The organism is Capnocytophaga felis (genome assembly GCF_009684755.1).
In the GTDB taxonomy this organism is placed as follows: Bacteria; Bacteroidota; Bacteroidia; order Flavobacteriales; family Flavobacteriaceae; genus Capnocytophaga; species Capnocytophaga felis.
In genome coordinates this window covers 689992-805334 of sequence record NZ_BLBC01000005.1, presented here as the reverse complement: position 1 = coordinate 805334, position 115343 = coordinate 689992, and the positions used below count along the sequence as shown (strand labels likewise).

The 115343-nt window shown below is 35.7% G+C and carries 107 protein-coding genes (2 of these 107 only partly in view); 34 read left to right on the top strand and 73 right to left on the bottom strand.

Annotated features, from left to right (window positions below):
- The 3 genes in view from GN105_RS04915 to GN105_RS04905 are tightly spaced (at most 7 nt apart) and all read left to right on the top strand, a layout consistent with a single transcriptional unit that may run on beyond the window.
- A protein-coding gene (locus GN105_RS04915) for an RNA polymerase sigma factor (protein WP_373279393.1) crosses the window boundary here: on the top strand, positions 1-87 show its final stretch. The gene continues 390 nt to the left of window position 1, outside the view; the window shows 87 of its 477 coding nt (coding positions 391-477); the start codon falls outside the window, past its left edge; its stop codon occupies positions 85-87.
- A gap of 2 nt (positions 88-89) precedes the next feature.
- Complete coding sequence (locus GN105_RS04910) at positions 90-812, top strand: hypothetical protein (protein WP_155284282.1); 723 nt, start codon at positions 90-92, stop codon at positions 810-812.
- A gap of 7 nt (positions 813-819) precedes the next feature.
- Positions 820-1812 (top strand): hypothetical protein, encoded by a 993-nt coding sequence (locus GN105_RS04905; RefSeq protein WP_155284281.1) that lies wholly within the window; start codon positions 820-822, stop codon positions 1810-1812.
- A gap of 61 nt (positions 1813-1873) precedes the next feature.
- On the opposite strand, the gene GN105_RS04900 is transcribed toward GN105_RS04905, so the two are convergent.
- The 10 genes from GN105_RS04900 to GN105_RS04855 all read right to left on the bottom strand — a co-directional run bounded on the left by GN105_RS04900 (position 1874) and on the right by GN105_RS04855 (position 14408).
- Positions 1874-3625 (bottom strand): leucine-rich repeat protein, encoded by a 1752-nt coding sequence (locus GN105_RS04900; protein WP_155284280.1) that lies wholly within the window; start codon positions 3623-3625, stop codon positions 1874-1876.
- 168 nt (positions 3626-3793) lie between these two features.
- Complete coding sequence (locus GN105_RS04895) at positions 3794-4984, bottom strand: glycoside hydrolase family 57 protein (RefSeq protein ID WP_155284340.1); 1191 nt, start codon at positions 4982-4984, stop codon at positions 3794-3796.
- 93 nt (positions 4985-5077) lie between these two features.
- A complete protein-coding gene (locus tag GN105_RS04890; RefSeq protein ID WP_155284279.1) occupies positions 5078-6367 on the bottom strand; it encodes a glycosyltransferase family 4 protein in 1290 nt (429 codons plus the stop codon).
- Between the two features lie 438 nt (positions 6368-6805).
- A complete protein-coding gene (locus GN105_RS04885) occupies positions 6806-7537 on the bottom strand; it encodes a hypothetical protein (RefSeq protein ID WP_155284278.1) in 732 nt (243 codons plus the stop codon).
- Positions 7538-7589: 52 nt separating this feature from the next.
- Complete coding sequence (locus GN105_RS04880) at positions 7590-8057, bottom strand: hypothetical protein (RefSeq protein ID WP_155284277.1); 468 nt, start codon at positions 8055-8057, stop codon at positions 7590-7592.
- Between the two features lie 133 nt (positions 8058-8190).
- Positions 8191-8502, bottom strand: coding sequence for a hypothetical protein (locus tag GN105_RS04875; protein ID WP_013996524.1), 312 nt, complete (start codon positions 8500-8502; stop codon positions 8191-8193).
- Positions 8503-8842: 340 nt separating this feature from the next.
- Positions 8843-9859 (bottom strand): PDDEXK nuclease domain-containing protein, encoded by a 1017-nt coding sequence (locus GN105_RS04870; RefSeq protein WP_155284276.1) that lies wholly within the window; start codon positions 9857-9859, stop codon positions 8843-8845.
- A 130-nt stretch (positions 9860-9989) separates the two neighbouring features.
- Complete coding sequence (locus tag GN105_RS04865; RefSeq protein ID WP_155284275.1) at positions 9990-11939, bottom strand: glycogen debranching enzyme N-terminal domain-containing protein; 1950 nt, start codon at positions 11937-11939, stop codon at positions 9990-9992.
- A 150-nt stretch (positions 11940-12089) separates the two neighbouring features.
- Positions 12090-12401: a virulence RhuM family protein gene (locus tag GN105_RS04860; RefSeq protein ID WP_155284339.1), complete on the bottom strand. Its 312-nt coding sequence runs from the start codon at positions 12399-12401 to the stop codon at positions 12090-12092.
- A gap of 30 nt (positions 12402-12431) precedes the next feature.
- Positions 12432-14408, bottom strand: coding sequence for an alpha-amylase family glycosyl hydrolase (locus GN105_RS04855; RefSeq protein WP_155284274.1), 1977 nt, complete (start codon positions 14406-14408; stop codon positions 12432-12434).
- Positions 14409-15457: 1049 nt separating this feature from the next.
- Between GN105_RS04855 and rnr the strand changes: the two genes are divergently transcribed.
- The 7 genes from rnr (at position 15458) to GN105_RS04820 (ending at position 24137) form a co-directional block, all read left to right on the top strand.
- Positions 15458-17629 (top strand): ribonuclease R, encoded by a 2172-nt coding sequence (rnr, locus tag GN105_RS04850; RefSeq protein WP_155284273.1) that lies wholly within the window; start codon positions 15458-15460, stop codon positions 17627-17629.
- A gap of 286 nt (positions 17630-17915) precedes the next feature.
- Positions 17916-18587 (top strand): endonuclease NucS domain-containing protein, encoded by a 672-nt coding sequence (locus GN105_RS04845; RefSeq protein ID WP_155284272.1) that lies wholly within the window; start codon positions 17916-17918, stop codon positions 18585-18587.
- A gap of 320 nt (positions 18588-18907) precedes the next feature.
- Positions 18908-20224, top strand: a complete 1317-nt coding sequence (locus GN105_RS04840; RefSeq protein WP_155284271.1) for a Fic family protein — start codon at positions 18908-18910, stop codon at positions 20222-20224.
- 74 nt (positions 20225-20298) lie between these two features.
- Positions 20299-20811 carry a PH domain-containing protein gene (locus tag GN105_RS04835; RefSeq protein WP_155284270.1) on the top strand — a complete coding sequence of 171 codons (513 nt, stop codon included), beginning with the start codon at positions 20299-20301 and terminating at the stop codon, positions 20809-20811.
- Positions 20792-22312, top strand: coding sequence for a PH domain-containing protein (locus GN105_RS04830; protein WP_155284269.1), 1521 nt, complete (start codon positions 20792-20794; stop codon positions 22310-22312). The genes GN105_RS04835 and GN105_RS04830 overlap by 20 nt, the downstream gene beginning before the upstream one ends.
- A 439-nt stretch (positions 22313-22751) precedes the next feature.
- Positions 22752-23276: a hypothetical protein gene (locus tag GN105_RS04825; protein ID WP_155284268.1), complete on the top strand. Its 525-nt coding sequence runs from the start codon at positions 22752-22754 to the stop codon at positions 23274-23276.
- A gap of 171 nt (positions 23277-23447) precedes the next feature.
- Positions 23448-24137 carry a LysE family translocator gene (locus tag GN105_RS04820; RefSeq protein WP_155284267.1) on the top strand — a complete coding sequence of 230 codons (690 nt, stop codon included), beginning with the start codon at positions 23448-23450 and terminating at the stop codon, positions 24135-24137.
- 56 nt (positions 24138-24193) lie between these two features.
- Here GN105_RS04820 and GN105_RS04815 read toward each other — a convergent pair whose 3' ends face one another.
- The 3 genes from GN105_RS04815 to GN105_RS04805 form a co-directional block, all read right to left on the bottom strand.
- Positions 24194-24700, bottom strand: a complete 507-nt coding sequence (locus tag GN105_RS04815; protein ID WP_155284266.1) for an OmpH/Skp family outer membrane protein — start codon at positions 24698-24700, stop codon at positions 24194-24196.
- A 260-nt stretch (positions 24701-24960) separates the two neighbouring features.
- Positions 24961-25797, bottom strand: a complete 837-nt coding sequence (locus GN105_RS04810) for a class I SAM-dependent methyltransferase (protein ID WP_155284265.1) — start codon at positions 25795-25797, stop codon at positions 24961-24963.
- A gap of 395 nt (positions 25798-26192) precedes the next feature.
- Positions 26193-26522: a hypothetical protein gene (locus tag GN105_RS04805; protein ID WP_155284264.1), complete on the bottom strand. Its 330-nt coding sequence runs from the start codon at positions 26520-26522 to the stop codon at positions 26193-26195.
- A 271-nt stretch (positions 26523-26793) separates the two neighbouring features.
- On the opposite strand from GN105_RS04805, the gene GN105_RS04800 reads away from it, so the two are divergent.
- Positions 26794-27270 carry a mechanosensitive ion channel domain-containing protein gene (locus GN105_RS04800; RefSeq protein WP_155284263.1) on the top strand — a complete coding sequence of 159 codons (477 nt, stop codon included), beginning with the start codon at positions 26794-26796 and terminating at the stop codon, positions 27268-27270.
- Positions 27271-27371: 101 nt separating this feature from the next.
- On the opposite strand, the gene eptA is transcribed toward GN105_RS04800, so the two are convergent.
- Together eptA and GN105_RS04790 are read right to left on the bottom strand one after the other, a co-directional pair.
- Complete coding sequence (gene eptA, locus GN105_RS04795) at positions 27372-28892, bottom strand: phosphoethanolamine--lipid A transferase EptA (RefSeq protein ID WP_155284338.1); 1521 nt, start codon at positions 28890-28892, stop codon at positions 27372-27374.
- Positions 28879-29715 carry a phosphatase PAP2 family protein gene (locus tag GN105_RS04790; RefSeq protein ID WP_155284262.1) on the bottom strand — a complete coding sequence of 279 codons (837 nt, stop codon included), beginning with the start codon at positions 29713-29715 and terminating at the stop codon, positions 28879-28881. Before GN105_RS04790 ends, eptA begins: the two co-directional genes overlap by 14 nt.
- Before the next feature lie 254 nt (positions 29716-29969).
- Here GN105_RS04790 and GN105_RS04785 point away from each other — a divergent pair, with 254 nt between their 5' ends.
- The 7 genes from GN105_RS04785 to GN105_RS04755 all read left to right on the top strand — a co-directional run bounded on the left by GN105_RS04785 (position 29970) and on the right by GN105_RS04755 (position 37008).
- The gene (locus GN105_RS04785; RefSeq protein ID WP_155284261.1) at positions 29970-31154 is read left to right on the top strand and encodes an MFS transporter; all 1185 of its coding nucleotides are present in this window, start codon (positions 29970-29972) and stop codon (positions 31152-31154) included.
- Between the two features lie 333 nt (positions 31155-31487).
- Positions 31488-32615, top strand: a complete 1128-nt coding sequence (locus GN105_RS04780; RefSeq protein ID WP_095897140.1) for an Mrp/NBP35 family ATP-binding protein — start codon at positions 31488-31490, stop codon at positions 32613-32615.
- A 23-nt stretch (positions 32616-32638) separates the two neighbouring features.
- Entirely contained in the window at positions 32639-32878 is a 240-nt protein-coding gene (locus tag GN105_RS04775; RefSeq protein ID WP_095895945.1) for a NifU family protein, read from the top strand.
- 96 nt (positions 32879-32974) lie between these two features.
- Positions 32975-33850 carry a M23 family metallopeptidase gene (locus GN105_RS04770; protein ID WP_155284260.1) on the top strand — a complete coding sequence of 292 codons (876 nt, stop codon included), beginning with the start codon at positions 32975-32977 and terminating at the stop codon, positions 33848-33850.
- Between the two features lie 42 nt (positions 33851-33892).
- Entirely contained in the window at positions 33893-35389 is a 1497-nt protein-coding gene (locus tag GN105_RS04765) for a GH3 auxin-responsive promoter family protein (protein ID WP_155284259.1), read from the top strand.
- Positions 35390-35560: 171 nt separating this feature from the next.
- Positions 35561-36295 (top strand): TlpA family protein disulfide reductase, encoded by a 735-nt coding sequence (locus GN105_RS04760; protein ID WP_155284258.1) that lies wholly within the window; start codon positions 35561-35563, stop codon positions 36293-36295.
- A gap of 191 nt (positions 36296-36486) precedes the next feature.
- The gene (locus tag GN105_RS04755; RefSeq protein WP_155284257.1) at positions 36487-37008 is read left to right on the top strand and encodes a hypothetical protein; all 522 of its coding nucleotides are present in this window, start codon (positions 36487-36489) and stop codon (positions 37006-37008) included.
- Between the two features lie 82 nt (positions 37009-37090).
- Here the strand turns inward: GN105_RS04755 and GN105_RS04750 are convergent, their stop codons facing one another.
- The 14 genes from GN105_RS04750 to GN105_RS04690 all read right to left on the bottom strand — a co-directional run bounded on the left by GN105_RS04750 (position 37091) and on the right by GN105_RS04690 (position 53430).
- Positions 37091-41101 (bottom strand): glycoside hydrolase family 2 TIM barrel-domain containing protein, encoded by a 4011-nt coding sequence (locus GN105_RS04750; protein WP_155284256.1) that lies wholly within the window; start codon positions 41099-41101, stop codon positions 37091-37093.
- Between the two features lie 108 nt (positions 41102-41209).
- Positions 41210-41350, bottom strand: a complete 141-nt coding sequence (locus tag GN105_RS12955; protein WP_262884838.1) for an energy transducer TonB — start codon at positions 41348-41350, stop codon at positions 41210-41212.
- Between the two features lie 34 nt (positions 41351-41384).
- Positions 41385-42341 carry a M56 family metallopeptidase gene (locus GN105_RS04745; protein WP_227977303.1) on the bottom strand — a complete coding sequence of 319 codons (957 nt, stop codon included), beginning with the start codon at positions 42339-42341 and terminating at the stop codon, positions 41385-41387.
- Complete coding sequence (locus GN105_RS04740; RefSeq protein ID WP_155284255.1) at positions 42341-42700, bottom strand: BlaI/MecI/CopY family transcriptional regulator; 360 nt, start codon at positions 42698-42700, stop codon at positions 42341-42343. Before GN105_RS04740 ends, GN105_RS04745 begins: the two co-directional genes overlap by 1 nt.
- Before the next feature lie 245 nt (positions 42701-42945).
- The gene (locus tag GN105_RS04735; RefSeq protein WP_155284254.1) at positions 42946-43716 is read right to left on the bottom strand and encodes an acyl-[acyl-carrier-protein] thioesterase; all 771 of its coding nucleotides are present in this window, start codon (positions 43714-43716) and stop codon (positions 42946-42948) included.
- Positions 43717-43805: 89 nt separating this feature from the next.
- A complete protein-coding gene (locus GN105_RS04730) occupies positions 43806-44417 on the bottom strand; it encodes a peptidase E (RefSeq protein WP_155284253.1) in 612 nt (203 codons plus the stop codon).
- Positions 44418-44423: 6 nt separating this feature from the next.
- Positions 44424-44792, bottom strand: coding sequence for a VOC family protein (locus tag GN105_RS04725; protein ID WP_155284252.1), 369 nt, complete (start codon positions 44790-44792; stop codon positions 44424-44426).
- Between the two features lie 170 nt (positions 44793-44962).
- Positions 44963-45943: an alpha/beta hydrolase gene (locus GN105_RS04720; RefSeq protein ID WP_155284251.1), complete on the bottom strand. Its 981-nt coding sequence runs from the start codon at positions 45941-45943 to the stop codon at positions 44963-44965.
- Positions 45944-45982: 39 nt separating this feature from the next.
- On the bottom strand, positions 45983-46813 hold the full coding sequence (locus GN105_RS04715; protein WP_155284250.1) for a CPBP family glutamic-type intramembrane protease: 831 nt from the start codon (positions 46811-46813) through the stop codon (positions 45983-45985).
- A 36-nt stretch (positions 46814-46849) separates the two neighbouring features.
- On the bottom strand, positions 46850-47839 hold the full coding sequence (locus GN105_RS04710) for a hypothetical protein (RefSeq protein ID WP_227977304.1): 990 nt from the start codon (positions 47837-47839) through the stop codon (positions 46850-46852).
- Between the two features lie 31 nt (positions 47840-47870).
- Positions 47871-48395, bottom strand: a complete 525-nt coding sequence (locus GN105_RS04705) for a TetR/AcrR family transcriptional regulator (RefSeq protein WP_155284248.1) — start codon at positions 48393-48395, stop codon at positions 47871-47873.
- Between the two features lie 203 nt (positions 48396-48598).
- Positions 48599-49411 carry an AraC family transcriptional regulator gene (locus GN105_RS04700; protein ID WP_155284247.1) on the bottom strand — a complete coding sequence of 271 codons (813 nt, stop codon included), beginning with the start codon at positions 49409-49411 and terminating at the stop codon, positions 48599-48601.
- Between the two features lie 162 nt (positions 49412-49573).
- Positions 49574-51853, bottom strand: a complete 2280-nt coding sequence (locus GN105_RS04695; RefSeq protein WP_155284246.1) for a hypothetical protein — start codon at positions 51851-51853, stop codon at positions 49574-49576.
- 899 nt (positions 51854-52752) lie between these two features.
- Positions 52753-53430 carry a DUF6261 family protein gene (locus GN105_RS04690; RefSeq protein ID WP_227977305.1) on the bottom strand — a complete coding sequence of 226 codons (678 nt, stop codon included), beginning with the start codon at positions 53428-53430 and terminating at the stop codon, positions 52753-52755.
- Positions 53431-53442: 12 nt separating this feature from the next.
- Here GN105_RS04690 and GN105_RS04685 point away from each other — a divergent pair, with 12 nt between their 5' ends.
- Positions 53443-53616, top strand: coding sequence for a hypothetical protein (locus GN105_RS04685; protein WP_155284245.1), 174 nt, complete (start codon positions 53443-53445; stop codon positions 53614-53616).
- Between the two features lie 255 nt (positions 53617-53871).
- Here the strand turns inward: GN105_RS04685 and GN105_RS04680 are convergent, their stop codons facing one another.
- The 3 genes from GN105_RS04680 to GN105_RS04670 form a co-directional block, all read right to left on the bottom strand.
- Positions 53872-54903 carry a SusE domain-containing protein gene (locus GN105_RS04680; RefSeq protein WP_155284244.1) on the bottom strand — a complete coding sequence of 344 codons (1032 nt, stop codon included), beginning with the start codon at positions 54901-54903 and terminating at the stop codon, positions 53872-53874.
- 70 nt (positions 54904-54973) lie between these two features.
- Positions 54974-56542: a RagB/SusD family nutrient uptake outer membrane protein gene (locus tag GN105_RS04675; RefSeq protein WP_155284243.1), complete on the bottom strand. Its 1569-nt coding sequence runs from the start codon at positions 56540-56542 to the stop codon at positions 54974-54976.
- A 22-nt stretch (positions 56543-56564) separates the two neighbouring features.
- The gene (locus GN105_RS04670) at positions 56565-59486 is read right to left on the bottom strand and encodes a SusC/RagA family TonB-linked outer membrane protein (protein WP_155284242.1); all 2922 of its coding nucleotides are present in this window, start codon (positions 59484-59486) and stop codon (positions 56565-56567) included.
- A gap of 265 nt (positions 59487-59751) precedes the next feature.
- Between GN105_RS04670 and GN105_RS04665 the strand changes: the two genes are divergently transcribed.
- Positions 59752-61614 (top strand): M1 family metallopeptidase, encoded by a 1863-nt coding sequence (locus GN105_RS04665; RefSeq protein WP_155284241.1) that lies wholly within the window; start codon positions 59752-59754, stop codon positions 61612-61614.
- Between the two features lie 10 nt (positions 61615-61624).
- Positions 61625-62011 carry a ribonuclease P protein component gene (rnpA, locus tag GN105_RS04660; protein WP_155284240.1) on the top strand — a complete coding sequence of 129 codons (387 nt, stop codon included), beginning with the start codon at positions 61625-61627 and terminating at the stop codon, positions 62009-62011.
- Between the two features lie 35 nt (positions 62012-62046).
- Here rnpA and GN105_RS04655 read toward each other — a convergent pair whose 3' ends face one another.
- Both GN105_RS04655 and purN read right to left on the bottom strand, forming a co-directional pair.
- A complete protein-coding gene (locus tag GN105_RS04655; RefSeq protein WP_155284239.1) occupies positions 62047-62907 on the bottom strand; it encodes an MBL fold metallo-hydrolase in 861 nt (286 codons plus the stop codon).
- 27 nt (positions 62908-62934) lie between these two features.
- Complete coding sequence (gene purN, locus GN105_RS04650; RefSeq protein ID WP_155284238.1) at positions 62935-63498, bottom strand: phosphoribosylglycinamide formyltransferase; 564 nt, start codon at positions 63496-63498, stop codon at positions 62935-62937.
- Positions 63499-63667: 169 nt separating this feature from the next.
- On the opposite strand from purN, the gene GN105_RS04645 reads away from it, so the two are divergent.
- The gene (locus GN105_RS04645) at positions 63668-64153 is read left to right on the top strand and encodes a hypothetical protein (RefSeq protein WP_155284237.1); all 486 of its coding nucleotides are present in this window, start codon (positions 63668-63670) and stop codon (positions 64151-64153) included.
- 32 nt (positions 64154-64185) lie between these two features.
- Here the strand turns inward: GN105_RS04645 and GN105_RS04640 are convergent, their stop codons facing one another.
- The 18 genes from GN105_RS04640 to GN105_RS04555 all read right to left on the bottom strand — a co-directional run bounded on the left by GN105_RS04640 (position 64186) and on the right by GN105_RS04555 (position 80331).
- Positions 64186-64581, bottom strand: a complete 396-nt coding sequence (locus GN105_RS04640) for a group III truncated hemoglobin (RefSeq protein WP_155284236.1) — start codon at positions 64579-64581, stop codon at positions 64186-64188.
- Positions 64582-64584: 3 nt separating this feature from the next.
- A complete protein-coding gene (locus GN105_RS04635; RefSeq protein ID WP_155284235.1) occupies positions 64585-64938 on the bottom strand; it encodes a cupin domain-containing protein in 354 nt (117 codons plus the stop codon).
- Between the two features lie 158 nt (positions 64939-65096).
- The gene (locus GN105_RS04630; protein WP_155284234.1) at positions 65097-65465 is read right to left on the bottom strand and encodes a ribosomal maturation YjgA family protein; all 369 of its coding nucleotides are present in this window, start codon (positions 65463-65465) and stop codon (positions 65097-65099) included.
- Positions 65466-65501: 36 nt separating this feature from the next.
- Positions 65502-66176: a DUF2461 domain-containing protein gene (locus tag GN105_RS04625; RefSeq protein ID WP_155284233.1), complete on the bottom strand. Its 675-nt coding sequence runs from the start codon at positions 66174-66176 to the stop codon at positions 65502-65504.
- A gap of 70 nt (positions 66177-66246) precedes the next feature.
- Positions 66247-66558, bottom strand: coding sequence for a type II toxin-antitoxin system RelE/ParE family toxin (locus GN105_RS04620; RefSeq protein WP_155284232.1), 312 nt, complete (start codon positions 66556-66558; stop codon positions 66247-66249).
- Positions 66551-66799, bottom strand: coding sequence for a type II toxin-antitoxin system ParD family antitoxin (locus GN105_RS04615; protein ID WP_155284231.1), 249 nt, complete (start codon positions 66797-66799; stop codon positions 66551-66553). Before GN105_RS04615 ends, GN105_RS04620 begins: the two co-directional genes overlap by 8 nt.
- Before the next feature lie 72 nt (positions 66800-66871).
- Positions 66872-67726, bottom strand: coding sequence for a formylglycine-generating enzyme family protein (locus GN105_RS04610; protein WP_227977306.1), 855 nt, complete (start codon positions 67724-67726; stop codon positions 66872-66874).
- Between the two features lie 301 nt (positions 67727-68027).
- Positions 68028-69371, bottom strand: coding sequence for an amidohydrolase (locus GN105_RS04605; RefSeq protein ID WP_227977307.1), 1344 nt, complete (start codon positions 69369-69371; stop codon positions 68028-68030).
- 155 nt (positions 69372-69526) lie between these two features.
- A complete protein-coding gene (locus GN105_RS04600) occupies positions 69527-70045 on the bottom strand; it encodes a P-loop nucleotide/nucleoside kinase family protein (RefSeq protein ID WP_155284230.1) in 519 nt (172 codons plus the stop codon).
- 12 nt (positions 70046-70057) lie between these two features.
- Positions 70058-71953, bottom strand: a complete 1896-nt coding sequence (locus tag GN105_RS04595) for an amidophosphoribosyltransferase (RefSeq protein ID WP_155284229.1) — start codon at positions 71951-71953, stop codon at positions 70058-70060.
- 26 nt (positions 71954-71979) lie between these two features.
- The gene (locus tag GN105_RS04590; RefSeq protein ID WP_173014965.1) at positions 71980-72681 is read right to left on the bottom strand and encodes an MjaI family restriction endonuclease; all 702 of its coding nucleotides are present in this window, start codon (positions 72679-72681) and stop codon (positions 71980-71982) included.
- Positions 72682-73041 (bottom strand): MjaI family restriction endonuclease, encoded by a 360-nt coding sequence (locus GN105_RS04585; RefSeq protein ID WP_155284228.1) that lies wholly within the window; start codon positions 73039-73041, stop codon positions 72682-72684.
- The gene (locus tag GN105_RS04580) at positions 73038-73292 is read right to left on the bottom strand and encodes a hypothetical protein (protein ID WP_155284227.1); all 255 of its coding nucleotides are present in this window, start codon (positions 73290-73292) and stop codon (positions 73038-73040) included. Before GN105_RS04580 ends, GN105_RS04585 begins: the two co-directional genes overlap by 4 nt.
- Entirely contained in the window at positions 73289-74569 is a 1281-nt protein-coding gene (locus tag GN105_RS04575) for a DNA methyltransferase (RefSeq protein WP_155284226.1), read from the bottom strand. The genes GN105_RS04580 and GN105_RS04575 overlap by 4 nt, the downstream gene beginning before the upstream one ends.
- Before the next feature lie 670 nt (positions 74570-75239).
- Positions 75240-75965, bottom strand: a complete 726-nt coding sequence (locus GN105_RS04570; RefSeq protein ID WP_155284225.1) for a hypothetical protein — start codon at positions 75963-75965, stop codon at positions 75240-75242.
- 7 nt (positions 75966-75972) lie between these two features.
- On the bottom strand, positions 75973-76848 hold the full coding sequence (locus tag GN105_RS04565) for a carbohydrate kinase family protein (protein ID WP_155284224.1): 876 nt from the start codon (positions 76846-76848) through the stop codon (positions 75973-75975).
- Positions 76849-76919: 71 nt separating this feature from the next.
- Positions 76920-77963, bottom strand: coding sequence for an NAD(P)-dependent alcohol dehydrogenase (locus tag GN105_RS04560; protein WP_155284223.1), 1044 nt, complete (start codon positions 77961-77963; stop codon positions 76920-76922).
- A 28-nt stretch (positions 77964-77991) separates the two neighbouring features.
- Positions 77992-80331: a glycoside-pentoside-hexuronide (GPH):cation symporter gene (locus GN105_RS04555; RefSeq protein ID WP_155284222.1), complete on the bottom strand. Its 2340-nt coding sequence runs from the start codon at positions 80329-80331 to the stop codon at positions 77992-77994.
- Positions 80332-80519: 188 nt separating this feature from the next.
- Here GN105_RS04555 and GN105_RS13070 point away from each other — a divergent pair, with 188 nt between their 5' ends.
- Together GN105_RS13070 and GN105_RS13065 are read left to right on the top strand one after the other, a co-directional pair.
- Positions 80520-80969: a LacI family DNA-binding transcriptional regulator gene (locus GN105_RS13070; protein WP_262884839.1), complete on the top strand. Its 450-nt coding sequence runs from the start codon at positions 80520-80522 to the stop codon at positions 80967-80969.
- The gene (locus tag GN105_RS13065; RefSeq protein ID WP_262884840.1) at positions 80956-81525 is read left to right on the top strand and encodes a substrate-binding domain-containing protein; all 570 of its coding nucleotides are present in this window, start codon (positions 80956-80958) and stop codon (positions 81523-81525) included. Before GN105_RS13070 ends, GN105_RS13065 begins: the two co-directional genes overlap by 14 nt.
- A 209-nt stretch (positions 81526-81734) precedes the next feature.
- Here the strand turns inward: GN105_RS13065 and GN105_RS04545 are convergent, their stop codons facing one another.
- Positions 81735-82661 carry a PfkB family carbohydrate kinase gene (locus GN105_RS04545; RefSeq protein ID WP_155284221.1) on the bottom strand — a complete coding sequence of 309 codons (927 nt, stop codon included), beginning with the start codon at positions 82659-82661 and terminating at the stop codon, positions 81735-81737.
- 290 nt (positions 82662-82951) lie between these two features.
- Between GN105_RS04545 and GN105_RS04540 the strand changes: the two genes are divergently transcribed.
- From GN105_RS04540 to GN105_RS04525, 4 genes are all read left to right on the top strand, one after another.
- Entirely contained in the window at positions 82952-85693 is a 2742-nt protein-coding gene (locus GN105_RS04540) for a TonB-dependent receptor plug domain-containing protein (RefSeq protein WP_227977308.1), read from the top strand.
- 12 nt (positions 85694-85705) lie between these two features.
- Complete coding sequence (locus GN105_RS04535) at positions 85706-86902, top strand: DUF4876 domain-containing protein (RefSeq protein WP_155284220.1); 1197 nt, start codon at positions 85706-85708, stop codon at positions 86900-86902.
- A gap of 92 nt (positions 86903-86994) precedes the next feature.
- Positions 86995-88518: a DUF6850 family outer membrane beta-barrel protein gene (locus GN105_RS04530; protein ID WP_155284219.1), complete on the top strand. Its 1524-nt coding sequence runs from the start codon at positions 86995-86997 to the stop codon at positions 88516-88518.
- 21 nt (positions 88519-88539) lie between these two features.
- Positions 88540-89673: a cytochrome-c peroxidase gene (locus GN105_RS04525; protein WP_155284218.1), complete on the top strand. Its 1134-nt coding sequence runs from the start codon at positions 88540-88542 to the stop codon at positions 89671-89673.
- Between the two features lie 10 nt (positions 89674-89683).
- Here the strand turns inward: GN105_RS04525 and GN105_RS04520 are convergent, their stop codons facing one another.
- Positions 89684-90409: a YggS family pyridoxal phosphate-dependent enzyme gene (locus GN105_RS04520; protein ID WP_155284217.1), complete on the bottom strand. Its 726-nt coding sequence runs from the start codon at positions 90407-90409 to the stop codon at positions 89684-89686.
- Positions 90410-90629: 220 nt separating this feature from the next.
- Between GN105_RS04520 and trxA the strand changes: the two genes are divergently transcribed.
- Complete coding sequence (trxA, locus tag GN105_RS04515) at positions 90630-90950, top strand: thioredoxin (protein ID WP_095895878.1); 321 nt, start codon at positions 90630-90632, stop codon at positions 90948-90950.
- Between the two features lie 88 nt (positions 90951-91038).
- Here trxA and GN105_RS04510 read toward each other — a convergent pair whose 3' ends face one another.
- From GN105_RS04510 to GN105_RS04495, 4 genes are all read right to left on the bottom strand, one after another.
- Positions 91039-91356: an MGMT family protein gene (locus GN105_RS04510; RefSeq protein ID WP_155284216.1), complete on the bottom strand. Its 318-nt coding sequence runs from the start codon at positions 91354-91356 to the stop codon at positions 91039-91041.
- 117 nt (positions 91357-91473) lie between these two features.
- Positions 91474-92802 (bottom strand): RIP metalloprotease RseP, encoded by a 1329-nt coding sequence (rseP, locus tag GN105_RS04505; RefSeq protein ID WP_155284215.1) that lies wholly within the window; start codon positions 92800-92802, stop codon positions 91474-91476.
- Positions 92803-92884: 82 nt separating this feature from the next.
- A complete protein-coding gene (locus GN105_RS04500) occupies positions 92885-94000 on the bottom strand; it encodes a TlpA family protein disulfide reductase (RefSeq protein ID WP_155284214.1) in 1116 nt (371 codons plus the stop codon).
- Positions 94001-94128: 128 nt separating this feature from the next.
- Entirely contained in the window at positions 94129-95487 is a 1359-nt protein-coding gene (locus GN105_RS04495) for a lytic transglycosylase domain-containing protein (protein WP_227977309.1), read from the bottom strand.
- Positions 95488-95758: 271 nt separating this feature from the next.
- Here GN105_RS04495 and GN105_RS04490 point away from each other — a divergent pair, with 271 nt between their 5' ends.
- Positions 95759-98053: an NADP-dependent malic enzyme gene (locus GN105_RS04490; RefSeq protein WP_155284212.1), complete on the top strand. Its 2295-nt coding sequence runs from the start codon at positions 95759-95761 to the stop codon at positions 98051-98053.
- Between the two features lie 66 nt (positions 98054-98119).
- Here the strand turns inward: GN105_RS04490 and GN105_RS04485 are convergent, their stop codons facing one another.
- Genes GN105_RS04485 through GN105_RS04475 form a run of 3 tightly spaced genes read right to left on the bottom strand, consistent with a single transcriptional unit; the run spans position 98120 to position 99307 of the window.
- Positions 98120-98377, bottom strand: a complete 258-nt coding sequence (locus GN105_RS04485; protein WP_095895867.1) for a DUF6952 family protein — start codon at positions 98375-98377, stop codon at positions 98120-98122.
- A complete protein-coding gene (locus tag GN105_RS04480) occupies positions 98358-98669 on the bottom strand; it encodes a thioredoxin family protein (RefSeq protein WP_155284211.1) in 312 nt (103 codons plus the stop codon). Before GN105_RS04480 ends, GN105_RS04485 begins: the two co-directional genes overlap by 20 nt.
- 2 nt (positions 98670-98671) lie before the next feature.
- Positions 98672-99307, bottom strand: a complete 636-nt coding sequence (locus GN105_RS04475; RefSeq protein WP_095895863.1) for a peroxiredoxin — start codon at positions 99305-99307, stop codon at positions 98672-98674.
- Between the two features lie 174 nt (positions 99308-99481).
- On the opposite strand from GN105_RS04475, the gene GN105_RS04470 reads away from it, so the two are divergent.
- The 4 genes from GN105_RS04470 to GN105_RS04455 all read left to right on the top strand — a co-directional run bounded on the left by GN105_RS04470 (position 99482) and on the right by GN105_RS04455 (position 104372).
- Positions 99482-100069 carry a DUF502 domain-containing protein gene (locus tag GN105_RS04470; protein WP_095895861.1) on the top strand — a complete coding sequence of 196 codons (588 nt, stop codon included), beginning with the start codon at positions 99482-99484 and terminating at the stop codon, positions 100067-100069.
- Between the two features lie 57 nt (positions 100070-100126).
- Complete coding sequence (locus GN105_RS04465; RefSeq protein ID WP_155284210.1) at positions 100127-101305, top strand: hypothetical protein; 1179 nt, start codon at positions 100127-100129, stop codon at positions 101303-101305.
- 37 nt (positions 101306-101342) lie between these two features.
- A complete protein-coding gene (locus tag GN105_RS04460; RefSeq protein ID WP_155284209.1) occupies positions 101343-102413 on the top strand; it encodes a trypsin-like peptidase domain-containing protein in 1071 nt (356 codons plus the stop codon).
- 84 nt (positions 102414-102497) lie between these two features.
- On the top strand, positions 102498-104372 hold the full coding sequence (locus GN105_RS04455) for a sodium:solute symporter family protein (RefSeq protein ID WP_155284208.1): 1875 nt from the start codon (positions 102498-102500) through the stop codon (positions 104370-104372).
- Positions 104373-104448: 76 nt separating this feature from the next.
- Here GN105_RS04455 and GN105_RS04450 read toward each other — a convergent pair whose 3' ends face one another.
- From GN105_RS04450 to GN105_RS04400, 12 genes are all read right to left on the bottom strand, one after another.
- Positions 104449-104880 (bottom strand): hypothetical protein, encoded by a 432-nt coding sequence (locus tag GN105_RS04450; protein ID WP_155284207.1) that lies wholly within the window; start codon positions 104878-104880, stop codon positions 104449-104451.
- Between the two features lie 223 nt (positions 104881-105103).
- Complete coding sequence (locus GN105_RS04445) at positions 105104-108595, bottom strand: efflux RND transporter permease subunit (protein ID WP_155284206.1); 3492 nt, start codon at positions 108593-108595, stop codon at positions 105104-105106.
- A 52-nt stretch (positions 108596-108647) separates the two neighbouring features.
- Positions 108648-108905 carry a DUF7660 family protein gene (locus GN105_RS04440; RefSeq protein WP_155284205.1) on the bottom strand — a complete coding sequence of 86 codons (258 nt, stop codon included), beginning with the start codon at positions 108903-108905 and terminating at the stop codon, positions 108648-108650.
- Positions 108906-109272: 367 nt separating this feature from the next.
- Positions 109273-109953 (bottom strand): hypothetical protein, encoded by a 681-nt coding sequence (locus GN105_RS04435; RefSeq protein ID WP_155284204.1) that lies wholly within the window; start codon positions 109951-109953, stop codon positions 109273-109275.
- A 41-nt stretch (positions 109954-109994) separates the two neighbouring features.
- Complete coding sequence (locus tag GN105_RS04430) at positions 109995-110402, bottom strand: hypothetical protein (protein ID WP_155284203.1); 408 nt, start codon at positions 110400-110402, stop codon at positions 109995-109997.
- Between the two features lie 141 nt (positions 110403-110543).
- Positions 110544-111713 (bottom strand): efflux RND transporter periplasmic adaptor subunit, encoded by a 1170-nt coding sequence (locus tag GN105_RS04425; RefSeq protein ID WP_155284202.1) that lies wholly within the window; start codon positions 111711-111713, stop codon positions 110544-110546.
- A 43-nt stretch (positions 111714-111756) separates the two neighbouring features.
- Positions 111757-111975: a hypothetical protein gene (locus GN105_RS13140; protein ID WP_227977310.1), complete on the bottom strand. Its 219-nt coding sequence runs from the start codon at positions 111973-111975 to the stop codon at positions 111757-111759.
- A gap of 31 nt (positions 111976-112006) precedes the next feature.
- Positions 112007-112567 carry a BRO-N domain-containing protein gene (locus GN105_RS04420; protein WP_227977311.1) on the bottom strand — a complete coding sequence of 187 codons (561 nt, stop codon included), beginning with the start codon at positions 112565-112567 and terminating at the stop codon, positions 112007-112009.
- A gap of 18 nt (positions 112568-112585) precedes the next feature.
- The gene (locus tag GN105_RS04415) at positions 112586-113311 is read right to left on the bottom strand and encodes a nitroreductase family protein (RefSeq protein WP_155284201.1); all 726 of its coding nucleotides are present in this window, start codon (positions 113309-113311) and stop codon (positions 112586-112588) included.
- Between the two features lie 30 nt (positions 113312-113341).
- Entirely contained in the window at positions 113342-114031 is a 690-nt protein-coding gene (locus GN105_RS04410) for an SMI1/KNR4 family protein (protein ID WP_155284200.1), read from the bottom strand.
- Positions 114032-114187: 156 nt separating this feature from the next.
- Positions 114188-114634: an SMI1/KNR4 family protein gene (locus GN105_RS04405; protein WP_155284199.1), complete on the bottom strand. Its 447-nt coding sequence runs from the start codon at positions 114632-114634 to the stop codon at positions 114188-114190.
- Positions 114635-114662: 28 nt separating this feature from the next.
- Positions 114663-115343, bottom strand: partial view of a hypothetical protein gene (locus GN105_RS04400; RefSeq protein ID WP_155284198.1) — the 3' portion only. It continues 15 nt past the right edge of the window; 681 of the gene's 696 nt are visible here — the last part of the coding sequence; its start codon lies beyond the right edge, outside the window — the gene reads right to left on this strand; the stop codon is at positions 114663-114665.

The following is a 115343-nucleotide window of genomic DNA, read 5'->3' as shown; positions in this document are numbered from 1 at the left end:
CTTGGAATTTCGGAAGGAACGTCAAAATCACAATTATCACACGCCAGAAAACTTTTAAAAAAACAAATAACTCTTTTAAATAATTAAAAATGAAAAACTTAGAAAAACAATTTCAAGATAAATTAAGTAACCACAGCATAGAGCCTTCGACCGATGCTTGGGAAAGATTGGAAGCTCTATTACCAAAAAATGAGAAAACCATTACAAAACAAAGAAATTTGAAATGGATTTGGGCAGCAGCAAGCACAGTTATAATATTAGCTATCAGCGGATTACTTCTATTTAAAAATTCTTCAGAAATAATTGAAAATGAAGAAATTGTAAATCTTCCTGCTGAAAAAGTAAAAAAAGAAATTATTTCTGAAAAGGAAATATTTACAAAACCTACTGAAAAAGAATCTGTTACATCTATCAGAAAAGAAAAAATAAACCAAAAAGAAGTAATTAAATTACCTGAAATTGAGGAAAAAGAGATTTCTGTAATTTCATCTGAGGAAAAAATTGAAGAAATTGAAAATCAAACGGATATTTTAAAAATCCTTGAAAAAGAAACAAAAACTACAAAGAATAAATACATTTCCGCAAGAGAACTTTTAGCTTTGGTAGAAAACACTGATATTGAGAAAATTACATTGGAAAAAGAAATACAATCACCAAATCCAAACCGAATAAAATTGGAGGTAGATGCTCAATTGCTTCTTTCACAAATTGAAAAAGAAACGAATAACATTCACAGAACCAACTTACTAAAAACCATTTTAGAAAAATACGAAGATTTTAAAGAACGAATTGCATACGAACAATCTAAATAATAACATTATGAATATTAAATTTTTATGTTTAGCAGCACTTTTGGTCACTTTTAAAGCAACCGCACAAGAAAAAAAGGAAGTTTTTTCCGAAAAATCAAGAAAAATAGGCGAAAAAATAAATTTTATTTCAAGAACTCAGAAAGATTCACTAAAAATAGAAGTACAAAAATTGGATTCGCTTTACAACAACGGAAAATTAACAAAATCCGAATGGGAAACTAAAAAATTGGAACGAGCCGAATTTCGAGCCAAACGCATCGAAGAATTGGTAAGCAAAGAAGATGAAAAACTTCTTAACTTAACAAGAGGGCTGGTAAGAGGTGAAATTCTTTTAGATCCTCCTTCCACAAAACTTCAGGAGTTTGTATCAAATTTCCCTTCTATTCGTTTTAATGTAGCTTTTGGGCTCAATAATTTAATTGAAAATGGGGATTTTTCAAGTCTTGGCGATAGTGAAATCAAAAATTTTCGTTCCTATTTCGTTGAATGGGGATTTAATTACAGAATCCCTCTTGTAAAAGCTCAAAATTATAGGTTATTTACCAGAGCGGGTTTCTCTGTTATCTATAATAACTTATATCCAACATCAGGAAAATACTTTAAAAAAGAAAGTGAAATTACCAAAATGGTTACTGATAATGAAATTTCTAAAAACCGATTTAAAAATGTATATCTGACATTCCCTTTGCATCTTGAATATGATTTGGGAAAAAGATTTGAACGCAATAGGAGAACTTTTTACGAAGAATTAGGCAACTTTCGCATAGGTATTGGAGGTTTTATAGGCACACATTTAAAAACAAAAAATTTCTTCCGAAGAAATGATGACCGAGTTTTACAAAAGTACGATTTCAATACCTCTGATTTTGTATACGGTTTAAGTGTTTATTTGGGTTACAAAGGCAATGCACTATACTTCAAATATGATTTGAACCCATTATTTGAAAACAATGCCCCAAAACAAAACATAGTTTCATTAGGCATACGATTTGACCTTTAATCGTCAAACAAAAAAGAGGAGAATATTGAAAATTCTCCTCTTATTTTTGTGTTTATATGAATTAATTTTCTTCAATGATTTCTTCACTCTTGAAAAATTTACCCCAATCCGACGCATGGTAAGTCTCTTTTGTACCTATTGGAACTTTTAATACTTTTGTCTTTGAGATATTACCAAAAGGATTCCCTTTCAATGTAGGAGGAATCTGTGCTTTAATTTTAACTTCACTTAATTTTGTAGAAGACGCAAAAGCAATATTTCCAATACTTTTCACTTTATCTCCTAATATAACCTTAGTTAATTTTTTCTGTAAAGCAAAATCAAAAGAACCTATCTCTTCAATCCCCTCCATTGTAACGCTTTCAATAATATCTCTATTGTGATTATAAAAAAGTTGATATTTAATCTTTTTCACATTTTTAGGAATTACCATCTCAGCAACAATAGCTGAGGGGTCAACTGCTGTTAAAGTTCCGTTTGCCTCTACGGTAAATGAAGATTTTACAGTTACCGTTACTGCAATAGTTTTGGTTTCATTCTTTATAATGTCTTTTACATTAATGTTGGTAGAACCTTCACTCACAGTCACAATAGTGAGTACTCCGTTATTTTCTGTTGCCTTAGCTATTGATTCATTTTCTGAGATAACTTCATATTGCCCGTTGCCTTGTATGTTTATGGTTTCACTTGCTGGCACAACAAGCGATACTTCGGTTTTAGGTAAGAAGAAATCAGCCGGCGTAACAACAACTTTAAAAGTAACAACCTGATTGGTTTGTTTGTCTTTTACGGTAACGGTAGCTTCTCCCGGTTTTAAACCTGTTACCTTCAGATGATGACCTTGTGTGGCATCAAACCATTGTGACTTAACTTCAACCACATCGGCAGGCTGGGTACTAATCTCAAACTGATAATCTCCATTAGTGTTATCAACTCCTAAAATATTGATAACTTCGTGGTCTTTGTTTTTTACCGATAATGTTTCTTTTTCCATTCGTAATTCTTCCATTACTTTTACGGAAATCTCCTGTGTCTCATCTGTTTGCCCATCAGTAAGTGTAATTGTCGCAGTACCAGCAGCTTTTGCACTAACTTTTACCTCGCCATTAATAATTTCTGCAGAAGCCACATTTTCTTTATCAGAAGAAATTTCATAAGTCCCTGAACCTGATGTAATCGCTACATTTTCAGTGGCACCGACTTTCAATTCAACTGCATTTTTGGCAACAGAAAGTTCAGAAACCGTTACTGCAATTTCTTCCGTTTTGTTCGTTTTAGTATCCGTTACCACGATGGTAGTATTTCCGTTAGACACTGCCGAAATTACAACAGAGGTTGTTCCGCTAAGAGTTGCCGTAGCGATGGTTTTATCTTTTGAATCCACAGAATAAGTCCCTGAACCTGATTGAATAGCAACTGTTTTTTGAGTCCCTTTCTTTGCAATAACTGTTTTGCTATCCAAAGCAATTGATTCAAAAACAACTACTTTTACAGAAGCTTGTTTGTTTTGTGCATCTGTTACTGTTAGGGTAACCTCCCCCGATTTCTTGCCCTCTACCACTATCTGTGTATTATTTTTTACAGAAGCAGAAACTTTACTATCATCAGAAGATGTTACTTTGTATCCGCCATTTCCTTCGGTAATTTCAAGGGTTTCGCTATTTCCTATCGAAAGTGTTAAGCTATTTTTGTCTATTTTAATCTCCTTATAAGCAGGTTTTTCGATTTCTTTTTTGTCATCCTTGTCGCAAGATACAAAGGTAGTTGTTAGCCCCAAAAAGACTAACCCCAACATAAAACTTATTTTTTTCATCGTTATAAAATATTTAATTAGTTAAATTTTTTTGAGCGTACAAATGTAATTATTTAAACTTAATAAAAATAAATTTATTGGAAAATTTTCTTTCAAAAAGATTATTAGTCCATAAAAAAACTGCCGTAGTTTTCTACACCACAGCAGTTTTTACATTCTGTTAAAAAATTACTTCCCTTCCAAACGAACCTCAAAATCACTCAGAATATTCATATAATTGATAAATGCTTCATAAGGAGAATCATAGGGCGAAAAATACTTGTGATAATCCGAGGTGGAGAATAATTTTGTCCGCATATGATAGAAATGTTCACTACCTTGCAAACGGCTGTAATCGTCTGAAAGTTCGGGATTTTTTTTCTTTTTAACCAAAGGCTGAATTTTAAATAACTGATTGAATGCTTCTTGCTGCAATTCGTTTCCGAGCCACGAAGTAGTGTCGCGTTCTTCGTCTGTCCACGAAATGGGGAACGGAACGTGCAAAACATCTTTCGGACTGTGTTTTTTTACTACTTCTTTCGGAAGAAGAAACTGATAATCATCGTCTTCCATCATATTTTTCACGAAATATTCCAAAAAGTCAAAAATGCCACTTTCTTTGCGATTATAATGCCCAATCACGTCATAATTCATAAACAAATTAACCACTTCGGTTTCTGCCAAACTGTGTTTGACCCACGAGATATATTTCTCGGAAGTAAGCGGATATTCGCTCCATTGTGTGTTGGAAAACCGAATGGCGATATCGTCAGTTAATTTACTGTTTTTGAGTAATAATTTTAAGTTTTCGTCCACCGGATTTTTATACACGAAATTCGGGCTTTTCCAACCTAAGATGTGTTTCGCTCCGTCGGTAAGCATCGTTTTGAAGCCGAGTTTGGCTACACGCTCCCCGATTTTATCCGAATAAATCAAAGACGTATTACGGAAAGTTACGGGCTTCTTGCCGAAAAGGGTTTTTATCGTGGCAACGTGGCGTTTTACTTGTTGTTCAAACTCGTCATCGTCTTCCGAAAGTGAAGCCAACGAATGCGAATACGTTTCCGCCAGAAATTCCACATTACCCGTCTCGGCAAGCTCTTGAAACGAGCGGATTACCTCCGGAGTGTGCATATTTAATTGGTCGATTGCCGAACCCGAAATGGAAAAGGCAACCTTGAACTTTCCGTTGTATTTTTTGATTAAATCCAATAGCAAAGCATTGGCAGGGAGATAGCAATTTTCGGCAAGTTCTTCCAATTCGGAACGATTGGCGTAATTGTCAAAATAATTGTGTTTCTTTCCTATATCAAAAAAATGATATTTTCTAAGTCGTTCGGGGTGATGTATTTGAAAATACATACAAACTGATTTCTTCATATCGTTGTTTGTTTTTATGTTGATATTTCTTGATTCTTTTTTATTTTCTGCCATCTTACAGTTTTCTAATTTTACTGATTGGTCATTCTTTCCTTACCTTGCAAGCATCTCGTAAATGGTTTTGAGCTTTAAGGAAGCGTTTTCCCATTTGAGTTGATTGACCTCATCATAACCTTTGTGCGACATATATTCGGCGAGCGTAGGATAGGAGAGGATGCCGTAAATGGCGTCGGCTAAGGCGTTAATATCCCAATAATCAACTTTGATGGCGTGATCTAAAACCTCAGCTACGCCCGACTGTTTCGAGATGATGGTAGGCACGCCCGAACGCATCGCTTCCAAAGGCGAAATCCCGAAAGGCTCCGAAACCGAAGGCATCACATACACATCACTATAACGGAACATTCTTTGCACTTCGCCCCCTTTGAGAAAGCCCGTGAAATGGAATTTCGTTCCGATGCCCAGCTGTGCCACGCGTCGGACAAGCGGATTCATCTTTTCGCCGCTCCCTGCCATCACAAAGCGTACGTTGGGCATTCGTTTGAGCACCTTGGCGGCAGCTTCGACAAAGTATTCCGGACCTTTCTGCAAGGTGATTCTTCCTAAAAAAGTAACGATTTTCTCTTTAACACCTCGTTCTTCCTTTTCGGTGGTCTCTGCCGAAAAATCAACCGCATTGTGCACCGTGATAACCTTCTCCGGATTGATTCCGTACTTCTCAACCACGATGTTGCGTGTCCAGTTGCTCACCGTAACGACAATGTCAGCAGCTTCCATTCCCTGTTTTTCAATGTTATACACCAAAGTATTTCGATTGTGTTCCCCGCCGCGGTCATATTCCGTAGCGTGTACGTGAACAACCAGTGGTTTTCCTGATAATTTCTTGGCAACTATTCCCGCACTGTACGTGAGCCAATCGTGGGCGTGAATAACATCAAACTGATTGTTCTTTGCCACCGTTCCGGCAACCATAGCATAGCGATAAACTTCCTCCATCAAGTTTGCACCATACTTTCCTGAGAATTGGAATTTATTTCTGAAAGAAATTTTCTCCTTATTTTCACCTTCTTTCAGATAGGCGTTTCTCTCTTTCTCGAAAGTTTCAGGATCTAAATAGGGGACAAGGTTCGAGCCGATTTCCAGAAAGTTGATGTTCTTCCAGAATTCTTCAATGTTTTCTACATTTTGAAGCATTTCCACATCACTTGCGTTAATGATGTCAGCAACCGAACTATCTTCATCGCCTCCTGCCTTTGGCATCACGAATAAGACATTTACGTTGTGTTTTGCCAATCCTTTGGCGATGCCGTAACAAGCCGTGCCAAGTCCGCCACTGATATGGGGCGGAAATTCCCAACCGAACATTAGTACTTTTACACTCATATCACTCTTATTTATTTGGTGTTCTAACTTAAAATTCTATTGATTTTATTTGTTTTCTTTATTTTTATGATGAACGAAGAAGATTTTATAGCTTACCATATCATTTTCTTTGTTTACTATAGTCTATTTTTGATGTTTTTATTCATTTTCTATCTATTTTTTATAATAAATCATCTTTCCTACTCTTTGGGAGAGCTTTCCCAACGTTTAGTCAATGTTTCCCAATGCTTGGGAAAGGTTTCCTGAGTGTTAGGAGACCTTTATTTTCTTTTGGGAAAGATTTCCTAACTCTTAGTTTATCTTTCCTAATAAATAGGAAATATATATTTCATTTTGGAAAAATTTTTTGACTTTATATAATACATACACTAATCATTCAATTATCATTTCCATTTTACTTTTAAGATTGAAAATTCAAATAGATACCTATAAAATTATTTATTCCGTAGTAATAATAATCTTCTTATCGTATTTTTTCTTTTTATTATCTTGACTTATTTCATCTTTCAGATTGAAATTAAACTGAACCGTGTGATTATCAATCTGCTTAAAATTTCTATGCTTTCCTTTAATGGATTTGATTGGATTTTCAAATTTGAAATTCATATTTGTTTGGATATCAAAAGCCTTTAACATTGCTGTTCCCATTTGTTCTCCTAAATCCTCTTCTGATTTCTTTTTTGATTTTTTATTTTGTTTCGTATCTTTGTCCGAGTTATCACTAAATAATTCTTCAACATTAAGTACCAGCGTTTTACCGTTCCAATCTATGGAAGATTGTTTTAGGGAAGAAATTATTTTTTCCTCTTGTTTTCCAGATTTACCCAATTCTTTCCAGTCATTGTCGGTCATTCGTTCAAAACGAAGTCCAAAACCGATGTTTTTATCCTCCTTATACAGTCCTTTTGTAGATATACGTTTTAAAACATCTACGGAATCCGGCGGAACGTTTTTTCCTTCTTGTACAGCAAAATCGTAGAGGCTTGTCCATTCTCTCGGAAGCTTTTTATCATTTGAATTTACGTTTCCTATCGAATCGGATTTTACTTCGACTTCCAACGTAGTGGAAATAGTATTGTCTTTATGAAAAATAAATTCCGTATTTATGGTACAAGATTGTAAAAAAACAACCAAAAGCATAAATATTACTACTGTAATGATTCTCTTCATATTAGTATATTTATATTGTTTATCATTATAGGGGCGAGATATATTTTGCCTTTTACGCAAACGAATAACGCTTAAATTTTTGCCCAAACATTGTTTCCGAAAAATTATTTTGAAGATATTTCTCGCAAAATTCCCAGACCAAATCCATCATATCCTCATCTTCTTTTATGATGCCTTCGCCTTCATCTTCAAAAATTTCTCCCTGTGAATAAATATACTTTCGGTCGAGATTCCCGTTGGTATATTTCTCAAAATAGTAGGTATCCGAAACGTCTGAAATGATAAATTGAATGATTTCTCCTTTAAAATCCGAAATATGAAGCGGAAATCCCATTTCTGTGAAAATCAAAGTACCTTTTTCAGTTTGTAATACATCAATTGTATTTTCATCACGAAAACTACTCGTAGCCTCTTCAAAACCTACTTCACCAGAATAGGTAATTTCATTCTCTATAAGATGACAAATTTCTTGTTCATCAATTTTACGATTGGTTAGTAAACCAGCTATATTTAATCCCATTTTTTACGATTTTAAATTCTGTTTTTTCGTTCTATTAGGGCGAAACATTTTTTGCCCCTACATTGGTCGTTTGGGTTTATACAATAAACCCCTACATAACGTCCCACATTTGCGGAAAGCATATATCCTTTCCCTATCGTTTATCCTCAAAACCAAACTCTCGCCAACGTTCTTGCGGTTCGCCCATTTTGATGTATTTTTTCAAAAAGGCATACACCTCTTCCGTTTCGGCAATATGTTTTTCCAACTCGGCGGTTTTTTCTTTGAGTTGGGCTTTGAGTTTTTCCTGTTCTACATTGACTTCCGCTGCTTTTTGGTAGGCAGTGTTTAGTTTGTCACGCATTTGAGCAGTAACACCCACAGGCAAATTTTCACCTCGTTCGGTAAGGGCTTTTACTAATAGTTGTGCCGATGTGATGATTTCGGCAAATGACCTTTTTCTCATCTTAATTTGTTTTTTATATTATAAAAATAGTTATTCTTATTGATTTCGCAATAAAACAGATGTATAATTAAAATATTCATCAGTAGAATTTTTATATTCTAATAAAGAATTAAATAATTTATTAGAATAATCATCATATTCATCAGTAGAAATATTCTCTTCATCAGAAGATTTTGTTTCTTCACGTGTAGAATTATTTTCTTCTTATAAAGATAAAGATTCTACGTCTTATCTGTTTTTTATTACTCATTATTATCATTTATATCTACTTATAAAAAAGGTTTTCTTTCCTGAACATTTATACGCTTTTTCGTAGCGTACATATTCACCGATTTCGTTTTTATTTATTCAATAACCCCTTGTTTTCAAACTGCTCACGTGCTTCAATGAAGGCTTCGTGTAATTTTTTTTCCAATTGTTTTTTAGGAGGTAGCTCTGTCCAATATTCAGCAACCATAATACCATCTTTATGAATTTCCAAAAGTTCTACTTGTTCCTTGCTATTTTCAGCACACAAAATCAGTCCGATAGGAGCTTCTTCGCCCTCCTGACGTTCGTATTTATTTAACCATTTGAGGTAAAGTTCCATTTGTCCTTTGTGTTTAGCTTGGAATTTACCAATTTTCAGCTCAATGGCAATCAAACGCTTTAATTTTCTATGGAAAAACAAAAGGTCTAAATAGAAATCTTCTCCATCAATAATCATTCGTTTTTGGCGTTCTACAAAGGCAAACCCTCTTCCGAGCTCTAAAATAAAGGATTCTAATTTATGTAAAATAGCCGTTTCAATGTCTTTTTCCAAATAATCATTTCGAAGTCCTAAAAAATCCAACAGATAGGGGTCTTTGAACGTATTTATAGGAATAATTTCCGATTGTTGAACCTGTAAATTAGCAATTTGCATTCTCTCAAAGGCTTTGGCAGTGATTTGCTTACGCAGGTCTCGAACACTCAACGATTCGTTCGCCGTAAGCTCGGCATAAAACATTCTCGCTTCGTGGTTTTTTAATGGGATTAACACCAAAAATTGCGACCAACTCAATTGTCGTGACAGTGTAACGACAATTTGAAAATCAGGAAATACCTCTGCAAACTGCATCATTCTTCGGATATTTTTTTCCATAAAATTACGTCCGTATTTCGATTCCAACTCATTGGCAATCATTGGTACAATCCGTTTTCCGTAAGTAGCTCGTTCATTGTTTAATACATCTTCATTGATACGCTTTCCAACCTGCCAAAAGACAAGGGTAAGGGTGCTGTTGGCATAACTAATTACCTCTCGCTGACCGCTTTCTATCAAAGCGGAAAGTTCTAAAAGTAAGTTTTTATTCGATGGTTTTGTATCTTTTTTCATCCCTTAATCATTTATGGATTGTATTTTCCGCAGGGGCGAAACATTTTTTGCCCCTACATTGGTCGTTTGGGTTTATACAATAAACCCCTACATTAACGCCTCGGAATCGCAGAAAGAATATATCCTTTCCCTACGATTTATAATTCATTATCAATTGTTTGGCTCGCAGAATTTCGGCAACGTTTCGGGCTTTGGAAATACAACCTCGCGAATCAAACGGCGGATTTCCATCATAAATCGCTGCAATGCCACACACTCCGTGTTCTATCAATTCTTCCTCAAAATCTGCCAATATGCTTTCTGCCTCACTGATATAATTCACTCCAAAAAGTTTCAACTTTGCCTCAATGAAAAACCCTATAAACCAAGGATGTACCGACCCGTTGAAAGTCGCCCTATCCCGATTATAGACACTTCCGATGCTCACGCCTTCGTAATTTTTATTCTTCGGCGATAACGAACGTAACCCTCGGGGAGTGAGTAATTCCTGTTTTACAATATCTAACACTTTCTTTTTGGTTCGCTCTCCTACGGGCGAATAATCCAACGCACAGGTTATCAACTGATTCGGACGTACATCGCGGTTTTGGTGAGCATAATTCACATAATCTGCCAAGTATTTTTTATCCTCAATCCAAAAGTTTTCGATAAAACTCGCCTCAATTCGCTCAGGTAGCGACTGCCATTCTTTCAGAAAATCCTTGTCCTTCGCACTTTCTGCCAAAGCAAGGGCATAACATACGGCATTGTACCACAAAGCATTAACTTCCACTACGTAACCATTTCGAGGGACGATTGCTCCGCCTTCAAATTGGGCATCAAACCACGTGAGCGGACGGCTAATATCTTCCGACCAAATGAGCCTGTTATTATCCATTCGTATGGATTTGTGCTGTCCGTTTCGGTACGTTTCCAAAATGGTTTGCATCATTTCGCCGAATTCCTTCCAAAGTTGTTTTGCCGTTTTTTTGGCGTATTTTTCATATTGCTGAATCGTCCAAAAAAACCAAAGCGAAGTATCGGCATCATACTGAGGATGAGGCACGTGAGTGCTTATCGTCTTTTCAAAAAGTCCGTTGGAAAAATATTTCTTGACTGATGCAAATACTTCATCAAAAGTCTTTTGCGTATTTCCAGCCAAAGCAATTCCAGGCAGAGCGATGAACGTGTCGCGCGTACTGCTGTTATACCAATGATAACCTTCCTTGATGCGAACCTCGCCCGCTTTATGAATTAAGAATTGCGTAGCGGAGTAATTTAGGCACTCCTCAAAGGAATTTCGCTCGTTGCGTTGGTTTAAAATTCGGGTGAATTTTTGTTTGAGTTGTTTGCTGTTGTTTTCCTCCGTACTTGCCGAAAATACAACGCTTTCGCCCTTTTTAATATTCAACTCGAAATAACCCAAGGTAAGCAAATCTTCCGTATAATCGTATCCGCGTTCTTTTTCTTTCTTGTAGAAAATATTGTAATTCCAATTCGGATTATATTCAAAATCAGATTCTTGACTTAATTGTAAATGCAAATACGGAAAATCGGGATAGAGTTTGGTTTTAATTCCACCATCGATTTTCTCGATATTTTTGTTTGCCAAATCATTGGCTTTACTTAGCGAATGAATATCTCGGAATGCCAATAACGGATTCAACCTCAGCTTAGTAGGGGAATGGGCTTCGAGCAAAGTGTAACGAATCAACACCTGCGGTTCGTTGTGTACCATCAGAATTTCTTTTTTGAGCGTTACGCCCCCAACTTGGTAGATGACCGTAAAGGCTTTTTCGTAGGAAACATCTACAATGTACTTATGCCCACGAGGTTCGTAGGTGTTTTCATATTGATGTACGGCGAAGTTAAAATCGCGTCCGTGTTGAATGATGGTTTCATCGAGCGAAGAAAGCAAAATGTGATTCAGACCTCTGCAATTTTCAAGCGGAACGACTAAAAGTCCGTGATATTTTCGAGTGTTGCAAAATACAAGGGTAGAGGAACTGTATCCGCCCCCGCGGTTTGTCCCAAGAAACTCTCTGTCAAGGGAATACTCCAAGTTGATTAGTTCTTTCTTTTTGAATGTTAAGTAACTCATATTGTTTTATTTTTTTATTCAGGTGTTAATGAAATGTTCCGTTAAACGGATGATTAGTTCTTTTTGTTCGGGTTCTAAAATCCTCCTTTTGAAGGAGGTGTCCGAAAGACGGAGGATGTTTTCCTTAAAATTTACATCCCCCTACCCCCTTCAAAGGGGGAATTGCGTCGCTCTCTTGGAGCTAACTCTATAACCAACGGACAAAATAGCATCAAGATTGTAATAATCTACTTGATAGGTTTTGCCGTCAGAGGCAGTATGTGCAAATTTTGCACATACTGATTTTTCTTCAAGTTCTCCTTCTTTGAAGACATTCCTAATATGTTTTGTAATGACGGAACGTTCTCTGTCAAATAATTGACACATCTGCGATTGCGTAAGCCATACCGTCTCCTTTTCTAAGGAAACTTGTAGCGAAATTTTTTCGTCATCAGTGGTAAATATTTTTATTTGATTATTCATCGTTATCCGTTCATTATTCATTGCTCATTGTTAATTATTCATTTTCAAAACAATAGATAGCCTTGACGGAAGATACAAGCTAATCAAATTTTTTTGGTATTTGTACTGCGTAAAATGTTCCACGTTTTCATCAATACGATTTTGTCCGCCAAAACTCGGATTATCCGAATTTAAAACATAGGTGTATTTTCCTGCTTCTACTTCAAATTCATAATTATTAAACGATTTGGACGGATTGAAATTAAACACAAACAAAAATCCGCCTCGCTCAAAGGCTAAAATCTGACGTTCAATATCCCGAACCAAAATGTTAGGCATTTTTTCCAACAAATTATTTTCCCTGACGAAATGAATCATCGCTTTGTCAAAATTATTCAAATACTTGAATTTCAGATTTTCATCATCAAGCAAACTCCACAAACGACGAGCGTGGTCGTAACTCCAATGATTTCCTTCACGCGGAAAATCAATCCATTCGGGATGCCCCCATTCGTTGCCCATAAAAGCCAAATAACCGCCTCCTGCCGTGGCAATAGTTACCAAACGAATCATCTTATGCAGGGCTATGGCTCTGTCAATCACCATATTTTGGTCGAAAATACCCATTCCTGAGTAAATTTCCTTATCCGTCAAACGGAAAAAAATCGTTTTGTCGCCCACTAAGGCTTGATCGTGGCTTTCGGCATAACTGATGGTTTTTTCTTCCAAACGCTTGTTAGTCAGTTCGTAATAAATATCGCCCACGTGCCAATCTTCATCCTTATAATCTTCCAAAAGTTTTATCCAATAATCGGGAACGCCCATATGCATTTTATAATCAAAACCCATTCCGCCTCCTTCAATAGGAAACGCCAAACCTGGAATTCCGCTCATTTCCTCGGCAACCGTGATGGCTTTCGGATATACTTCGTGAATCACTTTATTTGCCAATGTCAGATATGTTATCGCATCAACATCTTGATTTCCATCGTAATATAAAGAATATTCCGTGAAGGCTTTTCCCAATCCGTGGTCAAGGTAAATCATACTGGTTACGCCATCAAATCGGAAACCGTCAAACTGAAATTCTTCCAACCAATATTTACAGTTAGAAAGCAGAAAATTAAGCACTTGTGGTTTTCCATAATCGAACAAACGCGAATCCCACTGCGGATGTTTTCCTCGCTCTCCCGAATGGAAATACAGATAATCCGTGCCATCGAAATAGCCCAAACCTTCCGACTCATTACTTACCGAATGCGAATGCACGATGTCCAAAATTACTTTTATGCCTAATCCGTGAGCCGTGTCTATCAGTTCTTTAAGTTCTTCGGGCGTTCCGAAACGGGAACTCACCGCGAAAAAATTCGCCACCTGATAACCAAATGAGCCGTAATACGGATGTTCCTGAATTGCCATCAGTTGAATGGTATTGTAGCCCAACTCGGCAATGCGAGGCAAGACAAATAACCGAAACTCCGTGAAAGTAGCCACTTTGCGAAGTTCAGAAGCCATTCCGATATGAGTTTCATAAATTAAAGGTGCTTCATCAGCATTTGGACGTTTATTTTTCCACTGATAAGGCTGAGGTTGCCAAACTTGTGCAGAAAAAACTTTGGTGTATTCGTCCTGAACCACACGTTGTACGTGCGAAGGAAGCCTTTCCGCTCCACCTCCTTGCCATTCTACATATAATTTGTACAAATCACCGTGCGAAAGTTCCGATTTTGGTAGAGAAATTTCCCAATTTTCATTATCTATTTTTCGGAAAGCGTATTTTTCATCAGGTTGCCAATCATTCTTATCAAATAAAAAATAAATTTTTATAGCATTCGGAGCCCATTCGCGTAAAATCCATCTGTTTTCCGTAAAATGCAATCCGTAAAATAAATGTGAATTCAAATTATCGGAAAGTTTTGTACAATCGCCTTGCATCATCTTTGCCCTTTGCAGAAAATGAGCGTGCCTAAATTGAATTTTATCGGCAAATTTTTGTAGTAACGTATCTGTTTTTAAAATAGAAAGCATAGAAGTTGTGTTTTTAACATAATAAAAAATAACAACAGATTGATTATTATATTTTTAGAGTTTAAGTTTTTTCAAAATTTTAAGTTAAAATTTTCATATTTTTTCGAGGTTAAAGTTAAGATATTTTTTTCAAAAAAACTAATGATTATACTTAAAAAAAATATTTTTTTTAGTAAAAAGAAAGAATTCTTCATTTCCAATGAAAAAGATTATCAGAAAATAATATTCTTTCTAAAACAATAATTTACTATTTATGAGATATTTAATGTATAAAAATACGTTGGTAAGATTCAATAAATTGTATTGATTTATAATTTATTTTTTTCAAAATATTATTAAACACATACAGAAAAAATTCTTTTTACTGAGCGAAGCAAAAAACAATTTCAAGGCTATCAACACCCTTGTAAATAACTTTTATTAACTTATTGAAAATAAATAGAGTCGAAAAATGTTAAATTGTGGATAACTTTTCAAGTAAAAATCGGATAAAAAATTTGCTTTTTCCAGCAAGTTGTATATACAGACACGAAAGAGAAAAAAGCAAATTTATTTTTCGTAAAAATATGCATACTTATTCAATAGTTATCAACAATTTTAAAGCATAAAACTTATCAAAAAGAAGCTGTTCATTTTTAAAATAAGTTATTAACAATGATATATAAATATCTGATTTTAAGCAGAATTAGATAAATAAAAATTGTTAATAACTATTTATAAACTATTATTACTCAAAAAAGCAAATCTTAGATATTTTATTTTTTCATCATTTCAACAGAATAATAATAACAACCCTATTTTTTTAATGAAAAAATTTTTTTTTATTCTTTAAAATTTAATTGTTAAAAACATTTGTTAGAAAATACAATCAATTTTGTTTCATTGTATGTTCCAATTTTTTTGTGTATCTTTGAATTTCAAGCAAACGAAACTGATTCTACAAAAGTATGTATTTTTATAGAAAAGATATTTTTTAGGAATCAGAAATTATCCACAGAATTTTGTTAGATTTCTCTGTGGAGAGAAATATTTTACAAATAATAAAAACTATGACAAAACGAAAAAAGAAAATAACAAAAGTTAAAAAGCACGAACTCACCAAAGGCATCTTTTCTGTATTGGAAACGCATCAGAATGAGAGTTTTAACTACAAACAGATTGCGGCAAAGCTCAATATTTCCGATGCTTCGGGGCGTGATATACTCATCAAACGTTTGGTACAGCTCAAAGAAAAAAAGAAAATTTTGGAGGTGGAACGCGGAAAATACAAAGCCCTTCCGAATCAGAATTATTACACGGGTGTGGTGGATATTACTTCTCGCGGAAATGCCTATGTAGTTGTTGATGAGTTAGATACTGATGTTTTTGTACCTTCGAATATGCTCAACAAAGCCCTGTACGGCGATTTGGTTGAGGTCTATATTTTCCCACGATTCAGAAAAGGAAACAAATTGGAAGGCGAAGTAACCAAAATCATCGAACGTAAAAAGATGCGTTTTGTGGGAGTGGTGCAAATGCAGAAAAATTTTGCTTTCGTACTACCCACCGACCACCGAATGTACACCGATATTTTCGTGTCGAAAAACGACATTAACGGAGCTGAAAACGGCGATAAAGTCATCGTTCGTATTGAAAAATGGGAAGGAAAATCCAATTCGCCTTTCGGGGTGATTGAACAAATTCTCGGAAAACCCGGTGAGCAAACCACCGAAATGCACTCTATTTTAGCAGAATACGGTCTGCCTTATGCTTTTGCTGAGGAAGTGGAAGCCTTTGCAAAACAATTGGATACTTCCATTACTTCGGAAGAAATTGCCAAACGCCGTGATATGCGTAACATACTGACTTTCACTATCGACCCGAAAGATGCCAAAGATTTTGACGATGCCCTTTCGTTTCAAATTTTGGAAAATGGAAATTATGAAATTGGGGTGCATATTGCCGATGTTTCGCATTACGTGCAAGAAGGAACGATTTTAGATGAAGAAGCCTACAACCGAGCCACTTCCGTCTATTTGGTGGATAGGGTAGTGCCGATGCTTCCGGAAGTGTTGTCGAATTTTGCTTGTTCGTTGCGTCCGAATGAGGAAAAATACACATTTTCAGCCGTTTTTGAAATGAATAAAAAAGCGGAAATCCTCAATACGTGGATAGGACGAACCGTTATCAAATCAGACCATCGATTTACTTACGAAGAAGCACAGGAAATAATTGAAGCGAATAGCGAACAGGATTTAGCGAATAGTACTGATGATGAGCAAACTATACGCTATACGCTATATGCTAATGTCTTGAAAACTTTCAATGATTTAGCTAAAAAGCTGCGTGCCAAACGAATGCGATTGGGAGCCATTTCGTTCGATAAGATTGAGGTAAAATTCGATTTGGATGAAAATGACAATCCTACGGGAGTGTATTTCAAAGAAAGCAAAGATGCCAACAAACTCATTGAGGAATTTATGCTTTTGGCTAACCGAAAAGTAGCGGAATTTGTTGCTAAGCAGAAAAAAACGTTTGTGTATCGTGTTCACGATGAGCCTGATGACGAAAAATTGATGCAGCTCAATGGGGTGATTTCGCGTTTCGGTTATGGCATCAATATGAAGGACAGAAAAACCATCACGCATTCGTTAAATTCGCTTTTGGAAGAAGTAAAAGGCAAAAAGGAACAGAATTTGGTGGATACGCTTGCCATTCGTTCGATGGCAAAAGCCTCATATTCAACGGAAAATATAGGTCATTATGGTTTGGCGTTTGATTTTTACACGCATTTTACTTCGCCCATTCGTCGTTATCCCGATGTGATGGTACACCGATTGCTGCAGAAATATTTAGATAATCAACCTTCTGAAAAACAGGAAGTTTACGAAACGAAATGCAAATATTCTTCCCAAATGGAAAATTTGGCAGCATCAGCCGAGCGTGATTCCATCAAATATATGCAGGTAAAATATATGGAAAATCATAAGAATCAGCATTTTAAAGGCGTGATTTCAGGAGTTACCGAATGGGGAATTTATGTGGAAATTGTTGAAAATAAGTGTGAAGGTTTGGTCAGAACCCGAGATATTAAGGACGACTATTACATTTTTGATGAGAAACAATACGCTTTGGTAGGGGAGGTTACTAAAAATGTGTATCAACTTGGTGATGAAGTAGTTGTACGCGTAAAAAACACGGATTTAATCAAAAAACAATTGGATTTTGAGTTGGTGGGATGAAATGAATAGAAATTTTTATTATGTTTGCAACTTAAAACATTAGAATAAAGTATAAAATTATATAAATTTTTAGATTAACATAACAATATTGCGTTTGCTAACGAACCTGTAAGTGAAAAGTCCAAAATTTCAATGTACAACAGGGAGGTTTAAGCATAACGCTCACGTTTTGGCGTGGGCTTTTGCTTTACTTTGTTGTACAGGGCTTGGACTCCCTCACTTACAAGTAAAGACGAAAGTTCACGTTTTTTTTATAAAAAATCATTAATATTTAAATTATTAAAATATGCAATCAACATTTCAAAATTGGCTGGAAATCAAAGAAGGTAAAACAGAAAGAACAGCTTATAGTTACGTTACTTCCATTAACAGAATTAGTAAACATTTTCAAGTAAATGAAAAGAAAAGTATAAATATTTATAAAATAACCTCATTAGAGGTGTTACGACCAATTGCCGAATTATATAATAAAGAAGGCAAATATGCTGATTTTGGAGATTTGAGCAATGGTACGAACAGAGCAGCTATCAATGCTTATTTGAAGTTTGTAGCCAATCCTGAAAATTATGCAGAATTGGTAAAAAAATTTCAAAAAGAAAATAGTTTTGATAGCGAACGAAACTTACAATCAACTCTTATTTATCAGATAGATAGTCTTTTCCCTGAATATACTTTGGAAGGAGAAAAATACCAAATAGAAGGAAAAGAAATAGATGTTTTACTTAAAAAAGGAGATGAATTATTAGTTGTAGAACTTAAAAAAGGGGAAGCCAAATATAATACTTTTGGTCAAGTTTCTATGTATATAGGGCTTTTGAAAGAAAAATTTCCTAATAATATTGTAAAAGGCTGTATTATAGCTAATTCTATTGATAAATCTTTGGAATATGCTTGTAGAAATAATCCTGATGTTTCTCTGAAAACCTATTTATTGAAAATAGAATTAGTTGATTTTTAGGTATTGTTAAATTACTATATTTAATTGATTATTCAGCTTCAAAAATAAAAGTGGTTGTGGCTCTTATAGAAAATATTCGTTATTATAAAGTTATAGAAAAAGAGGTAGAGTAAGTACCTACACAGTGTCCCATTATTCAGATTAATCTGCTTTAATGCTGCACTTTAAAAAAAGATTTTTATAACCTCAGACTTGTTTTACTTGCTCTGAGGTTTTTGTTTTTCAATCAAAATAAATGTCTACCACGATGTAGCAAAATTGCGAGATTTTACGATAATCTCGCAATTTTTATTATTTTTGTGCTTTATTAAAGGCAGATTATGTTAGAGAAAGCACCTTTTTTCGATATAAAGAATACAGATACTGCATCAATTTCTTTAATGGTGGAGGCTGAAAATGAGGGAATTTTGAAAAAAATTCAAGATGATTATCTCTATTGGGATAAAATTAAATACAAAAAGACAAATTTACCAACTGAAAAACTTTGGGGGATAATAAAGAGATACCGTTTCATCAAATCAAAATTTGTAAAATTTGGAAACTATCAATTTTCGTATGTTATTACTGATTACATACAAAAAAATTTGCATTTTTTTGATATGTATTTTGGTGGAATATTGGGTAGTAACATAGGTATAGCCGATACCGATAAAAATAAATTTATTATTTCTTCGCTTATTGAAGAATCCATTTCAAGTAGCCAAATGGAAGGAGCTAATACCACCCGACAAAAAGCAAAAAAAATGATTCAGCAACAGAAAAAACCAAAAAATAAGTCTGAACAAATGATTTTTAATAATTTTTTGGCTATGAAGTATATCGTTGCCAATAAGGAACAAGAAATTTCATTAGAAAATTTTTTATACCTGCATAAGTTGTTAACAAACGATACATTAGATAATGAATTGTATGAAGGAAAATTAAGAGACACGAATGATATTTATGTAGTTAATTATTCCAATTCAGAAGTGGTTCACACACCTCCTTGTTTTACAGAAATTTCTGATTTACTTGATGATTTGTTTACTTTTTTTAATAAAGATGATAAAAATTTCATTCATCCTATTTTGAAGGCTTGTATTTTGCATTTTATGTTAGGGTGGATTCATCCTTTTGTTGATGGAAACGGACGAACGGCAAGAGCTATTTTCTATTGGTATATGCTAAAAAAAGGGTATTGGCTTACAGAATATCTTACCATTTCAAAAGTAATCAAAAATACTAAAAATCAATACGAAAAAGCTTATTTATATACTGAAATAGATGATAATGATTTAAGTTATTTTATAACTTATCACATAAAGGCAATGGAAAAGTCTTTTGAGGAATTGAAGCAATATATTGCTAAAAAACAAAAACAAGTGATGCAATCTGCTCAATTTTTGAAAATAGGCGGTGTTAATGAACGAATGGCAGAAATTTTAAAAATATTTAGTGATGATGCAGATAGAATAATGACTATCAAAGAAGTAGAATCAAGATTTCAGGTTTCTAATTACACAGCCAGAACTGATCTCAAAACCTTATCCGAAATGGGATTTTTAGAAATAATTCACGTTAATAAAAAGAGGCAAAATTTTATAAAATCAGATAATTTTGAGGCTATTTTAAAAAAATTATTAACTAAAAACAAATAATAAAATTGCGAGATTTTACGATAATCTCGCAATTTTTAGTATTTTTGTTTTCATTTTTACCAAGTATTTTATTTATGAACGATTTAGTTACTATCAACCAAATTCCTGATTATGAGCAAATATCATTAACTAATCTACATTCTGACTATAAAAAAATAGCTCAAATGAATGCTCTTATTGCTTTAGGAATTGGATTAGCATTTTTATTGGCAATATTTTTTCTTTTTGATGTGGTAGAAAAATATTATGCTATTATTGCTGTTTTTCTGATTTTTTTATTTTTAATAATTTATATTTTAGTAAGTTACAAGTATAAAAAATATGCTTTTCGTCAGCACGATGCTATTTATAAATCTGGCATTGTTTTTCAAGTAACACACATAATTCCTTATGTTCGTTTACAGCATATTACTATCAAACAGGGTTGGTATGCTAAACGCTTGGGAATAGCTACTTTATGTCTGTATACGGCTTCTTCCAATGGTGATATTTCTATCCCTGGATTGTCTTTACAGGAAGCTGAACGCTGGAAGGGTTTTTTGTTAAATCGTATTGAAACTACTGAAAATGAGTATGATGAATTATGATTTTTCAATTCCGAATAAACTTTCAAAAAGGGCGTTTTGGTTAGTTTTGGCAAAATCTTTTTGGAGTAATTTTAAAATCTTTTGGGGTGCTTTTGCCTTATTTCTTTTCAAAAAAGGAAATAATTCTGATGATAAACTTCAATTTTTCTTAATTTTTTTAGCTATATTTTTAGTAATCAGTATTTTTATCTTCATTTTTCAATATATAAAATACAAATATTTTTCATATCAAATTATTGGAGATGAATTGATTATCCGTGAAGGTTGGTTGAACAAATCAGAAACAGTGGTTAAGTTTGATAAAATTCACGAAGTACATCTAAATCAGAAGTTTATACATAAAATTGTAGGACTTTATAAAGTGGATATAGACACGGCAGGAAGCGATAAAGTGGAAATATCAATTAATGGTATAGATTATCATAAAGCTTTGGTTATCAAGGATATTTTAACAGAAAAGCAAATTTTTTCCGAAGCTGATAAGGTCGCAATTACTGATGAAAATTTGGAAGCAAATGACAATTTTACTTCACTGAAAATAAGTATTTTAACTTTATTTAAAATCGGAGTTACGCAAAATTATTTATACACATTATCGTTAATGTTTGCTTTTTCATATCAAATAATTGACTCTATTACTGATATATTTTACGAAAAACGTTCCGATTTTGTCAATCAAATATCTGAATTTTCAAATACAATTTCAGCCACATTTTTTTGGATTTTTTTCTTGTTTATTTTGATACTTTTTGTTATTGGTTTTAATTTAATACGCACATTATTAACGTATTATAATTACAAAATAGAAATTAAAAACAACCGATTGTTAGCTTCATACGGACTTTTAAACTCACACATTGTAGCAGTTCCGCCGAAAAAAGTACAAATGATTCATTTTCAGCAAAATTATTTTCAGAATTTGATGAATTTGTTTGAAGTACATATTTCACAGATTGATTCTTCCAAAAACAAAGAGAGAAAGAGGCAAGGTTTACTAATTCCTGGCATTAATGCTTTGGAAATGAGAAAATTATTTCGATTTATATACGATAAGGATTTTCAAGAAGTAAAAGAATTTTATCGCCCGAGTTTTCGGAAAGTTATCATTCGGGCAATGTATTTGTTTTTTGTTCTTTTAACAGTTCTTTTAACAATGTATTTTATTGATATATTGCAATTTACGTGGATTCCAATATCTTTATTTTTCCTTATTTTGTTGCTTATTTATATTTCATACAGAAATGAAAAACTTTTCCTGAAAGACGATTTTATTATACTCAAAAGCGGTGTTTGGGATTTGACAACTACCTATTTACGAGTAGATAAAATACAAGAAGTAAAAATAAAACAATCTTATTTTCAAAAACGTAGAGGATTGGCTTCTATCAAGTTATCTACATTTTCCGAAAGTTTACGATTGAGTTTTTACGATGAAAAATTACTTAAAAAGTTGACAAACGAGGTGATTTATAAAATTGAGTTTATAATGAGGAATAAATAAGTAGTAATGTTACAAAAAAATGAATTAAAATGTTTATTATTTAATTTTTAGTATTTTATAATTTTTAATAAGAATATTTAAAAATGGCAATAAGATGTTTCTAAAAAAATGAAGAAATCGTAATTTTTTATGTTTTTTACTTTTGTAAGTAATTGATTTTTAAAGTAAAAACATATTATAATTTTTGTAATTGAAAAAATTTTATTATAGATTTGCAAAGTAGAAAACCCTCAAAAAGGTGTTTTTTGAAATTATTACCACATAACAACAAATTAAAATTATGCTTATGAAACATAACTAACACACTTTATGAGGGTATATTTTTATATAGATTTCTTCAAAAATTGAAAAAAATCCTTTAACTGAGCTACGGGTTACTGTCCTCACTTAAAAAAGCGTGCAAATATAAATAATTTTTTTAATTTAAAAATTTAGTAAGATGAAATTAATATTTAAAAAATTTTTTGCTCTTTCTTTGTTAATGGGATTTGTAGCTTGTTCCAATCAAAATGAAGAATATTTAGAGGATTTGAAAAAAGAAGAGGTTGCTTTGGACGTTTTTTTTGATAAAATAACCAACAGTTATAATAAGTCGGATGCGGAAGCCGTCTTGATTTCTTACGAGTTCAATAGTAAAAATAAGAACGTTAGGCTATTATCAGTTGAAGAGGCAGAACCTACTTGGGGTTTGTCTTTTGAAGTTGCTGAGCGATTGAATGCAAGAAAAGTTATGCGTACATTGGAGGATAAATCTGATTACGAGGTAAGTTGTGATAAAGGTGGAAAAGATGGTAAGGGTTGGACTAAAAAATGTAGTTCAAAAATGTCTTGCGGAGGTCTTGTTTACGATTGCATACACGAAGACGGAGGTTGTGCTACTGTTTGTCAAGCCAATGCAGTATATGTTCCTGAAATCAGAACTTTCTTTTTTACTGATAATATCAATGATTTGATTGAAAAATGATTTTTGAAGATATAATTAACATTTATTAGAATAGGGGAGGAACTACAAAGTTTTTCCCTTATTTTTTTGATTTTTTTTCTTTTTTCTTTATTTTTGTTAGCTGTTTTGTATATTAAAATGTTTTTCCTTGATTTTCAGGAAAATAATCAACAAGAATTTCCAAAAAATAAAATGTTTGCAGATGTATTACTTGCTTTGCCTTTGGGTGTGATATTGGCTTTTACCATTGGTCCTGTTTTCTTCGTTTTATTGGAAACAGCTATAACTAAGGGATTTAGGGCGGCAATAGCTTTTGACGGAGGCGTAGTTTTGGCTGATGTAGTTTTTATTTTGGTGGCTTATTTTACCACCAGCGGTTTGCTTCAAAAGGTAAAAGATGATCCGCTTTTATTTATTATCGGTGGGTTAATTATGATTTCCTACGGATTGATTTCCTTTATAAAACTCAAGAAAGATTTTCATCAAAAAAACAAAATAGAAAGTACGGATAATCATTTGTATATGAAGAAAGTGAATTATATAGCACTTTTTGTGAAAGGTTTTTTGCTGAATTTTATAAACATCGGTGTACTCGGTTTTTGGCTGGGAATCATTATTGTATTTGCTCCTCAATTGGATATGAATACTAACAGAATTGTAGTTTTCTTCTCGTCAATTATACTGATTTATTTTTTGGTTGATATAATAAAAATACTGATTGCTAAGCAATTAAAAAATAAACTAACAGCTTTTCATATTTACAAAGTCAAACGTACGATAAGCATTATTCTTTTGGTTTTTGGTTTGTTTTTGCTGGCACAGGGTATTTTTCCTGAAGGTAAAGAAAAACTCAATGAGATTTTTACAGAAAATCCTGAATAATATAAAAAGAATTAAAAAGTCCGATACGTAAAATGGTATCGGACTTTTTAATTTTGTTATTTTTTATACTTTTCGTTGAGTGATTTAACTACTTCATTAGTAATATCTTTCTTATCATCACCATACAAAACGCTGCCGCCTTCATTGGCTCCTAAGATGAAGGTATAACCTTTTTCTTTTCCGTAATCTTTAATGAATTTTTTAACTTTGTTAAGCAAGGAATCCATCTGAGTTTGACTTTCAATCTGAATTTTTTGTTCTTCTTGTTGCAGATGTTGTTGCAGAATTTGGCTTTTTTGCATCAATTCGTTGTATTTTTTTTGAGCCACGTTCTGAGCCAAATTTTGTGCTTGTACTTCAAAATTTTTTGCCTCTAACTGAAATGCCTGCGAAATGCTGTCGCGTTTTTTTTCATATTTGCTGATTTGTTCTTTCAGTTTGCTTTCAATGTCTTTTTTTTCTTGATATTCATTAAGCAATTTGGTATTATCCACAAATGCGATTTTATCTTGGCACGAAACCAATCCTAAAAGAATACTTCCTCCGATAATAATTTTTTTCATTTTTGTAAATCTGTTAAATTGTTGGGCAAAAGTAAGAAAGTTTTGTTTTAAAATGAAATGTTTTTTCAGCGAGAAAATGAAAACTTAGAATTATAAATTTTTTACATTACTTCCGAAAAAAGAAAGTATCAGAAAAAATTATAGCATTTATATAAAAAATAGAAAATCTCTATAAAAATCGACTTTCAGAAATAGGGTAATTTTTCATTTTTAAAAATTTTCCGTGTGGAATTACATTTTTACTTCTGATGATTGAAATTTTAGCCTTTAAAATCATTTTTTACTTTTTGAAGTACGTAAATGTGCGATGAAAACTCTTTTTTTTGCATTCCGTAGAGGTTGGAACGTATTCCGTTGATGAATCCTTTCAAGAAATTCTTTTTTCCGTTTTTGTATTGCTCGGAAAGCATCGACACGTAGAAGGCGTCGAACAACATAGGTTTTATTGTTAGAAGTTGAAATCCTTTTTGAGTAAAAATTTTCTGGATGCTTGTTTTTGAAAAATGCCACAAATGTCGGGGAACGTCATACGCTGCCCAAAATTGTTTGTAATGTTTTGCGTCCCACGATTTGTAATTTGGTACGGCAACGATTAAAATTCCGTCTTCTTTCAAAAGTGAATGTATTGTATTGATTTCATTTTCCAAGTCGGGAATGTGTTCCAGAACGTGCCAAAGTGTAATTACATCGAAGGCTTTTTTTTCCAACTGTTGGTAATTTTCCAATATTTTGATTCCTTTCTGTTGGGCTAATTTCCGTGCTTTTGGGTTGGGTTCAATGCCTGTGGCGTTCCAGTCGTGCAGTTTTTGACAACTTAAAACAAACTCACCGGTACCGGCACCAACGTCCAATAACTCAATTTTATTTTTTTTATATCGGGAAATGATACGTGTTTTATGTTTTAAGTTGATAGTTTTTACGGCTTGATATAGTTTATCAAAAAGTGTTTTTTTACTATCAGTATGCGAAATGTATTCATCGCTTTCGTAGTATTTTTCCAGACTTTGGGGTAGGGGAGTGGTTTTGTACAAATCAAGTTCAGGCTGATAAATCAGTTCAAATTCTTCTTGTGAAACGTTATAATCTTTTATTTTCATTGTGAATTACGAATAGACTAAGCAAATATACTATTTATTTATAAAAATGTATTCATTTTATATATTTTTCTGTTTTATTAATTGAAAATCAAATTATTAAATATAGAATTTGATTAAAAACAGATGGTTCCACGTGGAACAAGGTAAAATTCTTTATTGGTATAAAAATCTCAATTTTATAAACAGAATAGTAAATGATTTTGCAGTAGCGAATTTTTAGAATTTGTTTTTTTAGGAATTTTTATTTTTGATTTCCGCTTTGTTGTATAGAAATTGTTCCACGTGGAACTTTTAAGTTTGGTTTTATTTATGGAATTATTGTTTCTTTTATGTGTTGTTTTTTAGAATAGTTTTTTATAGTTTTATTTTGATAAATGTTTCACGTGGAACATATGTTATTTCTTTTTCCTGAGAAAATTAAATATTCTTCTTTCTTTTAAATAATTTAAATTTCTTTCATTATTGTATGCTTCTTTCTCGAAAATAATGTTTCGGTATGCAATTTCCCAGTTTTTATGCTTACAGAGTTTTATAATAAAGTCAGTAAAATACCAAACGTAGAAAGGAATAATTAGCAATTCTTTTTGCTGTTGCAGATGGATTCGTTCGTGATTTATAAAATAAGGATTTTTAATGAGTTCTTTGTTAACTACAAAAATAAAGGGAAATAAAGTAATTCCAGAGTAACCTCTGGGAACTAAATAACGATTTGTGATAATTATCATTGCTCAAGTTTTGAGACTACAAATAAAATAAAAACTTTTGATATAGCTTAAAAGGAGTAAGGAAAATTTTAAAAATGAAATAAGATAATATATTATGATAAACATAAATTTATTATTTTTGCAGTTGAATTTTTATTAAAATATTTTCTTGTTATAAAATATTCGGTGAATTGAAGTAATGAGAAATATGAATTTTAACCAGTGAATAAATAATTTTATATATTTAAATTATGATTTTATACACTAATTTTTTACTACTTACGGAAATCAAATTATTGCAACATTAGTTGCTGTCATTGTTTTTACTGGCGTTCGTTTTACTATTGAAACTATTATCAGAAAATTTTCGAAAAAATCTAATCTTTCAGAAGCACGTACAGTACTCGTAAAAAGGTATATTGATTATTTGATTTTTATATTATTTGCTGTGATGCTTATATCTATTTGGGGAATTGAGCGTGAAAAATTACTTTTGTTTATTTCCTCTGTACTTACAGTAATCGGAGTTGCATTTTTTGCACAATGGTCTATTTTGAGTAATATAACTGCAGGGATTATTGTATTTTTTTCGTTTCCGTTTAAAATTGGTGATAGAATAAAATTTGTGGACAAGGAATTTCCTGTTGAAGGAGAAATAATAAGTATCAAATCATTTTATACATTGGTCAGAAATAGTGAAGGTGAAGAGGTTCTGTTGCCTAATAATTTGCTTTTACAGAAAGGAATTATAATACTTAGTAGTAATTAATTTTTCAGGATAGAGTAGGAGATAAGTATATTTTTCCGAAATGATATAAAAAATCCTTTACCAATTAGTAAAGGATTTTTTATTTTTCATATTATAATTGATTATTCAAAAATATTCATTTCTTCATTGTAAATAGGGCTATCTATTCCCAAGAAGTTTAAAACACTATGGAATACGTGATTCTGTGATAAATTCTCGAGTGACTTTAATTGTTTTGAATCTTCAGAAACCCAAACGATAAACGGAATTTCATATTGCTCTTTTGGTGCGAGGCTCATCGGAAGCCCGTGCATATACAGGTTTTTCTCTCCTAAAGATTCACCGTGGTCAGAAATATAAAGCATTGTGCTTTTGTAATCTTTCAACTCTTTTAAATCTTCAATTATTTTGTGTAATATATAGTCCGTGTAAACTATGGTATTATCATAAGCATTTAGGAGTTCTTCCTGAGTGCAGTTGGCAAGTTCTACGCTGTTACATACTGGTTTGAAAACTTCAAATTCTGGCGGATATTTTTTGTTGTATGTAGGTCCGTGGCTGGTGCTGGTATGCAGAATAATTAACACTTTGTTTTTGTTGCTTGATGTGATTTGTTCTTTCAATCCGTTAATGAGAACTTCATCATAATTACAACTTTCTCCTTGACAATTTTCTCTTAGGAAACTTCCTGTTTGATATTTATCAATATGAATTGGTGGTTCTCCAGAATTGGTGGTTCTCCAGACTACTTCAACATTATTTCGATGTAGATAATTAGGGAGAATTTCATATAAATCCCCCGTGTTTTGATGTTCTAAAATACATTTTACTCCGGCTGTGGTGTATGTGGCACACGAAGTAGCTTCAAAGTGAAATACATTTTCAGTTTTTGAAAGTAATGGATTTGTGTTTTTTGAATAACCGTATAAAGAAAAATTCTGACTTCGAGCCGATTCACCAATTACCAAAACCACTACTGATTTTTCATTGTCTTTTATTGTAGCATCAGGCAACAAGATTTCTTTCCGATTTTCTTGATATTTGTGAATATAAAAAAGTGAAGTATTTACCGCATACGACCAAGGCATTGCAAGTCCTCCCAATTGTTTTGAATTTTTGTCAATCCACAGCCAACTGTTTCCGTTTGCAAAAGCCAAAGCAATCATAAATACTAAAGTAAGCGATAAAGTAACAAAAGATTTCTTTACCTTTGGCTTAACTATTTTCGCTTTAATGATGTAAATACTTGGAACAATTCCCAAAAAGATGACGTACAAAACCATTTTAAACGAAAAGAAACTGCTCGATTCTTCATAATTGGTGTTTATTACATTGCCAATCATACTTTCATCAACAATAATGCTGTATGTATTGATAAAGTAAACTGCGATTGCATTGAGGATAAAGAAAATAACCAATAAAAATTTACCTACTTTTCTGGATAAAAACAATATCAAATAGAAAGTAAAAAAGTTTGCAACCAGCATTAAAATTATTAAACTGACGATAGTTACAATCCCGCTGAAACCTTTGTAATCAATATTTTCAAATACAAAATTGAAAAAAGGATAATGAAATAATAAAAAGTTTAGCAAACTCATTAACACTGCGAAACGTGTTAAACTCAAATTATTTTTTAAAATTTTGAACATACGATTTTGTTATTATGAATAAAGAAACGATTAAACTAAATAAGGTTATATAATAGACGAATAAATTTTCATCTATTATTTTTTTGATTACAACTGTGGAACAAGCTAAAAATATCAGAATGAAAATCGGATAGAATTTTTTGTTAGCTATCCAATTCCATATTTTATATTTTTTGTTTATAAGGATTCCCAAAAGCCCTGATGTAAATCCAAGCGTGCTGCCAATGATTACATCAAGCGGATGATGAGCCCCTACGCCTACGCGAGTGAAAGCTATGATTAATCCTAATAAAATTGAAGAAATAAACCATAAATATCTGTAAGTTGATTTTTTAGGAGCGAAAGCAAACATCAATACGGTAATTACGGTGAAAGTGGTTATGGAATGTCCTGAAGGCAAACTTGAATAACCTACTAAAGTTTCTCCGATAATCGTAAAACTTTCATTGTTAAAGATGGTAGCCGGTCGGGGAATGTCAAAAATTTCTTTAAATGTTTTTGAAAAAACAAGAGATATCAACGATGCCGAGAATAATGCTTCCCACATTTTTGGAACGTAAAAAATAAAAACACTCAACAGCGACATAAAAATAAGTGCATCACCAATTTGTGTTAAATTGTTCTGTAAAATAGGAAGTTGAGATAAGTTTGAATTCAGAAAATAAAAAACATTTTTCTGAATATTCACATATCCTGCAACATTTAGTGCATTTTGTAAGTAGAGAAATCCAACAATTGTAATTATTACAAATATGGGCAGAAATAATAAATAGAACGAAACTTTTTTGTAATTATCAGTAACGTAGGTGTTCATTGTGATTGATTTACAGATTTCAAACTGCAAATATACGATTATTGTACAGTTTTGTGTAGAAATGCTGTGAATTGCTTGCTAAGTTTTATTGAAAATCAGATAATTATATTTTTAATATTATGTAAAAAATATTCACAAGTGATTGATTTTTAGTAGAATAATTGCCTTAAATTGATTTTGAATTTCAAAAAAAGTGACTTTTTGTTTTTAGAGTTTTTACATTTACTTTTGCATTTTCATTTTTAAAGAAAACAATGGAACAAACGCAACCCAAAACAACTTATTCCATCCTTTTTGCCATAGCGATAGCACACTTACTCAATGATTTACTTCAGGCAGTAATTACAGCGAGTTATCCGCAGTTGCGGGAAGAGTTCGGGCTTACGATGACACAGGTGGGAATCATCACACTTTGCTATCAGGTTTCGGCTTCCATTTTTCAGCCTTTGGTAGGAAATTTTACTGACAAACGTCCGTTGCCTTATTCGCAGGTTTTCGGGATGTTGTTCACTACTTTAGGAATCGTAATTTTAGCATATTCAACAAGTTATGCTTGGGTGCTGACTGCTGTTTTTCTGGTAGGGACGGGTTCTTCTATTTTTCATCCTGAGTCGTCACGGGTTGCTTTTTTGGCTTCGGGTGGAAAGCGGAGTTTAGCACAATCTATTTTTCAGTTGGGTGGAAATTCAGGAACGGCGATTGCTCCGCTTCTCATTGCTTGGATTGTTATTCCTAACGGAAAAATATATGTACTTTGGTTTGTGATTTTTTCTGTTTTGGCAATTGTAATTCTCTCATATATAGGTAAATGGAGAAGTAATATCTTGAAAATATACAGAAAATCAGTTAAAAAACCAATCGTTATGCCCGATTTAACACCTCGTCAGGTTACAAATTCTGTTTCGATTTTACTGATTTTAATCTTCTCAAAATATTTTTATACTGCCGGAATTACAAATTATTTTCAGTTTTACACGATGCATAAATTTGGTTTGTCCGAGGTTCAGGCACAAGTGTATTTGTTTTATTTTTTGGGTGCCGCTGCATTAGGAACATTACTTGGAGGTGTGTTTGGTGATAAATTTGGTCGGAAATTTGTGATTTGGTTTTCTATTTTGGGAGCTGCTCCGTTTGCGTTGTTACTTCCGTATGTAAATCAGCAGTGGACAGCTGTTTTGATTGTGATTATTGGTTTGGTAATATCATCGGCTTTTCCTGCGATTTTGGTGTATGTGCAAGAACTGCTTCCCAAAAAGATAGGAATGGTTTCCGGGCTTTTTTATGGTTTTGCTTTCGGAATGGGCGGACTTGCTTCGGCTGTTTTAGGAAAAATCATTGATTTAACCGATATTGAGTTTGTTTACAAATTGTGTTCTTTTTTGCCTTTATTAGGACTGATTGCTTACTTTTTGCCCAACTTAAAGAAGAAAGTTAATTAGGTTTTAAAATGCTTCAGCTTGTTAGTTGCTAAGTTGAAATAACGAAAATTTCTCTTATTTTTCTGAAAGATAAAAAATACATTATCAATGCTTTGAAAATACAAAATTACTGTAACTTTTTATATTTTAAAAGAAACTCATCGCATTCACTATGTTGAATTGATTTTTGATGATACGCAAATTACTTCAATTATTCTTTCTAAAAAAAATCCATTATTTTTAGCTTTTCAAAATAAGATTGTATATTTGCGAAATGGATAATTTATCCTCAATTTAGTGTTTAATTTCTTATTTGTGTTGAGGTTTTATCCGTAGTAAATGATTATAAATAATATGCAAAAGATTGAGAAGAAAAGCGTTTTAGAAGCATTACGCAAAATTACAGTTCCGGGCGAAGGAAAAAATATGGCTGATAGCGGAGCTGTACAAAATATTGTTGTTTTTGGTGATGAAGTAGTTGTAGATGTGGTAATTAACAATCCAAGTTTACAAGCCAAAAAACGTACTGAGGTTGAAATTATGAAAGCAATTCACAACGAAGTTCACGAAAAAGCCAAAGTGTTCGTCAATGTAAAAGTGATTGCTCCCGAGCGTCCTGAAATAAAAGGCAAACCCATTCCGGGAATTAAAAATATCGTTGCGGTGGCTTCAGGAAAAGGTGGCGTTGGAAAATCAACCGTTACGGCAAACTTAGCAGTTTCATTGGCAAAAATGGGATTTAGTGTTGGTTTGTTAGACGCTGATATTTATGGTCCTTCAATGCCCATAATGTTCGATGTTGCCGATGAAAAACCAATTTCGGTAAACGTAGATGGAAAATCAAAAATGAAACCGATTGAAAATTACGGCGTAAAAGTACTTTCAATAGGTTTTTTTACAAACCCGAATCAGGCTGTAATTTGGCGAGGACCAATGGCAGCAAAGGCGTTAAACCAAATGATTTTTGATGCCGATTGGGGTGAATTGGACTTTTTATTGTTAGATTTGCCTCCGGGAACGGGTGATATTCACCTGAGTATTATGCAAGCAATGCCTGTTACAGGAGCGGTGGTGGTTAGTACTCCGCAAAAAATAGCTCTTGCCGATGCTCAAAAAGGAGTAGCAATGTTTCAGCAGGAAACCATCAATGTTCCCGTTTTAGGAATTGTAGAAAATATGGCGTATTTCACTCCTGAAGAGTTGCCAAATAATAAATATTACATCTTTGGAAAAGAAGGTGCAAAGCATCTTTCAGAGGATTTGAATGTACCTTTCTTGGGAGAAATTCCGTTGGTGCAAAGTATACGCGAATCGGGTGATGTGGGCAGACCTGCAGCATTGCAGGAAAATACGCCACAAGCCGAAGCCTTTGTACAACTTGCCAGAAATGTAGTACAAAGCGTGGCAGAACGCAATAAAAGTCTGCCACCTTCCGAAGCCATCAAAATTACAACAATGGCAGGGTGCAGTAGCAAAAAGTAATAGTATAAAATAATTTGGAAATGATGACATCAGAGACTGTAAGAGAAAACGTTTTAAAAGCCTTAGATGAAATCCGACCGTTTTTACAAAGCGATGGGGGAGATATTACCTTAGTTGATATTGAGGACGATAAAATTGTAAAAGTGAAATTGGAAGGAAATTGTATCGGTTGTAGTGTAAATCAACTTACCTTAAAAAGTGGCGTTGAGATGACTATAAAAAAATACGTTCCACAAATTGAACAAGTTATAAACATTGCGTAGTTTTTATTATTCAAAAGTTAGTATTCTGAAAGTTTATTTTTCAGTTTTCTAACTTTTGATTTTTGATATGTAAACACATCTAAAAAATCCTTGGAAATGAGTTCAGCGAAGGAAACCAAAAAACAGTACATCAAGCGTAAATTACTGAGCAAATATCGTTTAGTGTTTATGGATGAAGAAACCTTTGAGGAAAAGGCTTCTATGCGTTTGAGTCGGCTTAATATCTTCGTGGTAGGCTCACTTTTTTCATTGCTGGTAATTATTCTCACTACGTTACTGATTATTTATACTCCTCTGAAACAGTACATTTTAGGATTTTCAGAAGTGAAAAACAAGCAAGAAACCATTAATTTGGTATTTAAGCTGGATTCGCTTGAAAATGAAATGAAGAAAAACGAAATGTATTTAACTTCAATCAAAAAAGTACTTACGGGCGATATTCATCACGAACAAATCAAAAAAGATTCTCTTTATGAGGCTTATAAATTTGACCCGAAATCCATTGATTTAAGCCCGAATAAGCAAGATTCTTTATTACGTCAGGAAGTTGCTGAGGAAGACCGTTATAATGTTTTTGAGAAAGCACTTTATCAGAATAAAGAAATTTTGTTGTTTCCGCCCGTTTCAGGAGTGATTTCTAATGAGTATCGTCCGCAAACGCGTCATTATGGTATTGATATTGTGGCTCCTGAAGGAACAGCCGTGAAATCGGTTGCTGACGGAACGGTTATTTTCGCCGAATGGACAATAGCCACAGGTAACGTTATCATCATTGAACATAAGGAGAATTTGGTATCCGTTTACAAACATAATGCTTCAATGGTGAAGCAACAAGGCGACCAAGTGCGAGCAGGTGAGGTTATCGCAACAGTTGGTAACACGGGAGAGCTTTCCACTGGGGCACATCTTCATTTTGAACTTTGGAGCAACGGCTACCCGATGAACCCAAAAAGTTATATTGAGTTTAAATAATTTGCTGAAAATTAGGAATCAAGTTCTTCCAACTTTAAAATTATGTCACTAAAATCGTTTTTAGCCAAAATATTCGCTGCTTCGGTAAGGAAAAAAATCGACCGATGGGCAAATCATCCCATCGAAACACAAGAAAAAGTATTTCAAGAACTTATCAAAAAAGCCCAAAACACCCAATTCGGGAAAGACCATCATTTTCAGCATATTACCTCACATTCCGATTTTGTTAAAAACGTTCCCGTTCGTGATTATGAAGCATTAAAGCCTTATATTGAGCGAGTTGTAGCGGGAGAAGAGAACATACTTTGGCAAGCTAAACCGATTTATTTTGCCAAAACTTCAGGGACTACCAGCGGAGCAAAATATATCCCAATCACCAAAGAATCAATGCCTTATCATATTGAAGCTGCCCGTGATTCGATTTTATGCTACATTCACGAAACGCAAAAAGCCGATTTTGTTAACGGAAAAATGATTTTCTTGCAAGGAAGCCCCATTTTAGAAGAAAAAAACGGCATCAAAATTGGTCGGTTATCCGGAATTTCAGCACATTACGTACCCAAATATCTGCAAAAAAACCGAATGCCGTCGTGGCAAACCAATTGCATCGATGATTGGGAAACCAAAGTCGATGCCATCGTTGAAGAAACCCTAAAGGAAGATATGACGGTTATCAGCGGCATTCCGTCGTGGGTGCAGATGTATTTCGAGAAACTTCGAGAGAAATCGGGCAAGAGTGTGGGCGATTTGTTTAAAAACTTCCATTTGTTCATCTACGGAGGTGTAAACTATGAGCCTTACCGACAAAAATTTGAGCATCTTATTGGTAGAAAGGTAGATAGTATTGAACTTTTTCCGGCTTCGGAAGGATTTTTCGCTTATCAAGATAGTCAAACCGAAAAAGGAATGCTTTTACTGCTCAATTCGGGCATTTTTTATGAATTTATCAAAGCAGATGATTTCTTTTCAGAAAATCCGAAAAGGCTTACTATCAAAGATGTAGAAATCGGGGTAAATTACGCGATGATTATTTCCACCAATGCAGGTTTGTGGGCGTACAATATTGGCGATACGGTGCAATTTACTTCGACCAAGCCGTATCGTGTAGTGGTTTCGGGGCGTATAAAACATTTTATTTCGGCTTTTGGCGAACACGTCATTGCCAAGGAAGTAGAAGAAGCCCTACGGCAAGCCATTGAGGGAACGGACGCTCGTATTACCGAGTTTACCGTTGCTCCGCAGGTGAATCCCGCTCAAAATGAATTGCCTTACCACGAGTGGTTTATCGAATTTGAAAACGAACCTACTGATTTAAAAGCTTTTGCTTTAAAAATTGATACACTGATGCAAGAGCAAAATTCATATTATTATGATTTGATTCAGGGAAAAGTATTGCAACCGCTAAAAATCACTAAAGTTGCTAAAGGTGGGTTTTCTGACTATATGAAATCGTTAGGAAAACTCGGCGGACAAAACAAAGTACAACGCCTTGCCAACGACCGCAAAATCGTGGAAAAATTGAAATTAGAGCAGCAATGAAGAGTGATGTTGTAATTTCAAAAAATAGCTTATAGTTTGTTTCTTAAAAAAAATATCTTTATCTTCGCTCTGTAAATATCTATTATTCTGATTTTGAATTTAATAAATTCTTAAATAGTAATTAGTAATAATGATAAAGTATGAAGACCAATCATAAAATATTCAGGAGTAATGAAAAAATTAACATCATTATTAATTCTTCTTTTTGTTTCAGTAGTTTCCTATTCTCAAACTAAATACTATAGTACGGACGGAAAAAATAGGCTGACCGAAACCGAGTTAAAAGAAGTTATTTCCATTTTGGAAGATAAGATGACAAAAGCATTTAGCAGAAAAATGAACGCTAGCTTAGTAGTAAAGGAAACACTGATAAAAGAAGATTCAACCATCGTCATGGTCTCATTTGATATGTGTGGTAAAGAACAGAACGAACTTTTTAAATCAGAACCTCTTTCCGAACATAAAAATAAAGAACTTCCTAAATTCAGTTTGAACACCTTGAATGGCGTAAAATTCAATTCGGAGCAACTAAAAGGAAAACCTACAATGATAAATTTTTGGTTTACCAAATGTACTCCTTGTATCGACGAAATGCCTGTTTTAAACAAAATCAAGGAGAAATACAAAAATGATTTTAACTTTATAGCAGTTACCTATGAGAAGAAAGAAACCGTCGAAAATTTCCTAAAATCACACTCTTTTGATTTTGAACATTTAATTGATGCTAAAGATTTAATAAACCAATTAGGAATAAAGTCGTTTCCTCTAAATTTATTTTTGGACAAAAATGGTGTTTTACAATATGTAGAAGGAGGAATTCCATATAATTTTATTGACGAAAAAGAAAAGAAAATTGGAGAAGGAGATGAATTTATAAAAATTATCGAAAAACTAAAATCACTTTGATTAACAAAGTTTTACTTAATAAGTTAATTTATATCAATATGTTAGAGTAATTTTAGTATTCCCGATAACTTTTGAGCAAGTAAAATATGAAAACACCTCTATCCCTTTCCTTATAGTTGTTTTTGCTCCTCTTCAAATAAAAAATGATATAAGCCATTAAATAACAAATACTTAAAAAAGTATCATTAAAAATGAATTTTATATATCCTATTCTTTTTATTCTGTTATTTATAGCTGTGTATTGGATTCAAAATGCTATATATGACAGAACGGCAAGAAAAAAACTAAACAAAATAAAAGACTTGGGCTTAAAACTAAATTATACTCTTTATTCGGTAAAATGCGAAACATTCATAAGTAGTAGAGGGGCAGGAAGAGGTCAGCATAAATATCGTTTCAGACTTGCTGATTTGTATTTTTACGAAAATGCTTTGGTTATAGCTGGATATTTTAAAATCGGAAAATATAAATCTTATAAAACCGTCCTATTTCTATCTAACGACAACAAACTGATACTTAATCGTCATAACATTGAAGTAAAAACACCTAAAAAAGTGAATTTAAATTCCTTTAACAATGATGTCTATATTGAATTTATCATTTCAAATTTCATAGAAACAAGTGTAGAAATTCGTTTAAAACATTTAAGCGAAGAAGAAAAAAAGCAAATCAGGATTACTACTACTAACACACCTCCTTTTTCTTTTTCTTGACGATAGAGTTCTTTATTTCACTAAATAAGACAAAAAAACCTCAGAAATTTTCTGAGGTTTTTTAGTTTAATTCTTAATAACTTTATTCTTCTAAGACTGAAAATTCTGCTCCGGAAGCAAAATCCTGATTGTAATGCTGGCTAAGTGCCGTAAACCGTACATAACGAGTTTTTACAGTTTTGTCAAAAAGTACGCGTTTTAGCTCTGCACTGGTGTCAAATGTGCCTTTTTGGATTTCTGTCCAATTTTTCCCATCGGAACTTATTGAAAAACTGTATTCTTTTATTTTACTGCTCCAACTATCATAAGGCAAATACGTGAATCCTTTGATATTACGCACTTCATTCATATCAAAATCTATCCAATGCGGATATTTCGCTACCGTAACCGAATACATCGTATGCCAAATGGTGCTGGGGTTACCGTCAATCAGATTTTGAGCATCGCCACTGCCTGATTCTTCGCTACTTGCCGAAATCACTCGTATCGGAACATTTTCCAAACGATCAAAAGTCATCGTTACTTGGGAGTCGGGTTTTCCTTCAAACCAAGCTGTTATTTTTCCGCCTTTTCTAAACGGAATAGCTACATTATATTTTGATGATTTCTTCTGATTATCAATTTTGTATAAGATTTTAGCAAATCTGTCTGCCGATGAAATGCTTATATTTCCGAAGTAATCGCGTGAGATGGAAATCGGAATTTCGCCTGCAGGGCTCACCGCTGTCTCTGCCTCGATGTTTCCACCACGAATGGGACGAATCATAAAGCCCATAACGTGTGAACCACCAGCAAAAATACGGTCTTTTGGCAGCGGAGCTCCTTGTCCGCAACTGTTTCCGCCTAAGCCTGTTACACCTAAATCCAAATGCAAATATGTATCCTTTGCCTCAGGTAACTCGTGCGGATGTCCGGCTAAAATCATATCCTTCGCCGTGTATTGCAATGCTGAAGCTGCCATCGGTTCATTAGGAATGAAAACCGCTCCATTTCCTTGATTGTCAGTAAGTGAAATCCAACGTACTTCTTCGTGATTGCCCATATCTTGCGGTTTTGGGAAATGGACAAATTCATCTTTTACTTTTCCCGAAAATTTTTCAATAAAAGCTCCCGTTTTGCGGTCGTTGTAATTGTCGTGTTTTCCGCGTCCGTAATAGGTTAGATTTTCGTACTTCTGCGGAATAGTCATCACGTATCCTAAGCGTGGCAAAGTCAGCCACAAATCGTTGGAAGTAATAGCGGATTGCAATTCCACGCTTCCGTCGGGATAAACGGTATATATCTGATTGGTAATGAATTTAAAATCTTTATCTCCAAATTTTTGGTCGGTCAGCTCCTCGATTTTGTTTTTACCTGAACTGGTTCCGCCGTGAATTTTCGCCGCATTCGGAGCTTGTGAAACTACCGTAAAATACACTGAAACCGAACCGTTTTTGTTTTCAATGACTTTGTTGGAGATGGCATTGTGTTTCAAATTATGTAACCCTTTCTCAAACCATTTTTGATAAAACCAATTATCATTGTTTACAAAAGCCCGTAATGCATTGATTGTAGGTCCGTTTCCGTTTTCAATGATGGTTTCGTTTCCGTATTGCAGACTGAAAATAGTTCCTGTTTTCGTGTCGAATTTTGCAGTGAAATTATTGTTTTTCAACACTTTTAGATTTGCTTCATCAGAAAGTTGAATTTTATTTCCTTGGGAAACTTCCAAAATAGGAGTTTTTTGCGTACGCGATTTCAATAAAAATTGTTCTTCTGCTTGAACGTACCCTTTTTCTGCCCAAGGTTTATTTTCTTTCAATTTGAATTGAATTTTTAAGAAATATTCCGAAGTAGGTTTTAAAATCGATTGATTATAAGGTACTTTCACTGTTTTTTTGCTTCGTGCCGGAATGTTGCCAATAACTAAATTTCCTTTTTCAATTGATTTTCCGTCTTCAAACAAAAACCATTCTGCATCATAATCCGATAAATCTTTGAAATAGTTTTTGTTAAAGATTTCAATATCGTTGCCTGTGTTTTTCAATCCAACGTATTGATATACTTTTTTCACTTCGTAATATTGCGGTTTCGGAGCCATATCAGCGAAAATAATTCCGTTCATAACAAACTGACCGTCATTTGGATAGTCGCCAAAATTACCTCCGTAAGCAAAGTAGCGTTTGCCGTCTTTGGTGTAGCTGTACATTGCTTGGTCAATCCAATCCCAAATCGCACCGCCACAAATAAAGTTACTCGATTCGATGGCTTCCCAATAATCTATCAAATTCCCCACGGCATTTCCCATTGAGTGAGCGTATTCCGAAATGTGGAACGGATATTTAATGTTGTGTGTTCCTGCCGCAGCTCCTTTCATCCAAGCGATGGACGGATATTGGTTTGAACCTATGTCTACAATATCGTTATTTCGCTCATACTGAACAGGTCGCGAAGCATCGAATTTTTTAAGAGCGTTATAGGCCGTTACGAAGTTTTCACCCGGACCGGCTTCATTTCCGAGCGACCAAATAACAATCGAAGGGCTGTTTACCGTAGCGTGAGCCATTTCCAACACGCGGGCAACGTGGGCTTTTTCCCATTCTTTCGGGTGCGAAAGCGATTCTTTTCCGTAGTAATATTGATGTGATTCGATATTGGCTTCGTCCTCCAAGTAAATGCCGTATTTGTCGCACAGATAATACCAATACGGAGCATCAGGATAATGCGAATTTCGCACGTGATTGATGTTGGCACGTTGCATCAATTTCACTTCCTCTTCCATTTGCTGGCGGGTGATGGCGTGCCCTCGTTCGGGATTGGTTTCGTGACGATTTACTCCTTTGAATTTCACCGTTTTCCCGTTTACGTAGAAATATCGTCCTGCTTTGCCAAATTCGTCATCTTCGGCTTTGGTGTCTTTAATTTCTACCTTGCGGAAGCCCGTATAGGTTGAAACGGTTTCTATCACATTGTTTTTCTTGTCTTTAAGTTGAGCTACTAATACGTAGCGATACGGAAATTCGCTCGACCATTTTTTCGGATTTTCTAACGGAAATTTTGTTTTAACGACCGATGATTTTTGAGAAGAAACATCGAACGAAGCCGAAAAAATCGGTTTGCTAACTTCTGTATTTTCATCGGAATAGAGTTTGTTTTCGTATAACGAATATTCAATTTTGTAGCCTTTAGCTTGCTTTTTGTCCAAATTGCGAATTTCTGCCGAAATGTTCAATTCTCCGTTTTGGTAATTTTCGTCCAAATCAGGAATTACTTGCAAATCACGGATTTGTACTTTCGGGACAGAAGTTAAAGCCACCGTACGGAAAATCCCCGCCAATCGGAACATATCCTGAGCTTCAAGGAACGAACCGTCGGAATTTCGGTACACTTCCACAGCAACCGTGTTTTTGCCTTTTTGCAGATATTTGGTGATGTTGAAGGCAGCCAAATTGCGTGAATTTTTTGAAAATCCAACATATTTACCGTTTATCCACAGATAGAAAAACGAATCTACACCATCAAAATTGATGAAAACTTCTCGGTTTTTCCAATCTTGCGGAATGGTAAATTCGCGTCGGTATGAGCCTACTTCGTTTCTGTAAATATAAGTTGTCCAAGAAGTTGGCGGTGTACGCATTACGCCTTTTCGCCAATCGTCCACTTTGCGTTCGTGATAAAAAATTACGGGTTGGTTTACGTAAATCGGTACGCCGTATTTAAGCGTTCCGTCTTTCTGTACACCGTGAATGTTCCAATTGGATGGCACAGGAATTTCGTCCCACGCAGCCACGTCATAACTGGGTTTAAAAAAATCTTTCGGACGCTCATCGGGTGTTTTTACCCAATGAAATTTCCAATTTCCGTCAAGCGATTTCCAATATTTGGAATTTTCAGGCAAAACTTTCCGTGCGGACTGCTTATCAGCAAACGAGAAGAAATACGCTTTGGGTTGCTCTTTGTTCAGTGCCAATTCCTCCACCGATTCCCATTCCTTGCCTGTGGGAGCTTGCACATCGCCATAAGTGTAGCCGGGGAGTGGTTGTTGCTGAGCGAAAATAAAATTGGAAACCGCCAATCCTATAATCAAACTTCCTTTGTTAATGTGTTGTATCATACTTTAGTCGATTAATAATAACAATTCGGACAAAGGTAATGAAAAAAATGACGGTTTCCAATGAAAAAACACAGCTTGAAATCATTATTTTCGAGCTGTGTTAGAATTTTACCGTGTTAATTTAAAATTTATCGGGTAAATGAATGTTACTGCAACATTCTTACCTTTTTGTTTCCCGGGGATGAGCTGAGGTAATGTTTCTATGAGGCGTTTTGCTTCTTCTTGAAGCACTTTTTCACCACCCTTCATTGATTTTATAGAAACTTTTCCGTCTGTTCTAATACTAAACGGAAGTTTTTGAAAGTACCTCAGGTAAAGCATTTTGTGAGGTATTATTAGTTTTTGATACAGAAATTTTTGGAAACGTTTCCGATAAAGTGTTTTGCGGGGCATTGCCTGCCGAAAGCATCAGCACTGAAACTGCCAATGCAGGGATTGCCAATAAGTATTTTGACATTCCTTTTGTTGATTTTTCTTTTTGTTGTAACATACTCAGTCTTCGTTTGATAAGTTTGGGAGCAAACCAATAGTTGGCAGGTAAATCAGCCTTTGTTCCCAAAGCTTGGTTAATAAGTGTTTGATAATAATAGTTTTGAAACTTGGGGAAGGTTTGCCTGTCAGCTTCAAATTCGTGTGCTTCTACCAATCGTTTCTGATAGAAATACAACAACGGATTAAACCAAAAGACAATCTTCATCAGTTCCAAAAACAACAAATCAAGCGAGTGCCATTGTTTTTGATGCACTTTTTCGTGTTCAATAACGCAAGATTCTTCCGCTTGTTCTTTGCTCACATAAATGTTATTCATAAATGTGAAGGCTTGGGTCAAATCCTCTAAAAGGAAAATACGAGTTCCGTTCAGAACCACCTGTTGTGAACGGTTCAATAGGCGGTTCAACCGTATTATTTTTATGATAAAAAGCAATCCGAAGCATAACGCTCCGATGCCGTAAACCAATTCATACCAATTGATAACGTTTGTTTTGGAAGTTTTTGTTATATTTCCTGATGAAGCATCGGCATAAGCGATAAATTCTTCCAAACGGATAACTGCCGTAAAATTATCGGTTGCCAAAGCAATAGGGAAAAAAGGCAATACTAATGAAAACACAATTCCTGATAACAAAAAAAGCCGATTTGTCCTAAAATAAGGTTCGTTCTTGAAAAATACTTCGTAAAGCAACAGAAATAAAAGCTGTACGAACATCGTTTTAACCGAATAAATCAAAAAGGTTTCCATCACTTTTCGTTTTTAAGTTTTTGTAACAGGTCTTCCACATCTTTCAGGTCGATATCTTTTTTCTCCACGAAAAAGGAAAGCATTGATTTGAACGAGCCCTGAAAATAGCCTTCTGCCAAAGCTTTGAGCGATTTGTGGCTGTAAGTTTCTTTGGCGATTATCGGGAAATAGCTGAATCCTCTGCCGTGAGGTTCGTGGTCAACAAATCCTTTATTTTCCAATATCCGAACCACTGTCGATACGGTATTATATGCAGGTTTGGGGTCGTTCAATTGTGCAATGATTTCATTTACAGTGCCTTTTCCCAATTGCCACAGTACTTGCATAATCTCTTCTTCGGCTTTGGTAAGTGTCTTCATAAGTTATATAATATGATGTTTGTATTTTATGATGCAAATATAGAACTAAAAATTTAGTTTTCAACTATTTTTTTAGTTTTATTTTGTAAAAAAATTTGATTCTGTAAAAATATGAATCAAATTTTTAATTAAGTATTTAAATAACAGTATTTTAAATATTTTTTGATAGAAGAGGATTTCTGATTTATTTTTATGAAATTTCTGTTTTTAATTTTAATTTAGAAGTTTTGAAAAGTGGAAAAAGATTAAAAATTATGTCTTTGAGGAAGTCTTTCGGCAATCCATTTTGAGATGAATGCAGGTTTGTTTGCCCCTGTTTTCTGTGCATAGAAGTACGATTCTACTTTCTTCTGATTTTCATCAATGAATTTATGTTCACTTACGTAACCTTCCATTTCATCATTAAAAAAGGTTTCGGACAGGAAATTGATGTCGTATTCCTTAATAATGAAATTTTTATGTTCTTCAAGCGGAATCATATCCAAAGCCCATTGCGTGTACTTAATGTTATTTACGTGCGCATTAACATCCAAATCGCTTGCTTTTACTTTGAATTTCGATGCCAAGTTCATTGATGAAGGCAACATAACTCTTTCGGTTTTAAAATTCAATCCGCCATCAGTTCGGGGCATAAAAATATGCTGATTATCAGAAATATCAATCGGTTTTCGTGATTTTATATCAAGTGTTATCCAAGTGCTTGAGCATTCGCCAATCTTTTTCTCATTGTGAAAAAGTTCAAATTCACGAAAGGCATACACACCTTGCACGGGCAATGACCACGTTTTGATTGTAACTTGTTCGTTCCATTTGGGATACTCAAACATTTTCAATTTCTGCTGAATTAAAGCCCAAAAAAATCCTTTTTGTATTAATTCCTTGTAGCCGAATCCTAAATGTGAGGCGTGTTCTGCTGCAATATCTTGCAACATTCCTAAAACTCCGTACAATCCCAATTGATTGTTTAAATTGATTTGTGTGCTTCGTACTTTATAATTTTCTGTGAAAATCTGCATTTGTGTAGAACTATTTTTTCAAATTTTGAATGCAAAGTTAAGGCAAAAATTACAAATTGTGCGATTTTGTTGTATGTCTTTTTATGAAATTATTTGATTTCTACATTGTCGTTTCGAACTTCAATTGCTTGAGAATTAGTGATAGGAAGCAAATGTAAAGTGTTTTTGTATTTATTGATGATTGCTTCAGTAGCTTTCGCAAACGGAAAGTTATTGTAATGCGGAACAGTGTAGAAATCTACCAAATCTAAAGCTGAAAAATCCTGTAAATAAGGAGCTTGTTTCGGGTCGTCCATTTCAGTAACATATTGAATATTAGGAGAAAGTATCATCGCACCCGCCGATTCTCCGATATAGGTTTTTCCAGACAAAACTTCTTCTTTTATAAGGTTGTCAGCTCCCGATTTCCGTAATGCTTGCAGAAGGAAAAAGGTATTTCCGCCTGTAACATAAATAAAATCATTCTTTTGAAGTTTGTAGAGAATTTCGTTCGAAGTTGCGGTTGAAATTTCCAATTCGTCAATGATAAGTCCCATTTTTTCAAGAGCTTTTCTGCCAGTATCAACATAAAATCGAACTTTTTCAGTAAGGCTCGCTGTGGGAATGAAGGTTACTTTCTTTCCTGCCAGATTGCTATCTGCAAATTCTTCAAACAAATGCGAAACATCTTTGAATGAAGAGCATAAAAATATTTTCTTCATAGGATTTTATTTTTCAGAATGTAAACCGATTTTATTGCCTTCAGTGTCCAAAAATAGAGCAAAAAATCCCATCTCGAGGCTGATTTCCGTTTTTGGTAGCAGGATTTTTCCTCCGTTTGGTTCAATACGTTCTAAAACAGGCTGTAAATCCGCTTCGGTGTTGAAATAAACCATCGTTCCGTTAGCTGAAGGTTGTGCGTTTTCGTCTTTTATCAGGCAGACATTGGTGCTTTCCTCGTCACTTAGGAATATTCCCATCAACGTGCCGTCCATATCTATTTTTTCAATATTTACTCCCAAAACCGAACTGTAAAAAGTTACTGCTCTTTCAAAATCAATTACTGGGATTTCTACAATCGAAATTAAATGTTTCATAAATGCTAATTTTATTGTTTTGAAAGGCAAAATTAGCAGAACTACGAATATAAAAATTGTATAAATGCGACAGAATTGATGATTTTATACAAAAAGAATTCAAAAGCTCGTTGAATGTGAATTTTAACGAAATACATCTATTCCATTGAATAAATATTTATTTTAAGTTGCTATAAATTCTCCTTAAAAAACGTTTCCAGTTTATCAAACGGAATCACTCCTGCCTGATTGTCATAAAAATCCGTGTGGCGGGCATTGGGAATAATGAGTAGTTCCTTATTTTCGCTTCCTATAGCTTTGTAGGCATCTTCGCTCATATAGCGGGAATGGGCGTTTTCTCCGGCAACGATAAGGGTCGGGACATCGATTTCGTGGACATACGACAGCAATGGAAAATTTAGGAACGAAAGCAGCGTTGTCGCTGTCCAAACCTGATTGGAAACCGAACGCTCGTGGAAACCTCTCGGAGTTTTGTAAAACTCGATATAATCGTTCAGGAATTGAGGGACTTTGTCGGAAGGAGCATCCGGCATCGGATAGCCCGGAGCAGGTGTTCCTCTTTCGGCATCCGTCCAACGAAGGGCATTGAGCGAACGCTTCATTTCCAGACGCATTTCGGGTGTGTCGCCGTCGAAATATCCCTTGCTGAAGACGCGGGACATATCGTACATTACCATCGTCGCTACCGCCTTTATTCGCGTGTCGATAGCCGTAGCGTTCAGAGCAAATCCGCCCCAACCGCAGATGCCGATAAGTCCTATTTTTTCTCTGTCCACAAAGGGTTGAAGCCCCAAGCAATCGACTGCAGCCGAAAAGTCTTCGGTATTGATGTCGGGCGACGCTACATTGCGAGGTTCGCCACCGCTTTCGCCCGTATAGGAAGGGTCAAAAGCCAAGGTTACAAAGCCTCTTTCCGCCATCGTTTGGGCGTAAAATCCAGAAGCTTGCTCCTTTACCGCTCCGAATCCACCGCACACGGCAAGAGCTGCAAGTTTCTTGTCTTCGCTGTTTTTCGGAAAATACAAATCGCCGACAAGTGCGATGCCGTAGCGGTTTCTGAACGTTACTTTTTTATGTTCTACTTTATCGCTTTTCGGGAAAATTTTGTCCCAGCAGGTAGCATCTGCGGGCATCTTTCTGTTTGTGTCCATATTGTTGAAGGTTTAGTTTTACAATCAATTCATTTGAAATCAATTATTCTTACTTTTCCGTATATTTCTCAAATACAAGCCTATTGCCAGATACATCAGCAGAGGAATAAGTCCGAAAGTTGGTGAAATGAGTAACGTTTTGTCGGGCGAAACAACGGCAAAACCTTCGGAAATGAGCGGATTGAGAGCGTCTTCCATCGTGTGCATCAAAACGACTAACCAAAGCGAACGTGAAAGGAAAAAGGCTTCGGTGTACATTATCGTCCAAATCCCGACTACCACAAAACCATAAACGAAAAGCCAAAGTCCGCCGTAAGGGAAGAACTGCGACAAGTAGCCGTCTTCCAAAAGCACTAAATAATAAGGGGCGTGCCAAGTCTGCCAAACCAACGCTACCACCAGATAAATCAACCATTCGTTTTGGGTAAGTTGCTCCATTTTTACAGTAAGATAGCCTCGCCAAACCGATTCTTCGAAGATGTTTTTGATAAATTCGGGCAAAAAAGCGGTGGCAAAAACAGGTAAATACGCTGCAAAACTAAACTTGCTCACTTCTACCCAACCCAACGACTTTCCAACAAACAGTGTTATTCCGATAACCACCGGATAAACCGCAAAGGCAAACAGATACCAAAGGGTATTTTGTTTGAAATTCGGTTTCAGCGAAAGGTCTTTCCAACCGTCGCCACCGAAAAGGCGAAACAAAAGCATACACAAAAGCGGTGTAGCGATAAAAATCAACGCCCCAAGCGATTCTAAATTCGAGGGCTGACCAAGTAATTTATCCACCCCGACGCCCACCCAACCGCAAGCGATAGCCACCAAGCTGAACAGGGCGACATTTCTGAAAGTTTTTGATTTGGTATTCATTTTATTGATTATCAGTTTTAGTTCCCAGATAAAGGCTTACTTCTTTAAGCGTTTTAATAGGACATATCGCATTCCGTCATTGAAAAGAGCGGTGGATAAATGTCCCGTGTTCCAAATTTCAACTTCCAGATTTCCATAAGCGGGAGCGTGCTCGTTAAGTGGTAAAAACTTATCGTAGCGAGCCATTACTGGAAATACATTTGGAGATTGATTTTCTTGCCATTGGGCTGAGAAATTTAGGTAATGCGTAATAATTTTGTTTCGCTCCAGTTCACTTTCAGTAATATTTTTCTTAGGAAAAATAAAAAACTTTTCGTGTGCTACTGTTCCTACTATTGGAACATAAAAATCAGCCGAATTATATATTGTCCGGTGTCTATTTGTTATCACAGCTCCCAAGCTGAATCCGCCAACTTCGATAGTCTGTACTCCTTTTTGTCGTAAAGTATGAATCAGTTTTTCGGTTAATTTCACACTTGTTGCCATCGTTGCCATAAAGGTAGATAAGGTCGCCGTTCCCTGTTTCAAAGCCCCTTTTTGCTTGTGAAAAGGAGTTCGGACTACAATCAGGTTTACACCCAAATCATTAAGTATCTCTTTATTGAAAATGTTAGAAAAAATCCAGTAAAAAGGATATTCAGATGCTCCGTGATGAAAAATAAGTGTATTGGAAGTGTCTGAATCCCATTTATACACTAAAAATGCGGGATCTAAGGTACTTGCTTTGGTAGAAGCCTTTACCTCGTATAACCCTTCTCTGTCCCAATTGGGAATTTCTAAATTTATAGCCTCTAAGTGTTCTTCAAAATCTGCCGTTTCCACTCCGTTAGGAAAATAAACAGGTTCGGAATAGGCTATTTTATCTACCAAGTAATTTAGATTAAAAGCAGGAATTTCTTTTTTAATGTCAGCATCTGATGCTTGTATGAATGTTTTATCTATATTTTCGTAAGACGGATTCCGAAACAACCAGAGAAGACTGATTGCTAAGCAAATAATAACTGATAATATTAATAAATATATCATCTTTTTGATTTTCATCGTAACCGTTTTTTAATTATTCTAATATTTCTATAATTTTATCTTCATCATAGGCAAACATTCCAACTGCCACCAGTGATGCTATACCGTGTACCAACATCCACGCCTTGGCGATGCTGTTTTTTATTTCTTTGTCGGATAGTTGTCGGTATTCCTCATTATTTTTCATCAATTCCACGATTTCCTGATTTTCGGGGAAAATATCGGTAAGCTTTACATTCGTGATATTATCAATATAAATTGCTTTGAAGAGTGCTGGTTCGGTATGAGCCATTCGCACATAACCCAAGCCTAAATCCAAAAATACATTGCCCGTTTTTTGGTAACCGAGCATTACATTTTGAAGGTGAGAAAGTGCTTTTTTACAAACTTCGGCTTTTAGTTCGTCCATCGTTTTATAGCAGCAATAAATGGGTTGCGTGGAACAACCGATTTGCTTGGCAATATTTCGGGCAGAAAGCACCGTAAAACCTTCTTTTCGAACCATCTCGAAAGCAGTTTCCACAATCATTTCTTTGGTTATAGTTGTTGATTTCGGCATAAAATTATTATTATTATAACAATTGTAATATAACAGGTGTTATTTTTTTGCAAAAGTAAACAGTTTTTTTAAATGGGCAAAATATCATACTAAAAAAGAGCGAAAGATTAATTCACTCTTTTGGTTTATTTTCCATTAAATTTGTTGGAGTTATAGTTTTTGAAGTCAATTGTAATTCTGCTAAAGAAGTATTTTCAAAAATATCACTCCTTGGCATATATTATTGAGGCTACTTCCATTGATTTATCTTGCCAGAAAGTTTTGGGACTGATGCCTGTAAATTCTTTAAAATCTCGGATAAAATGAGCTTGGTCGTAGTAATCAGTGTCGTAGGCGATGTGATAGAGTTTTTCGGTTGGGTGATTAAGTAGTTTACGCAGAGCGGTTTGCAATCGGATGACTTTCCCTAATTGTTTGGGACTGAGTCCGATTTGTTGAGTGAATTTACGTTGAAGTTGACGTTTATTGCCCGATGCCGAGATGCTTGCCAATTGCTTTCCTCTTGTGGCGATAAGTGCATCAATGGTATTTTTTACGACATAATCAACGGTTTCTTTTTGGTTAAGTTTCTTGAAAAGAAGTCTTTCGATGATGGCGATACGTTCTTGGGTATTGTTGGCTTGATTGACTTGTTGGGTAATTTCTCTTGAGAAATCATCATCAAAAACTTCATTTAGTGGTAGCACCCTATCTGTCAAATCTTTAATAGGTTTGTTGATGAGATTGGCAAGACCGTAGGGGAGGAATCGGACAGCAAAAGTATCTACATTTCCCGTAGGTTCAAAGAAAAAAGGTTTTATCGGATGCCCCAAAATCATAGCCCGAGGTTGTAGTGTATAACCTTCCTCATCGGTGTACGATTTGACATCATCAGCAAGATGAAAAATCATTTCGATATATCCGTCGGCAATGGCACGTTGTTTTTCAGGATTAGGTTCAGCGGGAACTTCCAATATCCAATAACACTTTACAAAGTCGGACAAATCAGGGTGTGGAGCAAAGGTTTCGTAGTTCATTGCGATATGTATTTCTTGCAAAAATACAATGTTTCCGATACATAATAGCTACATCGTTCTTCGGTATAAAGCCGATTTTGTAAATCGGGATAATTTCAACGGTTTCTTTAAAATTATACAAAAAAATATAGCCACTACTAAACGTGGCTATATTGATTATTTTTAAAGACTTCCGTTTTCCATTTTTTTCAGCGTTTCCGTTACTGTATCTTTAAGCTCTTGCTCATAGTCTCCTTTATTTTTGTTGAGTAACTGAAGTGCTTTTCGTTGCATTTCAATGGCTTTTTCTCGGTTGCCCGTAAAATAAAGTAAATGTGCATAAGTATCTAAATAATAAGGATTTTCATTTTCAAGTTCCAAAGAAGTTTTTGACCATTGTAAGGCTTTCTCCAGAAGTTTTTTATCCGATTTGTGCTCTTCAACGATTTTCCAAGCAACGTTGTTACAATCATTGGCGAAATTACTTTTGTAATATACCCAATTTTCGTATTCTTTCCTCTTGCTTTGAGAATACATCTTGTCGAGAGAGAGAATGATGTGGGAAGCATCGGCAGAGGTCATCATTTGATAGTATTCTTCAAAAAAGGTTAAATATTGTTCAGGATAGAATTCTTCTAAGAATGCCTTAAAATCTTCGTAATCAAACAGGTTATTTTTTCTGCCTTCCACGTACGCTGATTTCACTTCATTACGAAGTTCCGGTGAATCTTCGGCAATTTTATTCAAAATGAATGTAAGATTGTAACCGTTAATGTTAATCGTTTTTGAATCGGTATAATCTATTATTTCTACATTTGACAAACTTTCATTATGTGCCTGTATTTCGCTATTAAATTTGATTAAATATCGAACGGCTTCCAAATCTGCTTTACCGATTTTTCTTTCCGTGCCAAATACTTTTTGATGATAGTCTCCGCCGAAGTACAAGTCATATGATTCGTAGTTATTACTCAACAAAATCGCAAACGGAATGGCCAATTGCGTATCTTTCTTATGAGCTTCCATCATTTTTTTCCATAGCTTATCTGTTTGCTCAGGAGTGGTTTTGAATTTGTACAAACTTTCGATGTTTTTCAAATTTTCAAAATAGTAATCCCAATCTTGCGATGCTGTTTGCTCATCGCTATTTTTTTTCTCTTTATAAAGATAAGGGGCAATGGTGCTTGATGTCAAAATTTTGGAGAAAATACCTTCTATTTCTGAGATTGTAGCTTTTTTATTGCCAAAAACATCATCGATTTTCTTTGCCAAGAAAGCTCCTTCCATAGCAGAAATTAAAGAACTTCCTGCGTAAATATTACTTTTGATATTACTCATTGTGTTTGGTTCGTGATAGAGTATTTCTCCGTTATCATCTAAACAAATAAACTGATTTTCTGTTTTGATATTCTTCTTTTTGAACCATTTCTCGTCCTTTTTGTCCGCAAAATAAAAGTCGGCTACATCGTATTTTGCAAAATCATATTCCGAATAATAGCTCAAATCCGATTCGTATTGTGCAATTAGCTCATCAAACTCTTTTTTGGCTTTTTCGGTATTTTCGGGTTGATAGAAAACAAAAAGTAATTTATTGTGGTTTTTTGCAGATTTTAGGGCATCAGCCAAGTTGTTTTTAATGTCGAGTTTTACTTTGGTTTCAACGGAAGAACTAAGAGAATCGGATTTGAATTCATCTTCTTTAAAAGAAACGAGATGCTTCCAATTTTGAACCTCATCGGTGGAAATTTTCGTTATGTTTTTTTCGTCATCATATCGTGATTTTTTTGTGAAAGAAGTGATACCTCCGTCGTACAAATCATTCAAACGAATGCTCTGTTGTTTTTCGTCATACGTTCCTATGATTTTCGGCGTAGTTTTGTAAAGCCCCGAAAAACTAAAAAGTACATCAACGGAAGAAACATCTTTTTTGATGGGATATTTTTCAATGATGACCTTTTTTGATGTGCTTAAATCCAATGTTGCAATGGCATTAACCAAGTATAGGTTCTCCGTTTTCGGAATTTCAAAAGTGCCTAAGGAATAAATAGTTTCCTGACTTTCAGGATAGATTTCTTCTTTTGCTTCTTCGGTGGAAGTAATTATGTTGTACAAATTTTCGTACTTCACTTGTTTGTTTTCATCTTCATATCCGACGTACAAAAACTTCAATCCGCTATTGGCATAGTTTGATTTTAAGTTTATTGTCAGCGTTTTTTTATTTCCTTTCTCTTTTTCTTTAACTATGAAATTGGAAATATTGCCGAACATAAAATTGATATTGTTGTCTTTGCCCAATTCATATTTTCCTGAAAGCAAAACAATGTCAAAGGTTTTGTCCTCGTGCATTTTCAGGATTAAATCTTCAGTAAGTGCATTATAATAATACGTTCCCTGAATATTTTTGGTTTGTGCAATTGCCCCGAAAGACATTATAACACACAATGATGCGAATAACTTTTTCATAAAATGATTTCTTTAGACTGACAAAACTAAGTAAAAATACATAAAGAACAAAACTTTCCTCATAAGGTTATAAATCAAACATACGGAATTTTAATAGTATTGAAAATAACGATTTTTATGAACTCAAAAAGTGTTTTCGTTTTTCGTCAGTTCGAGTGAATTTTATCGCAACAAAGTGAAGATAAAATTTGTATCGAGAACTACACTCCTCGATACGATTTGCTCCACTTCGTTACACAAATCACTCGGAGTGACGGTATATTACCTGAATTTTTGCTAAAAATAGTCATATGCATTTGCCCCAAAACTTTCCTCATAAGGTTGAAATCAAACATACGGAATTTTAATAGTATTGAAAATAACGATTTTTATGAACTCAAAAAGTGTTTTTGTTTTTCGTCAGTTCGAGTGAATTTTATCGCAACAAAGTGAAGATAAAATTTGTATCGAGAACTATACTCCTCGATACGATTTGCTCCACTTCGTTACACAAATCACTCGGAGTGACGGTATATTACCTGAATTTTTGTTACAAATAGTCATATGTATTTACCCCAAAACTTTCTTCAAAAGGTTAAAATCAAACATACGGAATTTTAATAGTATTGAAAATAACGATTTTTATGAACTCAAAAAGTGTTTTCTTTTTTCGTCAGTTCGAGTGAATTTTATCGCAACAAAGTGAAGATAAAATTTGTATCGAGAACTACACTCCTCGATAAGATTTGCTCCACTTCGTTACACAAATCACTCGGAGTGACGGTGTATTACCTGAATTTTTGCTACAAATAGTCATATGTATTTGCTCCAAAACTTTCTTCAAAAGGTTGAAAAACAGAAAGAAGTTATGTATTTCATAACTTCTTTCTGTGGTATTTTCAGAGGATTGTATTTTATTTTTAGTTTCGTACGCGTTTTACTTCTTCATTAATGGAATTTACCAACGTTTCATATCCTGCGATGCCTTTAACGATAATCAATCCGTTGATAAGCGTAACGAGTTTGGTAAAAATTTCTTGCATTTGCGAGCGTGCAGTTTTAGTTTTACCTGCTTCAACGGAGCCTTGCTCTTGGGTACGGTCAGAATGTACAACGGCAAAGGTTTCATTCACTTTGGTAAGATGCTCAATCCATTTTTCGGCACCGATGCTCTGAACGGCTTTTTTCAGGTCGGGGTTTTCAAGGTCGGCAAGTAAATTGCGAATGATGGCCGTTTCCTCACGGTGCGATTGTTTTTGTGGGTCTTTGCCATATTTTTGATTGGTAAGCACCAATTTACGGGCGGCTTCGGCTTGTTCGGTTTCGGGGAAATTGACAAATAATTTGCAATGCCCGATGAAGCCCATCAGTAGTGTATCGCGTTGATGGTCTAAGTTATTGAGCCTTTCGGTATGTTCGCTTTTACGCAAGGGTTTGAGCGATTCTTCTAAGGTGATGAGCTTATTGTCGAATTCTGTTTTAATATCGGCAAGCCCTAAGGTTGTCAGGTCTTCTTTCTCCAAAAAGGTTTTTACATTCGCCATCACCTGCGTAAATTCCATTAGGCGAACTCTTGATAAATTATGTTTCGAAATCATATTTAAAATTATTTGAATTATGTTTACAGTTCAATTTCCATCGGTTTTATATATTTTTCAGCATACACTAACATCAATCCGAAGGTTTTTATGGTTTTGCATCTCTACAACAGTACTATTCCGAGCGTTTTTGTGCTTTTGTATGCATACAAAAGCACAAATCCGAAAGTTTTTATGGTTTTGTAAAGCATTTTTGTATAAAATACCTCTGTTAGAGACTGATTTTAGGGTTTATAAATGACTTTTCCGTAAGTATTTACCTATTTTAAATGATAACAGCACTAAAATATTTTTAGGTTTATGCTTTTTATAAAGTGAAAAAATAATGCCGTAAAGTTACAACATCAAAATATAAAAGTCAATAGGCATTAAAACAAAAAACCGAACAGAAGTAAAATCCTCCGTTCGGTTTTTTTATGTTTATTTATGGCTTTTCTTTTTTTAAAGTTTTTCTAACTTGTATGTTCCCGTTTTGTTTTCTTCATCAATTGAAATAGTAACGTTGTAAGTTCCTGCACTTGATTTGATATTTTTACCACCTGAGGAAAGTTTTCCATTTTGTTCGGGGGCAGGCTGAACGTCAGATTCTGCACCATAGTTAGTATCCCATTTGTTGTTCAACCGGAATTTGATTTGTCCATCTTTAAGGGTTACATTTTCAGCTTTCCAACTGTTGGTGCTTCCGTCATAAGAAAGTTTGATGTCCGTACCCTTATCAGCATCCCAACCATTGGCTCCATCACCCACGATTCCCCAAGTGTACTCTTCAATGCTGTATGTTTTGGCATCTACATTCAAAAGAATTTTGTATGTACCGGCTTTTACTTTTATGTTATTACCTCCGTCAGAAAGGCTTCCGTTGCCACCTCCTAAGTTAGTATCCCATTTGTTGTTTTTACGGAATTTGATTTCTCCGTCTTTCAAAGTAACATAAGCTACATATTGGGTGTCATCACCTACTAACTTCCAGAAAGGAGTATCAGGTCCGTCCCAACCATTAGGAGCAGCACTTCCTACAACGCCCCATTCTGTAGGAGGAATAAGGTCTTTATAAGCAGTAACTTTAAGTTTTTTTTCTGTAAAACCTATATAGTGGTTTGAACCTAATTTTCTTTTTACAGCTACTGAAATTTCAGTTTCTTCATTTGCTTTAGCATTGACTTCAATTGCTATTTTGTTCAATTGTGCAACGGTAAATACAGCAGGTGATTCTGAAACTGTTTCTATTTTTGATTTTTTACCATTGGTAAACACAATTTCGTACAGTGGTTTGGCTACGTTCACATTCAAAGGTGTGCTTTCCCACGAAACTGTTAAAGCGGTTTCTTCTTTTTTATCCTTATCTAACGTAACGCTTTCAGCAGAAAGGGTAGTGGTTACCTTTGCGTTACCATCATAAGTAATTTTTTCATCTTTTTCGCAGCTTACTAACGTTACTGTTAGCAAACTCATAAGGGATATTATCTTTTTCATCTTTCTAATCTTTTTTAAGCTCAGGTTTTCTGAGATTGAAACTCTGGAAAACCTGAACTTTGAATTATTGTTAATATCCGGAATTTTGTTTTAAAACTCCGTTTGAACTTAAAATAACGTTCGTTGGTACAGGGTACAGATTTCGGTATGCATCTACGCCCGTTCCGTTTGTTACACCTCCTTTGAAAGGCCACAGATAAGTTGATGACGTGAAAAGTCCGTAGCGGATAAGGTCGGTACGTCGGAATCCTTCCCAGTAAAGCTCTCTTGAACGCTCATCAAGTACGTTTTCAACAGTTAAGTTTGATAGAGTGCTTGCTCCTGCACGCTTACGAAGTTCGTTTACGTATTGCAATGCTTTGGCTTGGTTTGTTGCTTTTCGAACTGAAGCTTCGGCATAATTTAGGTAAATTTCACCCAAACGAATAAGTGCCACATCCGTATCCACAAACTGCCCTCCCGGGTCTTTTCCGGGTTTGCCTGCCGAAGTCAAGTTTTTGAATTTCATCACGGCGTATCCTTCTTTAAAATCGGAAACCTTACTGATTTCGTAGTTTTGTCCGTCCGTGAAGAACATTGCTCGTTTGTCCGTCCAACTTGTTGGCGGATTTCCTGTTCCTGAAAATTTTTCAACCAATGCTTTTGTACTGCGGATACCAGCCCAAGCACCTCCGCTTACACCAAAATCGGTCAAGCTCATTTTTCCGCCAATGGCTCCGTGAACCAAAAAAGTACTTCCTGCCCACGTTTGCGAATTAACTCCGTCAAAATTGGCAGTGAAAATATTTTCATTTTGGGCTCCGTTAGTATCATTATCGGCTAAAAACAAATGTGAATAATTGCTATGAAGAGCATACCCTGAATTTATCGCTTTTTCGCTGTACGTAATACAATCATTGTAACGTTCTGTACCTGTATATACTTCCGCATTCAAATATAAACGTGAAAGCAATGCCCAAGCAGCTACCACATCAACACGACCGTACTCATTGCCTTTGGCAGGCTTCAACTCGCTTTCAATGGCTTTAAGTTCTCTTTCGATAAACTCAAAAACCTCTTTGCGTGTATTTTGTGTTGTAAGTTTCTCCTGAACTTCAGTAAGGATAGGCACATCGCCAAACAAATCCATCAGGTTATAATAAGCATAGGCTCTGATAAAACGTGCTTCGGCTACACCGAATTTTTTCATTTCTTCGTTGGAACTATTTTCATTGTTGGCAATAAACGCATTAGCAAATGAAACGACTTGTGCTAATCGGTAGTACATTGCCTCGATAATTCCGTTGGAAGAAGACCAATTCATATTGTGAAAATCAGGCACTCCGGGGTCAGACCACGCAACGATAGCATTATCAGTTGGCAATTCCTGCATATAGAAAAGCAAACGTGTAAATTGTGAAGTTCCCTCATCAATTCCTTGAATGTCAGCTGCTCCGGCAGGTCCTTGTTGCCCAGTCAAAGCCAGTGAGGCATACACCTTTGCCAAAGCCTGTTTGGCATACTCAGGATTGGTTTGTACCGAACTTGAATTAATGCTGTCAGGATCGATGGACGGGTCTTGGTCAAGGTCTTTCATACAGCCACTCAGTGTTAAAGCCAAAGCAAGACCAAAAATTTTATATGTGCTAAATTTTTTCATCTTCTAAAAATTAATTTTTTGTTTAGAAATTTACATTGATACCCAATAAATAGGTTCTCGGACGTGGATATACGTTGTTGTCAATACCTCCAAATACTTCGGGATCTAAACCTTTATAGTTGGTAAGTGTCAAAACATTTTGTACTGTTCCGTACACGCGAATGCCGTATTTGTCTTTCGGGAAGTTATATCCCAAAGTAACGTTATCAATCTTGAAGAAAGAACCATCGTGCAAGTACATATCACTAAGTAGGGTTTCAGTAGTTCGTTTTGAAAGTAGGGTATCGTAATAGGTTGCAATGGTATTACGAAGGATATTATCGCTGTAAACTCTATCCAAAGAAGCGTTAGCAGACGACACGTTGTCATACACGTAGTTTCCTAAGCTGGCACGAGTACCGATGTTCAAATCCCAATTTTTGTAGTTCAAATTGGTAGTAAGCCCCATTGTAACATCAGCGTATGGTGATTTGCCCATATAACGGTCGTCTTCAGTGATTTTGCCATCATTGTTTCTGTCCACATACGCTCCTTCAATCGGGAATCCCTTATTATCATATACTTGTTGGTATAGGAAGAAAGTGTAAGGAGCGTAGCCCTCTTGATGGCGTTGTACAGTATTTCCTGTTCCTCCGCTAATGCCTCCTACGTTTTGCAAGTTAGTAAGGTGTGTGATTTTATTATCATTGTAAGCAATGTTATAGCTGAGCGTCCAGTTTACATCATCGGTACGAACAGGCACCACGTTTACTAAAAATTCGATACCTTTATTTTCCATATCACCAATGTTGCTTGAAATACGGCTTCCGTAGTTAGTAAACGGAGCTACGTTGCTCTCAGCGATGAGGTCTTTGGTAAGTTTTCGATATACATCAATACTACCCGAAACGCGGTTTTGCCAGAAACCATAGTCAATCCCTGCATTAAGCGTGTTACCTATTTCCCAACGCAGATTTTTATTCAAACTTTCGGGACGGGCAGTTGGTACAAACTGGTTTCCGAACTGATAGTAAGCCCCTTGATTGATACTTCCTACATAACGAGTAAGGAACAGATAGTCGCCCAAACCGTTTACATTACCTACTTCTCCGTATCCTAAACGCAATTTCAGCTCATTAACATTTTCACTTTCTTTTAAGAAAGATTCATTTTTAGCATTCCAAGCTAATGCCACAGAAGGAAAGTAGCCCCAGCGGTCGTCTGGATTTAACTTAGAAGAGGCATCGGCACGAAGCGTTGCTGTAAGCATATAACGATTATCGAAACTGTAATTAGCTCTACCAAAGAAAGATAACAGTACGTTTCGGCTTTTATCAATCACAGGAATAACTACATTATCTTTTCCTTTGAAAAATTGTGTTTGGTTTGAATCATTAGTAAATTCAAATTTTTGATATGAATGCCCCGCCATAAACGAAATGGAATGTTTGCCCAAATCTTTCACGTAGTTAGCGTACGCATCAAAAAGCATATTAACAGCTTTATTTCCGTAGATGGTTGTAACTCCGTTAAAATCGGTTGAAGAGTTTGGCATTTTAGGGTCGGTAATATCTTTTCCGTTACTTTCTGTGATATCAACTCCTGCATTTACGGTTGCTGTAATATCCTTGAAGAAAGGCAATGTATAATCCACTTTAAGATTTGAAATCAAACGCTTCACATCGGCGGTATTGTTTCTCAAATTCAGCAATGCCATTGGATTGACAGGAGCTGTGTTACTTTGTGAACCACTGCTGGCATCAAGCCAAGAAAAATATCCGTCGTATTTATCGGAGTTTGTACGAACCGATTGTGTAGGGTCAAACTCAATTGCCGAACCGATAGCACCTCTTTCAGCAAAGCGATTTTTTACGTAAGAACCGGAAACATTCAATTCTGTTTTCAATGAATTATCAAAGAATCGTGGAGTTAATGAAAGTTTGGCAGTTCCACGTTGGAACTTGTCTGTTCTCAGCACCCCATCGGCATACGTATGTCCCAATGAAAGGCGATACGGAATTGAAGCCAAATTTCCTGAAATACCTACGGTAGTGTTACTCGTTGGAGCTAATTGGTAGATTTCTTTCTGCCAGTTGGTTGAAGCATTGCCCAAAATGGCTTTTTGGGTATCAGTTCCCGTTTCATTAACCAATTTGCGGAATTCACCGGCCGAAAGTACATTCACATAATCAGAAACCTCTGCAATAGAAATACTTGAATTCAAGACAACCTGCGTTTCTTGATTGACTTTTCCTTTTTTGGTAGTAATCATAATTACCCCATTAGCAGCACGCGAACCGTAAATAGCTGTTGATGAAGCATCTTTCAGCACTGTCATACTTTCAATATCATCAGGATTGATATCATTCAAGATGTTTCTGGCTCCTCCGATAGCTCCGTCATTCATCGGAACGCCGTCAACCACCACAAGCGGATTGGAATTCAGCGTCAATGACCCCGTACCACGCACACGGATGTTTTGCCCATCACCAGGAGCACCACCACCCGAAGTGATTTGAACACCCGCAACTTTACCTTGTAATAAATCTCCGGCAGAAAGGTTTTGCCCTTTGTTGAAATCCTTGGTTGTTACCAAATTTACCGAACCGGTAACATCTTTCTTTTTGGCAACCCCATACCCGATAACTACAACGTCATCAAGCTGTTGTGTGTCTTCTTGTAAATTAACATTAACAGTTTGGTTTTCAGTTTTTACCAAAACTTCCTGAGTTTTGAAGCCAATATAGGAGAATACTAATGTTTGTCCCTTTTCGGCTTTAAGTTCATACATACCGTCAAAATCTGTGGCTGTTCCGTGTGTAGTTCCTTTTACGAGGACACTTACCCCCGGCAGAGGGTCACCCGTAGCCGCATCTTTGACTGTCCCTTTTACGATTTGTTGGGCATATAACCCTACAGAAACGAAAAGAAACAAAAGCAAAGTACATACATTTGATGCTTTCATAAAGAATTCCTTAACAATTAAACAAAATACTATAACAATTCTACTTCTCGGTTGTAAAGATACGATTTTTTTTATTCCGAAAAATTTCTACTCGAAACAAATCGAAACGAAAACGATGTAGTGTGGATAACTTTTGACTTTTTTAACGTATTGTGCAGATATTTTTTGAATTACTAAACTTGATGCTTTGAGTTTAAATTGCCTTACTTTTGTACTTCTGAATAGAAAAAAGTATCTTTGCGACTCTAATCAAAATTAAATTTCAATGAATAAATACATTTTTGCGGCATTCCTTTTGGGAGCTTTTGTTTTCTCAAATGCTCAAAACAAATCGTATTGGCAACAACAAGCCGATTATGAAATGGAAATTGATATGAATGTTAAGAATTTTCAGTACAAAGGAAAGCAAAAACTCACCTACACAAACAACTCTCCTGATACGCTGAACGTCGTTTTCTACCATTTGTTTTTGAATGCTTTTCAGCCGGGAAGCGAAATGGACGCACGATTACAATCCGTTCCTGACCCTGACCGCCGTATGGTTGTCAATAAAGGCACAAAAGAGAATCCCATCAATGAAAGCCGAATTAAAAATTTAAAACCCAATGAAATAGGTTATATAAATGTAAAATCACTAACGCAAAACGGAAAACCACTTCGTTACAAAACCGAAGGCACAATTCTGAAAGTGGATTTGGATAAACCTATTTTGCCAAATTCAAAAACTGTTTTTGAAATGGATTTTGATGCTCAGGTACCTGTAATGATTCGTCGTATGGGGCGAAACAGCCGCGATGGTGTAGCTCTTTCAATGGCACAATGGTATCCTAAAATGGCTGCCTATGATACACGTGGTTGGCACGCTAATGAGTATATTGCTCGTGAATTTTACGGTGTTTGGGGGAATTTTGATGTGAAAATTACCATTGATAAAAATTACATACTTGGAGGAACGGGTGTTTTGCAGAATAATAATGAAATTGGATTCGGGTATGAAAATGAAGGAGTTAAAGTTTCCAAAACTAAGGAGAAAACCAAAACTTGGCATTTTGTTGCTAAAAATGTACACGATTTTACTTGGGCTGCTGACCCCGAATTCCAGCACGATAAAGTTACTTTAAAGGACGGAAAAACATTCCATTTTCTGTACAAGAAACATTCAGAAAATTGGAAAAAAATGCAACCCGTTTTGGTTAAAGTTTTTGATTTCTTCAACACGCTCATTGGGAAGTATCCTTGGGAGCAATATGCTTTCATTCAGGGAGGTGACGGCGGAATGGAATACGCTATGTGTACATTGGTTGCAGGAGGGGAGAAGTATGATTCTGTTTTGGGAACATCAATTCACGAACTTGCTCACGCTTGGTTTCAGCATTTGTTGGCTACCGATGAGGCTTCGTATGCTTGGATGGATGAAGGCTTTACTTCATTTATTGAAGATTTAGCGATGCATTTGGTAGTAAATCCCGACTCGAAAGAACCTCCTTTCCAAGGAGCTTATGAAAGTTATTACAGATTAGTAGCTTCAGGATTGGAAGAACCAGCCTCAACGCACGCCGACCGTTTTAATACAAATTTTGCTTATTCCATAATGGCGTATAGCAAAGGAACTTTATTTTTAACGCAGTTAGGATATATCATTGGCGACCAAAATGTTATAAAATCATTGAAGCAATTTTATAAAGATTTTGCATTTAAAAATCCTACACCAAACGATTTTATCCGAGTTGCAGAAAAAATATCAGGAATGCAGTTGCAATGGTTCTTGAATGAATTTATAAGTACTACAAATACTGCCGATTATGCAATTGAAAAGGTAGTTTCCAAAGGAAATAAAACAGAAATAACCTTGCGTCGTGTGGGAAGATTGCCTCTGCCTGTGGATTTGTTCGTAATTGAAAAAAGTAAAAAGATACATTACTATCACATTCCATTGCGAATGGCTTTCGGAAAAAAGGACAATCCTTATAAATCCTATCAGCAACACGTGTTGTCGTCTTGGGGTTGGGGGCATTTGACTTATACATTTGAAGTTGATTTGCCTTTAAGCGAAATAAAATCAGTCGCTATTGACCCTGACAATGTTTCGGTAGATATCAACAAAGAGAATAATATTTTCAGTAATTAAAAAATAGAAGTTGAAAAACGCAGATTATTCTTTTCCAAAGTCGGAAAGGTTACGTAAGTTAAAACACATTCAGCAGTTATTTTCTGAGGGGAAAAGCGTTCAAAGTTATCCTTTGAAGATGATTTTTCTTTCGGTTGAAGATAATTTAGAATCTCAGTTTCAGGTGCTTGTCAGCGTTCCGAAAAGAGGTTTTAAAAGGGCTGTGCATCGCAATCGTATCAAACGGCTTATTCGGGAAAGTTATCGTTTACAGAAACATTTTTTAAGTGAAATTACTTCTGAAAAATATGTTTTTGCGATAATTTTTGTGGGTAAAGAAATGCCTGAATATGATTTGATTTTCAGGAAAATAATGGGTTGTTTTGAAAAATTTGGAGAAGAAATAAAAGCACAATGAAAAGAAAAAGTCCGCTAACTCAAGCGGACTTTTTCTTATTCAAAAACATCTTCAAATCGGAATGTTTCGTTTAATCTTACACCCACTTCGGTGCGTTTTAATGTGCAAATTTCGTGATGGGCATCGTGTTCTAAAAATAAATAATATTCATTTTCAACAGCTTTCTTAAGAAAAATATCCTTCTCTTCCAATGTCAGTAGCGGACGAGTATCGTATCCCATTACGTAAGGCAACGGAATGTGCCCTACGGTCGGTAACAAATCGGCAACAAAAACAAGTGTTTTTCCTTGATAACGAATATGCGGAAGCATCTGTTTTTCAGTATGTCCGTTAACAAACAGGATATCAAAACCTAATTCGCTATTCTCTAAAAAAGTTTTTTCTTGATTGTCGATAAAATGCAACTGACCACTTTCCTGCATAGGCAAAATGTTTTCTTTAAGGAAAGAAGCCTTTTCACGAGCATTCGGTTGTGTTGCCCATTGCCAATGTTTTTCATTGGTCCAGAAGCGTGCATTTTTGAAAGCAGGTTCGTAACCTGTTCGGTCTTTATTCCATTGAATTGAACCTCCACAATGGTCAAAATGCAAGTGCGTCATAAAAACGTCCGTAATATCATCACGATGGAATCCCGCTTTTCGTAGCGAATCATCTAAATTGGCATTTCCCCAAAGTGCGTAGTAACCGAAAAATTTATCCGATTGTTTATTGCCCATTCCTGTATCAATCAAAATCAGTCTGTTTCCGTCTTCAATAAGCATACATCGGGCGGATAAATCAATTTGGTTATTGGAATCTGCCGGATTGGTTCTTTGCCAAATAGTTTTAGGAACAACGCCAAACATTGCTCCTCCGTCAAGTTTAAAATTTACGGTTTCAATAGGATAAATTTTCATAGTTGGAATTTTAAATCTGATATGTTTTTATTTTAACAAAGAAGCAATAACCTCAGGAAAGTGTTTATATTCAAGCTGATGTATTTTTTCGGCAAGCGAATCGGCGGTGTCGTTTTTTAAAACAGTTGTTTTTGCCTGAAAAATAATCGCTCCTTCATCGTAATTTTCATTTACATAATGAATTGTGATGCCGCTTTCTGATTCTTTATTTTCAATAACTGCTTGATGTACAAAGCTTCCGTACATTCCTTTTCCGCCATACTTAGGCAATAATGACGGATGAATATTAACAATTTTGTTAGGAAACTTCTCAATAATATTTTCCGGAAACTTCCAAAGGAATCCTGCCAAAACAATCAAATCCGGTTTTTGATTTTTGATAATATCAAGTACTATTTCCGAATGATAAAATGCCTGTCGGTCAAAAACAATGGAAGGGATTTGCAAGCGTTTGGCTCTTTCCAAAACGCCGGCTTTTGGATTGTTTGAAAGAATTAAACTGACTTCAATTCCTTCATTTTCTCTGAAATAAGTAGCTATTCGTTCGGCATTACTTCCCGAACCTGAGGCAAAAATTATTATTTTTTTCATAGAATTTTATTAAAAAACAGCAATCAACGTATTTAAGCCGATTTTGTTTAACATCAAATACGGTTTACTAAAGCACAAATGTATAAAAAGATATTAACAAAAGACAAAACTATTCGTAAAATAGGAAGATATTATCTATATTTGCGAGGTTATAAAGAATCGTATTAGTATGCCAAGGATATATTACAGAAATAGAAGGATATACGGTGAACCACTTAAAAACGAAAAGATTACGTTAGAGATATTTGCCAAGATTTTGGCAAATACCTCTTTCATTCCTGAAGATGCGTTACATATTTTCAGCCTACCTCAAAAGCAATCCATTTTGCCTTGGAAAAAAGATTGCAAAAGTTTCAAATACGCCGTGGTTTGGAATCACGACAAGCCCCACAATACGGCTGAATACGGTGATTTTTACTTGCCAAAATCCATCGTGTTTTTTGATGAGAAAGATGCTTATTTTCCTTCGGAATATTTCTTCGTTGTAAACATTGATGACCAACTGGAAATAAGCCACTGCCGTGCGGGAGCAGATACTTCGTGGTATCAGCAACCCGAATTGCGTCGGGAAGTTACAGACCCCAAACTCATCAAACGCATTGAAAAGTCAGTGACGGAATTACAACAAGTTTTAGGAATTCTTCCAAAAAAATAATAGGGATTAAAACGTTTTAATCCCTATTATTGTTAATAACTTTCAGGTCGGTATCGCCATAACATTGTATATTGTCCCACCGCCATTTGGTTTGATGCTTCTTTGGCACGTTGAGCTACCTCGCCTGCAAACATTTTGTCAATGGTTTCGTGCCATAGGCTTACCCACTGGTTAAAATGCTCTTGTGTGATGCCGTAGTTCAAATTTTTATCCACTTCGATATGTTTGAGTGACGGACTTCCTTTGAATTTTTGGACACCGAAGAGAATGGTTTCCCAAAAATCGGTTAGTTTTTCCAAGTGAGCAGGCCACTGTTCTTCCGCAATGTGGCTGTTAAAGATAGGCCCCAACAATTCGTGTTTGCGTATTTGAGCGTAAAATGCTTTTACAAGTTGGTTTATATCTTCCCTTGTTTCAATTTCTTTCATATGTTATTGTTTTTCGGATTGCCTAACAACTTCTTCCACTCTTGAAACTACATCTTGTTTGGAAAGTGTTAATCGTACTACACTGTTTTCCAGAGCTTTTAAATCGTGCGGAACATTTCCTTCCAATGCGATGATGTCTCCTTTTTTCATTGTATGGACGTTTCCGGCAACACCAAAATCAATAGTTCCTTCCAAAATATGAACCACAATCGGGAATTTAGTTTGATGTTCTTTCATTATTTGTCCTTCGGACATTGCAATACGGATTTCTTTTGAAAAATCTGATTCTAAAACAACCTGTGTATGTATCTTTTCTTGTGAAAAAACAAGATTTTCACTAAACGAACTTAACTTCATAATTTACTTTATTTTGGGAAGTGTTACAAAAAGTATAATACCTTTAACAAAGTGGGGATTTCTGTCAGGCTGAGCGAAGTCGAAGCCTTATCATTACAGGGCTTCGACTTCGCTCAGCCTGACAATAGAAACTTTCATTATACTTTTTAGAACACACTTTATTTTGAATTAAATATTTTTAATAGAATACAACCAATGCCGTAACAAATTATATCCTCCCACGAAAAATAATTCCCCATCAGGATATAACCGATACTTCCTTTGGAAAAACCCAACAACTCTGCAATTTTGAAAAACTGCAATATTTCAATAGTTACGGCAAACAGAAATACTCCAATAAGCAATTTGTTTTTATTCTTAACTTTAAAGAAAGCTAAAACCAACGCATAAATTAGCATTACAACCAAAATATCTCCCACATAAGCCCGCAGAAAGTACATTTTTCGCAGTACCGTTGCGATAAGCACCTCTATGACAAACAAAAACACCGCTTGCAGGAAATATTTTTTGTTAAATGTAAGCCTCATATTTGTTTTTATATTGATTCTACTTCAACAGATACATTAACTTTCCTGATCAAAAAGCGATTCTCCGTTGAGGTTTGTGGTTAGTGCCGTGGTCATAAAGTCAAAAAACGGACGCATCGCTTCAAATGCTTGTATTACTTCTTGCTGAAAATCCAATTTTAGTACTTTATCCGTACAGAAATCGTATTTCAACAAAAATTGTTTCTTCCGAATGTAATGAATCATCGGGTCGTTCTTGTCGAACTCTTTCGGAGCTGTTTTGAGTTCATCTCCCCAGAGTTTTCCCTCGTAATATTTCTGAATACCTTCGGATTGCATCACCTTTTCAAAGCCTTCACCGTCAAGTTCTATTTCTTTACGAATGCGATACAAATCTTCCTTATTCGGAGCGAAAAAACCTCCGCCTACAAAGGTTTCATCAGGTGAAAGATGTACATAATACCCTCCCCGATAACGAGGTTGCTTACGCGGAAAATACAAACCAAAGTGCGTTTTGTAAGGTGTTTTGTCTTTTGAGAAACGAACATCTTTATAAATTCGATACATTTTCATCTCTCCAAGGAAATCACCTTTGGCAATTTCATTATATATCGCCCGAAAGAAATTTTCAACTTTTGCTTTGGCATTTTCATAGTCGTTTTTATGCTCGGCAAACCACGGTCGGTTATTATTTTGAGAAAGTTCTTTCAAAAAAGAGAATATTTCTTCCATTTTTTAAGATTTTTAATGAAAGGAGACATTGTATCTTCCTTCAAGTTTTTATTTTTTTACCAATATTATTTTATTTTTGCCGACATTCCATAATTCTACTTTTCAAATCCATTTGCTCGTGTAAAATTCTGATGATTTCAATTTCATCTTCTGAAATTGCTTGGTAAAATATAATATGCCTTCCTGACTTTAATCCGAACAAGTCTTTTCTGATTTCATCGTATTTCTTACCTAATTGTGGATTCTTGCTAATTTGTGAACAATCAAATTTTAAAGCGAAATAATATTTATCTGCTTGTAATTCAGACCATTTTTCAAAGGTGTAATTCCAAATGGCATTTAAATCGTCAATGGCTTTTTGTCTGAAAATAATTTTAGCCATTTTTCTGTTTTTCTGCTTTTAAGGTTTTTAGATTTTCATCAAAATCAAAATCCTCAACTCTGGCACTGTCTAAACCTTCTTTAATAGCATTGCGAAGTGCAATGGTTTTACTTTCCTCATTTTCTAAAAGCCGAAGTCCGGCACGAATGACTTCGCTTACGTTTTTATATCGCCCTGTAGCTATTTGATTGCTAATAAATTGGTCGAAATAACTTCCGAGTGATACCGATGTGTTTTTCATTTTGATAAACTTTTTGCAAAGTTACCAATTTTTGGTAATATAACAAGTTTTCAATCTGATTTTCTTTCATACTTACGGAAAAACCACCCGAAATCCTATAAAAATTTGTCCTAACTCGGTACAGTTACGTCGTTTTGCAATGCGGATATTTGAGGGCTGTTCGTTGTAATGTCCGCCCCGAGTTACTCTGTTTTCAGGATAATCATTGTTTGTCGGGGTTTTGCTCATTACGGCTATCAAAAGTTTTCCGACAAGTGAAGTCTCTTCTTTGGGAACATTTGTATTTCCTAATTTATAATCGTATGAAACGAAAATATCCTCGCACCATTCCGATACGTTTCCGTTCATATCACAGATTCCCAATTCATTGGGTTGTTTTTTCCCTACGGGTTGAAGTTCATCCGTATTTTGCCGATGCCAAGCCACATCATCAAGGGAATTGCTTCCTGCATAAGTGTAATTTTTGGTTTTGTTGCCTCCGCGAGCGGCATATTCCCATTGTTCTTCGGAAGGAAGTTTGCCGCCAACCCATTCGGCATAGGCTTTGGCTCCGTACCACGATACCAACACCACAGGATGTTGTTCATATCCCTTTTTGGCGAGGTATTTATTGTTTACTTTTTCGATTTGACACCAACCTGCTTTCAGTTCTATGTAAGGAACATCACCATTTTTCTGATTTCCTTTTGCATTTAGAAATTCAGCATATTGAGCATTGGTAATTTCGTATTTGCTTATTTTAAAACGCTTTACGGTTACTTGATGTTGCGGACGTTCGTTAGCTTCTCCCTCCGATTTTGGGCTTCCCATCAGGAAAGTACCGCCTTCCACCACGATTTTATCTTTTTCCGGATAGTAGCCTTTTGTTTGTGCCTTCGCTGTCATCGTAAGTACAATAAGAAAAATAAAAAATATTTTGTGATACATAATTTCTATAATAAAAAAGCGGGTCAAATGTATGAAATTAGTTTTAATGTTAGTTTATACGGAAATTTGATACAGCCCGTTACTTCGAGTGATTTGTGTAACGCAGTAAAGCAAATCGTATCGAGAAATGTTTCTTCTTGATGCACATTTTATCTGTGTCATCATTTTGATAACTCACATATTCGCTTTCGTGAATTTACTCGAACTGACGAAAGCCTAAAAATCTATTTTAAACACTTCGTGCATTTTCCCTAAAAAAGGCATCATAACGATGCCTTTATACAAAAAAATGATTGTGATTTTACTTTTTATACCTGTCGAAAATTGCCAACAAACCGTGTGTCGCTACCTTTGAACCAAAAGGGATTGCTGCCAAATCCACTTCAAAATCTCCGTTGTGGTTGTTAAAAGGCGGAGCTTTTCTTTCTTTGAAAGACTTCATAAATCGTTCGGGTTGAGCGATACCGACATTGATATACGAATAGTTTTTCTTTTCGTTATGAATCACCAAATGATGAAAATCTTCCGAACCCATTACGGAGGGCAGAAGCTCCTCAGTAAGCATCATATCTATTTTCATATTCGATTTGATTCCCTCGCGAATTACCTGCGTAAGTTCCGAAGCGTTGTCCAACGGATACGACCAACCTTTATGAACCATTGTCGGATATTTATCTTTATCTACGTTATAGGAGTAGGCAATGCCTTCGTTGATGCGTTTGATGCCTTCAATCATCAGTTTTCGGTCGTCTTCGGAAAACCAACGCAGATTAATTTTCAGTAGTGCCGTGCCGGGAATTACGTTATTGTCTTCTCCCGCCTGAACTGAGCCTACGGTAATTACGGCTGAATTTTTGGGATCGATACCACGACTGACAATGGACTGATAACCGTTAATGGCTGCTGCTGCCATTACCACGGGGTCTTTGGTAAACTGAGGCGATGAGCCGTGTCCGCCAATGCCGTAAAACGTTACATCAATTTGGTCGGTACCTGCCATACGTACCCCCGAAGCAGCTGCAACCATTCCCACCGAGAAGGGAGCCGTATGCATTCCGAACAGATAATCGGGTTTGGGAACGTTGTGTTTGGTGTACATACCATCTTGCACCATAGCTTCCGCCCCTTCGATGAGTTCCTCAGCGGGTTGGGCAACCATCACGAGCGTTCCTTTCCAGAGTTTTTTGTTTTCTGCCATAAATTTAGCTGCTGCCAGTAGCCAAGTGGTATGGGCATCGTGTCCGCAGGCGTGCATCACATAGGTTTGCGTACCGTCTTCTTTCACAACTTGTTTGGTGCTTTTGTACGGAAGATTGGTAGTTTCTTTCACGGCATTGGCGTCCATATCTGCCCGATACATTACCACCGGACCTTTGCCGTTTTTCAATATCCCGACTACTCCTGTTTTGGCGATACCTGTTTTCACTTCGTATCCGTATTGTTTGAGTTCTTTGGCAACAATGCCTGCGGTTCGTTTTTCCATAAAACCCAACTCGGGGTGTTGATGAAAGTCTTTAAAAATTTCGACATAATAGGCATTGTCTTTCTCAATGCCTTTTTCTACAACGGCGGTATATTTTCCGTTTTGTGCAGAAACAACTACTGACATTGCCAAACCAACGATGAATAAAAATAGTTTTTTCATAACAAAATAATATTTGATTTATTCCACAAAGATAGTTATTTTATCAACCGATTGTTGTTAATAAGTTCTAAAAATCTTTCGTTTATGAGGATTCTTAACATAATAGAAAACAGCATTATGCAAATGAAAAAGAAAGGACAAGGAAAGCCTTGTCCTTAATTATTGTTTAAAATTAGTTCTATTTCTGAAAATAGTTCTGTAACGCTGTCTTCTATGGTTTTATTTGAAGTGTCAATCTGTATTCGGTTTTCAGTCCAATTTTCGTAATGATATTTTGATATAGCTTCCCAATTGGGTAATTGTAAATTTTCTATCTCAGATACTCTGTTAAAAACCCGCTTTTGGTGCTGTTCTTTGTCCGAACATACGACTTCAATGTTAATTAAAAAAGAATTTGTGTTCTGAGCGACATTCTTCCATTCGTTACGGGTCAGAGCAATCGGATTACAACAATCGGCAATCACATTTAATCCTAATCTCAAATTGTCAGAAGCAATTCGGTATGCCATCCGATAGCCTTCTCCTTCCACATCAAAATTGCACAAATCACGAAACGCTTGCTCAATGGTGTCTATGCGAAGATAAGCTGCTGTAAACTTCGATGCCACGCGTTGGGCGAGTGTCGATTTTCCCGAAGCAGGAAGTCCCGAAAAGACAAATAAAATAGGACGCATAACACACCGAATTTAATACGCCCTATCTTTTTTTCCTTCATAAAAGTTGATAAAAGCTCGGTTTACCACACGGTTTCCGCCGTTAGTAGGATAATCGCCCGTGAAGTACCAATCGCCCAAATTCTGCGGACAAGCCTCGTGCAAGTTCGCCACCGATTGGAAAATAATTTTCACCTCAATCGGGTAATCTTTGGGCAGAAGCAGTTGCGTGATTTTATCCGTAATTTCCTCATCGGTAAAAGGAGCGTAAATTTCTTTGACGTAGTTTACTACTTTGTCATCGCTTAAATTTACTTGGGCGATACATTTTTTGTACACTTCTTCCACGATGTTGTAAGAGCCTCTTTCTCTGTGTAATTGCAGGGTAGCTTCGAAGGCAATCAGGTCTTCCAAACGAGCCATATCAATGCCATAACAATCAGGATAACGGATTTGCGGAGCAGAAGAAACCACAACGATTTTTTTCGGTTTTAATCTTCCCAAAATATTGAGAATGCTTTTCTTTAAGGTAGTTCCTCGTACGATACTGTCATCGATAATTACCAGATTATCACCTTTTTGCACCGATCCGTAAGTGATGTCGTACACGTGAGCCACGAGGTCGTCTCGCGAGCTGTCTTCCGTGATAAAGGTGCGGAGTTTGGCATCTTTGATGGCAACTTTTTCCTTGCGGATTTTTTGCGAGAGAATCTCGGCAAGTTTTTCCGAAGAAATATTTTTTTCTGCCAGAATCTGTTGGTGTTTTAACTCATTAAGATAAACATCGGCTTCTTCCACCAATCCTAAATAGGAAGTTTCTGCCGTATTGGGAATGTAAGCAAATACGGTGTTTTTCAAATCATTATCAATTGATTTTAAAACATCAGGCAGCAATAAAGCTCCTAATTTTTTACGCTCACGATAAATTTCCTTATCGCTTCCGCGTGAAAAATAAATCCGCTCGAAGGAACAAGCCTTGCGTGGTAATTGCGGAATGATTTCGGTAACGGAAGTATTGCCGTCTTTTTTGATGATGATGCCTGCACCGGGTTGCAATTCAAGTACTTGGTCGAATTCCAAATTGAAAGCCGTCTGAATTACAGGTCGTTCCGAAGCCACAACAACCACTTCATCATCTTTATAATAATACGCCGGACGAATGCCCGCCGGGTCGCGTACCACAAAGGCATCGCCGTGTCCAAGAATCCCTGCCATTGCGTAACCGCCGTCCCATCGATGAGCAGATTTACGTAAAATTTCTGCCACATCAAGTTCTTCGGCAATGCGTTTGGAGGCTTCTACTTTTGAAAGTCCTTCGTCTTTAAACTTACGGTAGAGGCTTTCTACTTCGGTATCCAGAAAATGCCCGATACGTTCCATAACTGTAACAGTGTCAGTCTGTTCTTTTGGATGTTGACCGAGTGCTACTAATCGTTCAAAAAGTTCTTTGGCATTGGTCATATTAAAATTTCCTGCCACGATTAAATTACGCGATTGCCAGTTATTTTGCCGCAGAAACGGATGTACGTTTTCGATGCTGTTTTGCCCAAAAGTGCCGTAACGCACGTGTCCCAAATAAACTTCTCCCACATACGGAAGCAGTTTTTTCTGTGCTTGAACATCGTCTTTCAGTTCGGGATGTTCTTTCAGTAACGTGCTGATACGCTGATTGATTTGCGTAAAGATATCTTGAATTGGTTGCGATTCGTTGCTTCGTACACGACTGATGTAACGTTCGCCGGGTTGCATATCCAGCTTGATGCTTGCCAGACCAGCTCCGTCCTGTCCGCGATTGTGTTGTTTTTCAAGCATCAAGTACATTTTGTTGATGCCGTAGAAGGTTGTTCCGTATTTTTCTTTGTAAAAATCTAAAGGTTTTAGCAGTCGCACCATCGCGATACCGCATTCGTGTTTGATATTGTCACTCATTGTTTATTGGTTGTTAAAGAGAAGGGCTATCCTGCCAATCTATCTATTTCTTTTTGTATTTCGTCTATAATTTCTTTGTTGGCTATTTCTCCATCTAAACTAAAAATAATAAAAACATTTCCGCCAAAATCATTTTTAAAGTTTTCAAAACTATTTTTCATTCGTTCAGAAGCAGAATAATTTCCAAAATTAGATTGAGCTGTTACTGGTTTTATTTGTATTCCAAATGCTTTTTCATCAGACACATAACCCAAATAATCAATATCTCCTGCATGGTCTAACTCTTCTGCACTTTCTTCAAATCTAATATTCGGAAATAATTTTACTAATCCATCATTCACAACTGATTTTTCTCGTAAATATCCGTCATAGGTTCGGTTGATTGTCAAATTATAAATATAATCATAACAATCTTGTTTTGTCAATGCTCTGAAAGCTTCCTGCCACTCTGGGATAACGACTTCTGTAATTTTTTCGTACAATCTCTCTCCAAGTTCTTGCAAACTTTCTTTGGTTACTCGAAACTGATTTTTTCCTGTTGTAACCGCATTTTCAAAATACCATTTCTCCCATTCTTCAATGGTATTGGGCTGACACTCTCTAATTAAAGCCATTACAGCTCCTACCTTATTGGGGCGTGAAAGCTGATAAGTTTGTGTAGCATAATTTAGTACCTTTTCCTTTTTACCAAAGTCCAAAGAATAGCGTTTTATTTCTTTTTTATCCATTTATAATTTATTTATTTCAGAAATAACTTCCTGCACATTTGTAAAATTTTCCACATCATCGTAAAATAGATAAAACACAGGTTTTCCCCATTTTGCATTTGCGTTTTTGTTGAAATTGATTATCCCTTGCCTCATCAAATTAAATGTGTTCGGTTTTACCTGTATTCCACAAATTTCGATATTATTTTTAAGTATTATCAAATCAACACGCAATTCTTCATCTACGAATCCGTCAGCTTGATTGACAATGAAACTATGTAACTGATTTTTTAATAGTTGTATAGCTTTATTTTCAATTAAAGAACCTTTTAATGACTGTACTACAAATAAATCATATTCCCACTGAATACATTCTTTCAAAGAATATTTATAATACCCCCATTTTTTTGCTGAGCTTCATATAAATTTTTGCCAAAACCTTCTATTGTACCTTGGCTTTTTACTCCACAAGGACATTCTATTTCATAATGAAATTTTATTAACTCATATAGTTCATCCTTACTATTAGGTTTGTGATTTTTTATTAATTTCATTACCGGTACTGATTTGTTTGGTGCTGAAATACCATAATCACCGTTCAACTTATTTAGTTCTCCTCCCGTATATGTCATATTTTTAAAAACTTATTTTTATATTTAAAATCAATACTTTCATCTACCAAAACTAATTTTTCTTTCAATAAATGTGCATTGATAAAGGTTTTATTTTGCAAATAAAGATATGCCATTAAATTATTTTCTGCATCGTGTTTTATTTCATCGTATTTTAAGAAAACTTTTTTTCCTTTTAATTTGTTAATGAGCCACTCCGTAGCTTTTCCGTTAATTTCAGGATTTTGTTTAATACCAATCAAACGAACAATTAAATCATTACTTAGCTTTATGAGTTCAGATGAAATAACTTCTTTTACAGAAAAATATTCCTCTCGCTTTCCTGTACTTTCAGCATCTATTTTCGAACCATATTGTATTTTTTTAACATCAATTTTTTTATCCAATTTATGCGTATCAATAAATTGATAAGGCAGTTTTTGTATTTCCTCTTCAAAGTTGGTAGCAATAGTTTGCTGTTTTACGATTTCTGTTTTTACTTCCGACAAAATATCATCAGCACCTATTTTTTCTTGAATAATTGGAATAAAATCAGGATTAATTTCATAACCTACTGAATTTCTCCCCAAATTTCGTGCTGCAAGAGCCGTTGTACCACTCCCCATAAAAGGGTCTAAAATGGTTTCCTCCGGAAAAGAAAACATTTTTATCAGACGATGAGGCAACTCTTCGGGGAACATTGCCAAGTGTTTGTCTTGTTTTGCTCCTGAAAAATACCAATGTCCATTGAAATAAGTATTCCATTCTTCGTTGGTCATTGCCGAATTTTCTTTTTGTTCTTTGGTGGGCTTGGGAGCATTTCCTTGCTTCTTGAATAGCAAAATATATTCAAAATCAAGTTTTACAATGCCATTTCTCGGATATGGAAAACTCCCCATCACAGCTCCACCACCTGAGGTGTTCATCGTAGTTGTTTTTTGCCATATAATTTGCCCCATAAAATCAAATCCTATCATTTCACAAAATTTAATAATTTCGGAATGAATAGGAATAATCTTATATCTCCCATAGTAGGTAGAACGAGCAAATTGGTCACCTATATTTACACACAACCGACAACCTTTTTTCAACACACGAAAGCATTCTTTCCAAGTCAGATTTAAATGATTGATATAAGTTTCATAATCATCGTGAAAACCAATTTGATTTTCTGTTCCATAATCTTTAAGTTGCCAATAAGGTGGTGAAGTTACCACTAAATGAACGCTTTCATCTGCAAGTTCGTTCATTTGTCGGCTGTCTCCGTTTATAATAGTGTGTTTGGTTTTATAAATCATTACGCAATTATTTACATTTTACAGTAAAAACTCAAAGCACAATAGCTTCTAAATTTTTAATTTTACACTATGTTCTTTGCTATTTTTCTCTATTAAAGAGCTAAAAGATTGGCGATTTTGGTTATTTTTTTGCTTTCGTAGAGAAGGTTGTTCCGTATTTTTCTTTGTAAAAATCCAAAGGTTTTAGCAGTCGCACCATCGCGATACCGCATTCGTGTTTGATATTGTCGCTCATTGTTTATTGGTTGTTAATGCTTGTTTTAAAGGATATTTCTCCGCTATATTCGTTTTCTGTGAAGTTTGCAATAACGCCGCAAAAATATAAAATATAGTGCATTAACGAACTATGTTTAGCAATTTTTTTGAACTGCGGTGTGTAAACAAAAAAAATCTGAAAAGAATTCCTTTCAGATTTTTTTGAATATTTTTACAAATTAGAGCAATATGGCTAACTCAAAAAAGTTTGTCGTACTGATTCCCCCTTTGAAGGGGGTTAGGGGGATGTAAAATCTAAAAAACATTCTCTGTCCTTCGCTACATACCCTGTTTTCACAGTCTTCCTCTCTTAAAGGAGGATTTTAGAGTGCGACAATTTAATGAAATTAGCAATGCTACCACTTTGTCCCCAAATTCGGACTATTTTTGAAGGTATTTTTATTCCAATAGAAAATTAAAATGAGAAAACCTGCATTCCTAATTGGAAAAACGCCCGATCAGCTTGCGGATTCCACATCATACAGGCGTGAACAGGCACAGTATGTTTCGCTATCGTCCAATCGTATGTCGCTTTTAGTGAAATGTGTACAATACCAGCTTTATCGCCATAAAAATTGGCTTTGTCTCCTGCTTTATTCAAAGCAAATACCCCTCCAATGCCTGCATCTACTTGCCATAGGTCTTTTTTATGTATCGGATATTCCAAATAACAAAAAGTAGAATACTTATTTGCCGTATTGACTTTATTTCTGTCCCGACCGAAAAGAATGGTTGACCAGCTCAATAGCAGTGGGAAACGTTCTCCACAGCGGTAACTGAGTGTGGCATCTAAAAAACGTCCCGTATTTCGAGCGTTATAATTGAAAAATTCTTTGTTATTGTATGTAGCTCCCGCCGAAAAATTGTATATATCCCACAAAGCAAATGAAAAGCCTTTGTGTTGAAATGAAATATGATTATTGAATTCCTTGTATGTACCTTGCATATTGGTTCCACCCCAAAACCCAAAATTTATCCGTCCGTTCCATAACGAATAGTTCAAATCGCTCGTAATCACCAGCCCATCTGCCACTTCTATCCCACGCCACAAATGGTTTGTTTGCAAATTGGCTTCCAAATTAATCTGTGCAACTGATTTCAACGAAAACAGTAACATCAACAATCCAATATATGTTTTCACAAGAAACTTATTTTGTATAACAATCGGGTAATTGTGGCATTGCTCCGTGCTGTGTGCATACATAAGCCGAAACTTCTACTGCCAATCTGTGAGCCTCGTTTACGGGTTTGCCTTTGAGGATTGCCGCAACGAAAGTCGCTGTAAATGAATCACCTGCCCCCACCGTGTCGGCTACCTTTACTTTTGGCGTTTCAATGAATGAAACAGCATCTGAAGTAAATACATAACTTCCGTTGATTCCGCAAGTTAGGATAAGCATTTTCAAATCATAATCGGTTAATAGTCTTTTGCATATATCTTTAAAATCCATTTTTGGATAATTAAAAAGACCACTTACCGCAACCAACTCTTCATCATTTATTTTCAGAATGTTACATTTGTGCATAGAATCGGACAAAATATCTTTGGTAAAGAAATTCTGACGCAGGTTTACATCAAATATTTTGTAAGTTCCTTCGGTAGGCATTTCGTCCAAAAATTGATTTATCGTATTGCGTGAGACGGCATTACGCTGAGCCAATGAACCAAAACAAACTGCTTTTGTTTGACGAGCCAAAGCTTTTAAATCTTCCGTAAAAGGAATGTTATCCCAAGCTACATTCTCCCGAATATCATAATGAGGAATTCCTTCGCCATCCAATTCAACCTGAACCGTTCCGGTAGGATATTCCACTCTGACGATATGATGATTCAACTTTTTTTCTTCAAAATTGCTCAATATTTCATCTCCCAACGTATCGTTACCTACCGCACTGATGGCTAAACCATTCAATCCGAATTGAGAAGTGTGATAGGAAAAATTAGCAGGAGCTCCTCCTATTTTCTTTCCATCGGGCAATACGTCCCACAGGGCTTCACCAATACCCACAACCAAGTCTTTCATAAATAAAATGATTTAAGAATTTAGAGAATGTGTCTGTCTTCGAGCAGACACATCCTCTTTTATTATGTATGTTAGAATTTCACAATTGATTTCACGATATTAGCTTTGTCGTGAACACTGCTGTCCATCGCATTCTGAATATCATCAAAATCAAAAACATTGGTTATAATACCTTTCAAATTCACTTTACCTGAAGCCACTGTATCAATAGCCATAGGATAAATATGACGATAGCGGAATACTGTTTTGAATGTCAATTCTTTATCAAGAGCCAAACTCATCGGCAGGGTCATTTCACCGCTTTGAGAATATCCAACTAACACGATGTTTGCTCCTTTTTTGGCAGCGTAAATGGCTTGACGGGTAGTAAGTTCCAGACCAGCGGTTTCTATAACCAAATCCATTCCGTGTCCGTCAGTTAGTTTTTTTACTACTTCCAAAACATCTTCTTCTTTGGCGTTGATAACCCCAGTAGCTCCGAGTTCAAGAGCCTTGTCTAATCGTTTTTGCATTACATCTACCACATAAACTTTGGATAGCCCTACGGCTTTCAATGCCATCATTGATACCAATCCGATACAACCACTACCGAAAACCAGTGCTGTTTGTCCTGCGTGAGCTCCTCCTTGATTGGCTGCGTGGAAACCTACGGCAAGTGGCTCAATCAAAGCACCTGCCATTGTATCTACGTTGTCAGGTAATTTGAAACAAAGGTCTGCTTCGTGAGCTACATATTCAAGGAATACACCATCTACCGGAGGCGTTGCAAAAAACACAACATCAGGGCATAGATTGTATTCTCCTCTACGGCAAAACTCACAATGTCCGCAAGTTTTTCCCGGTTCTAAGGCTACGCGATCGCCTACTTTTAGGTGTTTTACATCTTTACCTACTTCCACTACGGTTCCGCCCGGTTCGTGTCCGAGAACGAAAGGAGGTTTTACGATGTAATCTCCGATGCGTCCTGTTTCATAATAGTGCAAATCAGAACCGCAAATACCTACGTATTCCAACTTCACCAATACTTCATTGTCTTTGGGTGTAGGAATTTCTCTTTCTGTATAACCCATTTTACCGATGCCGTTCATAACGGCTACTTTCATTGTACCTTTCATAATATAGTATTTTTATTGTGTTAAATAATTATTGTCCAAATTGTTGTATGTAATTTTCAAGTTCTTCCTTCGTTGGCATAGCTCTGATAGCTCCTTTACGGGTAGTTTTCAGCATAGCCGCTACATTGGCACGGAACAGCATTTCCTGTAACTGTTCGTCGGAAAGTTCCATACCTTGTTCCAAAATGTATGCTAAACAGCAACCTAAGAAAGCAGCTCCGGCTCCGGTGGTATCTATCTTTTGGTCATTCGGGATAGCATCTTGTTTTACGGTACGGTTGCCCATAAATGCCTGACTTCTCTCTTGACCAAATGTTACCAAAATCAGCTTAATTTTATAATTTTTTTGCAGATACGCAACCCCGTCGGCAACCGTAGTTTGCTGTGTAATGAACGCCAATTCGCTTTCTTCGATTTTCAGAATATCGCACACCGAACATCCGTATAACATCCATTTGCGTGCCTCTTCTTCACGAAGCCATAAAGTCGGACGATAATTCGGGTCGAAGGAAATCAACCGATGTTTTGAACGTGCAGCCCTAATGGCTTTTCGGGTAGCTTTTCTACATTTCTTATGTGTAAGGGAAACAGAACCGAAGTGGAAAATACGTGTGCGAGATAACATATCAGCATCGACATCGCCTTCATCTAAATTCATATCGGCTGTACGGTTACGATAGAAGATATATTGGTGAGGATACGTTTTCCTGTCGCTCAAAAACACTAAGGTTGTATTTCTGTTCTTATCCTTTGACAGACCTTCTATGGAAATGTTCATTTGTACGAGGCGTTGTTTTAAGGCTTCTCCTAAAAAGTCATCTCCTATTTTTCCGATAAAAGCCGTACGTTTTTTCAAGTTGCTTAACATCGCCAATACGTTACAAGGTGCACCCCCCGGATTTGATTCGTACACGACACTATCGTAATCATTGGAATGTAGCGTATTGAAATCAACCAACAACTCACCCAATGCCACCACGTCATATTCACGTAAGTGTCTTTTACGTTTTAAGAAACGATATTTGATAATTCTCAAAATACGATTATAGCTTCGTCTATCAAGTTTGTAGAAGAACAAGACAAAAGCCGTCAGTACCCACAAAATACCCGGTATGGTACTGAATGAATGTCGCATAATGGATAATACCGATTCGTTTTGCTCTGCATTCGCTTCATAACCCGCCAAACCTAAGGAAAGAGCCAATAATGAAGTACCCAATGCCATACCGATTTTATTTCCTAATGAAATGAATGCATATTGAAAACCATCATTTCGGACACCCGTACACCACTCGCCATACTCCACACAATCGGGGATAATGGCATAAATCGCTGTATTGAATCCAGAAAAGAAGAATTGGGAAAGGGCAGCAAAGATGTAGAAAGGAACAGGTGAGCTAACAGGGCTAAAGAAAAACATTGCAAACATCGTAACCCCCGTACCCAAAGCAAATATAGATGCTGACCATCCCTTATTGGAAGTCCATTCAAACACTTTTGGGAAACAAGCCGCTCCAATGATTGAAGGAATGATAATCGCCATAGAATAATACGTGAAGAGTGCCATATCCTTTTCCACATAGGTGAAGTAATAAAGCAAGTCAGCGTTTCTTCCGTAAAGAATAAATCCGAAAAGAACTTGTCCTAACAAGGCTAACAGATAAGGTTTGTTTTTCAAAACAACCCGCAATTGTACTTTTAGGGGTATTTTTGGAGCTACCGGCACTTCAATAACTTCTTTTGTTTTAGCAAAACAGAAGATATGACAAGCCGCAAAAATCGCTCCGTAAAGAATGGCTATCAGTAAATAACCTTGTTGAGGGTTACCACCTCCCAATCCTTCTATCAGCGGAATGGTGATGATGTTGATAATCCCAATGGCTATCATAGCACTTACTGACCGAGATGTATTGATTTGAGCCCGTTCATTGGTGTTCTGAGTCATAGCCCCGCAGAGAGTACCATAAGGAATATTTACACAAGTGTACCCTAATACCAATAAACAGTAGGTAACTGACATATAAATAACCTTGTTGGTTTGGCTCCAATGAGGATGAGCCCAAAAAGTAAGTACCAACACCAGAGCCGTCAATGGAGCAGCGAACAAGAGCCAAGGCCGATAACGCCCCCATCGGGTACGCGTTCTATCGCTTAAACTACCGATAACCGGATCATTGATAGCATCCCAAAACCGAGAGAGCAACATTAAAGTAGCTACCGCACCCATACCAATGCCAAAGACATCAGTATAAAATATCATCAGGAAATTCCCGACAAACATCCAGCTGAAGTTACAGCCCACATCTCCCATTCCATAAGCCAATTTGCTTATAAAGGGAACTTTCGATTGCGTTGAATGGTCTTCCATATATGTCTTTTTTTAAAGATATTAATGAACCTCGTAACAAATTTACGCATTCGTAATTAATCGAAAGCATATTTTGACATAAATATTTTACGCAATCGTTCCCGGAATCGTTCCCAAAATTCGCAACCGTTCCCAAAAATTTCATTTTTTTTTCTTTAACTTTGCATCTGTAATCGAAATGCACTGATATGAAATACACAACCATCATTGACATAGCCCAGACTTTAGGCATCTCCAAGTCCACCGTATCACGTGCTTTGCGTGGTGATAACCAAAACGTGAGCAAGGAAACCAAACAAAAAATTTTGGCTATGGCTGAAAAAATGGGATATACCCGTAACGAGCTGGCTGTCAATCTTCGTAGGCAGAGTACACGAACCATAGGCATTGTAGTTCCGGAATTGCAAACACCTTTCTATATGAATTTTATCGCTTGTGCTCAACAAGAACTGAACAAAGAAGGTTATCGTATTATTCTTGCTCAATCCGACGAAAATCCTGATATAGAATTGTCTAATTTACAAATGTTTCAAGATTGTCGGGTAGAAGGGATACTTATCAGTGTGTGTCATACCAAACGAAATCTTGAAATCTATCAGCGTATCATAAAAAAAAGGCATACCTATGGTATTCTTTGACCGTACCATATCAGAATTACCAGCATCTAAGGTGAAAATAGACGATTACACGAAAGCTTTTTTTATGGTTGAACGAATGATTTCCAGTGGAAGAAAGCAGATTGCACATTTGGTGGGACCATCTCATATTCAGAATGCCTTTGAAAGAAAAAGAGGTTATAGAGATGCTCTTGAAAAATTTCGCATTCCTTATCGTCCCGAATATGAAGTTAATGCAGGAGTTGATTTTGCAGGAGGCGAACGGGCAATAGAGCAATTGTTGAGTAGGGGAATTACCTTTGATGCCATATTTTGCTTTACCGAAATGTCCGCATTAGGAGCTAAAAGTCATCTGCAAAAGCATCGGATAAAAATACCGGAAGAAGTAGCTATTGCTTGTATTTCCGGAACGAATCTGTGTGCATTGGTTCATCCTTCAATCACAGCCGTAGAACAACCCGTAAAACGAATGGCAAAAGAAGCTTCTCGGTTGATTATACAGAAATTAGAAAATCCGGAATCACCCGATAAAACGATTGTACTGGAAGCAGAAACTATTTGTAGGGAATCCATATAACAAAGTTGGTGAGATTGACTGTGGCGGATTTCGATGTATGGAAGTGATGCAAAAAGTATGACACCTTAAAAAAGAGGATATTTCTGTCAGGCTGAGCGAAGTCGAAGCCTTATTATTACAAGGCTTCGTCACATACTCCGTTTCCACGGACTTTGCTCAGCCTGACAATCGAAACTATCATCATACTTTTTATAACACGACCGTAAATGTTATGCTATTTTCATTTCGAATTGCGTGAGTTCTTTAAATCGGAAAAGACGCTCACGGATTTCTTCTTTTGAAAGTTCCAACACACGTTCTGCACCAAACTTTTCTACGCAAAATGAAGCCAAGTTAGAGCCGTAAATCACAGCATTTTTGATGTTTTCAAAAGAATAATCATCGGTTTTAGCAAGGAAGCCCACCATTCCGCCGGCAAATGTATCTCCGGCCCCCGTGGGGTCAAAAACTTCTTCCAAAGGCAATGCAGGAGCAAAGAAAACAGAATCTTGATGAAACAAAAGTACTCCGTGTTCACCTTTTTTGATGACTACATATTTTACTCCCATATTCATTATTTTTTGAGCTGCTTTTACTAATGAATATTCTCCTGTAAGCTGGCGTGCTTCTTGGTCATTGATGGTTATGACATCAACTTTGCTTATTACTTCAACGAGCAGTTCCCAAGTGTTGTTCATCCAATAATCCATCGTGTCAAGAACTACCAAGTTTGGTTTTTTATTCATTTGCTTGAGAATATCAAGCTGTATTTTCGGATGTAAGTTGCCGAGCATAAGCACTTTGGCATCTTTATACGCTTTGGGAACTACGGGTTTGAAATCCGACAGTACGTTCAATTGTGTTTCTAATGTATCTCGTACGTTCATATCATTGTGATACTTTCCGCTCCAAAAAAAAGATTTTCCTCCCTTGACAATTTCTATACCCGAAATATCAATATTTCTGTCAGTAAGAAGATTCAGAAAGGGCTGTGGGTAGTCTTCCCCTACGATTGAAACAATGGCGGCATTCACCCCGAACTGTGCAGCTGCGACAGCAATGTAATTTGCGGCTCCGCCCATTATTTTATCAGTTTTGGCAAAAGGTGTTTCAATCACATCAAAAGCTACGGTACCAACAATTAAAAGTTTACCCATTTTTATTGAAGAAATTTATAGTTTGTGAAAGTATTATTTTAAGCTACAAAGGTAAATATTTAATTGAGAATATACAATTATTTAAAGGGAGGGCGTTTCAAAGATTTGAATTTGCTGCATTCAGTTTTAATAGATTGTTTTCCTTTATATTTAAAAATAATTGGAATTGTGGATAATTGAGTTTCTATGTTATTTTTTAATGAACAAATTTTCTTTCTTTTTAATAAAGAATTTATTTAGATTTATTAAAAATATATTATAAATTTGTACCCTAAAAAGATTGACAAACAGTGCGAAAGTATTTATTTTTTCTTGCGTTTCTCATTTTTTACCAAGCCCGCGGACAAGTAACACTGACTTTTAAGGTTCAGGATTCTTTACAAAATCCAGTTGCTCAAGCACATATTCTGGTAAATAAAAAAGGAAATTTTACCAATTCAGAGGGGATATGTTCTTTCTCTCTGCAAGGAGGCAAATGCACAATAAAAATTTCGCATATTTCGTTTGAGGAATATTCAGCAAACATTTCTATAAAAAATGATACTTTGATGGTGGTTTCATTGAAGGAACGCAGAGAATTTTTGCAAGAAGTTGTGGTTACAGCAATAGAGAAAAAAGCTCCAACCTCCACTTCTGTGATTGACCAAAAGGCTATGAGGCACTTGCAGCCTTCAAGTTTTGCCGATTTGGTTAGTTTGTTACCCGGAAAAAGTGTTAGTGCTCCTGTATTGAATCAAGCAAACAAACTTACTTTACGTGAAACGGGTATTTCGAGTGGCAATTATTCTATTTCATCGTTGGGAGTTGCTTTTACGGTTGATGATATCCCAATAAATTCAAATTCCAATATGCAAGAAACTGTTGGTTATGAGATGATTGTAACGCCTTCTTCAGGTTATGTTGATGCAAAACGAAACGTAACTCGTTCGGGGATTGATATGCGTTCCATTTCTACCGATGATATTGAAAGGGTGGAAGTTGTAAGAGGAATTGCTCCCGCAAATCAAGGAGATTTGAGCAGTGGATTGGTTCAAATTTCACGAAAAAAAGGAAAAACTGATTGGAACTCAAGAATTAAATCCGATGGCTTCAGTAAGTTATTTTATGTTGGTAAAGGTTTTCATTTCAAAAAACAAAATCTGAGTTTAAATCTAAGTTTGGATTATCTTGATGCAAAGGCTGACCCTCGAAATAGTTTTGAGAATTACAAACGTTATACAGCATCAGTTAGGGCAGAAAAACAATTTAATATCACAAATCCGATTACTTGGAGCATTAATTTCGATTATACAGGTACCATCGACAAAGAAAAAAGAGACCCCGATGCAGGTTTTGACAGGTATGATTCATATCAATCAACTTATAATAATGTTCGTGTATCAAATCTTTTTTCAATGTATTTGAAAGATTATTTTTTCAAAAAATTGACATTTAAAACCAGCGTAAGCCAGTCCTATGAACAAATTAAGCAAGATAGATGGATACAAATTACCAGTGCTAAGGCTATTCCCGTAAGGTGGGAGCAGGGGGAGCATTACGGAATTTTTCTTACTCCGAGTTACGTGTCGAAATTATTGGTAGATGGCAAACCGTTTAGTGTTTTTACAGATTTCTCGGCAATGTCTAAAAGTTCGTTTTGGAAAATGAAAAATGAATTGCTTTTAGGTGTAAGTTATTCTTATTCAAAAAATAATGGATTAGGACAAGTATATGACCCTTTTTATCCTCCTTCTCCTGATATGGCTACAATTCCGAGGGCATTTAAGAGTATTCCTGCAATGCAAGATTTCGCATTTTACGTTCAGGAGCAAATAGAAAGAAAAGTTGGCGGAACGAATTTTACCTTGCGAGCAGGCGTTCGGGGAGTTTCATTATTAGGATTGCGAGGAGGTTACCAAATGAATCAAAAAGTATTCTTAGATCCTCGTATTAATCTTATGATTGATTTCCCCAAAATTACTTTCAAAAACAAAAAGCATCTGGAAGTAAACTTAACTGCAGGGTGGGGAAAACAAAGTAAACTTCCAACACAAAATATGTTGTATCCTCAGGACATTTATCGCCTTTTTACACAATTGAATTACTATCATAACAATAAGAATTACAGACAGGTACATTTTAAAACCTATGTTTTTCCGCAAATAAACGGAAATCTGAAAGTTGCTTCAAATATCAAAAAAGAAATTCGATTAGGATTGAGCTATGATTTTCATTCACTTTATGTTACATATTTCAATGAAAATATGAACTCAGGATTTAGGAAAATGAGAAAATTTCATCAAGTAAATTACAAAATTTATGATACATCAACTATTGATCACACAAGCATAACTGCTCCTCCTTCTGTTGAAAATCTCAGCTATCAAACTGAAAAGGCTCTTGTTTTGTCATCACTTGAAACTAATGGTTCTGCAATTGATAAGCAAGGAATTGAATTTCAGTACACCGGAAAACGTTTTGAATTTATCAATACACGTTTTACCTTAAATGGGGCTTGGCTCAGAACCCGATATTATAACTCATTACCAATGCTCCGATTTGCTGATAAAGATATATTAAATGGTGTAAAGCATTATAATGTAGGGGTTTATAATGAAGAAGATAATTATGATCGAGAACGTTTTCAAACAAGTTTGGTAACGGATACATATCTTCCAAAATTAGGGCTTACTACCTCATTAAGAGTTGATTTCAACTGGTATGCTCTTAACAAAGTGATGCCCATCAACGGAATTCCAACACATTACATTGATGTAGAAGGGAAAACGCATCCTTATACAGAAACCCAGATGAAGGATTATGTTTTGCAATGGTTGATGCGACCTATCAGTTTAGAATCACAAGTGAAAACTCCGCTTTCGGTGAATGTACATTTGAAAATTTCAAAAGAATTTTACAGACATTTCACTGCATCGATGTATGTCAATAACTTATTTAATTTTTACAAAGATTATTACGTAAATAATGAAAAGATAAATCGCAGAGGGCTTATCAGTCCTTATTTTGGTATGGAAATGAATATTAATTTTTAAAATTTTTTAAATATGAAATTTGTTAAGCATTTTTTTATGGTAATTACAGCATTGGCGATATTCAATGCGTGTAAAAAAGATGATTCGGCAGGTGGTGCTGAAAAGGTTAATGTGAAATTCAATTTCGAAAAACCTAAAGGCATTGAAATTACAAAACTTGATAATGTAGTTGTAAATTTGACAGAACTTAATACCAAAACAAAAAAGCAATTGGTTTTAGGTGATGATTATCAATTAAATTTGAATATAGAACAAGGAAGTTATGAGGTTTCGGTTGATGGAAAAATTCAGTATAAACTTGACGGAAATTTGTTTGAGGGAGGAGTTACAGCCTTTATCAACAAAATAGATTTGCTCAAATCAACTACTCAAAACATCCAACTTGTATTGAAATCGTTCAGTAAAGATTTTATTATTGAAGAAGTATTTTTCGCCGGAACGCTTACCCCTGAAGGTAAACAATATTTTGGTGATCAATACATTAAAATTTATAACAATACAAACGAAGTACTTTACGCTGACGGATTGCTAATTGCAGACTCTCGCTTTTTAACTACTTTAAAAAACGAAGTTACTCCAAACCTTATGGCAGAAGCCTTTACAACAGAAGGAATAGTTCGTATTCCAGGCGATGGCACAAAATATCCTGTAAAACCGGGTGAATCAATCATTGTTGCCGATCAAGGTATCAATCATAAAGAAAACAATTCTAATTCATTAAACCTAAGTGGAGCTGACTTTGAGATTTTCTATACGGGAATGAAAGATGGAGTGGATAATCCGCAGGTAGAAAATGCTATTAATTTTAACGGAAGAATGATTTTTCACAACAGAGGATTCAGAAGCTATGTGCTTGCCCGATTACCTAAAGATGTAACAGCAGAGGCTTATTTAGCAGATTATAAGTATAAATATGAGTATCCTATAGGTGGTAGAATTATGAAGCGTGAAGCCTACAAAATCCCTAATAATTGGATTGTTGATGCTGTTAATTTGAGTGTAGCCGCTGAGTTTCATTGGATTGTTACCGATACGTCATTGGATAGTGGTTGGACGCACTGCGGAAAAGTAGATAAAGACCCCACTCGCTACGGAAAAGCTGTTCGCAGAAAAGTAATACAAGAGGTGGACGGCAAACGTTTATTGAAGGACACTAACAACTCAACGGTTGATTTTGAAGCAGAGGTAGTTCCATCAATGATGAAGTAAATTTTTAGTATTGAAGGCTACTGAAATTCAGTAAAAAATGTTTGAATACAAAAGCCTTCATAAATAGATAATAGAAAGATTAGAGCAATGATATGAAAATAAATATTTCAAATTTTAAGATTCAAGTTTTCGTGATGATATTTTTTTCAGCTCCAACTCTTTTTTCTCAAGGAACAGACAGTTTGTTTACCAAACTGAAAGAACAACAAAATCAGAAGCTTTTTTATCAAAGTATTTTTCAAAATCCGTCACTAATGGCGGATTTTGGAAAATACAAATTTTCTACTATAAATTTACGTTATCAAAATAATCAAAAAGACGCCTATCGTATTCAACAACCAAAAGGAGAAAATTTCTTTGAGGTAGAGGCACAATCATTTTTTCCGCTGAAAAATCATCAAGTGGTTTGGGGAAAGGCGGTTTATAACAACAAGAATCAGAAAAATGTTCGATGGAATGAATCAATTGATTATGAATTAATTTATCCGTATGTTACAGCAGATGAAATTGGTGGTAATTTGAATGAGGAAGCATATTCTTTTCTTGGTGGTTTTGCCAAAGAATTTGAACGATGGAACTTAGGAATGGAATTGGATTATCGAGCTAAGTTATCAAGCAGAAGCAAAGACCCACGTCCTAAGAATATAAGTTCTGATTTGAATCTAAAACTTGGAGGTTTTTCGAGAAATATTTTTGGGATTGATTTCGGTTTTTATCTTGGTTTTCAGAAATATACACAATCTAATGATATCAAATTCTTTAGTGAGTTGGGAAGCCCGCCCGTGTATCATCTTAACGGAATGGGATACTATAACAATCTCTTAAAAGGAACAAAATTACATTCTTTTTATGAGGGATATGGTTATCGTTTTGGAGGAGAATTTACCAATTCGCTTAAAAGAAATATTTGGCTTACTGCTGACTTCAATCAGTTAAACGTTGAAAAAATTACTATTGAAGGAAATGGCACAGAAGCAATGCGTTTAACGAATAGAGATTTGAACATCAATCTTGTAAAATTATTTAATAATCACAAAAATACTTACGGAATAAAATTAAACTATCTTCGTAATGAGAAAAAGGGTTTGGAACCTATACTTTCAGGAAGAGGTAATAATAACAATATTGAAGTAATTTCTAGAAATGAAAACTATCACCTTGAAAATGATTTTTTTGAGTTGAGCGGACTGTTTTATTCTGAAAAAAAGGGACAATTGAATTTTTCACCTTTTGTAAATTATCAAATTTATCGGGAGGAATATTTTCTTGTGAAAAGTTTTCAATATTTTGATTATATGGGTTTTGGTGTTAAAGTTGGGTATATCAATGCTTTAGATGTTAAAAATATTTTATCCTTCGGGTTGAATATCAATCACCGAAAAAATTTGAAAAAAACGTCCTTGCTAAGAAATGATGATGAGGTTTCACTAAGCGAAATGATGCTACATAACTATCAGTTTTTAGCTTCTAACTTTACAAAATATGCAGCAAGTTTGAAAATAGATCGTTATTTGAGTCCGAAATTCAACATTTTTTTGGGAATTAGTAGTGAAATAGTTACTTTTGGAGGGAAAACCAATTACTTATATAATATTTCAACAGGAGTTAGCTTTTAAAACTATTAATGGATTATATTTATGAGACGTATTTTTACATTTCTTAGCATTTTTTCTGTATTTGTCATCTGCAAAAGCAATGAAAATCAGAACAGATTACAGCAAGAAGAAGATTATATCATCATTGAATCCTATAAAAAACCCGTTGACCAATGGCTTAAACCTATAATTGATGATGGAGTAGCGTGGAGCGAAATGGCTCCCATTGAAACTGATATGGATTATTACAAAAACCTTGAAAAGCCTGATGTACAATTAGGTATGATATTGTTTTTTGATCCAAAATTGTCAGCTTCCAATCAAATTTCGTGTAGTACTTGCCATCATCCCGAAATGGGTTGGACAACGCACACCAAAAAAGCCGTAGGACACGACCACCTCGAAGGAAGCCGAAATACGCAATCAATCCTAAACGTTGCAAGTAAAAATACCTTTTTCTGGGACGGACGAGCTTCTTCTTTGGAAGAACAAGCGTTAGGACCCATAGGAGCTCATAATGAAATGAATATGAATATTGATTTGTTGCCGAAAAAACTACAAAAAATAGAGAAATACAGAGAGTTATTTAGTAAAGCCTTTCATACAAAGAGGATAAAATCTGAACATATCCTGAAAGCCTTGGCTGCTTTTCAACGGACAGTAAAAAGTCAAGCCAGTAGAGTAGATAAGTTTATGCAAGGAGATTTTAAAGCTCTTACAAATCAAGAAATCAAAGGATTACATATTTTTAGAACCAAAGGACGATGTATGAATTGCCATAACGGGCAATATCTCACTGATGAAAAGTTTCACAACATCGGGTTAACCTATTACAAACGTAAATACGAGGATTTGGGAAGATACAACATTACCAAAAATCCGGATGATGTAGGTCGTTTTTTAACTCCTTCCTTACGAGATTTGCTAAATACACGCCCTTGGATGCATAACGGATTTTTTGATGATTTGACAGGAATTGTAAATATGTACAACAGTGGTATGCAGGTTGTTAATCCGACTCCTGAAGAAAAGATAAAAGACCCGCTTCATCCTGTAGTTGACCCACTTCTCAAGCCTTTAAATTTAACTTCGCAAGAAATAAAAGATTTGGTTGCTTTCTTGGAAGCTCTTAACGGAACGAAATTTAAAATGCCACGCCCTGAAATTCCACGATAGTTGAGAAAATTTATTGATTTTCATTCCAATAGAAACTATCAGGATAGATTCGTTTCCCGAAAATATCAGTGCCTACACGTACAATAGTCGCTCCTTCTTCTATGGCAATTTCTAAATCACCACTCATTCCCATCGAAAGTTCTTTCATTTCTACATTGGGAAGTTGTAAAGCTGCGATTTCTTGCTGAATTTGTTTTAACAAACGAAAACATTTTCGAACCTTCTCTTCATCGGAACTGAATAGTCCTATTGTCATTAATCCTTTAATTTTGAGTGTGTTGAATTGTGCTACTTTTTTAACTAATTCTATTGCATTATCAGGATGTACGCCAAATTTGCTTTCTTCTCCTGAAATATTCACTTGGATAAATACTTCCATTGTTTTATTTTGTGAAGATAGACGCTGATGTAATTTTTCAGCCAATTCATATCGGTCGAGAGATTCCACACAACTTACATCGTATTTCAGAATATCTTTTACTTTGTTTGTTTGCAGATGCCCGATAAAGTGATTTGTATGAGGAGTATCTTTTAAATCGTTGTATTTTTCTTTAAGTTCCTGAACCCTGTTTTCAGCAATGAGTGTATTACCTGCGTTTAAGGCTATTTTTATTCTTTCGGCAGGAACGGTTTTCGTAGCAAGCAATAATTTCACTTCATTTGGGTTTCGATTGCTTTTAACGCAAGCTGAATTTATTCGATTTTGTATAACTTCAAGATTTTTTAAAATGTCCATACTATTTGTTCTGCTTTTTTCTTGCCAAAAGTATTAATTTTATTCTTTTAATCAAAAAAAGAATTTTCAAAAACGATTTTATTAAAATTATTTCGGTGAAAATGATTTTTATTATAGGAGTTAATAATCGTTGTATAACAAAAATTTATAGTGATTGTTGTGTTATCCAATATTAATTTAGTATCTTTGCCATCTAATAAATAGTAAAAATTTATAAAAAATGGCTTTAGAAATAACAGATGCTACATTTGAAGAAGTAGTTTTGAAAAGTGATAAACCGGTTTTGGTTGATTTTTGGGCAGTTTGGTGTGGTCCTTGCCGTATGTTAGGTCCTGTAATTGAAGAAATTGCTAAAGAATACGAAGGAAAAGTAGTTGTTGGAAAAGTAGATGTAGATAACAATCAGGAGTTTGCCGGTAAATACGGTGTGAGAAACATTCCTACAGTTTTAGTTTTCCAAAACGGAGAAGTTGTTGGCAGACAAGTAGGTGTTGCTCCTAAAAAGACTTACACAGACGCTATCGACGGTTTGCTGTCATAATTTTTGGTCTTTACATAAGAAGAAAAATATCGCATATTGCCTTTTGGGTCGTATGCGATATTTTTTTTATCTTTTTTGAAAATCTATTTTAGTCTTGCTGTTCAGGAATCCATAAATGTTCCTCAAAATCAACAATTTGATTGTCTTTTACTTCAATGCCTTCATTTTCCAAAAGTTGTTGCATCAGGTTAGTGCCTTCAAAATGAAACTTGCCCGTGAGCATTCCTTTGCGATTTACAACCCGATGTGCCGGAATATCTTCCTTTCCGTGGGAAGCATTCAAAGCCCAACCTACCATTCTTGCTGATTTTTTTGCTCCTAAATAGTTGGCAATTAGCCCATAAGTGGTTACTTTTCCGTATGGGATTTTCTTTACGACTTCGTACACTTGCTCGAAGAAATCCATTATTATATATTTTTGAAAATCAGATAACTAAAAAATAAAAGTGATAGGAGCAAATAAAATTCATTTGAGAAAAAAATGTTCCTATCACTTAACATCGTATAAAGTAGTATTCAATGATTATTTAAAAAGCCATTTGTAAATATCATTTCCGTTAGCGTACAGCACCAATCCAATCAAAATGAAAAACCCAATCATTTGAGCATATTCCATTACTTTTTCGTTTGGTTTTCTGCCTGTAATCATTTCGTAGAGCAAGAAAACTACGTGTCCGCCATCTAAAGCAGGAATAGGCAAAATGTTCATAAAAGCTAATATTATGGAAATGAAAGCCGTAGTTGACCAGAAAGTTTTCCAATCCCATTTAGCAGGAAACATATTTCCGATTGCTGCAAAACCACCCACTTCTGTAGCTCCTTTTTTTGTGAAGACAAATTTGAACTGAGCGATATAATCACGTAAAATCCAATATCCGTACGAAAAACCTTCGCTCAAAGCAGAAGAAAAATCGTATTTTTTATGAACGATGTCAATTTTTCCTTCTCGTTGTGCCGCTACGAACCCGATTTTTCCTTTTTCATCAGGAATAACATCAATGTTTTGTACTTGCCCGTTGCGTTCAATTTTGAAAGTGAGTGTGGAACCTTGCGGAAAAGAAGCCATTGTAGGTGATACGTCTGTGTAATATTCAATAGCTTCATTGTTGATTGATAGTATTTTATCTCCTTTTTGAAATCCGACTTTTTCAGCAGGCGACCCCGCCACGATTGAATCCATAATAGGTTTGATTTTCGGGCTGAAAGGAGTCATCTCTCCTCGCAAGTACAACAGTTTTCCGATGGAATCAGGGAGTGATAAAAACCGTGTTTGTCCGTCTAAGCCTTTTACCTTCAAGTTGCTCACATCACGAAGCATCACGTAACGATTGATATCAAGGACGTTCTCCAAAGTTTTTCCGTTTACCTCAGTAACAATATCTCCATTTTTGAATCCGTATGATTTCATTGTTTTACTAACGGCAAAACCTCCTTCAATGCCATTTTCTTTTACCTGATTTTCTCCCCAAACGAACAAAATCATCATATAAATCAAGAAACCTAAAATGAGATTAACGGTAACTCCGCCAATCATAATAATAAGGCGTTGCCACGTAGGTTTTGAACGAAACTCCCAAGGTTGAGGCGGTTGAGCCATTTGTTCCTTGTCCATACTCTCATCAATCATTCCCGAGATTTTCACGTATCCTCCCAAAGGAAGCCACCCAATTCCGTAAACCGTTTCCCCGATTTTCTTTTTGAAAAGAGCAAATTTTACATCAAAAAACAAAAAGAATTTCTCAACTCGGGTTTTGAAAATTTTGGCAGGAATGAAATGTCCCAATTCGTGTAAAACAATCAATATTGAAAGACTCAGAATGAGCTGAGCCGCTTTAATCAAAAATATTTCCATTACAAAGTTTTAAATTTTTCGGCAAAAATAAAATAATAATTGAGAATATTAAACTTTTATTTTCGGTACAGATAATATAATTTTATTTTTCGATAAAATACCTTACAAAATTTCCGGAAGTTTCTTTAGCTTCAATGCCCAAGTCAGAAAGATTGCTAATCATCAAATCTGAAAACTGATAATGTACTTGCCAATCAAATACTTCTGCAGTAATGTTTTGCATATTTTTCACAACCACGGGAGTTTCTAATACGTCCGAGAGTTTATACAGAAAATCATTAACAGAAATATTATCCGCTGAAAATTGACTTTCATCGACCAAAAATTTTGGATTTTTGGCTCCCCAATCAATTTGGTCTTTGTTCCAATATGCTGAGGTTGATTCAGGTAAGTGAATTTCGAGTATTTTCCCAGCCCGAGTTTCTGTTTTTAACGTGTAACCCAAATCTTTCAGAATTGTACTTGCCATTTCTTTTTCTTTCCACGAATGATTAAAATTCTTTTGTATAAGTAGCTGATATTGTTTGAAGTCGTCTTTTAAGGTTACTTGTTTTCCGCTGACTTTCAGAAGATAAGCAACAATTTGTGATAAAGAACCTTTTATCGAAGTAACATCATTGATTCTCTCAATTATCGGAAAAGAATTTGCAGGAGTGTTTACTTCTTGTATTTCAAAATCTTTGTCAAAAATTACGTTTGTTTCTTCCTCATTTTGGTACGATGCATATTTTAAGAAGTCATAAATAGGACTTGTTTTTTTGTTTTTTGATAAAAAACTTCGAATCATTCTCGGAGTGATATTGGCAGGATTTCCTTTCCAGAGAATCTTTCCTTCGGCATTGAATAAAATTCCGTAAGGAAGAGCCTTAACATTATGTTGTTTGAAGTTTTGTCCTTCATAATCAATACTTACGGCAAGTTTTGTAGGATGTCTTTCTAAAAATGAACACACCACATCCGAACGTTCTTGTGTGAGTGAAACAATGTATAAATCATCGCGAAATTGTTCTTGAAGCGTATTTAAATATGTAGAAACGTGAACGCACGGAACGCACCAAGTAGCCCAAAAATCAACAAAAAATAAGGATTTATCTTTTGGAGTAGCCAATTCAGAATATTCAACTCGTTCTGAAAAAGTCATTTGAGCAAATCCGAGCAAATGAGCAAATGAAAATATGATTAGAAATGTTTTTTTCATAGGAAATTGATTTTATAATTTTGAGGAACAGCAAAAAGGTTGCCAATTTTGTTTGATGCAGCTTTTGTAGGTGTTTTATAAATTCAGAAAAGACGCCCAAAAGGACGTCTTTTTTGTGAAAATTTCGTTTATTTATAGATGACTAATTTCTGTCCGACGTGAATATTATTTCCTTTAATTCTATTCCAACGCTTCAGATTTGAAACAGTTACGCCATTTCGTGAAGCTATTTTTCCCAAAACGTCTCCTTTTTTTACAGTATAAACTATTTTTCTGCCTGAACTTCCCGCATAATCTCCTTTTACCAATTCAGGAAGTGCTTTTTCTCTTTTGGCATTTTCTTCGTTCAGATAAGCGTAAATGATTTCTTCATTTGCTACAAATTTGCCAATTTCTTCAATAGGTAATCGCAAAGCATAATTTTTCCCCTCTACATAAGGCACAATATCCAACTGATACGAAGGATTAAAAAACTGTATTTCTTTAATATCCATTCCGGTTAATTCAGCGATATTTTTGAAAGGAACGGCTTGCTTTACGCGTACTGTGTCTGTTACAAAATAGTGATTTTCACGTCGTTGAGGCTTGAATCCGTGTTCTTTTGCATATTCAAAAATGTAAAGTGTAGCCAAGAAAGCAGGTACATATCCGGCAGTTTCACGAGGCAGATATGGGCGTAAATTCCAATAATTTTGTTTTCCGTTAGAACGACGCATTGCTTTGGTTACGTTTCCGGGACCCGAATTGTAAGCAGCAAGTACCAAATCCCAATCTCCAAAAATTTGATGTAAATAACTTAAATATTTCGCTGCAGCTTTTGTAGAACGAACGGGGTCACTACGTTCATCAACGTAATTGCTTACTTCTAATCCGTAGCTTTTCCCTGTGGCGTACATAAATTGCCATAAGCCGGTTGCTCCTACTCGTGAACGAGCTTTTGGATTTAAAGCGGATTCTATAATAGCTAAATATTTCATTTCCAGAGGAATTCTGTGATTACTCATTTCCTGCTCAAACATCGGGAAATAATAATCGCTCAAGCTCATCAATCTTTCCAATGAAGAACGACGATTTTTCAAAAAAGATTTGATAACACGCTCTAAAATAGGATTATATTCAATGTTGAAAGGAGTTTTTTGATTGAGTTTTTCCAAACGTTGTTTTAATACTTCGGTAGATAACTCTTCATACACCACATCGGTAAGAGATTCATTTTGAATATCTTCACTCATTTGAAAGAATAAATCCGAGTTTGAAAGTTCTTTTAGCCATTTTTTGTCATAGCTTTCGGCTTTCGGGTGGTCTTTCAAGATGTAAATCCCTTCTTTTTTAATGCCTGTGGGCAAAGTGGGCTGTGAATTATTGAAAATTTCGTTGGATTGTTGTTCTATTTTTGAAATGGTATCATTCGGGATATTTGGTTGCACCTGAGCCAACATATTTCCTACCGAAAAGCAAAAAAATACCCCAACACTACATTTCTTCATAAGTTTATGCATAAAGTCACAATTATTTCAAATTACAAAAATCAAAATTAATATTGATATGGGCAAATTTTAGGATGTTAAAAGATGCAAAACCAATTATGGGCAAAATATTTAACAAATTCAAAATCCTCAAATTGAATTTTATTTTGTTATCTTTTTAACAAAAATAATGCCGAATTTATTCTTATTTCAAGAAAAAAAACTAACTTTGCAAGTTCAAATAAAAAGGAAATCAGCGTAATTGATTTTTAAAAATTCGATAGAGAAATATATGAAAGATTCACGTAAAAAAACTGAAGCATTAGACTATCACGAATTTCCTCAACCGGGAAAAATAGCAATTATACCAACCAAAAAGCACGCATCACAGCACGATTTGTCATTGGCATATTCACCGGGCGTAGCAGAACCTTGTTTGGCAATTGCAGAGGATAAAAGCAATGTGTATAAGTACACGTCAAAAAGTAATTTGGTAGCAGTAATTTCCAACGGAACGGCTGTTTTGGGCTTGGGTGATATTGGTCCGGAAGCTTCCAAACCTGTAATGGAAGGAAAAGGATTGCTTTTCAAAATATTTGCAGATATTGATGTATTTGACATTGAGGTTGATGCAACCGATGTGGACAAATTCGTAGAAACAGTAAAAGCCATCGCTCCTACTTTTGGAGGAATTAATTTGGAAGATATAAAAGCTCCGGAAGCTTTTGAAATTGAGCGTAGATTGAAAGAAGAGTTGGATATTCCTGTAATGCACGATGACCAACACGGAACAGCCATCATTTCTGCAGCAGCACTAAAAAATGCTTTAGAAATTGTCAATAAAGACATTAAGAAAGTGAAAATAGTAGTTAGCGGAGCAGGAGCAGCAGCCATTTCTTGTACGCATATGTATATGGCTTTAGGGGCAAACCCTAAAAACATCGTAATGTGTGATAGTAAGGGAGTTATACGCAAAGATTCACCTAATTTGACTGAGCAAAAAGCTGAATTTGCAACTGACCGAGATATTTACACTTTGCAAGAGGCTATGGAAGGAGCCGATGTATTTATCGGGCTTTCAAAAGGTAACGTTGTGAGTCCCGAGATGCTTCTTTCAATGGCTAAAGATGCAATAGTTTTTGCAATGGCGAACCCAACTCCTGAAATTGATTATAATCTGGCAATAGAAACTCGTCAGGATATTATTATGGCGACAGGTCGTTCCGATTTTCCTAATCAGGTGAATAATGTGTTGGGATTCCCATTTATTTTCCGAGGAGCGTTAGATGTTCGTGCTACCAAAATCAATGAGGAAATGAAACTTGCTGCGGTTTACGCAATTGCCGATTTGGCTAAAAAAACGGTTCCTGAGCAGGTAAATCTCGTTTATGGGGCAGAAAATCTTTCTTTTGGAAGAAATTATATCATTCCGAAACCTTTTGACCCTCGGTTGATTTATGAAATTCCACCAGCGATAGCGAAAGCAGCAATTGAGTCGGGAGTAGCCCAAAAGCCGATTACCAATTGGGAGGCTTATCGAACTGAATTGATGGACAGAATTGGCAACGGAAGCAAGGAAATCAGAATGTTGCAAGACAGAGCTAAACAAAATCCTAAACGAGTGGTTTTCCCAGAGGCAGACCATCTCGAAGTGCTTAAGGCAGCACAACGTTTGCACGAGGACGGCTTGGCTATCCCTATTCTGTTAGGAAGAAAAGATATTATAAAGGAACTAAAAGAAGAAATTGGGCTTACTGCTGATTTACAGATTATTGACCCTAAAAGTGATGAAGAAAAAGCTCGCAGGGCGGAATTCAGTAGAGTTTATTGGGAGAAGTATCAACGAAAAGGAGTTATCCGCCTAACAGCTGAAAGGATGATGCGTGAACGTAACTACTTTGGGGCAATGATGGTTAATATGGGGCAAGCCGATGCTATGATTACCGGACGCACACGTGCTTATCCCACAGCCATACGTCCGATTTTGGAGTTAGTTGAAAAAGAAGAAGGCGTTGACAGAATTGCTTCAACCAGCATTATGTTTACAAAACAAGGACCTTTGTTCTTATCTGATGCCACTATTAATGTAAACCCAACTGCCGAAGATTTGGCTAATATAGCCTTAATGACAGCAAAAGCAGTGAAAATGTTTGGTATTCAGCCTTCTGTTGCGATGTTGTCATACTCCAACTTTGGCTCGGCAAGTTCCGAAAGCACTAAAAAAGTACGTGATGCGGTGGCTTATTTGCACAAAAATCATCCGGATTTGATAGTTGATGGAGAAATTCAGGCCGATTTTGCTATCAATCCTGAAAAAATGGCAAGGTCGTTCCCTTTTTCAAAATTGAATAACGGAAAAGGTGCAAACGTATTGATTTTCCCTAATTTGGAAGCGGCAAATATCACCTACAAGATTATGAAGGAAATCGAGAACTTTGAAACCGTAGGACCTATTACATTAGGATTAACCCAAGCAATTCACGTTACTACATTAGGCTCGAGCGTTGATGAAATAGTGAATTTGGCAACCCTCGCAGTGGTTGATGCTCAAGAAAGAGAATGCCGTAAAAAGCAAACGGGATGTTAGAAAAAGATAAAAGGCAAGAATTATTCAATTCTTGCCTTTCGTTTTCATAGTTAGTAAAAGAAAAAATTATTTATCTATTGAACCAACCACACGCTTCATAAAACTGTTGAGAGCTTCTTTTTGTGGAGTTCCTTGCTTAATCATTTTATCTACTTCAATGGCACCATAAAGATTTGAAAGTAGCTCTCCGATTACGTCCAATTCCTCATCTTTCAAATTTTCACACTCAATTAAATTTTCAAGCGTTTCGATGGTTTCATTTACGTAATCTTGGTCATTTTCTCCAATAAACTGCACAACGTGCTTAATTAGCGGTAATCTCATCGATAAATTGTTTTAAAGATTCTGCTTTATTTGTTTGAATTTGTCCCAACAAAGCTCCTTTTTTGAAGGCAGCAAATGTAGGCAAATTATCCACTTTGGCTAATTGCCTTGATTGCGGATTTTTTTCTGCATCCACATAAATGAATTTTGCAGAAGTATTTTCTGAAGCATATTTTTTGAATTTAGGCTTCATAATTTTACAATTTCCGCACCATCCGGCACCATATTGTACAAAAATCAAATCATCGGAAGCTATTAATTCCTGAAGATTATCTTGCGTTAATTCTTCCATAATTAGTGTGATTTTAAGTATTGAGAAACACCGTCTCTGTTGGCGTTCATTGCATCTTTTCCTTCTTCCCAATTCGCAGGGCAAACCTCACCGTGTTTTTGAACGTGAGCGTAAGCATCAACTAAGCGGAGATATTCCTTCACGTTGCGTCCTAAAGGCATATCGTTTACACTTTCGTGGAATACTTTCCCATCTTCATCAATCAAATACGTTGCACGATATGTAACATCGTCACCTTCCAAAAGATAGCTTTCAGCCACTTCGTCATAAATTTCTCTTGAATCCAAAATTCCTAAAGCACGAGCCAAATTTCGGTTTGAGTCCGCCAAAATAGGATATGTAACTCCTTCGATACCACCTTGATCTTTAGGAGTGTTTAACCAAGCGAAGTGAACTTCGGCAGTGTCGCACGAAGCACCTATGACGGTCACATTTCTTTTTTCAAACTCAGCTAAAGCTTCTTGAAAAGCGTGTAGCTCTGTTGGGCAAACGAAAGTAAAATCTTTTGGATACCAGAACAAAAGTACTTTCTTTTTGTTATTTACTGCTTCTGCATATACGTTGATTTTGAACGTATCTCCCAAATCGCTCATAGCATTAACATCAAAATTTGGGAATTTTTTACCTACTAAAGACATAATTTTATTTTTTTTTTATTCAAATTCTGGGCTAAGTTACGGATTTTATTGTGATAAGTGCCATAACTTTTATTGAAATCTTTTATAATACAATAGATTTTCTTTATTTATGTGAAGTAGGAGAAGAGTTTTGGCTCTTGCTTCTCAAATTTCGTTATCTTTGCCGAAAAAACTATGAAAATTAACAGCTTTTTTGGTGTGTTTTTACGATATTTTCTGCAAGGAATCCTGATTGTAGGACCTTTAAGCACCACAGTTTGGATTATTTGGTCTATTTTTTCAAGCATTGACAATCTTGTTCCTGATGTTTCAAAAAAATACCCCGGAGTTGTGTTTGTTGTACTCTTCTTAGGAACGACATTAATTGGCTTTATCGGGAGTAAATTCTTCTTAGGCAGGCTGTTAGTGAGTGGTTTGGATTATCTGTTGGAACGTATTCCGGGAATTAAATTCATATATTCTTCCATTAAAGATGTGCTGACTTCGTTTGTGGGTGATAACCGAAAATTTAATAATCCTGTTTGGGTAAAAGTGCAAGAGAGTCCTGAAATGTGGCGTATCGGTTTCTTGACGCAGGAAAATATGGATTTTACCAATATGGAAGGAATGGTGAGTGTTTATTTGCCTCATTCTTATGCCGTTTCCGGTTGGGTGATTGTAACTAAAGCCGAAAACATAAAACCAACTGAAGGATTATCGGCTCATAAAGCGATGGAATTTGCATTGAGTGGTGGTATGATTGGCGGTGTAAAAGGTTCTTAAACTTTTGTCATATCTGAAAAAAATATATTACTTTTGCTTTGCAAAAAATAATTTTATATGAGAAATCACGTACCAAAGTATCAAAAACCGATAAAAAGCGTGAGTGACCCTATCGTTCAGGTAGATAGCTGGCACGATGCCATTGACGCATTTGACGAAAAAGATTATGAAAAGTCATTGCGTAGTTTATTTCACTATATGAATCCTGAAGTAGCTAAAAAAATTCCTGCTACGGGTGATTTTTCAATAGAATATCCGCAAGGTTCTTCGCGAGTTATTTTCGGGCTGAAAAACGGAATATTCTTCATAGAGTCTCCTTTTGTGAAGATGACCGAAAATACGAATAAAGTAGCAATGCTACGTCACGCAAATGAATTGAATTTTAGTTTTTTAACAGTTCCTCAAATTCACTTAATTGACCAAACGCTTTGGTTCAAATTTGAAACGCCTTTGCATCTTTGTCAGCCTAATAAAATTTACGATGCTTTGCGTGAGATTTGTATGGCAACCGATGATTTTGACGATGAGTTTATTGAAAAATATGAAGCGGAACGCATACAAGAACCTGTTGTTCAGCAACTTTCAGAGGCTGAAAAAGCAGAGGCTTGGAGTCAAATTCAGGCAATTCTTGCAGAATATCGCCGTTATATGGATTATTTTGAGGAGAAGCGTTGGGATGGTAGCCAATGGGATATCCTTATGTTGAGCCTTTTCCAATTGGCAAATATGCCTTACATTCAAGGGATTTTACGCACTGATTTACAGGAATATATTCAGAATATAAAAAACAGTCGTATTGATTTTCACTTCCGTATAGACAAAGGTAAAAACTTCTTCAAGCAACTTTCTGAAAAGTCACAGGACGAAATAATGAAAGATGTATATTATACACACAATCTGATGGGATTAAAATGGCGTTCTTCCGGTAAATTCTTGCAGGAAGAAGCTCACGGATATGAAGAACAAGTGCGTAAGTATAAGAGTTCCAATGATTACTTCAATATTTGTTATTACTTGTATTATTTGTATTTGTACATTTTGTATCACTATAATTTAGACCAAGAATATCGCAGTTTTATTACGGGGACTCTTGAAAAAGCCTCTGGAGAAACCTATGAACGGGCATCTGAAATATATTTAGAAGCGTTTGAACATCTGCTGAAAGAAACTCTTCCGAAAGGATTTAACGTTAAACAAAAAAACAAGAAAGGATTCTTCGCTCGGTTGTTCGGGTAAGAGTGTTTAGTGAGCAGAATAACAAAAAATAAAGATAATGGAACAACATAAAAAATATATATACAAAGTAATCACTTCGGAAGGAACGGGAAGTGGTTTTGCCGTGAAAGGACACGATTTTTTGATAACAAATTATCACGTAGTTGAAGGCACAAAACAATTAGCAATTGAAGATCAGGAGCGTAACCGTTATTTGGGCGATGTGATAATGGTAAATCCGCAGTTGGATTTGGCTTTTGTTCGTGTTGAGGAACTTTCGCTTTCCGAGTCATCAATCACGATTGACGATAGTTTGGAAATCACAAATACGCAAAAAATTTTTATCAACGGATTTCCTTTCGGAATGCCTTTTACCATCACAGAAGGAATAATTTCTTCTACAAACCAACCGATGAATAATAGGCACTATATCCAAACAGATGCTGCGGTTAACCCCGGAAATTCAGGAGGACCAATGTTAAATCAGGCGGGTGTTTTGGTTGGTGTAACAACTTCTAAATTTAACAACGCTGATAATGTTGGTTTTGGAATTCGTTTTAATGAAATTATTAAAGAAATTAATGATTTTAATTTTTCGGATAAACTTTATCGGGTAAAATGCAATTCGTGCGACCATTTCATTGAAACTCCTACGAAATTTTGCCCACATTGCGGAAATAAAATAGATATTTCTGTTTTTGAAGAATTTGAAAAATCTCCTTTTGAAACGTTTATCGAATCGGCGATTAAGGAAATGGGAGCTAATCCTGTATTGTGTCGTGCGGGGCGTGATAGTTGGGAATTTCATCAAGGCAGTGCATTGATTCGTATGTTTGTGTATCAACGTAATTATCTGATAGTTACTTCTCCTCTGGTGAAACTTCCGAAACAGAATTTGAAAGCACTTTATGAGTATATGTTATTACACCCATATGCTCCATATCACTTTGGCGTGTCGGATAGTATTGTTTACATTTCTTATCGTGTACATATGTCGGATGTATTTTCTGATGATGCTGAAAGAATAAAAGGCTACGTTCGTGACATACCACAATTGGCTGATGATTTGGATAATATGCTTGTAGAGCAGTACGGTTGTGAGTTTTCGATTGATGCAAAGGTAAACTAATATTTAAATTGATTTTTAAGTTGAAATATAATGCAGAATTCAAAATGCATCCAGCCTCATTTTGAATTTTAATATATAAATATTATGAATATTATTGACGTTTTAATTGTTGTTCTTTACATTGTTTTGACTGTTGGTGTGGGCGTTTGGATTTCAAAACGAGCATCGAAGGGATTGGATTCTTATTTTTTAGGAGGAAATTCTATTAAATGGTATTATTTGGGGCTAAGTAACGGTTCGGGAATGTTCGATGTGGCAGGAACGGCTTGGATGGTCGGGATTTTGTTCCTCTATGGTGTGAAAAGCTTTATGTTTATGTGGATTTGGCCTATTTGGAATCAAATCTTTGTGATGGTTTTCCTCGCTGCTTGGATTCGTCGCTCCAACATAATGACGGGTTCGGAGTGGATTTTGACGCGTTTCGGGAACGATAAAGCCGGAAGAGCTTCGCACCTGATTATTGCCATTTTTGCCATTATTACTTCAATCGGATTTATTGCTTATTTTTTTGAAGGAGTTGGCAAATTTATGACCATTATTCTGCCTTGGAATATGACACTGGCTTTCGGAAATACAACAGTACTTACTTCGGAGCAAAGCTATGCCCTTATCGTTATTTTACTTACCACGATTTATACCATCAAAGGCGGAATGTTTTCAGTAGTAGCTACTGAAGTTTTGCAATACGGAATTATGGTGCTTGCCGGAATTTTGATTGCAGGATATGCTTTCTTCACCATCAGTGATGCACAAATTACTTCGATTATTCCCAAAGAATGGAAAAATATCTTTTTTGGTTGGGAGCTTACTCCATTTTGGAACGAAAAGTATCAAGCTTTCAATGATTTGATTGATACGCAAGGATATAAGATGTTCGGAGCCTTTATAGGAATGTCTCTTCTGAAAGGATTTTTCGCCAGCGTTGCAGGTCCTACGCCAAGTTACGATATGCAACGTATCCTTTCTACCCGAAATGTAAAAGAGGCTTCGTATATGAGTGGTTTTACAAATCTTATTCTTTTTATTCCCAGATATTTACTTATTGGAGGAATTGTAGTGATAGCATTGGTTCATATCGCTCCACAAATGTTAGGGGGGAGTTTGACGAATAATGATTTGGAAACTATTTTGCCAAAAGTAGTAAACTTTCATATTCCGGTGGGTATCAAAGGATTGTTGCTTGCTGGTTTATTAGCTGCGTTTATGTCCACTTTTTCGGCTTTTGTAAATTCAGGTCCTGCTTATATCGTTAATGATATTTATAAAAAATATTTCAAACCTGAGGCTTCTGTAAGGCATTACATCAATGCTTCATATTGGGCATCGTTTGGTATTGTGATTTTGGGAGTGATTATGGGCTTTTTTGCAGAGTCTATTAATTCCATTACATTGTGGATTACCAGTGCTTTGTACGGAGGCTACGTTGCTGCAAACTTTTTGAAATGGGTTTGGTGGCGATTCAACGGATGGGGATATTTCTGGGGAATGCTCGCAGGATTACTCATTGCCACACTTCAATTTATTTTAGACGGAAATAAAGATAATTTTACCGAAGGCACTTGGCTTTATGATTTAGCTCATATTCCACCAATATATTTATTTCCAATATTTTTCATATTTTCATTGATAGGTTGTTTGTTAGGGACATATTTCTCTAAACCTACGGAAATGAGCGTATTGGTAAATTTCTACAAAAATATTCGTCCGTGGGGTTGGTGGCATCCGGTTTATTTGCAGCTACGAAAAGAAGACAGTACAGCCAGCAAAAATCACAACTTTTGGAAAGATATGGTTAATTGCGTTATTGGTATTGTGTGGCAATCAAGCCAGATATTAATTCCGATTTTCCTTCTGATTCGTGATTATCCGAAAATGTGGTGGTCAATCGGGGTGTTTGTGATTACTACCTTAGTACTGAAATTTACTTGGCTTGATGTAGTCAGAAAATACAAAGATTAGCATAAGAGAATTAAAAAGGCGATGTAACACATCGCCTTTTTGTTTTGTAAATATGAGAAGATTTATTTGATAAATATTATTGATAATCTATTGGGTGTATAATATATTTAGCTAAAATTTTCTCCAATTTTTGAATGCTGTCAGGGCAAATTCCATCAAGATTGATATATTTTTTTGTGCTATCTTCTTTGATTATTTCAAGTACTTTGTTTTCAATATGAAAGTTTTTTACATCGCTGAAGTTAAAAGTCTTACCCCAAAAGTTATTTACTTTTATCATAATGCCTCTTCTGTTCCATTCCACAAAATTACGAAACCAAAACATTTTTGAGTTGTATATAAACATCATCAAGAAAGGAAAAACATTCACTATTTTTCTCCATACAGGGCTTTCAATATGCAGAAGTTCAAACAAGTTCAAAAGAAACAGAACACTCGCTATTATAATCAAGATGTTTGTAGTTATATTGCTGAAATTCTTTAAATTATAAAAACGAATCTTTTTCATAATGTTTTTAGATTTTGAGTTATGTTATTTGTTTCACAAAAATAAACTTTTTAATTTTACAAACAAAAATATTTCAAGAAAACAAGGAACAAATTACAAGAGACAAGGAACAAGTTACAAAATTTTATCCTTTTAAACTTGCCCCTTGGAATTTTGTACTTGGTACTTTATACTTTTAACTTTATCCTTGATACTTGTCTCTTGGTACTTGTCCCTCGCTTCTTTATCCTTTTCTCTCCACCAAAATCACTTTTCCGTTTTCGTCCTCTTGATACACTTTCCCAAAACGATTTGAGAATTTTGAAGTCAGGTAGAACATCACCGGAACCACAACCAACGTCAGGAAGGTAGAAAATACCAGTCCGTAAATAACTGTCCAAGCTAGTGGTCCCCAGAAGATAACGTTATCTCCTCCGAAGTAAATATTCGGGTTGAGTGAATCGAACAAAGTAAAGAAGTTGATATTAAACCCGATGGCGAGCGGTATCAGCCCCAGTACGGTAGTGATTGCCGTAAGCAAAACAGGACGCAAACGAGCTTTCCCTGCCGCTACAATCGCATCGTAAACCGATTCGTTGTTTATTTTGTCGTACACCGCCAAGCCCATTTTCTCTTTTTTACGGTCGATAAGCAGTTGTGTATAATCCAATAGCACCACTCCGTTGTTTACCACAATTCCGGCCAAGGAAATAATCCCCATCATCGTCATCAGAATCACAAACGGTTGCCCCGTGATAATCAGTCCTAAGAAAACTCCCGTGAAGCTGAGTAATATGGTAATAAAAATCAGTGTTGGTTTCACTATCGAGTTGAATTGATACACCAAAAGGAACACAATCAGCCCCACGGCGATAAGCAAAGCCGTTGAAAGGAATGCCATTTCTTTGTTTTGTTCTTCAATCTGACCAGTAAAATCAATTTTGATGTTGGCAGGAAGGTCAAAATTCTTCATTTGTCCTTGTATTTGTCGTACGATGGCTCCCGCATCATTAAATCCGGGACTTAAAGCCGAATATAAAGTTACCACACGGTCGGTTTTATTGTGTTTTATCGTGCTGAATGATGATGTGTTCTTATATTTCGTTACCGATGATATAGGCACGTGCAACCATTCTCCCGTATTGGCATCTCTGAAAATGATGTGTTGGTCAAATAAAACATTAGGGTTATGGCGGTCGGCTTGATTAAAACGCACGTAGATGTCATAATCGTCGCCTTTTTCTTTGTAAACGCCTGCTTTTTCTCCAAATACTGAACGACGTAATTGATTGGAAATCTGTCCTACGGAAACACCCAATTCGCCTGCTTTTACGCGGTCTATTTCTACTTCTATGGCGGGTTTGTTTTTATTTACATCGATTTTCAGCTCATCAATCCCTGCGATGTTTTTCTGACTGATAAAATCACGCATACGCTCGGCGGTGGTGATGAGTTCACCGTAATCCTCGCCCCGAAGCTCGATGTTTATCGGATGCCCCGCTGGTGGTCCGTTTTGGTCTTTCTCCACAGAGATAGAAACCCCTGGGTACACGCCTCGCAAATCGGATTGGATTTTTGCCCGAAGCTCTTCCGAGTCCTGCCCACGGCGGTATTTAAATTCCCTGAGCGTTACGGTAATCTTCCCGCGATTGGGCATCTCTGCCGCAGAGGCTCCGTCCGTGTACGGGTTGCCTGCCCCCTCTCCCACCTGAGCTACTGCCGATTCTACCATAAAGTTATAATCTCCGTCTTTGTATTGCTCGCTATTTAAGATGGCGTACATTCGTTTTTCAATGTCTTGGGTTACTGCATTGGTCTTTTCGATGTCCGTTCCTTCGGGGTATTCGATGTACACAATGATTTGATTGGGCTTATTATCAGGGAAGAAGTTAATACTGGTGCGTCCCGTGCCTACCGACCAACCGAACAACACAAATGACAACACCAACAAAGCAAAAGTAGAAACTACTAACAAATACGGATTCTTCCCGCGAAGAGTAAAACGAAGGGTTTTCTCATACATATCCTCCATTCGCGTAAGTACCTTCTGTTGGAAACTATCGGCAAGCCCTTTGATAATATATTTGTATGCCCATAATAAAATAATGGTAAAGTAAAGCACCGTTCCTAAGCCTCGCACCGCTCCCCCAACCAATAGCATAAACGTACCGATGGCGAAGAGTAATATACTTGTCTTTACCAGCTGTTTTACGCTGAGGACTTTCTCTTTAATGTCCATAAACTCGGAAACTAACATCGAGTTGAAGAATATTGCCACGAAGAGCGACGACCCCAACACGATGGAGAGCGTCAGCGGGAAGTACACCATAAAGTCCCCCATCACGCCCGGCCACATTCCTAAGGGCAAGAAGGCTCCCACCGTGGTCAGCGTTGAAATAATGATAGGCACGGCTACCTCCCCGATGCCTGCCTTCGCTGCTTCGTATCGGCTCATTCCTTCTTTTTCCATCAATCTAAATACATTCTCAACGACCACGATGCCATTATCCACGAGCATTCCCAACCCCATAATGAGACCGAAAAGAATCATCGTGTTAAGCGTATATCCCAAAGCGTTGATTATCATAAAGGACATAAACATTGACATCGGAATGGCAAAGCCCACAAAAAGTGCGTTGCGGAAGCCCAAAAAGAACATCAACACGCCCACGACCAAGATGACCCCGAAGATTACGTTGTTACTCAAATCACTTACCATATTTTCGGTCTGTTGCGATTGGTCGTTGGCGATGGTTATCGATAGGTCTTTGGGGAAATCACTTCGCATTTCCGCTACCAAATCCTTGATTTTCTCACTTGCCTGAATCATATTCTCTCCCGAACGCTTTTTCACGTCCAGCATTACCACTCCCTGACCAAATTCGCGAGCGTAGGTGGTTCTGTCCTTATCACGGAACGATACTTGGGCAATATCTCCCAAAAGAACGATGCCTTTATCCGATTTTACAACGAAGTTTTTCAAATCCTCAGGCTTTTCTATCTCTCCCACCAAGCGTATGGTACGTCTTTGCCCAGAGGAAATGAGATTCCCCGCAGACATTGTTACGTTCCCCCTTCCGATGGCGTTTATCACATCGTCAATACTCACTCGCGAAGCCATCATTTTGTACATATCAATGGCTACTTCCACTTCTTTTTCCTGTGCCCCGCGTATGGTTGCCTCTTTTATCTCTGGCAAACTCTCGATTTTCTTCTGCATCTGCTCGGCAAACTCTTTGAGCTTGGCGGTGGGGTAATTTCCTGCAATGTTTACGTTCAAAATCGGGATAAACTCCGAAATAGTAATGTCGAACACATTAGGTTCCACCTTTGCCCCGTTAAATGTAGGCCAGTCCTCGCTTGAAACTTCTTTGTCCACCTCATCTTTTACCTTTTGCAAGGCACTTTCAATGGTGATTTTCTCCGTAAACTCAAGGGTTATCATTCCATAGTCCTCTTGCGAAGATGATTCTATCTTTTTTACGTGACTTATTCCTTTGAGTTTGTCTTCCAAAGGGTCGATGATAAGTCTTTCAATGTCTTCGGCGGTATTCCCGGGATAGACAACGCTTATATAAATCTTTGTGTCCTTAATTTCAGGGAAGCTTTCGCGTGGCATACCCATATACGCCAACGTTCCGGCAAGGAAAAAGATAAAAATCATCACGTAAATGGTGAATTTGTTGTCGATTGCCCAAGATGACATCTTGAACTCTTTATCTTTAATGTTACTCATAATAAAATATTGGGTTTATTTTTAAAAAATAGTATTTCTTGTGGTTATTTTTCTATTCATATAGCATTGCTCCTTTAAAAATATCGGCAAAAATGCCCCAATTAGGAACATTTGCATCAATATTTTGATTGGTATTGCTATAATATTGCTGAATATCTTCCGTATATCGACTTAAAGCGTCCAGAAAGTCAGGTAAAGTTGTATTCTCCCAATCTTCCGGAGCGTGTTCAAGATTATTTTTTAGCATCTCTAAGAATTTTACAAAATCCTGACGAGTATTAACTTTCATTTGATGGATGTTTGTATGCATATCTTATGTCTGTTTTTGAATTATTCGTATTATTATGTGTTGTTCTTTGATAAAAATATCTTGCTTTTGTATTTTTACTAATCCCTCTCGTAATTATATGACTTTTTTTGTGCGATTTATGCTTGTTTTTGTATTATTCTTGGTTGTTTTTGCAATTTTACTGCTTGTACTTGCATTATTTTTCATTGCAATTCTATTTTTATTGATTGAATTTATATTTTTATAGGTTTCTCTTGTGTATTTTACAAATGTTTTTGAATGTTTATTGCTTTATTAGATAAAAAAATACGCCTACATTGAATTTTTTATAAATGTGTTTGTAATGCCTTATCTTTAATTCATTGTTTTTTAAGTGTATGTTGCTAATTTACATATCACTTGACGTAAAAAGTATCATTCTGTTGTCATTTATCACGAAGTTATAACCTTTTTGCCATAAGTTAAAGTATGGTTTTAGAAAGTCGGAGCTTGGCTTATCGGTGAAACTTGGATATTGCAAGTATGCGGATAAAAAATAATCGCAGCTTATGGAATAATACGCCTCTCTTAATATGGAAATAAGGCTGTCATAATCCGTATTGTCAATCATCCAATCCGAAAACAGTTCGCATAGATAACTATACTTGTCGTCATCAAAGTTTTGCTCTGTTTCTTTGGAAATTTCTATCTCCTTAATGTCTGCTAAGTATTGTTGTAAGGTTTCGTCTTCCAGAAATGAAGCAAAATCAGTCAATTCTTTTAAAAATTGCTTTCCGATAGCTTTTATTTCGCTTTCTTCTCCCTTTTTATCCGGTACAAAGTAGCCCGGAGAAACATTTTTATCAAAAGATTGAAGTACCTCCTCTTCCGTAGCTTTGAAAATAGGTTTTAGACGTTCGCAGAGTGCTTGCCCGTTGGGTACAGGCTCAAAAACTTTGTCGATGTTCTCTCCGTAGGGCATAAAACATTGAAAATATGCGTAGAATTCATCTTCCAACATATCACTATCTGTATCTATTTCCTCTCCGATAAGTCGCCCGAGGTATTCTGCGTATTCTTTCTGTGTCATATCTTTTCTTTTTTGCTTGTTAATAGATGAATTTAGTTGTGTTAATAATTATATGTAATTGCTTTGCAATCGCTTAACATTGCTTTTTCTCCTGTTGAAATTACAAGTGTATTATTTTGGATTTCAGCAAATGCAAAACCTCTTTTTTGCCAGTCTTTTCGGATTGTTTCCGTGATTTTTTCCTTTCCGGCTGTACCTTTGAAAGATATTCCACAGAATTTTCGTCCGTTGGGTAATGTTATTTCACAGTTGGAAGATAAAACACAGCAGTCCAACGTTTCCAAGTCTTTGATGTTGAGTATTTCATCGAAGGAATCTTCAAAATCAGTCATATTTTTCTCTATATACAGGAAGCCTCTCTCCGGATTTTGATTGGGGTGATTTCCTGCGATGTCGATAATGTTATTTATCTCAACGATTGAAAATTTTTTAGGTTTTCTTTTTGTCATAAATGAGTTGTTTTATGATGAATTTGCTGTATTTTATCTTCTTTTGTGAATAAAAATCATTATATCTTGCCTGTTATTGCAAGTTTTTGATAGGTTTTTCTTTTTCTTTCCTTTGTAAGAATCCTCAAGATGGCAATAAGGTTAGAAAATGGTTACGTGTTGTCCTTCTTGCACGCTTCTTGCACCTTCTTTAATGATTTTGTCGCCTTTTTTTACTCCTGAAAGGATTTCCGTAAAGCCGTTTTGTGTTTTTCCGGTGGTGATGACCACACGCTCGGCAACGTACTGATTTTCCGTATTGGTGTTTTTGGCAAGAAATACATATTGCTCGCCTTTAGCATTCTCCGAAATAATGTCAAGCGGTAACAAAACGGCTGCTTTGCTTTGATAATCATTTACTTGCAAACGTGCCGTCATATTGGGTTTGATGGCGTTGTTTTTGTTGGGTAAACGGATTTCAATTCTGAACGAACGATTTGACGGATTGATAAAATTAGAAACTTGACTTACTTTTGTGTCGAATTGTTCGCCCAAAACGGAAATATCCACCTTCGCTTGTGTTCCTCTTTTTATGTGGGAAGCGTATTGTTCCGGCACGTCCGATTCCAAATACATATCCGACAAATTCACCAACCGAAGCACGGGCATTCCGGGAGCTACCACCGTACCTACATCGGTTATCACATCGTCAATTACTCCCGAAAACGGAGCGTAGATATTGGCTTTGGCAACTTGTTTTTGCATCTGTTCCACAGCACTTTGTTGCGTTTCGTAAGCTGATTTGGCTTGTAAAAACTGAATTTCCGACCCGATTTTGTTTTCCCACAATCGCGATTGGCGTTCAAAGGTAGTTTTTGCTAATTCGGCTTGGATTTTCAGTTGTGCCAATTGTTGGGAAATTCCGCCATCTTGAATTGATGCCAAAAGTTGTCCTTTTTGCACATTTTGTCCTTTTTGCACGTATATTTTCTCCAAAACACCGCCAAATTCGGCATTTAATGTGATGTTTTGATTGGTTTTTACCGTGCCTTGCAACTCCAAAAAGTGGTTAAAAAGCGTGTCTTTTACTTCCAAAAGCGACACCAACACTTGAGCTGAATTTTCTTCGGGAAATTTACTCAGCGAAGCATCAAGCGAGGTGATTTGTGTTTCGAGTTCTTTTATGCGGGCAGAAATTTCGTCTCTTTTCTGACGGATTTCTTCTTTTGAACCTTTGGCGATGACTTCTTCCACCGATGGGTTTTTGTTTTCTCCGCACGATGCCAAAAGCACTAAAGCGGAAGCAATAAACTGAATTTTAATGTATTTCATTGTAACTGATTTTATTTGTTGTTTGATTTTTATTTTTTTACTTCTATTCTTTTTTCTTATCTAACATTTTTTTGGCACTTGCGGAAGAAACTACTTTTTTGCCTGTTCGGGCTTCGAGTTCTTCACGGGCGACTTTGGCTACGTTACCTCCTTGTTTGGCTACAGTCATATTTTGCTCAAAGGTTTCGGGTTGTGTAACTTGCGAAATGTCTTTTGTAGAGGCTTCGGCTAACATATTTAAAATAAGCTCCGTGTTGGTCATATTATCTCGCAAATTTTCTTTTTTCAGTCCTTTAAGAATTGGTGGTTTTGCCTGACCAAGCTTTGGTAATAATATCGGTTAAGGCAGCAAATTGTTGTCCTTCTTTCACGCCTCGTTTTTTCCATTCATTGGTGAGTTCTTTACGAATTTCGATACTTTTGAGCCTTTGGTTAATCCAACTTTCGGAATATCCAAGTTTGAGATATTGTTGCAAGGCTCGGTCTATGGAAATTTCGGGGTCTTGCATTTCGTCCAAACGTTCACTCCCCACCTGAGCCAACCATAGTTTAAATGGCTCAGCCTTAGGCGACGGCACAGATTGAATAAGCCTTAGTAATTGTTCAGTGTCAGCAACGTCGGTTTTGTAATATTTTCCGTCAGAAGAAAGCATTTTCAGTTGTCCGATTTTTTCGGACAACTCACTTCCCTCCTTTTTAAGTTTAGCTTTTAAGTCGCTCCAATACTTTCGAGGTCTGTCAGTTCCCGTTAAAACCTCAATCACATCAACGATGGAAAACCACCATTTCTCTTGTTGTTCGTCCCACTGCGAACGGACTTTTTTCTGCTCGAATATTTTTATGTTATTTTCCATATTTTTACAACCAATCTTTTACACGTGACGATATACGTCTTCAAACGGAACGCGGAATCGTTCGCCCCAAATACCTCCTTCTTTTCGGATGCCACAACAGATAATCATATTAATTTCTACATCGGAAGGAAGTTTTAAGGCTTTCTTTACCAATTTGCTGTCAAAACCCTCTAACGGACAGGTATCGTATTGTTTTTCAGCCATTGCTATCATAAAAGTTTGTGCTGCCAATGCACAACTTTTATGAATTACGGTTCGTACTTCGGCTTCGGATACTTGCCTTACTATCGGGCGAAATAACCCAATGCTCAGCATCATTATTTTGCGTATCGCACCCAATAAACCGAAACACCTGCTGTACAAAAAAGGCATCAATTTACCGTAGTAAGTTTCGCGGTCTTTTATTCTTTTGGCTTGCCTTTCCGAAGGGCTGTTGCGTTGCACATTTCCCTTTTCAAACTCTAAAACGGCTTTGGCTCTTTGGCGATGTAAATCCTGTCGAGTTACGAAAACCACCATTTGCTGAGCAGTTTTCGCCGCACTTTGCGACAAACAAGCTACTGCTAATTCTTCCAAAACGGCTTTATCCGTAATGTGATATGCCTCCCACAACTGCATATTGGAACTTGTGGGAGCGAGTTGTGCCAATTCCAAACATTCACGCACTTTTTCCGTTTGAATGGGTTTAGTTTCGTCATACAAACGCACCGCACGACGGTAATTTAATATTTCTTTTAAGTTCATAATTTTTTGTTTCATTATTGGGTTAATATATCAATTTTGTTCCAATTTATACTTCGGATTATTGCCAAACTCCAAAATTGGGTAGTAGGCTTGTAAATATTTCATTTTGTCTTGAGGATAGGATTTTAAGTGAATTTGCCTATCGAGCCAATTTTCATAAAATGTAATAATATCCACATTCATAGCGTAATATCCTGTAAGATTGATACAGCCACAATCCACCCAAATTTCTCCTTTCTTTTTTCCATTTATAACCAAACGAAAGAAATCACCACAGCCGTATTCACAAATGGGAATAGTTCCGTTTAGATTGTCGGTACTACTATATTTGTTTATCAGATTGGCAAAATCATTGTCTGTTTCCATTCGCTTTTCGATATCGTCATAAGTTGTATTTTCTCCAAAATTAATAACATCTTCAAAATCAAAATCATTTATATAGGGAAATGACTCATTAAGTGTGATTTGCCATTCCTCATTCATTTTCAAAGCCTCTTGCAAAGAATAAAAACCATAATAGGGAGCTTTTTGGTGCAGTTGATGTGATTGACAGCCGTTTTGAATTTCAGTTAGGAAATTGACATAACTTTCTGGGAGTTTCAACTGTAATTTTGCTTCAATTTCACGAATTTCAACTAAAGAAAGCGTACTATTTGGGGTAATGCCCAATGATACCATCTTTTGTAAAACTCGTTTGATTTGATTGTTATTTTTTACCATAATTAAAAAAATTATAATTTTGGATTTTTACAACAATTTTTCTAATTCTTCTTTTTAGGAAGATATAATTGTTTTTTTGGTGCCTATAAGTAGTTAATTACTAATGTCTTAAACTTCCGTAGGTTGCTGATGCGATGATTTATAATAGATATTGAATTATTGATTTAGATGATACGGATAGGGTTCGTCTTTAAATAAAGCGAAAAACTTTTCGATATTATCGGCAATTACTCGCCAACGCAAATCTCTGTCGTCCCAAAAAATGATTCTCGGTTCATTTTCATTTTTATTAAAATCCATACAAAACTGACAACCCGCACCGTCCATTCCGAAGGTTAAAATCTTCGAAAAATCAGTGAGGTAACCCAAATCATATTCATTTACCTTTTCGTAATCTGCATAATCTTCGGCTTCCTCTAACGGAAAATGTTTGGGCAATTCTTGGCTTTCTTCAAGAATTTCTTCTTTTGTTTCATAAAAAATATTCAGTTCGGTGTCCAGTTCAAAGCCGTATTGGTCTTTTTGTGCCGAATTTGTGTTATCTTGATGTTCAGAAATTAACTCAAAGTAATTTTTCGGGATTTTTAATTTTTTCTGATTCATAATTTTTGTTTTTTAAAATTTATTATAATTACGATAGATTTTTTTGCCAAATTTCAAGTTCATTATCCAGCCGAATAACCTTTATATCCAATTTTTTGTATTCTTTTTGAATGTTTTCAATTTGTTTTTGGTTCAACACATTAAAAGCGTACATTTTTTTCATTTTCCCGTTTGGTATTTCGCCAATTTGCTCTTCCCAAATCTCTTCTTCCTTAGGAATATAAGAGGTGGAACTCCAGAAACTTTCTTTTGTTATCCATTCTCCCCAAGTTAGGTTTTTGTCAGCAAGATAGCCGTAAGCGTAATCAATTCGGGCAATGGGCAAATAGGCTTCGATGATTTTTTTAGCTTTTTCGTGGTCAAAACTATCATTAGCTTTCCAGAAAAACTCAATATCCAACCGAGAAAAGTTATACGACTGTATCCACAGATTGAATTGCGACCTATAACTGTAATCATCTTTGTGTGAAGCACTGATTCCGAACAAATTTTTATATCCTTTTTTATCAATTTTCTTCCAAAAAGTGGTTTGTTTTACCAGCGGGTCGCCTTTTGAAATGCCGTAGCCCGAACCGTTAATGTCCATTCGCAGGTCTGTCTGCTCAAAAATATCTTCCCCAATGGTAATGAGCGTTTTTACCAAAGCCTCTTTTTCGGTTTCGGTGTAATCTTCTTTGTTGATATTGGCGTAAATGCGTAGGTAATTTTG

Excerpts from the sequence above, each read along its gene's own strand:
- GN105_RS04490 (WP_155284212.1), top strand. The coding sequence starts at position 95,759 with ATGAAAGATTCACGTAAAAAAACTGAAGCATTAGACTATCACGAATTT.
- GN105_RS13140 (WP_227977310.1), bottom strand. The coding sequence starts at position 111,975 with ATGACCAACACGGAGCTTATTTTAAATATGTTAGCCGAAGCCTCTACA.
- GN105_RS04825 (WP_155284268.1), top strand. The coding sequence starts at position 22,752 with ATGAAATTAATATTTAAAAAATTTTTTGCTCTTTCTTTGTTAATGGGA.
- GN105_RS04405 (WP_155284199.1), bottom strand. The coding sequence starts at position 114,634 with ATGAATCAGAAAAAATTAAAAATCCCGAAAAATTACTTTGAGTTAATT.
- GN105_RS04445 (WP_155284206.1), bottom strand. The coding sequence starts at position 108,595 with ATGAGTAACATTAAAGATAAAGAGTTCAAGATGTCATCTTGGGCAATC.
- GN105_RS04420 (WP_227977311.1), bottom strand. The coding sequence starts at position 112,567 with ATGGAAAATAACATAAAAATATTCGAGCAGAAAAAAGTCCGTTCGCAG.
- GN105_RS04865 (WP_155284275.1), bottom strand. The coding sequence starts at position 11,939 with ATGAGTTACTTAACATTCAAAAAGAAAGAACTAATCAACTTGGAGTAT.
- GN105_RS04725 (WP_155284252.1), bottom strand. The coding sequence starts at position 44,792 with ATGAAACATTTAATTTCGATTGTAGAAATCCCAGTAATTGATTTTGAA.
- GN105_RS04475 (WP_095895863.1), bottom strand. The coding sequence starts at position 99,307 with ATGTCTTTAGTAGGTAAAAAATTCCCAAATTTTGATGTTAATGCTATG.
- GN105_RS04755 (WP_155284257.1), top strand. The coding sequence starts at position 36,487 with ATGAATTTTATATATCCTATTCTTTTTATTCTGTTATTTATAGCTGTG.
- GN105_RS04705 (WP_155284248.1), bottom strand. The coding sequence starts at position 48,395 with ATGCCGAAATCAACAACTATAACCAAAGAAATGATTGTGGAAACTGCT.
- GN105_RS04470 (WP_095895861.1), top strand. The coding sequence starts at position 99,482 with ATGAAAATTAACAGCTTTTTTGGTGTGTTTTTACGATATTTTCTGCAA.
- GN105_RS04610 (WP_227977306.1), bottom strand. The coding sequence starts at position 67,726 with ATGTATCACAAAATATTTTTTATTTTTCTTATTGTACTTACGATGACA.
- GN105_RS04525 (WP_155284218.1), top strand. The coding sequence starts at position 88,540 with ATGAGACGTATTTTTACATTTCTTAGCATTTTTTCTGTATTTGTCATC.
- GN105_RS04410 (WP_155284200.1), bottom strand. The coding sequence starts at position 114,031 with ATGGTAAAAAATAACAATCAAATCAAACGAGTTTTACAAAAGATGGTA.
- GN105_RS04695 (WP_155284246.1), bottom strand. The coding sequence starts at position 51,853 with ATGAAAAAGTTATTCGCATCATTGTGTGTTATAATGTCTTTCGGGGCA.
- GN105_RS04450 (WP_155284207.1), bottom strand. The coding sequence starts at position 104,880 with ATGAAAAAGATTCGTTTTTATAATTTAAAGAATTTCAGCAATATAACT.
- GN105_RS04730 (WP_155284253.1), bottom strand. The coding sequence starts at position 44,417 with ATGAAGAAAATATTTTTATGCTCTTCATTCAAAGATGTTTCGCATTTG.
- GN105_RS04785 (WP_155284261.1), top strand. The coding sequence starts at position 29,970 with ATGGAACAAACGCAACCCAAAACAACTTATTCCATCCTTTTTGCCATA.
- GN105_RS04435 (WP_155284204.1), bottom strand. The coding sequence starts at position 109,953 with ATGACACAGAAAGAATACGCAGAATACCTCGGGCGACTTATCGGAGAG.
- GN105_RS04700 (WP_155284247.1), bottom strand. The coding sequence starts at position 49,411 with ATGAACTACGAAACCTTTGCTCCACACCCTGATTTGTCCGACTTTGTA.
- GN105_RS04530 (WP_155284219.1), top strand. The coding sequence starts at position 86,995 with ATGAAAATAAATATTTCAAATTTTAAGATTCAAGTTTTCGTGATGATA.
- GN105_RS04720 (WP_155284251.1), bottom strand. The coding sequence starts at position 45,943 with ATGGACACAAACAGAAAGATGCCCGCAGATGCTACCTGCTGGGACAAA.
- GN105_RS04655 (WP_155284239.1), bottom strand. The coding sequence starts at position 62,907 with ATGAAAATTTATCCTATTGAAACCGTAAATTTTAAACTTGACGGAGGA.
- GN105_RS04430 (WP_155284203.1), bottom strand. The coding sequence starts at position 110,402 with ATGACAAAAAGAAAACCTAAAAAATTTTCAATCGTTGAGATAAATAAC.
- GN105_RS04645 (WP_155284237.1), top strand. The coding sequence starts at position 63,668 with ATGCCAAGGATATATTACAGAAATAGAAGGATATACGGTGAACCACTT.
- GN105_RS04460 (WP_155284209.1), top strand. The coding sequence starts at position 101,343 with ATGGAACAACATAAAAAATATATATACAAAGTAATCACTTCGGAAGGA.
- GN105_RS04425 (WP_155284202.1), bottom strand. The coding sequence starts at position 111,713 with ATGAAATACATTAAAATTCAGTTTATTGCTTCCGCTTTAGTGCTTTTG.
- GN105_RS04675 (WP_155284243.1), bottom strand. The coding sequence starts at position 56,542 with ATGAAAAAATTTAGCACATATAAAATTTTTGGTCTTGCTTTGGCTTTA.
- GN105_RS04555 (WP_155284222.1), bottom strand. The coding sequence starts at position 80,331 with ATGGAAGACCATTCAACGCAATCGAAAGTTCCCTTTATAAGCAAATTG.
- GN105_RS04855 (WP_155284274.1), bottom strand. The coding sequence starts at position 14,408 with ATGCTTTCTATTTTAAAAACAGATACGTTACTACAAAAATTTGCCGAT.
- GN105_RS04590 (WP_173014965.1), bottom strand. The coding sequence starts at position 72,681 with ATGGATAAAAAAGAAATAAAACGCTATTCTTTGGACTTTGGTAAAAAG.
- GN105_RS04765 (WP_155284259.1), top strand. The coding sequence starts at position 33,893 with ATGTCACTAAAATCGTTTTTAGCCAAAATATTCGCTGCTTCGGTAAGG.
- GN105_RS04715 (WP_155284250.1), bottom strand. The coding sequence starts at position 46,813 with ATGAATACCAAATCAAAAACTTTCAGAAATGTCGCCCTGTTCAGCTTG.
- GN105_RS04535 (WP_155284220.1), top strand. The coding sequence starts at position 85,706 with ATGAAATTTGTTAAGCATTTTTTTATGGTAATTACAGCATTGGCGATA.
- GN105_RS04455 (WP_155284208.1), top strand. The coding sequence starts at position 102,498 with ATGAATATTATTGACGTTTTAATTGTTGTTCTTTACATTGTTTTGACT.
- GN105_RS04665 (WP_155284241.1), top strand. The coding sequence starts at position 59,752 with ATGAATAAATACATTTTTGCGGCATTCCTTTTGGGAGCTTTTGTTTTC.
- purN (WP_155284238.1), bottom strand. The coding sequence starts at position 63,498 with ATGAAAAAAATAATAATTTTTGCCTCAGGTTCGGGAAGTAATGCCGAA.
- GN105_RS04860 (WP_155284339.1), bottom strand. The coding sequence starts at position 12,401 with ATGAATAATCAAATAAAAATATTTACCACTGATGACGAAAAAATTTCG.
- GN105_RS04520 (WP_155284217.1), bottom strand. The coding sequence starts at position 90,409 with ATGGACATTTTAAAAAATCTTGAAGTTATACAAAATCGAATAAATTCA.
- GN105_RS04870 (WP_155284276.1), bottom strand. The coding sequence starts at position 9,859 with ATGAAAAAAGATACAAAACCATCGAATAAAAACTTACTTTTAGAACTT.
- GN105_RS04875 (WP_013996524.1), bottom strand. The coding sequence starts at position 8,502 with ATGAGAAAAAGGTCATTTGCCGAAATCATCACATCGGCACAACTATTA.
- GN105_RS04815 (WP_155284266.1), bottom strand. The coding sequence starts at position 24,700 with ATGAAAAAAATTATTATCGGAGGAAGTATTCTTTTAGGATTGGTTTCG.
- GN105_RS04910 (WP_155284282.1), top strand. The coding sequence starts at position 90 with ATGAAAAACTTAGAAAAACAATTTCAAGATAAATTAAGTAACCACAGC.
- GN105_RS04780 (WP_095897140.1), top strand. The coding sequence starts at position 31,488 with ATGCAAAAGATTGAGAAGAAAAGCGTTTTAGAAGCATTACGCAAAATT.
- GN105_RS04495 (WP_227977309.1), bottom strand. The coding sequence starts at position 95,487 with ATGAAGAAATGTAGTGTTGGGGTATTTTTTTGCTTTTCGGTAGGAAAT.
- GN105_RS04740 (WP_155284255.1), bottom strand. The coding sequence starts at position 42,700 with ATGAAGACACTTACCAAAGCCGAAGAAGAGATTATGCAAGTACTGTGG.
- GN105_RS04415 (WP_155284201.1), bottom strand. The coding sequence starts at position 113,311 with ATGAACTTAAAAGAAATATTAAATTACCGTCGTGCGGTGCGTTTGTAT.
- GN105_RS04880 (WP_155284277.1), bottom strand. The coding sequence starts at position 8,057 with ATGGGATTAAATATAGCTGGTTTACTAACCAATCGTAAAATTGATGAA.
- GN105_RS04890 (WP_155284279.1), bottom strand. The coding sequence starts at position 6,367 with ATGAGTGTAAAAGTACTAATGTTCGGTTGGGAATTTCCGCCCCATATC.
- GN105_RS13065 (WP_262884840.1), top strand. The coding sequence starts at position 80,956 with ATGGTATTCTTTGACCGTACCATATCAGAATTACCAGCATCTAAGGTG.
- GN105_RS04835 (WP_155284270.1), top strand. The coding sequence starts at position 20,299 with ATGAACGATTTAGTTACTATCAACCAAATTCCTGATTATGAGCAAATA.
- GN105_RS04690 (WP_227977305.1), bottom strand. The coding sequence starts at position 53,430 with ATGATTTCGAAACATAATTTATCAAGAGTTCGCCTAATGGAATTTACG.
- GN105_RS04670 (WP_155284242.1), bottom strand. The coding sequence starts at position 59,486 with ATGAAAGCATCAAATGTATGTACTTTGCTTTTGTTTCTTTTCGTTTCT.
- GN105_RS04440 (WP_155284205.1), bottom strand. The coding sequence starts at position 108,905 with ATGCATACAAACATCCATCAAATGAAAGTTAATACTCGTCAGGATTTT.
- GN105_RS04640 (WP_155284236.1), bottom strand. The coding sequence starts at position 64,581 with ATGAAAGAAATTGAAACAAGGGAAGATATAAACCAACTTGTAAAAGCA.
- trxA (WP_095895878.1), top strand. The coding sequence starts at position 90,630 with ATGGCTTTAGAAATAACAGATGCTACATTTGAAGAAGTAGTTTTGAAA.
- GN105_RS04750 (WP_155284256.1), bottom strand. The coding sequence starts at position 41,101 with ATGATACAACACATTAACAAAGGAAGTTTGATTATAGGATTGGCGGTT.
- GN105_RS04480 (WP_155284211.1), bottom strand. The coding sequence starts at position 98,669 with ATGGAAGAATTAACGCAAGATAATCTTCAGGAATTAATAGCTTCCGAT.
- GN105_RS04845 (WP_155284272.1), top strand. The coding sequence starts at position 17,916 with ATGCAATCAACATTTCAAAATTGGCTGGAAATCAAAGAAGGTAAAACA.
- GN105_RS04565 (WP_155284224.1), bottom strand. The coding sequence starts at position 76,848 with ATGAAAGACTTGGTTGTGGGTATTGGTGAAGCCCTGTGGGACGTATTG.
- GN105_RS04575 (WP_155284226.1), bottom strand. The coding sequence starts at position 74,569 with ATGATTTATAAAACCAAACACACTATTATAAACGGAGACAGCCGACAA.
- GN105_RS04900 (WP_155284280.1), bottom strand. The coding sequence starts at position 3,625 with ATGAAAAAAATAAGTTTTATGTTGGGGTTAGTCTTTTTGGGGCTAACA.
- GN105_RS04620 (WP_155284232.1), bottom strand. The coding sequence starts at position 66,558 with ATGGCTAAAATTATTTTCAGACAAAAAGCCATTGACGATTTAAATGCC.
- GN105_RS04595 (WP_155284229.1), bottom strand. The coding sequence starts at position 71,953 with ATGAGTGACAATATCAAACACGAATGCGGTATCGCGATGGTGCGACTG.
- GN105_RS04545 (WP_155284221.1), bottom strand. The coding sequence starts at position 82,661 with ATGGGTAAACTTTTAATTGTTGGTACCGTAGCTTTTGATGTGATTGAA.
- GN105_RS04500 (WP_155284214.1), bottom strand. The coding sequence starts at position 94,000 with ATGAAAAAAACATTTCTAATCATATTTTCATTTGCTCATTTGCTCGGA.
- GN105_RS04615 (WP_155284231.1), bottom strand. The coding sequence starts at position 66,799 with ATGAAAAACACATCGGTATCACTCGGAAGTTATTTCGACCAATTTATT.
- GN105_RS04735 (WP_155284254.1), bottom strand. The coding sequence starts at position 43,716 with ATGCAGATTTTCACAGAAAATTATAAAGTACGAAGCACACAAATCAAT.
- GN105_RS04635 (WP_155284235.1), bottom strand. The coding sequence starts at position 64,938 with ATGAAGTTAAGTTCGTTTAGTGAAAATCTTGTTTTTTCACAAGAAAAG.
- GN105_RS04790 (WP_155284262.1), bottom strand. The coding sequence starts at position 29,715 with ATGAACACCTACGTTACTGATAATTACAAAAAAGTTTCGTTCTATTTA.
- GN105_RS04820 (WP_155284267.1), top strand. The coding sequence starts at position 23,448 with ATGTTTGCAGATGTATTACTTGCTTTGCCTTTGGGTGTGATATTGGCT.
- GN105_RS04810 (WP_155284265.1), bottom strand. The coding sequence starts at position 25,797 with ATGAAAATAAAAGATTATAACGTTTCACAAGAAGAATTTGAACTGATT.
- GN105_RS12955 (WP_262884838.1), bottom strand. The coding sequence starts at position 41,350 with ATGAAGGGTGGTGAAAAAGTGCTTCAAGAAGAAGCAAAACGCCTCATA.
- GN105_RS04710 (WP_227977304.1), bottom strand. The coding sequence starts at position 47,839 with ATGATATATTTATTAATATTATCAGTTATTATTTGCTTAGCAATCAGT.
- GN105_RS13070 (WP_262884839.1), top strand. The coding sequence starts at position 80,520 with ATGAAATACACAACCATCATTGACATAGCCCAGACTTTAGGCATCTCC.
- GN105_RS04760 (WP_155284258.1), top strand. The coding sequence starts at position 35,561 with ATGAAAAAATTAACATCATTATTAATTCTTCTTTTTGTTTCAGTAGTT.
- GN105_RS04485 (WP_095895867.1), bottom strand. The coding sequence starts at position 98,377 with ATGAGATTACCGCTAATTAAGCACGTTGTGCAGTTTATTGGAGAAAAT.
- GN105_RS04745 (WP_227977303.1), bottom strand. The coding sequence starts at position 42,341 with ATGGAAACCTTTTTGATTTATTCGGTTAAAACGATGTTCGTACAGCTT.
- GN105_RS04805 (WP_155284264.1), bottom strand. The coding sequence starts at position 26,522 with ATGATAATTATCACAAATCGTTATTTAGTTCCCAGAGGTTACTCTGGA.
- GN105_RS04560 (WP_155284223.1), bottom strand. The coding sequence starts at position 77,963 with ATGAAAGGTACAATGAAAGTAGCCGTTATGAACGGCATCGGTAAAATG.
- GN105_RS04895 (WP_155284340.1), bottom strand. The coding sequence starts at position 4,984 with ATGAAGAAATCAGTTTGTATGTATTTTCAAATACATCACCCCGAACGA.
- GN105_RS04600 (WP_155284230.1), bottom strand. The coding sequence starts at position 70,045 with ATGCGTCCTATTTTATTTGTCTTTTCGGGACTTCCTGCTTCGGGAAAA.
- GN105_RS04840 (WP_155284271.1), top strand. The coding sequence starts at position 18,908 with ATGTTAGAGAAAGCACCTTTTTTCGATATAAAGAATACAGATACTGCA.
- GN105_RS04580 (WP_155284227.1), bottom strand. The coding sequence starts at position 73,292 with ATGACATATACGGGAGGAGAACTAAATAAGTTGAACGGTGATTATGGT.
- GN105_RS04605 (WP_227977307.1), bottom strand. The coding sequence starts at position 69,371 with ATGAAAAAACTATTTTTATTCATCGTTGGTTTGGCAATGTCAGTAGTT.
- GN105_RS04510 (WP_155284216.1), bottom strand. The coding sequence starts at position 91,356 with ATGGATTTCTTCGAGCAAGTGTACGAAGTCGTAAAGAAAATCCCATAC.
- GN105_RS04625 (WP_155284233.1), bottom strand. The coding sequence starts at position 66,176 with ATGGAAGAAATATTCTCTTTTTTGAAAGAACTTTCTCAAAATAATAAC.
- GN105_RS04830 (WP_155284269.1), top strand. The coding sequence starts at position 20,792 with ATGAGTATGATGAATTATGATTTTTCAATTCCGAATAAACTTTCAAAA.
- GN105_RS04465 (WP_155284210.1), top strand. The coding sequence starts at position 100,127 with ATGAGAAATCACGTACCAAAGTATCAAAAACCGATAAAAAGCGTGAGT.
- GN105_RS04770 (WP_155284260.1), top strand. The coding sequence starts at position 32,975 with ATGAGTTCAGCGAAGGAAACCAAAAAACAGTACATCAAGCGTAAATTA.
- rnr (WP_155284273.1), top strand. The coding sequence starts at position 15,458 with ATGACAAAACGAAAAAAGAAAATAACAAAAGTTAAAAAGCACGAACTC.
- GN105_RS04680 (WP_155284244.1), bottom strand. The coding sequence starts at position 54,903 with ATGAAAAAGATAATATCCCTTATGAGTTTGCTAACAGTAACGTTAGTA.
- rseP (WP_155284215.1), bottom strand. The coding sequence starts at position 92,802 with ATGGAAATATTTTTGATTAAAGCGGCTCAGCTCATTCTGAGTCTTTCA.
- GN105_RS04630 (WP_155284234.1), bottom strand. The coding sequence starts at position 65,465 with ATGAGGCTTACATTTAACAAAAAATATTTCCTGCAAGCGGTGTTTTTG.
- GN105_RS04885 (WP_155284278.1), bottom strand. The coding sequence starts at position 7,537 with ATGAAGAGAATCATTACAGTAGTAATATTTATGCTTTTGGTTGTTTTT.
- GN105_RS04775 (WP_095895945.1), top strand. The coding sequence starts at position 32,639 with ATGACATCAGAGACTGTAAGAGAAAACGTTTTAAAAGCCTTAGATGAA.
- GN105_RS04905 (WP_155284281.1), top strand. The coding sequence starts at position 820 with ATGAATATTAAATTTTTATGTTTAGCAGCACTTTTGGTCACTTTTAAA.